General features: G+C 51.6%; 111 protein-coding genes and 1 pseudogene (2 of these 112 cut by a window edge). 53 read left to right on the top strand and 59 right to left on the bottom strand.

Features of this window, described 5'->3' with window-relative positions; translation table 11 throughout:
• The 4 genes from ADINL_RS11140 to ADINL_RS11125 form a co-directional block, all read right to left on the bottom strand.
• Positions 1-1,665 carry the 5' portion of a chemotaxis protein CheW gene (locus ADINL_RS11140; RefSeq protein ID WP_036547801.1) on the bottom strand. The gene continues 486 nt to the left of window position 1, outside the view, so 1,665 of the gene's 2,151 nt are visible here — the first part of the coding sequence; it begins with the start codon at positions 1,663-1,665; the stop codon falls past the left edge of the window.
• A 24-nt stretch (positions 1,666-1,689) separates the two neighbouring features.
• Positions 1,690-2,055, bottom strand: coding sequence for a response regulator (locus tag ADINL_RS11135; protein WP_036547798.1), 366 nt, complete (start codon positions 2,053-2,055; stop codon positions 1,690-1,692).
• Positions 2,056-2,177: 122 nt separating this feature from the next.
• Positions 2,178-2,675, bottom strand: a complete 498-nt coding sequence (locus ADINL_RS11130; RefSeq protein WP_036547795.1) for an FKBP-type peptidyl-prolyl cis-trans isomerase — start codon at positions 2,673-2,675, stop codon at positions 2,178-2,180.
• Positions 2,676-2,697: 22 nt separating this feature from the next.
• Positions 2,698-3,738 carry a GGDEF domain-containing protein gene (locus ADINL_RS11125; RefSeq protein ID WP_036547792.1) on the bottom strand — a complete coding sequence of 347 codons (1,041 nt, stop codon included), beginning with the start codon at positions 3,736-3,738 and terminating at the stop codon, positions 2,698-2,700.
• A gap of 113 nt (positions 3,739-3,851) precedes the next feature.
• On the opposite strand from ADINL_RS11125, the gene ADINL_RS11120 reads away from it, so the two are divergent.
• The 7 genes from ADINL_RS11120 (at position 3,852) to ADINL_RS11090 (ending at position 11,987) form a co-directional block, all read left to right on the top strand.
• Positions 3,852-4,340, top strand: coding sequence for a 3'-5' exonuclease (locus tag ADINL_RS11120; protein ID WP_051632747.1), 489 nt, complete (start codon positions 3,852-3,854; stop codon positions 4,338-4,340).
• Positions 4,341-4,504: 164 nt separating this feature from the next.
• Positions 4,505-6,292 (top strand): DEAD/DEAH box helicase, encoded by a 1,788-nt coding sequence (locus ADINL_RS11115; RefSeq protein WP_036547789.1) that lies wholly within the window; start codon positions 4,505-4,507, stop codon positions 6,290-6,292.
• A gap of 103 nt (positions 6,293-6,395) precedes the next feature.
• Positions 6,396-7,331, top strand: coding sequence for a M23 family metallopeptidase (locus ADINL_RS11110; protein ID WP_036547786.1), 936 nt, complete (start codon positions 6,396-6,398; stop codon positions 7,329-7,331).
• Positions 7,280-7,741, top strand: a complete 462-nt coding sequence (locus ADINL_RS11105; RefSeq protein WP_239644376.1) for a bactofilin family protein — start codon at positions 7,280-7,282, stop codon at positions 7,739-7,741. Before ADINL_RS11110 ends, ADINL_RS11105 begins: the two co-directional genes overlap by 52 nt.
• A 3-nt stretch (positions 7,742-7,744) precedes the next feature.
• Positions 7,745-8,530, top strand: coding sequence for a class II glutamine amidotransferase (locus ADINL_RS11100; RefSeq protein ID WP_036547783.1), 786 nt, complete (start codon positions 7,745-7,747; stop codon positions 8,528-8,530).
• 33 nt (positions 8,531-8,563) lie between these two features.
• Positions 8,564-10,234 (top strand): AMP-binding protein, encoded by a 1,671-nt coding sequence (locus ADINL_RS11095; protein ID WP_036547781.1) that lies wholly within the window; start codon positions 8,564-8,566, stop codon positions 10,232-10,234.
• 124 nt (positions 10,235-10,358) lie between these two features.
• A complete protein-coding gene (locus ADINL_RS11090) occupies positions 10,359-11,987 on the top strand; it encodes a methyl-accepting chemotaxis protein (RefSeq protein WP_036547778.1) in 1,629 nt (542 codons plus the stop codon).
• A 23-nt stretch (positions 11,988-12,010) separates the two neighbouring features.
• Here the strand turns inward: ADINL_RS11090 and ppnN are convergent, their stop codons facing one another.
• Complete coding sequence (gene ppnN, locus ADINL_RS11085) at positions 12,011-13,387, bottom strand: nucleotide 5'-monophosphate nucleosidase PpnN (protein WP_036547775.1); 1,377 nt, start codon at positions 13,385-13,387, stop codon at positions 12,011-12,013.
• 168 nt (positions 13,388-13,555) lie between these two features.
• On the opposite strand from ppnN, the gene ADINL_RS11080 reads away from it, so the two are divergent.
• Complete coding sequence (locus tag ADINL_RS11080) at positions 13,556-14,776, top strand: TraB/GumN family protein (RefSeq protein ID WP_036547773.1); 1,221 nt, start codon at positions 13,556-13,558, stop codon at positions 14,774-14,776.
• Here the strand turns inward: ADINL_RS11080 and ADINL_RS11075 are convergent.
• The 10 genes from ADINL_RS11075 to ADINL_RS11030 all read right to left on the bottom strand — a co-directional run bounded on the left by ADINL_RS11075 (position 14,745) and on the right by ADINL_RS11030 (position 23,127).
• Positions 14,745-15,989, bottom strand: a complete 1,245-nt coding sequence (locus ADINL_RS11075) for an EAL and HDOD domain-containing protein (protein WP_051632745.1) — start codon at positions 15,987-15,989, stop codon at positions 14,745-14,747. The two genes, ADINL_RS11080 and ADINL_RS11075, sit on opposite strands and share 32 nt — an antisense overlap.
• Before the next feature lie 89 nt (positions 15,990-16,078).
• On the bottom strand, positions 16,079-17,086 hold the full coding sequence (moaA, locus tag ADINL_RS11070; RefSeq protein WP_036547771.1) for a GTP 3',8-cyclase MoaA: 1,008 nt from the start codon (positions 17,084-17,086) through the stop codon (positions 16,079-16,081).
• Positions 17,079-17,543 carry a molybdopterin synthase catalytic subunit MoaE gene (moaE, locus tag ADINL_RS11065; RefSeq protein WP_036547769.1) on the bottom strand — a complete coding sequence of 155 codons (465 nt, stop codon included), beginning with the start codon at positions 17,541-17,543 and terminating at the stop codon, positions 17,079-17,081. Before moaE ends, moaA begins: the two co-directional genes overlap by 8 nt.
• A gap of 1 nt (position 17,544) precedes the next feature.
• Positions 17,545-18,330 carry a cyclic pyranopterin monophosphate synthase MoaC gene (gene moaC / locus ADINL_RS11060; RefSeq protein ID WP_036547766.1) on the bottom strand — a complete coding sequence of 262 codons (786 nt, stop codon included), beginning with the start codon at positions 18,328-18,330 and terminating at the stop codon, positions 17,545-17,547.
• Between the two features lie 23 nt (positions 18,331-18,353).
• Complete coding sequence (moeA, locus tag ADINL_RS11055; protein WP_036547763.1) at positions 18,354-19,655, bottom strand: molybdopterin molybdotransferase MoeA; 1,302 nt, start codon at positions 19,653-19,655, stop codon at positions 18,354-18,356.
• Positions 19,652-20,191: a molybdopterin-guanine dinucleotide biosynthesis protein MobB gene (gene mobB, locus ADINL_RS16495; protein WP_036547760.1), complete on the bottom strand. Its 540-nt coding sequence runs from the start codon at positions 20,189-20,191 to the stop codon at positions 19,652-19,654. The genes moeA and mobB overlap by 4 nt, the downstream gene beginning before the upstream one ends.
• Before the next feature lie 95 nt (positions 20,192-20,286).
• Positions 20,287-20,859 (bottom strand): molybdenum cofactor guanylyltransferase MobA, encoded by a 573-nt coding sequence (gene mobA / locus ADINL_RS11045; protein ID WP_036547757.1) that lies wholly within the window; start codon positions 20,857-20,859, stop codon positions 20,287-20,289.
• On the bottom strand, positions 20,853-21,521 hold the full coding sequence (locus ADINL_RS11040; protein WP_036547754.1) for an ABC transporter ATP-binding protein: 669 nt from the start codon (positions 21,519-21,521) through the stop codon (positions 20,853-20,855). The genes mobA and ADINL_RS11040 overlap by 7 nt, the downstream gene beginning before the upstream one ends.
• Positions 21,518-22,225 (bottom strand): ABC transporter permease, encoded by a 708-nt coding sequence (locus ADINL_RS11035; protein ID WP_036547751.1) that lies wholly within the window; start codon positions 22,223-22,225, stop codon positions 21,518-21,520. The genes ADINL_RS11040 and ADINL_RS11035 overlap by 4 nt, the downstream gene beginning before the upstream one ends.
• An 89-nt stretch (positions 22,226-22,314) precedes the next feature.
• Complete coding sequence (locus ADINL_RS11030; protein ID WP_036547748.1) at positions 22,315-23,127, bottom strand: ABC transporter substrate-binding protein; 813 nt, start codon at positions 23,125-23,127, stop codon at positions 22,315-22,317.
• A 244-nt stretch (positions 23,128-23,371) separates the two neighbouring features.
• Here ADINL_RS11030 and ADINL_RS11025 point away from each other — a divergent pair, with 244 nt between their 5' ends.
• From ADINL_RS11025 to ADINL_RS11010, 4 genes are all read left to right on the top strand, one after another.
• Positions 23,372-24,754 carry a sigma-54-dependent transcriptional regulator gene (locus ADINL_RS11025; protein WP_036547744.1) on the top strand — a complete coding sequence of 461 codons (1,383 nt, stop codon included), beginning with the start codon at positions 23,372-23,374 and terminating at the stop codon, positions 24,752-24,754.
• Between the two features lies 1 nt (position 24,755).
• A complete protein-coding gene (locus ADINL_RS11020) occupies positions 24,756-26,840 on the top strand; it encodes a cache domain-containing protein (RefSeq protein ID WP_051632744.1) in 2,085 nt (694 codons plus the stop codon).
• Positions 26,841-26,933: 93 nt separating this feature from the next.
• A complete protein-coding gene (gene relB, locus ADINL_RS11015; RefSeq protein ID WP_036547741.1) occupies positions 26,934-27,146 on the top strand; it encodes a type II toxin-antitoxin system RelB family antitoxin in 213 nt (70 codons plus the stop codon).
• On the top strand, positions 27,130-27,396 hold the full coding sequence (locus ADINL_RS11010; RefSeq protein ID WP_036547739.1) for a type II toxin-antitoxin system RelE family toxin: 267 nt from the start codon (positions 27,130-27,132) through the stop codon (positions 27,394-27,396). Before relB ends, ADINL_RS11010 begins: the two co-directional genes overlap by 17 nt.
• A 40-nt stretch (positions 27,397-27,436) precedes the next feature.
• Here ADINL_RS11010 and ADINL_RS11005 read toward each other — a convergent pair whose 3' ends face one another.
• The 11 genes from ADINL_RS11005 to ADINL_RS10955 form a co-directional block, all read right to left on the bottom strand.
• The gene (locus ADINL_RS11005) at positions 27,437-28,669 is read right to left on the bottom strand and encodes a molybdopterin molybdotransferase MoeA (RefSeq protein ID WP_051632743.1); all 1,233 of its coding nucleotides are present in this window, start codon (positions 28,667-28,669) and stop codon (positions 27,437-27,439) included.
• A gap of 32 nt (positions 28,670-28,701) precedes the next feature.
• Positions 28,702-29,220, bottom strand: coding sequence for a molybdenum cofactor biosynthesis protein B (moaB, locus tag ADINL_RS11000; protein ID WP_036547737.1), 519 nt, complete (start codon positions 29,218-29,220; stop codon positions 28,702-28,704).
• Positions 29,217-29,537 (bottom strand): DUF1244 domain-containing protein, encoded by a 321-nt coding sequence (locus tag ADINL_RS10995; protein WP_036547735.1) that lies wholly within the window; start codon positions 29,535-29,537, stop codon positions 29,217-29,219. The genes moaB and ADINL_RS10995 overlap by 4 nt, the downstream gene beginning before the upstream one ends.
• 161 nt (positions 29,538-29,698) lie before the next feature.
• Positions 29,699-30,667, bottom strand: coding sequence for a formate dehydrogenase subunit gamma (locus tag ADINL_RS10990; protein ID WP_239644375.1), 969 nt, complete (start codon positions 30,665-30,667; stop codon positions 29,699-29,701).
• Positions 30,668-30,687: 20 nt separating this feature from the next.
• Positions 30,688-31,332, bottom strand: a complete 645-nt coding sequence (gene fdh3B, locus ADINL_RS10985) for a formate dehydrogenase FDH3 subunit beta (protein ID WP_036547732.1) — start codon at positions 31,330-31,332, stop codon at positions 30,688-30,690.
• Positions 31,333-31,392: 60 nt separating this feature from the next.
• Complete coding sequence (locus ADINL_RS10980; RefSeq protein ID WP_036547729.1) at positions 31,393-34,254, bottom strand: formate dehydrogenase subunit alpha; 2,862 nt, start codon at positions 34,252-34,254, stop codon at positions 31,393-31,395.
• Between the two features lie 39 nt (positions 34,255-34,293).
• Positions 34,294-34,503 (bottom strand): formate dehydrogenase, encoded by a 210-nt coding sequence (locus ADINL_RS10975; protein ID WP_152547666.1) that lies wholly within the window; start codon positions 34,501-34,503, stop codon positions 34,294-34,296.
• Between the two features lie 11 nt (positions 34,504-34,514).
• Positions 34,515-35,141: a TorD/DmsD family molecular chaperone gene (locus tag ADINL_RS10970; RefSeq protein WP_036548709.1), complete on the bottom strand. Its 627-nt coding sequence runs from the start codon at positions 35,139-35,141 to the stop codon at positions 34,515-34,517.
• A 15-nt stretch (positions 35,142-35,156) separates the two neighbouring features.
• Positions 35,157-36,884, bottom strand: coding sequence for a 4Fe-4S dicluster domain-containing protein (locus ADINL_RS10965; protein WP_051632740.1), 1,728 nt, complete (start codon positions 36,882-36,884; stop codon positions 35,157-35,159).
• A gap of 179 nt (positions 36,885-37,063) precedes the next feature.
• On the bottom strand, positions 37,064-37,648 hold the full coding sequence (locus ADINL_RS16030) for a DUF3306 domain-containing protein (RefSeq protein ID WP_051632739.1): 585 nt from the start codon (positions 37,646-37,648) through the stop codon (positions 37,064-37,066).
• Positions 37,641-38,105, bottom strand: coding sequence for a DUF3305 domain-containing protein (locus tag ADINL_RS10955; RefSeq protein ID WP_051632738.1), 465 nt, complete (start codon positions 38,103-38,105; stop codon positions 37,641-37,643). The genes ADINL_RS16030 and ADINL_RS10955 overlap by 8 nt, the downstream gene beginning before the upstream one ends.
• Before the next feature lie 285 nt (positions 38,106-38,390).
• Here ADINL_RS10955 and fdhD point away from each other — a divergent pair, with 285 nt between their 5' ends.
• The 3 genes from fdhD to ADINL_RS10940 all read left to right on the top strand — a co-directional run bounded on the left by fdhD (position 38,391) and on the right by ADINL_RS10940 (position 40,628).
• Positions 38,391-39,248 (top strand): formate dehydrogenase accessory sulfurtransferase FdhD, encoded by an 858-nt coding sequence (gene fdhD, locus ADINL_RS10950; RefSeq protein ID WP_036547726.1) that lies wholly within the window; start codon positions 38,391-38,393, stop codon positions 39,246-39,248.
• Position 39,249: 1 nt separating this feature from the next.
• Positions 39,250-40,155 carry a helix-turn-helix transcriptional regulator gene (locus tag ADINL_RS10945; protein WP_036547723.1) on the top strand — a complete coding sequence of 302 codons (906 nt, stop codon included), beginning with the start codon at positions 39,250-39,252 and terminating at the stop codon, positions 40,153-40,155.
• 167 nt (positions 40,156-40,322) lie between these two features.
• Complete coding sequence (locus ADINL_RS10940; protein WP_036547721.1) at positions 40,323-40,628, top strand: hypothetical protein; 306 nt, start codon at positions 40,323-40,325, stop codon at positions 40,626-40,628.
• A gap of 61 nt (positions 40,629-40,689) precedes the next feature.
• Here ADINL_RS10940 and ADINL_RS10935 read toward each other — a convergent pair whose 3' ends face one another.
• Together ADINL_RS10935 and pdxB are read right to left on the bottom strand one after the other, a co-directional pair.
• A complete protein-coding gene (locus ADINL_RS10935) occupies positions 40,690-41,394 on the bottom strand; it encodes a flagellar brake protein (protein ID WP_036547718.1) in 705 nt (234 codons plus the stop codon).
• Between the two features lie 19 nt (positions 41,395-41,413).
• Positions 41,414-42,586 carry a 4-phosphoerythronate dehydrogenase PdxB gene (gene pdxB, locus ADINL_RS10930; protein WP_239644374.1) on the bottom strand — a complete coding sequence of 391 codons (1,173 nt, stop codon included), beginning with the start codon at positions 42,584-42,586 and terminating at the stop codon, positions 41,414-41,416.
• 110 nt (positions 42,587-42,696) lie between these two features.
• Here pdxB and ADINL_RS10925 point away from each other — a divergent pair, with 110 nt between their 5' ends.
• From ADINL_RS10925 to ADINL_RS10890, 8 genes are all read left to right on the top strand, one after another.
• Positions 42,697-42,942, top strand: coding sequence for a hypothetical protein (locus tag ADINL_RS10925; RefSeq protein ID WP_036547715.1), 246 nt, complete (start codon positions 42,697-42,699; stop codon positions 42,940-42,942).
• Positions 42,935-44,137, top strand: coding sequence for a tryptophan synthase subunit beta (gene trpB, locus ADINL_RS10920; RefSeq protein ID WP_036547712.1), 1,203 nt, complete (start codon positions 42,935-42,937; stop codon positions 44,135-44,137). Before ADINL_RS10925 ends, trpB begins: the two co-directional genes overlap by 8 nt.
• 75 nt (positions 44,138-44,212) lie before the next feature.
• The gene (locus ADINL_RS10915) at positions 44,213-44,704 is read left to right on the top strand and encodes a hypothetical protein (protein WP_036547709.1); all 492 of its coding nucleotides are present in this window, start codon (positions 44,213-44,215) and stop codon (positions 44,702-44,704) included.
• A 17-nt stretch (positions 44,705-44,721) separates the two neighbouring features.
• Positions 44,722-45,315, top strand: coding sequence for an SCO family protein (locus tag ADINL_RS10910; protein ID WP_084154484.1), 594 nt, complete (start codon positions 44,722-44,724; stop codon positions 45,313-45,315).
• Positions 45,316-45,334: 19 nt separating this feature from the next.
• Positions 45,335-45,775 carry a copper chaperone PCu(A)C gene (locus ADINL_RS10905; RefSeq protein ID WP_036547706.1) on the top strand — a complete coding sequence of 147 codons (441 nt, stop codon included), beginning with the start codon at positions 45,335-45,337 and terminating at the stop codon, positions 45,773-45,775.
• Between the two features lie 206 nt (positions 45,776-45,981).
• Complete coding sequence (locus ADINL_RS10900; protein ID WP_036547703.1) at positions 45,982-46,527, top strand: hypothetical protein; 546 nt, start codon at positions 45,982-45,984, stop codon at positions 46,525-46,527.
• Positions 46,528-47,016 (top strand): hypothetical protein, encoded by a 489-nt coding sequence (locus ADINL_RS10895; protein ID WP_036547700.1) that lies wholly within the window; start codon positions 46,528-46,530, stop codon positions 47,014-47,016.
• Positions 47,017-47,094: 78 nt separating this feature from the next.
• On the top strand, positions 47,095-47,826 hold the full coding sequence (locus tag ADINL_RS10890; protein ID WP_036547697.1) for an ankyrin repeat domain-containing protein: 732 nt from the start codon (positions 47,095-47,097) through the stop codon (positions 47,824-47,826).
• A gap of 93 nt (positions 47,827-47,919) precedes the next feature.
• Here ADINL_RS10890 and ADINL_RS10885 read toward each other — a convergent pair whose 3' ends face one another.
• Positions 47,920-48,450, bottom strand: a complete 531-nt coding sequence (locus tag ADINL_RS10885) for an elongation factor P hydroxylase (RefSeq protein WP_036547694.1) — start codon at positions 48,448-48,450, stop codon at positions 47,920-47,922.
• 83 nt (positions 48,451-48,533) lie between these two features.
• Complete coding sequence (locus ADINL_RS16025; protein ID WP_051632737.1) at positions 48,534-49,283, bottom strand: hypothetical protein; 750 nt, start codon at positions 49,281-49,283, stop codon at positions 48,534-48,536.
• A 141-nt stretch (positions 49,284-49,424) separates the two neighbouring features.
• Here ADINL_RS16025 and ADINL_RS10875 point away from each other — a divergent pair, with 141 nt between their 5' ends.
• From ADINL_RS10875 to soxZ, 4 genes are read left to right on the top strand one after another with little or no spacing between them, the layout of a single operon-like run.
• On the top strand, positions 49,425-49,766 hold the full coding sequence (locus ADINL_RS10875) for a c-type cytochrome (RefSeq protein ID WP_036547691.1): 342 nt from the start codon (positions 49,425-49,427) through the stop codon (positions 49,764-49,766).
• Positions 49,767-49,776: 10 nt separating this feature from the next.
• Positions 49,777-51,093, top strand: a complete 1,317-nt coding sequence (locus tag ADINL_RS10870; protein WP_036547688.1) for an NAD(P)/FAD-dependent oxidoreductase — start codon at positions 49,777-49,779, stop codon at positions 51,091-51,093.
• Between the two features lie 3 nt (positions 51,094-51,096).
• On the top strand, positions 51,097-52,158 hold the full coding sequence (locus tag ADINL_RS10865; RefSeq protein ID WP_051632736.1) for a YeeE/YedE thiosulfate transporter family protein: 1,062 nt from the start codon (positions 51,097-51,099) through the stop codon (positions 52,156-52,158).
• Between the two features lie 27 nt (positions 52,159-52,185).
• On the top strand, positions 52,186-52,944 hold the full coding sequence (soxZ, locus tag ADINL_RS10860) for a thiosulfate oxidation carrier complex protein SoxZ (RefSeq protein ID WP_051632735.1): 759 nt from the start codon (positions 52,186-52,188) through the stop codon (positions 52,942-52,944).
• Between the two features lie 14 nt (positions 52,945-52,958).
• Here soxZ and ADINL_RS10855 read toward each other — a convergent pair whose 3' ends face one another.
• Complete coding sequence (locus ADINL_RS10855; RefSeq protein WP_036547685.1) at positions 52,959-54,299, bottom strand: sigma-54 interaction domain-containing protein; 1,341 nt, start codon at positions 54,297-54,299, stop codon at positions 52,959-52,961.
• Positions 54,300-54,523: 224 nt separating this feature from the next.
• On the opposite strand from ADINL_RS10855, the gene ADINL_RS10850 reads away from it, so the two are divergent.
• From ADINL_RS10850 to ADINL_RS10825, 6 genes are all read left to right on the top strand, one after another.
• A complete protein-coding gene (locus tag ADINL_RS10850; protein ID WP_036547683.1) occupies positions 54,524-56,119 on the top strand; it encodes a cytochrome ubiquinol oxidase subunit I in 1,596 nt (531 codons plus the stop codon).
• A 22-nt stretch (positions 56,120-56,141) separates the two neighbouring features.
• A complete protein-coding gene (cydB, locus tag ADINL_RS10845) occupies positions 56,142-57,284 on the top strand; it encodes a cytochrome d ubiquinol oxidase subunit II (protein WP_036547680.1) in 1,143 nt (380 codons plus the stop codon).
• A gap of 10 nt (positions 57,285-57,294) precedes the next feature.
• A complete protein-coding gene (cydX, locus tag ADINL_RS16265) occupies positions 57,295-57,396 on the top strand; it encodes a cytochrome bd-I oxidase subunit CydX (RefSeq protein ID WP_036547678.1) in 102 nt (33 codons plus the stop codon).
• A 301-nt stretch (positions 57,397-57,697) separates the two neighbouring features.
• On the top strand, positions 57,698-58,744 hold the full coding sequence (locus tag ADINL_RS10835; RefSeq protein ID WP_036547676.1) for a type 2 periplasmic-binding domain-containing protein: 1,047 nt from the start codon (positions 57,698-57,700) through the stop codon (positions 58,742-58,744).
• 52 nt (positions 58,745-58,796) lie between these two features.
• Entirely contained in the window at positions 58,797-59,312 is a 516-nt protein-coding gene (locus ADINL_RS10830; protein WP_051632734.1) for a TRAP transporter small permease subunit, read from the top strand.
• 3 nt (positions 59,313-59,315) lie between these two features.
• Positions 59,316-60,644 (top strand): TRAP transporter large permease, encoded by a 1,329-nt coding sequence (locus ADINL_RS10825; RefSeq protein WP_036547674.1) that lies wholly within the window; start codon positions 59,316-59,318, stop codon positions 60,642-60,644.
• A 46-nt stretch (positions 60,645-60,690) separates the two neighbouring features.
• Here the strand turns inward: ADINL_RS10825 and ADINL_RS10820 are convergent, their stop codons facing one another.
• The gene (locus ADINL_RS10820; protein WP_036547671.1) at positions 60,691-62,259 is read right to left on the bottom strand and encodes an aldehyde dehydrogenase (NADP(+)); all 1,569 of its coding nucleotides are present in this window, start codon (positions 62,257-62,259) and stop codon (positions 60,691-60,693) included.
• 171 nt (positions 62,260-62,430) lie between these two features.
• Here ADINL_RS10820 and ADINL_RS10815 point away from each other — a divergent pair, with 171 nt between their 5' ends.
• The 7 genes from ADINL_RS10815 (at position 62,431) to ADINL_RS10785 (ending at position 68,546) form a co-directional block, all read left to right on the top strand.
• The gene (locus tag ADINL_RS10815) at positions 62,431-63,234 is read left to right on the top strand and encodes a transporter substrate-binding domain-containing protein (protein ID WP_036547667.1); all 804 of its coding nucleotides are present in this window, start codon (positions 62,431-62,433) and stop codon (positions 63,232-63,234) included.
• Between the two features lie 83 nt (positions 63,235-63,317).
• A complete protein-coding gene (locus tag ADINL_RS10810) occupies positions 63,318-63,998 on the top strand; it encodes an amino acid ABC transporter permease (protein WP_036547664.1) in 681 nt (226 codons plus the stop codon).
• On the top strand, positions 63,998-64,648 hold the full coding sequence (locus tag ADINL_RS10805; RefSeq protein ID WP_036547661.1) for an amino acid ABC transporter permease: 651 nt from the start codon (positions 63,998-64,000) through the stop codon (positions 64,646-64,648). Before ADINL_RS10810 ends, ADINL_RS10805 begins: the two co-directional genes overlap by 1 nt.
• Entirely contained in the window at positions 64,645-65,367 is a 723-nt protein-coding gene (locus ADINL_RS10800; protein ID WP_036547658.1) for an amino acid ABC transporter ATP-binding protein, read from the top strand. The genes ADINL_RS10805 and ADINL_RS10800 overlap by 4 nt, the downstream gene beginning before the upstream one ends.
• Before the next feature lie 20 nt (positions 65,368-65,387).
• Positions 65,388-66,326: a dihydrodipicolinate synthase family protein gene (locus ADINL_RS10795; RefSeq protein WP_036547656.1), complete on the top strand. Its 939-nt coding sequence runs from the start codon at positions 65,388-65,390 to the stop codon at positions 66,324-66,326.
• Between the two features lie 11 nt (positions 66,327-66,337).
• Positions 66,338-67,273 (top strand): 4-hydroxyproline epimerase, encoded by a 936-nt coding sequence (locus ADINL_RS10790; RefSeq protein WP_036547653.1) that lies wholly within the window; start codon positions 66,338-66,340, stop codon positions 67,271-67,273.
• A 13-nt stretch (positions 67,274-67,286) separates the two neighbouring features.
• Positions 67,287-68,546 (top strand): NAD(P)/FAD-dependent oxidoreductase, encoded by a 1,260-nt coding sequence (locus ADINL_RS10785; protein ID WP_036547651.1) that lies wholly within the window; start codon positions 67,287-67,289, stop codon positions 68,544-68,546.
• A 21-nt stretch (positions 68,547-68,567) separates the two neighbouring features.
• On the opposite strand, the gene ADINL_RS10780 is transcribed toward ADINL_RS10785, so the two are convergent.
• The 5 genes from ADINL_RS10780 to ADINL_RS10760 form a co-directional block, all read right to left on the bottom strand.
• Positions 68,568-69,272, bottom strand: coding sequence for a GntR family transcriptional regulator (locus tag ADINL_RS10780; RefSeq protein ID WP_036547649.1), 705 nt, complete (start codon positions 69,270-69,272; stop codon positions 68,568-68,570).
• A 105-nt stretch (positions 69,273-69,377) separates the two neighbouring features.
• A complete protein-coding gene (locus ADINL_RS10775) occupies positions 69,378-70,787 on the bottom strand; it encodes a hypothetical protein (protein ID WP_036547646.1) in 1,410 nt (469 codons plus the stop codon).
• A 41-nt stretch (positions 70,788-70,828) separates the two neighbouring features.
• Positions 70,829-75,787 (bottom strand): diguanylate cyclase domain-containing protein, encoded by a 4,959-nt coding sequence (locus ADINL_RS10770; RefSeq protein WP_036547643.1) that lies wholly within the window; start codon positions 75,785-75,787, stop codon positions 70,829-70,831.
• A gap of 99 nt (positions 75,788-75,886) precedes the next feature.
• Positions 75,887-76,207 (bottom strand): AzlD domain-containing protein, encoded by a 321-nt coding sequence (locus ADINL_RS10765; RefSeq protein WP_036547640.1) that lies wholly within the window; start codon positions 76,205-76,207, stop codon positions 75,887-75,889.
• The gene (locus ADINL_RS10760) at positions 76,207-76,932 is read right to left on the bottom strand and encodes an AzlC family ABC transporter permease (protein WP_036547637.1); all 726 of its coding nucleotides are present in this window, start codon (positions 76,930-76,932) and stop codon (positions 76,207-76,209) included. The genes ADINL_RS10765 and ADINL_RS10760 overlap by 1 nt, the downstream gene beginning before the upstream one ends.
• A 123-nt stretch (positions 76,933-77,055) precedes the next feature.
• On the opposite strand from ADINL_RS10760, the gene ADINL_RS10755 reads away from it, so the two are divergent.
• From ADINL_RS10755 to ADINL_RS10735, 5 genes are all read left to right on the top strand, one after another.
• On the top strand, positions 77,056-77,259 hold the full coding sequence (locus ADINL_RS10755; RefSeq protein ID WP_036547634.1) for a YgaP family membrane protein: 204 nt from the start codon (positions 77,056-77,058) through the stop codon (positions 77,257-77,259).
• Positions 77,260-77,389: 130 nt separating this feature from the next.
• Entirely contained in the window at positions 77,390-78,238 is an 849-nt protein-coding gene (locus tag ADINL_RS10750) for a hypothetical protein (protein WP_036547631.1), read from the top strand.
• The gene (locus ADINL_RS10745; protein WP_036547628.1) at positions 78,238-79,389 is read left to right on the top strand and encodes a peptidoglycan -binding protein; all 1,152 of its coding nucleotides are present in this window, start codon (positions 78,238-78,240) and stop codon (positions 79,387-79,389) included. Before ADINL_RS10750 ends, ADINL_RS10745 begins: the two co-directional genes overlap by 1 nt.
• A gap of 164 nt (positions 79,390-79,553) precedes the next feature.
• Entirely contained in the window at positions 79,554-80,795 is a 1,242-nt protein-coding gene (locus ADINL_RS10740; protein ID WP_036547625.1) for an NAD(P)/FAD-dependent oxidoreductase, read from the top strand.
• Positions 80,796-80,888: 93 nt separating this feature from the next.
• On the top strand, positions 80,889-81,602 hold the full coding sequence (locus tag ADINL_RS10735; protein ID WP_036547623.1) for a YebC/PmpR family DNA-binding transcriptional regulator: 714 nt from the start codon (positions 80,889-80,891) through the stop codon (positions 81,600-81,602).
• A gap of 5 nt (positions 81,603-81,607) precedes the next feature.
• Here the strand turns inward: ADINL_RS10735 and ttcA are convergent, their stop codons facing one another.
• The 8 genes from ttcA to ADINL_RS16020 all read right to left on the bottom strand — a co-directional run bounded on the left by ttcA (position 81,608) and on the right by ADINL_RS16020 (position 90,698).
• Positions 81,608-82,513, bottom strand: a complete 906-nt coding sequence (gene ttcA / locus ADINL_RS10730) for a tRNA 2-thiocytidine(32) synthetase TtcA (protein ID WP_036547619.1) — start codon at positions 82,511-82,513, stop codon at positions 81,608-81,610.
• 72 nt (positions 82,514-82,585) lie between these two features.
• Positions 82,586-84,226 (bottom strand): methyl-accepting chemotaxis protein, encoded by a 1,641-nt coding sequence (locus ADINL_RS10725; RefSeq protein ID WP_036547617.1) that lies wholly within the window; start codon positions 84,224-84,226, stop codon positions 82,586-82,588.
• 95 nt (positions 84,227-84,321) lie between these two features.
• Positions 84,322-85,581, bottom strand: coding sequence for an amidohydrolase family protein (locus tag ADINL_RS10720; RefSeq protein ID WP_051632732.1), 1,260 nt, complete (start codon positions 85,579-85,581; stop codon positions 84,322-84,324).
• A gap of 124 nt (positions 85,582-85,705) precedes the next feature.
• The gene (locus tag ADINL_RS10715) at positions 85,706-87,013 is read right to left on the bottom strand and encodes a short-chain fatty acid transporter (protein ID WP_036547615.1); all 1,308 of its coding nucleotides are present in this window, start codon (positions 87,011-87,013) and stop codon (positions 85,706-85,708) included.
• Between the two features lie 108 nt (positions 87,014-87,121).
• Positions 87,122-87,913, bottom strand: coding sequence for a hypothetical protein (locus ADINL_RS10710; RefSeq protein ID WP_051632731.1), 792 nt, complete (start codon positions 87,911-87,913; stop codon positions 87,122-87,124).
• A gap of 26 nt (positions 87,914-87,939) precedes the next feature.
• Positions 87,940-88,356, bottom strand: coding sequence for a YqaA family protein (locus tag ADINL_RS10705; protein ID WP_036548682.1), 417 nt, complete (start codon positions 88,354-88,356; stop codon positions 87,940-87,942).
• Positions 88,356-90,236, bottom strand: a complete 1,881-nt coding sequence (recQ, locus tag ADINL_RS10700; protein ID WP_084154483.1) for a DNA helicase RecQ — start codon at positions 90,234-90,236, stop codon at positions 88,356-88,358. The genes ADINL_RS10705 and recQ overlap by 1 nt, the downstream gene beginning before the upstream one ends.
• Before the next feature lie 48 nt (positions 90,237-90,284).
• Positions 90,285-90,698, bottom strand: coding sequence for a hypothetical protein (locus ADINL_RS16020; protein WP_051632730.1), 414 nt, complete (start codon positions 90,696-90,698; stop codon positions 90,285-90,287).
• A 240-nt stretch (positions 90,699-90,938) separates the two neighbouring features.
• On the opposite strand from ADINL_RS16020, the gene ADINL_RS10690 reads away from it, so the two are divergent.
• From ADINL_RS10690 to ADINL_RS10680, 3 genes are all read left to right on the top strand, one after another.
• Complete coding sequence (locus ADINL_RS10690; RefSeq protein WP_036547613.1) at positions 90,939-91,439, top strand: GNAT family N-acetyltransferase; 501 nt, start codon at positions 90,939-90,941, stop codon at positions 91,437-91,439.
• A 4-nt stretch (positions 91,440-91,443) separates the two neighbouring features.
• Positions 91,444-92,415, top strand: coding sequence for an OmpA family protein (locus ADINL_RS10685; protein ID WP_036547611.1), 972 nt, complete (start codon positions 91,444-91,446; stop codon positions 92,413-92,415).
• A 62-nt stretch (positions 92,416-92,477) separates the two neighbouring features.
• A complete protein-coding gene (locus tag ADINL_RS10680; RefSeq protein WP_036547608.1) occupies positions 92,478-92,810 on the top strand; it encodes a putative quinol monooxygenase in 333 nt (110 codons plus the stop codon).
• Between the two features lie 109 nt (positions 92,811-92,919).
• Here ADINL_RS10680 and ADINL_RS10675 read toward each other — a convergent pair whose 3' ends face one another.
• The 9 genes and pseudogenes from ADINL_RS10675 to ADINL_RS10640 form a co-directional block, all read right to left on the bottom strand.
• Positions 92,920-94,509 (bottom strand): methyl-accepting chemotaxis protein, encoded by a 1,590-nt coding sequence (locus tag ADINL_RS10675; protein ID WP_036547606.1) that lies wholly within the window; start codon positions 94,507-94,509, stop codon positions 92,920-92,922.
• A 345-nt stretch (positions 94,510-94,854) separates the two neighbouring features.
• Entirely contained in the window at positions 94,855-95,247 is a 393-nt protein-coding gene (locus tag ADINL_RS10670) for an Hpt domain-containing protein (protein ID WP_036547602.1), read from the bottom strand.
• On the bottom strand, positions 95,240-95,626 hold the full coding sequence (locus ADINL_RS10665) for a response regulator (RefSeq protein WP_036547600.1): 387 nt from the start codon (positions 95,624-95,626) through the stop codon (positions 95,240-95,242). Before ADINL_RS10665 ends, ADINL_RS10670 begins: the two co-directional genes overlap by 8 nt.
• Positions 95,623-98,937, bottom strand: a complete 3,315-nt coding sequence (locus ADINL_RS10660; RefSeq protein WP_051632729.1) for a PAS domain S-box protein — start codon at positions 98,935-98,937, stop codon at positions 95,623-95,625. Before ADINL_RS10660 ends, ADINL_RS10665 begins: the two co-directional genes overlap by 4 nt.
• The gene (locus ADINL_RS10655) at positions 98,934-100,007 is read right to left on the bottom strand and encodes an HD domain-containing phosphohydrolase (RefSeq protein WP_036547597.1); all 1,074 of its coding nucleotides are present in this window, start codon (positions 100,005-100,007) and stop codon (positions 98,934-98,936) included. Before ADINL_RS10655 ends, ADINL_RS10660 begins: the two co-directional genes overlap by 4 nt.
• A gap of 3 nt (positions 100,008-100,010) precedes the next feature.
• Positions 100,011-101,222 (bottom strand): hybrid sensor histidine kinase/response regulator, encoded by a 1,212-nt coding sequence (locus ADINL_RS16785; protein WP_338036398.1) that lies wholly within the window; start codon positions 101,220-101,222, stop codon positions 100,011-100,013.
• Positions 101,196-101,465 (bottom strand): annotated as a pseudogene (locus tag ADINL_RS16820) (PAS domain S-box protein); the annotation flags it as partial. The pseudogene ADINL_RS16820 and the gene ADINL_RS16785, both read right to left, overlap by 27 nt.
• Positions 101,466-101,477: 12 nt before the next feature.
• Entirely contained in the window at positions 101,478-104,189 is a 2,712-nt protein-coding gene (locus ADINL_RS16015; protein ID WP_152547664.1) for a PAS domain S-box protein, read from the bottom strand.
• Between the two features lie 122 nt (positions 104,190-104,311).
• A complete protein-coding gene (locus ADINL_RS10640; protein WP_036547594.1) occupies positions 104,312-105,694 on the bottom strand; it encodes a sigma-54-dependent transcriptional regulator in 1,383 nt (460 codons plus the stop codon).
• 228 nt (positions 105,695-105,922) lie between these two features.
• Here ADINL_RS10640 and ADINL_RS10635 point away from each other — a divergent pair, with 228 nt between their 5' ends.
• Together ADINL_RS10635 and ADINL_RS10630 are read left to right on the top strand one after the other, a co-directional pair.
• A complete protein-coding gene (locus ADINL_RS10635; RefSeq protein ID WP_051632726.1) occupies positions 105,923-106,624 on the top strand; it encodes a class I SAM-dependent methyltransferase in 702 nt (233 codons plus the stop codon).
• 72 nt (positions 106,625-106,696) lie between these two features.
• Complete coding sequence (locus ADINL_RS10630) at positions 106,697-107,272, top strand: YecA/YgfB family protein (protein ID WP_036547591.1); 576 nt, start codon at positions 106,697-106,699, stop codon at positions 107,270-107,272.
• Between the two features lie 46 nt (positions 107,273-107,318).
• On the opposite strand, the gene ADINL_RS10625 is transcribed toward ADINL_RS10630, so the two are convergent.
• Together ADINL_RS10625 and ADINL_RS10620 are read right to left on the bottom strand one after the other, a co-directional pair.
• Positions 107,319-107,789 (bottom strand): outer membrane lipoprotein, encoded by a 471-nt coding sequence (locus tag ADINL_RS10625; protein WP_051632725.1) that lies wholly within the window; start codon positions 107,787-107,789, stop codon positions 107,319-107,321.
• A 98-nt stretch (positions 107,790-107,887) separates the two neighbouring features.
• On the bottom strand, positions 107,888-109,699 hold the full coding sequence (locus ADINL_RS10620) for an ABC transporter ATP-binding protein (protein ID WP_036547587.1): 1,812 nt from the start codon (positions 109,697-109,699) through the stop codon (positions 107,888-107,890).
• A gap of 117 nt (positions 109,700-109,816) precedes the next feature.
• Here ADINL_RS10620 and aroA point away from each other — a divergent pair, with 117 nt between their 5' ends.
• Positions 109,817-111,100: a 3-phosphoshikimate 1-carboxyvinyltransferase gene (gene aroA / locus ADINL_RS10615; RefSeq protein ID WP_036548661.1), complete on the top strand. Its 1,284-nt coding sequence runs from the start codon at positions 109,817-109,819 to the stop codon at positions 111,098-111,100.
• A gap of 47 nt (positions 111,101-111,147) precedes the next feature.
• Here the strand turns inward: aroA and ADINL_RS10610 are convergent, their stop codons facing one another.
• From ADINL_RS10610 to ADINL_RS10600, 3 genes are read right to left on the bottom strand one after another with little or no spacing between them, the layout of a single operon-like run.
• Positions 111,148-111,459: a BolA family protein gene (locus ADINL_RS10610; RefSeq protein WP_036547585.1), complete on the bottom strand. Its 312-nt coding sequence runs from the start codon at positions 111,457-111,459 to the stop codon at positions 111,148-111,150.
• Positions 111,456-112,781: a DUF3422 family protein gene (locus ADINL_RS10605; RefSeq protein WP_036547582.1), complete on the bottom strand. Its 1,326-nt coding sequence runs from the start codon at positions 112,779-112,781 to the stop codon at positions 111,456-111,458. The genes ADINL_RS10610 and ADINL_RS10605 overlap by 4 nt, the downstream gene beginning before the upstream one ends.
• A gap of 19 nt (positions 112,782-112,800) precedes the next feature.
• On the bottom strand, positions 112,801-113,358 hold the full coding sequence (locus ADINL_RS10600; RefSeq protein ID WP_051632724.1) for a hypothetical protein: 558 nt from the start codon (positions 113,356-113,358) through the stop codon (positions 112,801-112,803).
• 113 nt (positions 113,359-113,471) lie between these two features.
• Here ADINL_RS10600 and ADINL_RS16010 point away from each other — a divergent pair, with 113 nt between their 5' ends.
• Complete coding sequence (locus ADINL_RS16010) at positions 113,472-114,113, top strand: hypothetical protein (RefSeq protein ID WP_051632723.1); 642 nt, start codon at positions 113,472-113,474, stop codon at positions 114,111-114,113.
• An 87-nt stretch (positions 114,114-114,200) separates the two neighbouring features.
• Positions 114,201-115,343: the start of an HD domain-containing phosphohydrolase gene (locus ADINL_RS16005; protein WP_051632722.1), read on the top strand. 1,542 nt of this gene lie beyond the right edge of the window; only the first 1,143 of its 2,685 coding nucleotides appear in the window; its start codon is at positions 114,201-114,203; its stop codon lies off the right edge, out of view.

Raw genomic sequence — 115,343 nt, 5'->3', positions numbered from 1 at the left:
TGAATCGATTTCGACCTGCCCCTTCATCTCGGCAATGTTCCGCTGCACCACATCCATACCCACACCACGCCCCGATACATCCGTCACTTCCTTGGCGGTCGAAAAGCCTGGTGCAAAAATCAGTTGCCAGACTTCTTTATCCGTAGGGTTGTCGGATAAGGGCAGGTTTTTCTCGCGAGCTTTCTCCAGCAGTTTCTCCCGATTAAGTCCGGCACCATCATCTGTAATCTGTACCAGAATACTGCCACCCTGATGGCTGGCACTGAGCGTAATAACGCCTTCCTCCGGCTTGCCCGATGCCAGACGCACCTCTGGTGTCTCGATACCGTGATCTATACTGTTGCGCAGCAAATGCGTTAAAGGATCTGCCAGCTTTTCGATCAACCCCTTATCCAGCTCGGTTTCTTCACCGACCAGTTTCAGGCGCACTTTCTTATGCATTTTTTGCGTCAGATCCCGTACAACCCGTGGAAAGCGACCAAATACAAAATTGATCGGCAACATACGAATCGACATGACGGCTTCCTGCAGATCTCTGGAGTTACGCTCGAGATTCACCAGACCGTTATGGATGGCCTCAAACTCTACAGGGTCCAACTGGGAAGCTGACTGTGCCAGCATTGAACGGGTAATCACCAGCTCTCCGACCAGATTGATCAGTTGGTCAACCTTTTCAACGCCTACCCGAATGGAGTTTTCAGCCTGCGCACGGGCTGCTTCCGGGCGTTTAGCTGGTTGACTGCTGCTCCTGATAGCGGTTTCTGCCGGTGGACTGGGTTGTGCAGATAGCTGTTGTGCAGGCAGTTCGGCTTCATCAACAAAGAACCCAAAGCCCTGATCCTGCTCATGCTGAGACTGTTGCTGTGCAGGTAGCTCGGATTCGTCCACAAAAAAACCGAAGCCGTCATCCTCAACAATCCGGGCAGCCGGCAAGGTAGACTCATCAACAAAAAATCCAAAGCCATCGTCTTCGATGGTCTCAGCCGGTTGAGGAGTAATACTCACTTCATCAGCAGAACAGACGTATTCAAACAACTCCCGAATAGGCGCATCCGTCTGCGGACCTTTCAACTGCCAGGAGAGACAACTCCCCGGCTGCTCACTCAGGAGTGTCAACTGTCCCAGCCCAGCCAGATCTTCAGTCAACGCAGGCAAGGAAACCGAACCTGCAAACAGGTCGGTTTGGGGATGCAAAAAAATATGCCAAACCGGTGCATCTGCCAGTACGTCAGCTGAGTCGGATACACTCGCACTAATCAGTTCAGGAGCTTCAGGAGTACCATCCGCCAGATTGAGTAGCAGGGTACGCATCTGAGTGATTTCCGACTCATCCACCGCAGGCCCACCTTGATGGGCCTCAAGCATGGCACTCAGCAGGTCACAACATCCCAGAAAGGCGGAAATCATGGCATCAGTCGGCGCCAACGTTTGCTTACGCAGCTTGTCCAGCAGTGTTTCCAGTGCGTGTGTCAGTTCTGCAAGATCATTGAAACCAAATGTACCACTGCCGCCCTTGATGGAATGAGCGGCCCGAAAAATAGCATTCAAATCTTCCAGACTGGGATCATCGAGATCCAACGCCAGCAGCAGTTGCTCCATCGTACCCAGATGTTCGTAAGCCTCATCAATAAATACTTGATGGAACTGGCTCAGATCTATGCTCATGCCCTGCTACCCTGCTTCCAGAACTCAGCCGATCACTTTGCGAACGACATCAATCAGCTTCTGTGGATCGAATGGTTTAACCAGCCAGCCTGTCGCACCCGCAGCTCGGCCTTGTGCCTTCATGGCATCACCTGCTTCAGTAGTCAGCACCAGAATTGGAACACTGCGATAAGCTGGCAGTGCCCGTAGATTCTTGATCAGTGTCAGGCCATCCATATTCGGCATATTCTGGTCAGTCAGGATCAAGTCAAAGCGTCCAGTCTGGGCCTTTTCCAGACCCTGCTTACCATCAACCGCTTCGGTAATACTGTAACCGGCTCCTTTCAGGGTGAAGCTGACCATCTGCCGAATCGAGGCTGAATCGTCAACTGTCAAGATAGACTTTCCCATTTAGCGCTCCTGCGTCATCCAAAATTAAATCCAATATACCCTGTAACATATTAAAAATTAATTATAAAAACTGATTTTTAATACAAAAACAACCAATTATTGAGACAGATCAACAATGTTGATCAATGATGATGTCCACCCGGCCCATGCACATGCCCATGTGCTATTTCCTCAGCTTCAGCGGCACGCAACGACACAATTTCAATCTGATAAGTCAGAGTCTGGCCTGCCAGGGGATGATTAGTATCGACCAGCACCATAAAACGACCAGGCTTTATTACGGTCACATGACGAGGCCCCTGATCCGTTTGAACCAGCGCCACCATGCCGGTTTTCCAATCACGCACACCTTTAGGCAGTCCCTGCAGATGCTTCACCGGGACTTTCATTTCCATGGACGCTTCACGCTCACCATAAGCCTCTGACGGGGCCAGCGTTACTTCGAACTTGTCACCCACCTGCTTCCCGGTCATCGCCTGTTCCAGTCCAGGTATCATGTTGTCATGGCCATGTAGGTAAACCATCGGAGTGCCACCTTCATTGGTCTCCAGCACCTCTCCCTCGACGTTTTGCAATTTATACAAAAAACCCACCACGCTATCGTCTTGCACCTGTGTCATTGATCTATCTTTCCTGTCAATTTTAAAAAAGCTCAGCTTCTTGATTCATAAAACTCTGTGTTGGCTGAATTTGCCCTTGCTCTAACAATTCATCATAGAAGCAAACCCTGTTTTTACCATGCTGTTTGGCAAAATAGAGCGCTTTATCCGCCTTATCCAGCACCGCATGTACTACATCACCCGCATGCACCTCAACGGCACCAAAGCTGACCGTAACCTGCCCTACTTGCGGAAAATTAAATTTCTCGACAGCCAGGCGGAAACGTTCAAATGCAGTCTTGGCTCCCTGTATATCGATATTTTCTGTAATAACTACAAACTCTTCACCACCGAAACGGAACAGCAGATCGCTCTCACGGAAACTGTCACGCATAATCTGTGACAGCAGCAACAGCACTTCATCACCATATATGTGTCCCAGGGAATCGTTGACTAGCTTGAAGTTATCGATATCGATCAGTCCCAGCCAATAGCTGACTTCAGTATCCGGGAGCTGACGCCGCTCACCCTCAATCATCGGAAACTGCAGGGCCGCTGACATACCAATCACACGCTGAATACTTTCATCGAACGTTTTACGATTCAGCAAACCGGTCAGTTGATCACGCTGAGCATCTTCAATCAGTTGACAGAAGTTACGGTAAATCTGTAACAACCCCTGTACCAAACGCACATCATTCGGTGCACCAGGACGGCGTGATTCAACAATCAAACAAACACTGAGCACCTGAAAATCCAGCACCGGAAAGGCTGACAGGCTATTACCATTAGCAAGACGCGAGTGATAGGGTGCACTGATTCGTCGAGCCATACGCAATGCACTCAGGACTTCCGGCTGATCAAGGTCACGGTGCCGCCCGGAACGATGGCTCTCATGGCAGCCATCATGGCCGTAACGCATCGAAAAACGTATTTCACCATCCGAATCATATTTCAGCATAGTGACTTGTTCAGGACGAAACAGCTCATAGACAGTTTTCAGCAAACTGAACTCAAGCAACTCTAAATCACGGATCGACGTCAGGGTCGCCAGGCGGTCAAGCAGGTGGGGATTTGCAGACATGGCGGATCTCTTTTCGGGTGAAGTCAAATAGTTGTAATCATGTTATGATTCGATTCTATCCTTAGCAGAAGCCCCACACAATTTAAAACACGGCCACGAGTTAGATTATTTGCATGCTGATTATTGATATCGAAGCCTCCGGCCTGCACCCGGATCATTCCTATCCCATCGAAGTGGGGATCTACAACGCAGCTAAGCCTGACAGTTCGTTCAGTTTTCTGATTCAGCCTCATGCTGACTGGTCTTATTGGGATGAATGCGCAGAAGAGATTCACGGCATTTCGCGTACGGATCTGGAAACAGATGGCATCACCATTGAAACAGCCTGCGACCGCCTGAACCACTATATCAGACTGCATTCACCCGAGCAGCCCAGCGTCATTTCTGACGCCCCCGATTTTGATTTTATGTGGCTGCGCTGCCTGTTCAATGCAGCCGGGCAACGCATGCAATTCAAGGTTGCAGGAATTGACTCTGTACTCGAAGCCAGCCGCCAGGCAACCCTGTTTGGCGAGCTTGAAAGGCAGGAAATGCCGCATCGCGCACTGGCTGATGCCCGTATTATTGGTGAAATACTGCAGGGCTACCTGATTCAGCGATAACTCGTACTGAATCCGCATAACACTAGACAAAGGTCGCCTTTATCTGTAGTATTTGCGCTTCATTCTGAGGCATAGCTGCGTAATATTGTGTGCGGCCCGCCTCTTTGCTAACTGAGCGGCTCGTTTCACAAACACCCTCTCTTCTATCAGGTAAAAATCACAGCATGTCTAACACTGACACTCTCCCCACCAATTTTGGTGACCTGGGTCTATCGGCTCCTATTCTCGAAGCACTGAATGATGTCGGCTATGAAACGCCGTCTCCGATTCAGGCAGGCACTATTCCGGCTCTGCTGGAAGGTCGCGATCTGCTGGGCCAGGCACAAACAGGAACCGGTAAAACTGCAGCCTTTGCACTGCCTTTGCTGCAACGACTGGATCCATCCAAAACCCATCCGCAGTTACTGATTCTGGCACCCACACGTGAACTTGCACTGCAGGTTGCCACAGCTTGCGAAAAATACTCACGCCATCTGACAGGCATCCGCACCCTCTCCATTTATGGTGGTCAGGGTTATGATGAGCAGCTACGTGGTCTGCGCCGTGGCGCCCAGGTTGTGATCGGTACACCCGGACGCATCATGGACCATATCCGCAGAGGCACTCTGGCACTGGATCAGCTTCAGACGCTGGTACTGGATGAAGCCGATGAAATGTTGCGTATGGGCTTTATCGACGATGTCGAGTGGATTCTGGAACACACTCCGGCTCAGCGTCAGATTGCGCTGTTCTCGGCAACCATGCCACCTGCAATTCGTCGCATTGCGGACAACTATCTGTCCGATCCGACCATCGTCAAAATAACCAGCAAAACCGCTACAGCCAGCACCATACGTCAGCGTGTCTGGACTGTGCGCGGCATGCCAAAAATCATGGCCCTGACCCGCCTGCTGGAACTGCGTGAGCACGAAGGCGTTCTGGTATTTGTACGTACCAAAAATGCGACTGAAGAAGTGGCAGAACAGCTGACCCGCGCCGGTTTCCCTGCAGCAGCATTGCATGGTGACATCGCCCAGAATCAGCGTGAAAAAATTGTCGACAAGCTAAAAAGCGGTGAGCTGGATCTGGTTGTCGCAACGGATGTCGTTGCTCGTGGTCTTGATGTTGAGCGTATCACTCATGTGGTTAACTTTGACATCCCCTACGATGCCGAATCCTATATTCACCGTATCGGGCGTACAGGACGTGCAGGTCGTAATGGTGATGCCATCCTGTTTGTTGCACCTCGTGAACAACGCCTGCTGCAGCAAATTGAGCGCACCACCCGCTCACCCCTGGAAACACTGGAGTTGCCGACTGCCAAAGAGATCAACGCTCTGCGCGTCACACGTTTGCAGGTTGAACTCGAAGCAGCCGCACGTGATAACGAGCTTTACCTGCCACTGATTCAGCGCTTCACCGAAAACACTGATCTCAGTGCCGAGCAGATTGCCGCTGCCGCATTGAAGCTGCTGTACAAACAGACACCGCTGTTTATGGATGAGCGTGAGCCGAGTGCCGCACCTGTCCGTGAACGCCGTACCCGTGACAGTCGTGACGAGCGTACTGATCGCAAACCGGCTGCGCGTCGCGGTCGTGGTAACGATCCTGTCAGCGAAGGCATGCAGCGTTACTGGATCGGTGTTGGCTACCAGCATGGCGTCAAACCCGGCAACATTGTTGGCGCAATTGCCAACGAAGCGGGTGTTGAAAGCCAGTATATTGGCCGTATCGACATCAGCGAGAACTTCAGTACCGTAGACCTGCCTAACAGCATCCCGGCACCTATGCTGCAGATTCTGAAACGTGCACGTATCTGCGGACAGCCACTGAATATCCGCCCCTGGTCTGACGATTTGCCGTCCGATCGCGATGGCCGGTCCGATCGTGATGGCCGCAACAACAGCAATAAACCCAAGCGCAAGCCTGCACCACGTCGCAGCAATGCGGCGAACCCTCGCTCACGCGCTTAAGCCCTTGTAGAGGCAACTGTTCTTCTGTCTGGATCAGTTGCCTCGACACCTGCCCGTCGCTGGCGTTATATTACAGCGACCCTGCAGCTCGGATATCCAGACATTGCGACAAAAACTGATCATCACCCTCACCACTGTACGTGGCTCGCGCCAATATACTCTCAGCCAGCTGGCGGGTTATCTGGTGGGCCTGTTTCTACTCCTGTCCGCACTCAGCTTCTTTGTTTCCAACCTGTTACTGGTCCAAACCCGGGATCACCTGCATGGCCTTGAACAGGAAAAAATCACCCTGGAAGAACAATTCACAGAGGCATTGGGCACGCAACAACTCTATCTTGAAAACCTGGCTGAGCTGGGCAGCCGCTACAGCGAAGTTTTCTATGAGCGCAGTCAGTTAGAGGAAGAAAAAATCCGCCTGGATGCCGACCTCTCAGAGATCGAATCAATACTCGGCGTACTCACCGATCTGCCTGCTGAAACACCGCAAACGGACCGCTCGGCTCTGCTCAGAGCGGCCAGTGTCCAGCGCCTGTTTTTATTACACAGCATCCCCAACGGACTACCCATCAAAGGAACCCGTATAGGATCCGGGTTTGGCACCCGTGTACACCCCATTACACGGGCACGCACACCGCATAATGGACTGGATTTCCCTGCCGCGAGAGGCACCCCCGTTTACGCAACCGCCGATGGTATTGTCGAGAAAGCAGGCTTTGATCAAGGTTCAGGGTTTGGTAATCTGATTATTCTGCAGCATAATTTCGGTTTCAAAACCTATTACGCACACTTACAGAACATTGAAGTCACCTCATCACAGTATGTGCACAAGGGCCAACTGATCGGCTATAGTGGTAACACCGGACGCTCAACAGGTCCGCATCTGCACTATGAAGTCCGACATCTGTACACACCACTGGACCCCAAACCCTTTGTGGATTGGGGCCTGAGTAACTTTGAGTCACTGTTCACCAGTATAGAGGATGTAGAGTGGGAATCCTTAAGCGCCATGTACCCCCTAAACCAGGGCGGTCCACAGTAAGCATCATTGCCCGGGGCAACCGTTTCTCCGGTGAGACCCGTATCAGTGGAAAAACACATGTGGACGGCACCCTGGAAGGGCATATCATCATTGAAGATGATATCTCCGTGGGGATGCATGGACTCATCAGTGGACGTGTTCGTGCAACACGCATTTTTGTCAGCGGCCGCCTCGAAGGTGAAGTGATCTGTGATCATCTGTTTATTGAGCCTGGCGGACAGGTGCATGCGCGCGTCTGTTGTGCTGATATGAAAGTTGACCAGGGCGGTGTTTTTGTCGGTGAGCGCACCCTTCCCGAGCCAACCTTAGGCACTAATCCACTGGAAACCCAGGAGCGTTTGCAGCCCCCCGAGCAAAGCGACATTCTGGCATCCTTACCTGAACGCATCACTCTCAGCCGGAAACCCTGAGCCATGTGTGAACTCCTGGGCATGAGCGCCAATGTACCCACTGATATCTGTTTCAGTTTTACCGGTCTGATGCAACGCGGTGGAGGAACCGGGCCCCATCGTGACGGCTGGGGCATCGCTTTTTACGAAGGCAATGGCCTGCGTATCTTCCATGATCCGGCACCCAGCGTTGAATCACGCATCGCACAACTGATTTCCGAGTACCCAATCAAAAGCTGTACGGTCATCAGCCATATACGGCAAGCCAACGTAGGCAAGGTCTGTCTGGAAAACACACACCCATTTGACCGGGAACTCTGGGGCAAAAAGTGGTGCTATGCCCATAATGGCCAACTCAGTGCTGAACTGTTCAACTGGCCACTGGAGCACTATTTTCCGGTAGGCACCACAGATAGTGAATATGCGTTCTGCTGGCTGCTGGACCAGATCCGCAAACGCTTTCCCGAACCACCTGAAATTACGCAACTCACAGCGTTTATCCATCAGTGCTGTGAGCAGTTGCGAACCCTGGGTGTTTTCAACTTGTTGCTCAGCGAATCGCGACATCTGTTTACCTATTGCACTACCAGGCTTTGCTGGATTACACGTCAGTCACCTTTCGGTGAAGCCAGATTAAGTGACTGTGATATGGCAGTAAACTTTGAGGCAGTCACCACACCAGATGATATTGTCACCGTCATTGCAACAGACCCGCTGACCAATAATGAAACCTGGTCACGCCTCCAGACAGGCGAGATGGTCGTTTTCGTTGATGGAAAAGTACTGCAACGTTTGCATACTGCGCCCTGACATACGACAATGGTCGTATAATGAGGCTCGAAAATGACAACAATATTCACACCTCTACATTACAGCCGTGCCTGCCTGAACGATCTGTTTGATGCAGTCTTCCGACAGTTCGGTGATGCTGTCGCCTTCTCACACGCTGGCGGCTCACTCAGTTTTGCCGAACTGGACCACAAAAGCCGTGTACTGGCTGGCTGGTTTCAGCAGCACAGTGGCTTGCTGCCGGGTGATCGTGTCGCTGTCCAACTGCCCAATATGATGCAATACCCTCTGGTCATGATTGCCATTCAGCGGGCCGGACTGGTCCTGGTCAATTGCAATCCGTTATTTACACCTGCCGAGCTGCACTTTCAGCTGAAAGACAGTGGTGCACGCGCTCTGATTACCTTTGCTCCTCTGGCACGCAAGGCCAGTATGGCGATTCAGGGTACAGCTGTTGAGCAGATCATTCTGACCGAAATCGGTGACCTGCATCCTCCACTGAAAGGCTGGTTGCTGAATCAGTATGTCCGCCGCATCGCCATGCCCTTCTCTGACTCGGCCATTCCACAAGCCTACTGGCTGAAAAATCTGCTGTGCTGCAAAGAGCTGGCACAATGCTGGCAACCACCGGTACAACAGCCCAGCGACCTGGCCTTACTGCAATATACGGGCGGAACCACGGGGACACCCAAGGGGGCCATGCTCACACATCACAATATCATGGCCAACCTGGGACAGCTGAAAACGCTACTGGAAACCTACACGCAGAGTGGACAGGAGCGTTTGTTGCAACCCCTGCCTCTCTATCATATCTATGCTTTCATGCTGACTCTGGCACTCTTCAGCCAGGGAGCGCGTACCGAACTGATTCCGAACCCCAGAGAAATTAAATCACTGGTACGTCGCTTTCAGCAGTTTCGCCCTACTGTGTTTGCCGGAATCAACCCGTTATTTAATGCATTGCTCAAGCAGAATGGCTTCCGACGACTGAGCTTTCGCCAGTTAAACTTAACCATCTCAGGGGGCATGGCCTTATCCGGTCCACTGGCAACCGAGTGGCTGAATGCAACAGGCTGCCCTATTGCCGAGGGTTATGGCTTAACCGAATGCTCTCCCGTGGTCAGTGTAAACCGACCCGACCAGATCGTACCAGGCAGTGTCGGGGAAGTGCTGACACAGACGGCCATACGGGTTATTGATGACAAGGGACAGCCACTGCCTTCCGGTGAAACGGGTGAAATTCAGGTGTCAGGCCCGCAAGTCATGGCCGGTTACTGGCAACAGCCTGAAGAAACCCGTCTGGTCCTCAGTCCCGATGGCTGGCTCAGTACTGGAGACATCGGCATGATCAGTCCGGAAGGCGTACTGAAAATCATTGATCGAAAAAAAGAACTCATCTGCGTATCCGGTTTTAAAGTGTTCCCCAGTGAAGTTGAGAATCTGGTCTGCAGCATGCCCGAAGTTGAAGACTGTGCGGCTATCGGCATCCCGGATCCGGTTACCGGAGAGCGTATCAAACTGTTTGTCATTACCCGCTCTACCACAATTACGCCCCAGGCAGTTCGCAGCTACTGTAAAGAGCGCCTGACCGGCTACAAAGTACCCAACTGTGTTGAGTTCTGCAGCAGTCTGCCACGCACCCCGGTTGGTAAGGTGCTGCGCCGTGCATTGAAAGAAAAAGCACTGAAACAACTGGAAAGCAGTCAGCGTCGTCAGCACAACTGATTCTGCTGGAAGGTGTGCCAGCTGCTCCGGTACATGTTTGACAAGCCTATTCCCACCACCTATAGACTTTATAGTCTTACCTTAAGTATCCGACGACCCTTCTGTCCCTGAACCGGAGAAACCTATGAACTGGGTTAACAAAAGTCTGTTTAACAAGTTGCTGACGATTATCCTGGGTGGCTGCGCATTAATCATCTTTGCAGGCGGGTTCTATTTCATGCAGGTGAATAAGGGTATGCAACGCTATAACCAGCTGATAGATCAGGATGTTGCGATGGAGAGAGCGATAAATCAGATGCAAAGTGAGTTCAAAACACAGGTTCAGGAATGGAAAAATGTATTGATTCGCGGTGAAAACCCCGATCAGCTGCAACGCTTCTGGAACAGCTTTCAACACCAGGAAAATCGTGTACAACAGATCGGAGCCGAACTGCTTGCACTGATGCCGCCAGGCTCAGAGCGCCAGACTGTCAGCACATTCCTGCAAGCGCATCAAGCCATGGGACAAGAGTACCGAAGTGGCTATCAACAATTTATAGCCAACAATTTTAATCACCGTATAGGAGACCAGGCTGTCGCCGGCATCGATAGAGAACCCTCCCGCTTACTGAACCAGGCGGCAGCTGAACTGGCCCAGCGAGCCATTCAGGAATCAGACAACATTCCGCTGGAAGTGCAGCAGGCATCCATTCTCGCAGCAATTTTACTGTTTGCTGCGATTCTGCTGTTTGGCATTGTCGCTTTACTCGTCGTCAACCTGGCTATCGTACAACCGAGCCGTAAACTGATCAGTGCAATACAGGATTTGAGCGAAGGACGACTGAGCACTCCCATCGCCATTTCTCGCGCAGATGAGCTGGGCGTACTGGCAGAGTCAGCCCGCCAGCTACAAAGCTTTCTGCTGCAGGTCGCCAGTGAGATGCGCAAAGCCTCAACCGAACTGACTGACTCGACAACACACATGTCACAAATATCCGGCGATATCGTTGAACACGCCGCCAAAACCAATGACAGTGCATCACTGGTTGCCACCGCGATGGAGCAGATGGCCGCTGCAGCAAGTGAAGTTTCCAACCATGCCCAGGATGCAGCAAACCTTGCCAATGAAGCCAATCAGGTTACCCGAAGCGGCATGCAGTCGATGCAGAAAGCACACAGCGCACTGGATCGGTTGGCCCATCAAATCAGCTCCTCCATGTCTATCGTCAGTCAACTGGAATCCGACACCAGCAATATTGGTACAGTTGTTGGCGTGATCCGCAGCATCTCTGAACAAACCAACCTGCTGGCACTCAATGCGGCCATCGAAGCTGCACGTGCCGGAGATCAGGGCCGAGGGTTCGCAGTGGTTGCCGATGAAGTACGCACCCTGGCACAGCGTACCCAGACATCAACCGAGCAGATTCAGAAAATCATTGAAGCCGTCCAAAAAGGCGCCAGTGAAACCGTGGATGTCATGCAGGCATCTCATACCATCTCAACTGAAAGCGTTGAAATATTTCAGGAAAGCGCCAGCCAGCTGAAAAATGTCAACCAGCTCATTACCCAGATCAACAACTTCAATGCACAGGTTGCAACAGCCGCAGAGCAACAAACCAGCGTTGCCAGTGATATTGCACAAAATATCGCTCAAGTGTCACAGCAAACTCACCAAACCGTACAAACAGCTCAAAGCCTGACGGGAATTGCCCACTTGCTGAAGGAAATGGGCCAACGCAATCAGGCTTTGAGCAGTCGTTTTTCAGGTATCTGAAATTGAGGCGTGACAGTTCCCTGTCACGCCTTATGCGCCAGACGAAAGCACGGCACATATTCCTCATGATCAATTTTCATCCGGCGCTGCTCAACAAACGCATCGAGCAGCTCAGACAAGGCATCAATCACATCCGCATCACCATACAGCTCAAACGGACCATGCTCTTCAATGGCACGAATACCGGGTTCCTTCACGTTACCAGCCACAATCCCGGACAAGGCACAGCGCAGTTGTGCGGCCAGTTGGTGATCCGGTTGCTGACGAGACAGATTGAGTCCGGCCATCTGCTCATGTGTCGGCTCGAAAGGCAACTGCAGGGCCAGAGGGATGGTCAGATCCCAGTTAAAGTGGAATGACTCGCCACAGCTTTTACGGTAGCGAGTCACTTCATCCAGACGTTCTTTCATACGCTGGGCAACTGCATGCGCATCACCCGTAATAATTTCATAAAAGCCGCGCGCCCTTTCGCCCAGTGTTGCGGCAATAAATCGGTCGAGTGTATCAAAGTAGCTGTGACTTTCAGCAGGTCCGGTGAAAATCAATGGAAAAGGCATTTCCATATTCTCATCACGTAACAGGATACCCAGAATGTACAGTACCTCTTCTGCAGTACCTGCACCACCGGGAAAAACGATAATGCCATGCCCTACCCGTACAAAAGCTTCAAGACGTTTTTCAATGTCCGGCATGATCAACAGTTCGTTCACAATCGGATTGGGCGATTCAGCTGCAATAATCCCGGGTTCAGTGATGCCCAGGTAGCGCCCTTTGCTGATACGCTGTTTGGAATGCGCTATCGTAGCGCCCTTCATCGGCCCCTTCATTGCGCCAGGGCCACATCCTGTACAGATATTCAGCTTGCGCAGACCCAGCTCATAACCGACCTTTTTGGTATATTCATACTCATTGCGGTTGATTGAATGTCCACCCCAGCACACCACCATATCAGGCTTGATGTGTGGCCGCATAGCGCCTGCGTGACGCAGAATATGAAATACCAGGTTGGTAATGCGCCCGGACTCATCCATTTCATCGCAGCAGCTGTCCAGCTCATCCTGTACATAGAGCAGGTCTCTCAGCACCGAAAACAGATGTTCACGAATACCCTGAATCATTTCACCATCAACAAAAGCAGTCGCCGGTGCGTTGATCAGATCCAGCTGTACATCACGGAATTTGTGGCTGATTTGTACATCAAAACGCCTGAAGTGATGCATGACTTTACGTGTACTGTCCATCTCACTGCCGGTATTCAGCACCGCTAGTGCACATTGGCGAAACAGACTGTGTAATCCGCTGTTGCTGCGGTCCTGTAATCGCGCCACTTCATGCGGAGACAAGGTATCCAGATTACCCAAAGGGGTGACACTGGCATTCACAAAATGTTCGGTAATCATGATAGCTCTCCTGCGGTTTTCCACTCCAACTCTGCTCATATTACTACGGATTGATGACAAAACAGCGTTTCATACCCAGTACGAGAGAAAATCTTCCATAAAGATGCACTTATTGCCTGTGAAGGGTAAAATCACTGCTCTTTTGCATGCATACAGATTACGGATTTTATGACCAGTACAAGCATCAGTACCGATTTTAATGGCGGCCCGCGTGAAGAGCTGCATAAGTATGACACTCACTACACTCTGCTGGGTACAGCCCATGTTTCCAAAGCCAGTGCTGATGAAGTCCGTGAGCTGATACGTTCAGGTGAGTTTGACGCCGTGGCGATAGAGCTCTGCCCCGGCCGCCTGCGCAGCATGCAGGACCCCGATGCCCTGGCACGAATGGACCTGTTCCAGGTGATCCGTGAAGGCAAGGCAGGCATGGTCGCAGCCAGTCTTGCATTGGGCGCATTTCAGCAACGCGTTGCTGAGGAAAGCGGTATCGCACCCGGTGCAGAAATGAAAGCTGCACTGGAAGAAGCTGAAGCACTGGACTTACCGGTCATGGTCATTGACCGGGATATTGGTATCACGCTGAAACGCGTCTATCGCAGCGTTCCCTGGTGGCAGCGGATGAATCTGATCAGTGGCTTGATGGCCAGCCTTGTGTCCAAGGAAAAGGTGTCGGCTGAGGAGATAGAAAAGCTCAAACAGGGCGATGTACTGGAGTCGACCTTTACCGAATTTGCCGAGGAATCGGAGCACCTGTATCAAGCTCTGATCGCTGAGCGTGATCACTATATGGCGTTGCGCCTGGCGCAGGAAAATGGAGACAGCCGCTACAAGCGCGTTCTGGTTGTCATCGGTGCCGGACATCTGAAAGGCATGGCGGATAACCTGCGCGGTCACTTGCCTGCGGACCCCCGCGAGCAACTGCACCTGCTGGAGCAGACGCCCAAAGGCAGCCGCTGGCCCAAGCTGATACCCTGGATCATTATGCTGCTGGTACTTACCGGCTTCGCCATCGGCTTCAGCCGCAATACAGACCTGGGATTACAACTGATTCTGGAGTGGGTGCTGATTAATGGCACCCTGGCAGCCCTGGGTACTCTGATAGCAACAGCACACCCTTTGACGATTATCGGTACCTTCTTTGCGGCCCCCTTCACCTCACTCAATCCGACTATTGGAGCCGGGATGGTGGCCGCTGCAATTGAAATAGCCATGCGTAAACCGACTGTCGGCGATTTTTCCAATCTGCGTCAGGATGTCGTGGCTTTGCGAGGCTGGTGGCGTAACCGCGTATCCAGAACCCTGTTAGTATTTATGCTCGCCACGCTGGGATCCGCAGCAGGCACCTACCTGGGTGGGTTCAGGATTTTTGGTCAGCTGACGACCGGCTGACTTCCCCCAACAGCTGATTAGCCCAACTGACACTACTCAGATAACAACGATTCAGGCGTTCGACCACAGTCTGAGAAGCTGAGCCCAGACGGGCCTCTTCAAAGGCAATGGTCAAACGCAGGATCTCGCCCAACCGCCCCTGACGTTTTAGCAGTGCCAGCTTGACCTCCTCACTGAGAGGCAACTGTACACACAGCTTGTCCAGGGGCTCTTCCAGCAGAATATCCATCATCGACAAAATGCCGACCAGAAAGGCGCTGTCAGGTGAATCTGCATGAGTTTCTGCTGCCAGTTTTTCACACATGGACGCACGTGTCAGCGCCTTCGGCAGCATCAGCTGGTTAAACGGATTGCTATCCGCCAGCATGACCACAACAATCAGCTTGCGCAGGCGACTGAAGCCTACCAGAATCATCGCCTGTCGCAGGCTGGCGATAACACATTCACGCCGATATAAAGGAGAATTACACAAGCGCAGTAAACGGATACATAACTGGGGATCTTGCGCCAGCAGCGGCTCCAGCACTTCAAACTCGGCATTTTCGTCCTGCAGGACTGCCAGCAAACGCAGCTGCGCCGTTTTGTTGCCATTACGATTAAACTGACTGGGACGAATTTCAGGATGGGCATAGAAATACCCCTGAAACAGGGTAAAGCCGAGGTCGCGGCAATGCTGAAACGTCTTGAAGTCCTCAACTTTTTCGGCCAGCAGTGTTAACCCTCGTGACTGGTAGATGGCCAGATCTGCATCGCGAATACCGTCATTCAACACATCGACTTTGACGATATCGGCAACATCCAGCAGAGGCAAGGTTGCCTGAGTGACGACAAAGTCATCCAAGGCAATACAGTACCCCAACGATTTAATCTGCTGCAACGCTTCGATCACCTCGGCATCACCAGCGATATCTTCCAGTATTTCAAGAACGACACGTTCGGTAACAGGGGGCAACAGATCCGGGTTGAACAGCCATTCACGCGGCACATTAAAAAACAGTTGCCTGGACCCGGTTAACGCCTCAACACCCATTTCATAGAAGGCCATATGACTGACACGTGCAGTCGCAACAAGAGGATCCTCAATCTGGGCAGAACGTGCATGCTGACTGCTGCGATACAAAAGCTCATCACCCACATGACGCAGATGCTGATCACAAATAGGCTGTAAAGCCAAACAATAATCTGACGACTGGCGTTTAAGCGTTTCCGGCATTCAAGGCTCCCTGCTGCAACTCCGGATAGGATTTAACCTTTCATTTTTGCAGTGTAAACGAAACCACCGAAAATCCCCAGTGTTTCGTATTAGCCACCCGTCATATTCATGAAGCGTACTACCTGAACCTCGCCATCCGTCGTAAAGTGATGCCGTTCAGGCTTGAGATCCATGGCATCGATTATGGCCTGTCGCAAAGGCCCATTATCCGATGGATACTGACGCAGGACAGGACGCAAATCGACAGAGTGTTCATTGCCAAGACACAGCAATAACCGACCTTCGACCGTCACCCGAACCCGATTGCAGTCACCACAGAAATTATGACTATGTGGCGAGATAAAGCCGATACGGCTGGGGCTGTCTGGCAGTGCGAAGTAGCGTGATGGTCCGCCAGTCTGCTGGCTGATTGGAGTCAGATGGTGATCACGCTCAATGATGGCCTGAACCTCGTCGCTGGAGCAGTAGGTTTCGTCACGGCCATGATCGCTGATATGCCCCAACGGCATTTCTTCAATAAAGCTGATATCAATACCGCGCTGTTTGACAAAATCGACCAGTGCCGGAATTTCATCATCATTGCGCCCACGCATGATCACTGTATTCAACTTGATGCGCTCGAAGCCAGCCACCTGCGCAGCATCCAGCCCGGCCAACACCTTGTTCAGATCGCCGTTACGGGTAATACGGCGAAATTTATCTGCATCCAGAGAGTCCAGACTGATGTTCAGTCGATGCAGCCCGGCATCTTTAAGCGGCCTTGCAAAACGCGGTAACTGGCTGCCATTGGTGGTCATGGTGAAATCTTTCAGGCCCAGGGTACCGATATAGTCTACCAGTTCCATCAGGTCCCGACGGACCAGAGGTTCGCCTCCCGTCAACCGAATCTTTTCCACACCCAGCTCAACAAATACCGATGCAATCCGCCCGATTTCCTCCAGTGTCAGCACCTGATCACGTGGCAGAAAAGTCATGTTTTCACTCATGCAATAGACACAACGGAAATCACAGCGGTCTGTTACCGATAGACGTACATATCGGACCCGACGGCCAAAACGATCGACCAGAGCAGTGGCTGTATTTACAGACTCAGACATCCGTCTTCTCCCAGCGTTGCGCAGCAAGCGTATCGGATTCACGTGAACTGACCCAATAATCCCCGGTACGGGTATGTTCTTTTTTCCAAAACGGAGCCTCGGTTTTCAGGTAATCCATAATGAAATTACAGGCATCAAAAGCCGCCTGACGGTGTGCTGATGCAACCGCTACCAGCACAATCGGATCGCCCGGCTCCATGCGTCCAACCCGGTGGATAATGGTTGCAGCCAACACAGGCCAGCGCCGTGCTGCCTGCTCCGCAATTAACCGCAACTGCTGCTCGGTCATACCCGGATAATGCTCCAGCGTCAGCGCAACAACATCAGGACGCTCGTTAAAATCACGCACATAACCGATGAAGCTCGCAACAGCACCTACATCAGTACGCTGCTGACTGAGCGCTTCCAGTTCCACACCACAATCAAAGCGCTGTGCCTGTACGCGAATATCGAACATCTTATCCCCCCGTTACCGGTGGAAAAAAAGCCACCTCATCACCGCTTTTCAAAGCCGTAGACAGCTCTGCCATCTGCTGGTTCACTGCCACCATAAGCCGACCAGACTTGAGCGCGGGAAACTGCTGATGTAACCAGTCAGACAGACCCGCCACTGTCAGCGGATAATCCGCTGCCTGCAGAGAAGCCACCGCTACCTGTAGTTCATCCTGTTGCATCTGCTCACGCAGTTCGGCAAAAAAACGTACCTGCAAAGCAGCATCCTGCGAACCTTGAACCGGACTGGCAGCACTGGCCGGTGCTGAAGTGTCAGCCTCATACAGCCAATCGCCTGATTTACCACCCTGTTTTTGCAACACACGAATGTCACCAATCAACATCGTCTTGTCGACAGCCTTACACATATCGTAGAGCGTCAGGGCTGCCACCGATGCAGCCGTTAAAGCCTCCATCTCAACACCTGTCTGACCAGCAAGCTTACAGGTGGCTTCAATACGGATACCGGGTAGCTGAGGATCCGGATGCAAATCGACTGTCACTCGAGACAGCATCAATGGATGACACAGGGGAATCAGATCAGGCGTACGCTTGGCTGCCTGAATCCCGGCAATCCGGGCAGTGGCCAGTACATCACCTTTGGCATGTCCGCCTGCCAGTATCATCTCCAGAGTATGTGGCTGCATGGTCACGCTGGCACTGGCACGTGCGGTACGTGCCGTCACCGCCTTGGCCGACACATCCACCATGTGTGCCTGCCCTTTGCTGTCCAAATGTGTAAAGTGTGTCATGTTCTGTCTTCTCTTGGTCCAGGTTATACCAGCGGGTAGCCGGGTAGCCAACGACTGAAGGGGTAAATCCGGACCCGGTCACCCACTTCTATACGATCACGGTCTTCTTCTATACGAATCAGGCAGTTGGCTTCATGCATGGAGGTCAGAATACCTGACCCCTGATGCCCGGTTGTGCGCACTTCCAGCTCGCCATTTTCGGTAATTGTGAAAATACCGCGATGAAAATCACTGCGTCCGGTTCGGCTCTTCATCGTTTCCGTTGAACGGGCCATCCAGGTCAGGCCCACCCATTCGGTTTCCCCCTGAAGCTTGCGGATCAAGGGTTGTAACAGCACACAAAAGGTCACCATGACTGCCACCGGATTACCCGGAAGCCCTGCAAACAGACAGGTTTCACCTTCCTGATTCAGCCCCAGATCACCAAAAGCAATCGGACGACCCGGGCGTATCGCCAATTGCCAAAAACTGGTCTGTCCAAGACGGTTCAATGCCTGTTTGACAAAATCCGCCTCACCCACAGAGACACCACCACTGGTCAGCACCAACCGATGCTGCTGTGCAGCACTTCGCAGTGCTTCTTCAATTACTTGCTCATCATCCGGCAAGATACCCAAATCCGATACGTCACACTCCAGGCCTTTCAACACCGACATCAGTGTAAAACGATTAGTATCGTAGAGGCTGCTGTCAGCCAGCGCATCGCCTGGGGCACGAACTTCATCACCAGTCGAGAATACAGCCACTTTCAGAGGAACATAGATTTTTACCTGAGCGAATCCCAGAGAAGCCAGCATACCCACTTCTACAGGACCCAGTCGCTGTCCACGACTCAGTATCAGACTACCCTCCGCCATATCTTCACCAGCCTGACGCACATTACTGCCAGGGCGAACGGCCAACGCCTGATCTATATGTAGCTGATCACTCTCTACACGACACAACTCTTTCATCACCACTGTATCAGTACCGGAGGGCATGGGGGCTCCAGTGGTAATCTGTACAGCACAGCCCGCTTCAACAGGCTGGGTAAAGGCATGTCCTGCAAAGCTTTGGCCGACTATTTTCCAGTCACGGCTTGTAGCCAACTCATCACCTTTCAGCGCAAAGCCGTCCATTGCCGCATTCACCTGACGCGGCACGTTGAAGGGAGCGATGACATCTTCCGCCAGCACACGTCCCATGACCTGATGCAGAGGGAGCTGAGTCGCCTGAAGCTGCCCAAGTCCCATCGACTGAATCAGCCTCGCACCCTCTTCAAGCTTCAGATGACGATTACCACCGGGCGTAACAAAATCAAAACAGGACAGATCAGACTCGCTCATCCTTGACCTCCATATGTCTGGCAAAAGTGACACACAAACGCTTCAATTGCGCTAATGTCGTTGATATCAAGTACGGGCAGTTGAACTTCAACAGGTACACTTGCCGGGTCATCCGTAGCAATCGCCACGATGGCAGGATCATCCTGAAAGCGCATCGGCTTGCCTACAACAGCACGATACAATTCAATTTTCGGGTAGTGCTCCGCTTTAAATCCCTCAACCAGCACCATATCCAGCTGAGCTGTATCAAGACGCTGCAGCAGTTCACTCAGCGCTGGAGCTTCAGAGCGAGGCTCTTCGGTCATCAATGCCCAACGCTGATCCGAGGCGATCAACATCTGCGTGGCACCAGCATGACGCAGCTCGTAACTGTCTTTACCGGGAATATCGACATCAAACGTGTGATGCGCGTGCTTGATACACCCGACCCGCAGCCCGCGCTGCTTCAACCGCGGCAGAAGCTGCTTCAGCAGTGTCGTCTTACCGGTACCACTCCAGGCCGCAAAGCCCAGAACCGGAAGTGTAAAAGCGTTCATTCAGTCAGATCATCCTGTTATTGTTATCATCAACTTAAGCAAAAGGCATTCCTGAAAAACAGGAAACAAACTAACCTATAACAGAAAAAAATCTGTCAGTCTGACTGTTTTATTTGCTCAGGCGTATTGAAATTATGCAGACTCTGAGCCGGAAAACTGACCTGATCCATGCCCACCCGGGCATACCAACGGTCAGGCTTACGCTCTCCTGCTTTCAGCGCTTCATGAAGATCTGCAAGCAACGACGTTTGCAACATCACCACCATAGGCTGTATGCGCTCACCGTCACTGGCAACGATAGCAGGCTTTCCTGACACAGCGTATTGGGCAGTAAAGCGCTCAACCAGATCCGGGCTGATAAATGGACCATCACAGGGAACAAACACCACCTGCTCATAACGCGATTGTTCCAGCCCTGTCGCAATACCGACCAGAGGTCCCTGAAAGCCGTCCAGACAGTCAGCCACCACCTTGACCCCCAATTCAGCGTAGGCGTCCTGATTACGGTTGGCAACTATGATGATTTCATCCACCTGATCTTGCAGGCGCTCAAAAATCTGTTCAATCATCGGGCGCCCCTGGTAGCAAACCCACCCTTTGTCCTGTCCCCCCATGCGCTGCCCCTGACCACCCGCCAGAATCACGCCAGTGACACCCTGCTTCAACATACAATACTATCCTCTTGATGCCTGTCTGCAGTGGTCAGCAATTGACCTTGATGAAGTGTCCACTGCCGATCACATAATTCTGTCAGTAAACCCTGTTGATGGGTAATCAGCAAGATTCCGGCGCCGGATTGACGCAATTGATTCACCAGAGTGACGCATCGCGCCACCCCTTTTTCATCCAGACTGGCAATCGGTTCATCCAGCAGCCAGAACATCGGACGGCATAACCAGGCACGTGCCATGGCCAATGCCTGGCGTTCTCCACCGCTCAGCGTACGCGCTGACTGATCCGCCTGTGCCGCCAAACCGGACCATTCAAGGGCCTGCTGCAGACGCTGCCGCTTGTCACCCTGAGTGCCGGATTGTGCAGCCAACACCAACTGCAGGTTGGCACGTACACTGCGATCAAACATATAGGGCTGCTGATGAAGATAGCAAACCTGTTTACCAAGTTCGACCGGCGCAGCGTTAATCAGAACCCGACCGGCACTGGGCCGTTGCAAACCTGCCAGTATCTTTAACAGTGTGGTCTTGCCGCTGCCGTTTTCACCACGCAGATGGACACATTCACCTGCCTGCAATTCCAAATAATCAATTTTCCATAACAGCGATTTGCCAAAACGGTTTGTCAGATTTTCAGCCGTCAGTCTGGAAAGTATCATTGAGCAGCTCCCTGTATACTGCGGCCACGGCTTAAACCCACCAGCAGATTCAACACCAATGCCAAAACCAGCAGCACGATACCCAGAGCGATGCCCTGCACATACTCCCCCTTGGTCGTTTCCAGGGCAATAGAGGTTGTAATGGTTCGGGTATAGCCGGCAATGTTGCCCCCCACCATCATGGCACAGCCGACCTCGGCAATCACCCGGCCAAACGCCGTTACCAACGCGGCCAGTACGGCAAAACGCACTTCAAGAGTAATCATCCACAGGGTTTTGATACGCGAACATCCCAGTGAACGTGCAGTTTCCCAGGCATGCCTGGATACTCCCTGATAAGCCATATGCAGCATGGCCACCAGCAACGGAAAGCAGATGAGTATCTGGCCAATGATCATCGCGGGCTGTGTAAACAGCAAACGCAGATCACCAAAAGGACCACTGCGTGATAACAGCAGTACCAGCAGCAACCCGATCACCACTGTTGGAATCGCCAACAGGGTATTATTCAGCGTGACAATGAGCCAATGGCCGGGAAAACGCCAAAAACTGAGAATAAAGCCGAGCACTGCCGCAAAAGGGAAGGCGATAAACAGTGCAGACAAAGAAACCTTGAACGAGACCTGTATGATCTCCCAAAGCCTGGGATCACCGGAAAACAGTAAATACAACGCTTCCAGTGTAGAGGCAGTTAAACTATCCATTGGCGAAGTGTGTCTCTTGAACAGAAAAAAACCCCGGCAGTATGCCACCTGTCCGGGGTCAAATACACCTGATCAGAATGAGTCTTTGATCAGGATTCGTTTTCAGCTGACGCAAAGAACAGCTGCTCACCTTCCACCTGGAAGCTGTCGATCAATTCCTGACCTTCAGGTGAAACCAGCCAGTCAGCAAAAGCCTTGGCCTGATCATACGCCACATGCGCATGACGATCCGGGTTAACCAGAATCACTTGATACGGGTTAAACAGCTGCTCATCACCTTCAAAAACCAGCACTGAGTCCAACCGGCTCTTCATTGCCAGCCAGGTGCCACGGTCTGTCAGGGTGTAGCCTTCCATCTCGTCTGCCAGAGACAAAACGCGCCCCATACCCTGCCCTACACTGCGGTAGCCATCAAACGGCAACGACTGTCCCGCCTGCTCCCACAATTCCAACTCTTTCATATGCGTGCCTGATTCATCACCACGCGATACGAAAATACTGCCCTGCTGAACGATCTGCTTGAAAGCCGAATCGACATCGCCCGCTGTTTTCAGTGATGCCGGATCAGACGCAGGTCCCACCAGTACAAAGTCGTTATACATCAAGGCACGCGGCAAGACACCATGACCGGCTTCCACAAATGCCGCCTCGGCTTCCGGGGCATGTGTCATCACCAGATCGACATCACCATCCTGTCCAAGGCGAAGTGCAGCTCCGGTACCGACCGAAATGACTTGTACCTGAACGCCTGATGCTGCTTCATAAACAGGCAATAAGTAATCCAGCAAGCCGGAATTATACGTACTGGTCGTGGTAGCCAGACGAAGTGTCGTCTGCGCCTGAACCATTGAACCAAACGTGAGTAAAGCCAGTATCAATAAAGGCTTGAACAGCTTTAGCATTTAATCTCTCCTGAGTGTTATTGCTATAGAGGTACATCAGTCAGAGCAAGGGGAATGCCAGCTTTATCGCACAGTGTTTCCAAGGCCAGATATAATCAGACCTCTACTGAAAAAAGGCGTCATTGATTCCGCATTACAGTCAGGGTTAATTTTGCTAATATGGGTCATAATTACGCAGGCAACTGACATACTGGGACAGAAGATCCCAGATCCAGCCTGATTCGCCCTGTCAATCGGATAACACATGATAACAACAGACTCAGATCTTTGCCGTTCCGCTTCCGTCCTGGTTGTCGATGATGAATCCGGCATGCGCAGTTTTTTGCAGAAAGCATTGCAGAAGCATTTTGGACTGGTCGAAGTCGCTGGCAGTGTTGAAATTGCCGAAGAATTACGCAAGCGCTGCCACTTTGACCTGCTCATAGTTGATGTCAAACTCCCGGGGCGATCAGGTATCGAGTGGCATGAAGCCCTGCAGGATCCGAACCGCCACAGTGATGTAATTTTCATGACCGCTTATGCTGAACTGGATACAGCCATTCAGGCATTACGTGCCGGTGCTGCCGACTTTATTCTCAAGCCCTTCCGTCTTGAACAGATGATGAATGCTGTAAAACGCGTACTGCAACGTCGCCTGTTGGCACGGGAAAATTTTTTACTGCGCCGGGAGGTTACCCGCTATATTGCTGCAGACACACCCATGCTGGGTGACAGCAGCGTCATCAAACGCTTGGAAGCTGTCATTCAGCGTGTTGCACCAACTCCCTCACCCGTACTGATTGAAGGAGAGTCCGGTACCGGCAAGGAACTGGTTGCACGATCATTGCATAACCAGTCAGGTCGAGACGGAGCCTTTGTAGCGATCAACTGTGGCGCGATTGCGCCTGATCTGCTGGAAGCTGAATTGTTTGGCCACACCAAAGGGGCATTTACCGGTGCAGACCGGGCGCGTGAAGGCTTGTTCAGCTATGCGGCAGGCGGTACCCTGTTTCTGGATGAAATTGGTGAAATGCCACTGGCCATGCAGGCAAAATTACTGCGTGCCCTGGAACAGAAAAGTATTCGTCCGGTTGGCAGTGAGCGCGAAGTCCCGACCAATGTTCGTATTCTGGCCGCAACCAATCGTACCTTGAGTGAGGAGGTTCAGCAGCAGCAGTTCCGTGAAGACCTGTATTTCCGCCTTAATGTCTTGACCCTGACACTGCCGCCGCTGCGTGAACGTAGCGAGGATATCCCGCAACTGGCACATTTCTTCTCTCGACGCCTGTCAGAAGACCTGGGATTACCCGCGGTGCCATTCAGCCATGAAGATCTGCGTGTTATGCAGGCTCATCACTGGCCTGGCAATATTCGTGAACTGAAGAACTTTATCGAACGTTGCATTCTGCTCGGGCATTTGCCACTGGATGAACTCCAGCCCCGTGATACAGCCAACGCACAGGGTGGTGGTTACCCAAGCTGCTGGCCTCTGGAAGAAGTAGAAAAGCGTCACATCCTGCGGGTACTGGATGCCTGTGAAGGCAACAAGTCAGCGGCTGCAAGACAGTTGGGCATTGCCCGTAAAACACTGGACCGCAAACTGAGTGGTTGGCAGGAAGGCCGGGATGACATGACAGGAACCGAATAGTATGTCACTCCCCTGGCGATATTCGGTTCGTGGCAAACTGCTGACGCTGATACTGATTCCTATCCTGCTCACCTTTGCCTCGCTGATTGGCCTGACCGCTTACTGGACCACCACCTATTCAGATCGGCAACTCTATATGAAGGTCGCATCTGATCTGGCTGTTGCGCGCAGCACGCTGCAATTGATGCAGGAACGCCAGCTGGAGCGTCTGGAACAGCTGAGCCATACACTGGTGTTGCATCCTTACCTGTTACAACAGGACTATGCTGCCCTGGAAGAGCTCCTGGACAATATTCGCGCTCAGCAGCAATTCGACTTCCTGCGACTGATCACACCGCAGATGTTACTGCAGGAGCTGCATCAGCAACCCAGCCTGGAACCCCTGGCTGGCCAGCTGCTGGGGGGAGATGCCCTCAAAGGGCTGTCCCTGATAGGTGAAGAGGAGTTAGCCTTTCTTGCACCCCACCTGCCTGAACAGGTTTCCGTCACTGTACTGGACACTCCAAGAGCCCTTCCAAGTGACAAGACCCTTGAAACACGTGGCATGTTTGTCCGTGCAATTCACCCCATTCGTGATCAAGCCGGCCGCCTGCAGTACTTCCTTGATGGCGGGGTGCTGCTAAACCACAACCTGCAGTTTGTCGACACCATCCGCGATCTGGTGTATGGCAAAGACGCCCTGCCGGACAGAGGCATCGGCACTGTAACGCTGTTCCTTGATGATGTACGCATCACCACCAACGTCCCGGCACAGCATCTGGATCAACCTCAGCAAGAATTTAATCGTGCCATCGGCACCCGTATCTCTGCAGAGGTTTATCAGCGGGTACTGGTAGAAGAACGCTTGTGGCTGGACCGGGCATTTGTCGTAAACGACTGGTTTATCAGTGCCTACGAACCCATCTACAGCCTGAATGATGCCTTGATTGGTGTGCTCTATGCCGGCTTTTCCGAAAGCCCTTTCATAGACATGTATCGCCGTAATCTTGCTGAGCTGGGCATTACACTAGGCTTGATTATGCTGCTGTCCGGCTACTTTGTCTGGCGCAGTGCCTACCGTCTGTTAAGCCCGGTAAAACAGATCCATCACTCGGTAATGGCAGTCCGCGGGGGCGATACTCAGGCACGAATTGGCCCTTTGAAAGCAGAAAACGAATTTGCCGACCTGGCACAACAGTTTGACTCCATGCTCGATGAGCTGGATGCACGGCAGGAAACCATTCGTCAGGCAGCTGAACGCCTGGAGCAGCAAGTCGAGCAACGCACCCTCAGTCTGAAACAGAAAACCGAAGAACTGGAACAGCATATCGAGCTGCTCAAGGCGACCCGAGCAGAACTGTTCACCAAGGAAAAGCTGGCCGTACTGGGTGAACTGACCGCCGGTATCGCGCACGAAATCAACAACCCCGCAGCCGTTATTCTGGGCCATATGGACCTGCTACAGGCTGAACTGGGTGAAAACTGCTCGGTACAGAGCGAGATCGATACGGTGATTGAGCAGGTGTACCGCATTCGCGCCATCATCAACAATCTGTTGCAGTACAGCCGTCCCGGACAGGTGCTGGACCAGCTGCAGTGTCTGGATGTTAATGCGGTCGTTCAGGACACGCTGGCACTGGTGCACTATGCGCTGGATAAAAAAGGGATTCAGGTCCAGCGTGATTATGGCGATGTCATATCAGCGGAAGGTAATCGACAACAGGTACAACAGGTACTGGTCAATTTGCTGCTGAATGCGGCTAATGCCATGCCAGGTAAAGGGCATATCTGGCTGACCACACGCCCATGGCAGGCGCCAGATGGTGCAGAAGGCGTCGAAATCAGCGTGCGTGATGAAGGCAGCGGTATGAGCGAGGCTGTACAGGCACGTATTTTTGAGCCGTTCTTTACCACTCGGGAAAATGGCAACGGCCTCGGTCTTTCCATCAGCCGCTCCCTGGCCAGACGTTATGGCGGTGATATTCAGGTGCGCTCAATTCCCGGACAAGGCAGTGAATTCAGCGTCTACTTACGCCACCAGGCGCGCCTGAACCAGGAAGATGAAGCCACTATGCGTCAGTTGCTCTCTGGACTGGGCGTGGTCTGACCGCAGGACACGCTGTACTTCTAATCGTTGGTATCCTGACCACGACCATGCTAGGCTATACATGTTATACACGTATAGCAATGGAGGTTTACCATGCTTGCTATCAGACTGCCCGATGACGTTGAAGCCCGCCTGAACGCCCTCGCCGCCAAGACCGGGCGGACCAAGACCTTTTACGCCAGGGAAGCCATCCTTGAGCACCTGGACGATATGGAAGACAAATACCTGGCCATCAACCGCCTGGAGAATCCCGGCAAGCGCTGGACATTAGACGAGATGGAGCAGGATCTTGACGTGGACCGTTGAGTTTGATGACGCTGCTGCCAAGGAGCTACGCAAGCTGGACCGTCAGGCCCAGCAAGAGATTCTGCGCTACCTCCGTGAGCGCATTGCCACTTATGAAGATCCCCGCCGCTTTGGTAAACCACTGTCCCGTGATCTAGCGGGATTGTGGCGCTACCGCGTTCGCACCTACCGCATGATTTGCTACATTGAAGACGACAAGCTGGTTGTATTAGTGCTGCGAGTTGGCCACCGTAAAGACATTTACGAATAATCCCTTTCTTTTTCACCTAGAAGCGCTGAATTGATACCGATCACAGATCATGTGAGGGTGAGGGTGAGGGTGAGGGTCGGTCATCATACAACCAGAACGTCAGACGATCACCCGGTGCCACATGAGTGTCAGGTGGTAATACTGCCAGCGCATTACAACGAATCGCCGAGGTCAGTACACCCGAATTCTGGTTTGGAAAAGCACTCAGGCGCCAGTGGTTTTCAACCCACTCAGCCTGTACCCTCAGGTATTCCTGGCGTATCCGTGCCGTCGCCGAAAAATCAACCGTCCCTGACAGGCATAAGCGATCACCACTGGACTGCCCCGACAGTTTGGCCAAAACCGGCGTCACAAACACCTGGGCACCCACGAAAGTAGACACGGGATTACCCGGCAAACCCAAAAACAGGCTGGATCCGATCTGACCAAAGGCAACCGGCTTGCCCGGTTTCATCGCCAGTTTCCACAACGATAAATGACCAAGGGCTTCTACCGCTGGCTTGACATGATCTTCTTCCCCGACCGACACACCGCCGGTGGAGATAATCAGATCAGCCTGCTCTGCCGCCTGACGCAAAGCCGTCAAGGTCATCTCATAGCAGTCGGGTACCTGGGCAAAGCTGACCACTTCTGCACCCATCTGCTGTAAAAATCCCTGCAACAGATAACGATTCGAATTATAGATTTGCCCCGGCTGTAACGTCTGACCCGGCATCACCAGCTCATCACCTGTTGACAGAATCGCAACCCGCACCCGCCGGAATACCTCAACCTGAGCAACACCGATGCTGGCCAGCAATCCCAGATGGCGGTAGTCCAGACGAATACCGGCCTGAAGCACACAATCTCCCTGACGGATATCCTGCCCTGCAGGGCGTATATTCTGCCCAGACACCAGATCATCAGGCACAACCACATCCTCAAACGCAGTAAACCGGACAGCTTCCTGCATGACCACGAGATCCGCTCCAGCCGGTATCTCTGCGCCAGTAAAAATACGTGCACAGGTACCAGGCTTCAGTGGCCCTGGAGCCTGGCCTGCGGCAACTCGCTGACTCACCGGCAAGGGAGCGCCTGCATCTGCCAGACGCAGAGCGTAACCGTCCATGGCGCTGTTATCTGCTGGCGGCACATTCACGCTGGCGTAAATATCCCTGGCCAGCACATGCCCCATAGCCTCCAGCAATGGCAAGGATTCTGTGGCATGCACCACCGGCGTCATTGCCAGCATTCGGGATAGCGCCTGCTCAACCGGCATTAAGTGTTGCGTCATGACTTGCCTCGTTTGTTCAGCACTCAGGGGGATCAGCTATGCAGTTGTTTGCCATGCAGCAGTATGCCGACAAAATTACATGGACGATGACGACTGTCCAGTTGTTCCAGCAGAATACGGTTCCAGGCTGTTTTACAGGCACCGGTAGAGCCCGGCAAACAGAAAATCGCCGTACGATTGGCCAAGCCAGCCAAGGCCCGTGACTGAATGGTTGAGGAACCGATTTCCTCCCAGGACACCTGGCGGAAAGTCTCGCCAAAACCTTCAATTTCAGTATCGAACAGTGGGCGCAAGGCTTCAGGAGTAGAGTCCCGACCTGAAAACCCGGTGCCGCCGGTCGTCAGAATGACCTGTATTGAAGGATCAGCAATCCACTGACTGACCACCGCACGCATCCGGTAGACATCATCCGGGATCAGGTCTCGCGCAACTAACTGATGCCCTGCGGCCTGCAGCAACTGTACCAGTGTATCGCCGGAGCGATCTTCAGCCAGTGTACGGGTATCCGAAAGAGTCAGTACCGCAACATTTAACGCTACTGCCTCACTCATGATTTGTTCCCCTTTTTGGCGGCCTCACGCTCAGCAAAAGCAGCCAGCTGTTCAGGCGTAGCAGGCTGTTGATAGAGGTCTTTCCACTGCTCGTAAGGCATACCATACACATGCTCACGGGCATCGTCATAGCTCAGGGTTTCCCCTTTGGCTTCCGCCGCAGCCATCAGCCATTTAGCCAGGCAGTTGCGACAGAAATCAGCCAGAATCATCAGATCAATATTCTGCACATCCTTGTTGGCATCCAGGTGTTGCAGCAGTGTGCGGAAGGCTGCAGCCTCTAGTTCAGTGCGTGTCTGCGTATCAAAGTGCTTCATCTCAAAGGATTCCTCTAGCAAACAGAAGTGGTTTGATTATATCGATAATGGTGTCAGAAAACAGGAAAATGCCAGCTTCATCTTCTGACCCTGAAATAGAAAACAGCCATGTCGGGTGAAGAACATGGCTGTTGAGGGAAACGGGTTGTCTGTGGTGCAGATCAGCTCCCGGTTTTCTTTTTCACGGCGTCGTACCACAGATCGTGGTGCTGTTTTGCCCAGGACTCATCCACATAGCCGGTTTTCATCCCTTCGAAAGCGCCCTCGGTGCCAAGGGTACCGATGTAAATATGCCCGAAAGCAGCTGCCATCAGTATCAAGGAAGCGACAGCATGTATAATCAAAAACAACTGCATGGTTTCACGGGACTGACCAAAGTTAGGAAAATCCAGTACCAGACCCGAGACCACCACCGTCAGACCCACGGTCACGATCACCCAGTACCAAACCTTCTCTCCTCCGTTGAGGTAACCCGCAGATGGATGCGCTTTCCCGACAATACCGCCACCTTTCAGGAACCACTTCAGGTCGGTCATGTTGAAAAAGTTATGCTTCAACCATTTCAGAATCATCGCCAAAACACCTATGGCAAACAGAGGCCCCAGGTAGTTATGGATGTTCTTGGCAGCAGTCATCCAGGCCGCCCAGACACTGGTAGGCAAAATCGGCATCAGGAACCACTTGGCATAGAGTATCGACAAGCCGGTTACGCCGAGGATGATGAACAACACGGCGACATACCAGTGAATGGTTCTGTCCCAGCGAGTCCAGCGTTCGATTTTCTTGCCAGTACGCGGATTTTCCAGCTTGACCTGCCCAACCAACAGATAGAAGAGTGTGATCGCCAACAGACTGCCACCCAGTGCAATAGCACCACCGGGAGAGATCCACTGATTGCGGATTTCACGCCAGCGCTCACCTTCCACCATAATCAGCGTATCCGCTCCCGGACTGTTCGACTGGGTTCGGCCACTAACACCCTCTACGGCATCACGCCAGAATTCAGGTGTGGTGCCAGGCATGGCCTGAAAGGCTTCACGACGGGCATCGGCACTCTGCGCCAGCACCGTTGCCGGCAGTGCCATCAGCACCACCAGCAACAGCATCAGCCAGGTCTTAGCATCACGCACGGACCAGTATCTTTCCATGGTTATACACTCTGCGTTGCATCATAAGCCAGATCAGCAGCCTGCTGCGCCAGTTGCTCAGATTCAGCCGCTTCATGCTCAACTGAACCCCAGGCACTGTTGCGGTGGCCACGATACACCACGCGCTCACGGAAAATATCCGCCACCTGCTGTGCATCACCAGCCAACAGTGCTTTGGTTGAACACATCTCGGCACAGAGTGGCAACTTGCCCTCGCGCAACCGGTTTGCACCGTACTTCTGTTCTTCCAGAACCGGATCGCTTTCCGGGCCACCCGCACAGAAGGTACATTTGTCCATCTTGCCACGTGCACCAAAAGCACCCTGCTTGGGAAACTGTGGTGCACCAAAAGGACAGGCATAGAGGCAGTAACCACAACCAATACAGGCATCCTTGTTATGCAGGATCAGTCCATCTTCAGTCGGATAGAAGCAGTCTGTCGGGCATACAGCCATACAGGGTGCATCCGAGCAGTGCATACAAGCAACAGAGATAGAAACCTCCTTGCCAACTTCACCATCATCCAGTGTCACGACACGACGACGCTGAATGCCCCACTCTGTTTCATTGGCATTTTTACACGCCGTGACACAGCCGTTACATTCGATACAGCGCTCTGAGTCACATAAAAATTTCATACGAGCCATGGATATTCTCCTCATGGGTGCCCACCTCCCGGTGAACACCCCGCATCAGGTTTTATGGGTTCAGGCCGCTTTCTCAATACGGCAAACGGTACATTTGGTTTCCTGCATAATGGTGACCGGGTCATAACCGTAGGTTGTCACGGTATTGACCGCTTCACCCAGCACATAGGGATCACTGCCTTCCGGGTAGCGGCTGCGCAGGTCTTCGCCCTGGAATTCGCCACCGAAATGGAACGGCATAAAGGCCACATCACGACCCACACGGTTGGTTACCAGTGCCTTGACGCGAACCCGACCACCTTCAGGACCATACACCCAGACATCATCGCCATCAGCGATACGCAGCGTGTTGGCATTGAAGGGGTTGATCTCAACAAACATGTGCTGCTGCAACTCCGCCAACCAGGGGTTGGAACGGGTTTCATCACCACCACCCTCATACTCAACCAGACGACCCGAGGTCAGAATAATGGGGAACTCAGCCGAGGTATCGCGTTCCTGAATCGATTTGTACAGTGTTGGCATACGGTAGAGCGACTCAAAGTCATCCCAGGTCGGATAGCTTTCCACCAGATCACGACGTGTGGTGTACAGCGGCTCACGATGCTTCGGAATGGCGTCCGGGAAGGTCCAGACAATGGTACGCGCCTTGCCGTTACCAAAGGGCGCACAGCCATGTTTGATCGCCACTCGCTGAATACCGCCAGACAGATCTGTTTTCCAGTCTTTACCGTCGGCAGCAGCTTTTTCAGCCTCGGTCAGATCATCCCACCAGCCCAGCTGCTTGAGCATATTGGCGGTAAACTCAGGATGGCCATCACCGATCTCATTACCAACGGGTGCTGAACCTTCAGCCAGAAGGGTTTCGCCATTACGCTCCACACCAAAGTTGGCACGGAAGCCCAGGCCTCCATCCTTCACTGGCAGGCTGGTGTCATAGAGTACATGGGTACCCGGATGGCCCATTTCAGGGGTTCCCCAACAGGGCCAGGGCAAACCGTAGAAATCACCATGAGCGTCTGTTCCCACTGCCCGCAGGCTGGTGAAGTCAAAGGCGTGCCAGTTTTCCTGATGATATTTCAGACGCTCAGGGCTCTGACCGGTATAACCAATGGTCCACATGCCACGGTTGTACTCCCGCACGATATCTTCAATCAGCGGCTCATCACCATTTACCTGAATGTTCTTGAACACCTGATCAGCAATACCCACTTTTTTGGACAGCAGATACATGATTTCATGATCTGGCTTGGACTCGAAATGCGGATCGATGACCTTGCTGCGCCACTGAATTGAGCGGTTGGATGCTGTCACTGAACCATAGGTTTCGAACTGGGTACAGGCTGGCAGCAGGTAAACGCCATCGGTGCGGTCATTCATGACTGCAGCAACGGTTGGATAGGGATCAACAATGACCATCATATCCAGCTTTTTCATCGCCTCACGCATTTCTGGACCACGGGTCTGGGAGTTGACCGCATGTCCCCAGTAGAACATGGCACGAATATTATCGTTTTGCGCCATCTTCTCTTTGTCTTCCAGTACACCGTCTATCCAGCGGGATACGGTAATACCATTGGTATGCATCGGCTTGCCACCACGGTACTCCGTCTGATCAAAGCGGTTTTGAATCCACTCGTAATCAACACCCCAGACACCCGCCCAATGACGCCATGAGCCTTCTGCCAGACCGTAATAACCAGGCAGAGAGTCAGACAGCACACCAAAATCGGTCGCGCCCTGAACGTTGTCATGACCACGGAAAATGTTGGCACCACCACCGGATTTACCGATGTTGCCCAGCGCCAGCTCAAGAATGCAGTAAGCACGCGTGTTGTTGTTACCGGTAGTATGCTGTGTACCACCCATACACCAGACAACACAGCCAGGACGATGATCGGACAGCAGCTTGGCAGTCTGGTACATGGTCTGCTCATCTACACCGGTGATGTTCTCAACCACATCAGGCGGGAACTGCAGCACTTCTTCACGGATTTCATCCATACCATAGACACGCTGTGCCAGGTACTGCTTGTCTTCCCAGCCGTTGGCAAAGATATGCCACAACAGACCCCAGACATAGGCGACGTCAGAGCCGGGGCGAATGCGCACATATTGAGTCGCTTTGGCAGCTGTACGGGTAAAACGGGGATCTGCAACAACGATCTTGCAGTTGTTGCGCTCTTTGGCAATCATCACATGCTGCAGAGAGACCGGGTGCGCTTCAGCTGCGTTGGAACCAATGAACAGCATCGACTTGGAGTTCTGCATATCATTGTAGCTATTGGTCATGGCACCATAGCCCCAGGTGTTGGCAACCCCGGCGACGGTTGTTGAGTGACAGATGCGCGCCTGATGCTCAACGTTGTTGGTACCCCAGAGCGATACCATTTTACGGAACAGGTAGGCCTGCTCGTTATTGAACTTGGCCGATCCCAGCCAGAATACCGAGTCAGGACCGGATTCAGCACGAATCTGCTCAATCTTGTCGCCAACTTCATTGATGGCCTGCTCCCAGCTCAAGCGTTTCCACTTGCCGCCTTCCAGCTTCATCGGGTATTTCAGACGACGGGTGCTGTGACCGTGATAACGCAATGCCGCACCTTTGGCACAGTGAGCACCACGGTTGATCGGGTTATCAAATGCTGCTTCCTGGTAGGTCCAGACACCGTTCTGTACGTGCGCATACACACCACAACCAACAGAACAGTGGGTACAGATAGTACGCTTCACTTCAACTGGCGCAGACGATTTTGGAGTCGCCGCCTCAACCGGGCGAATCATGCCTTTACCAAGCAATCCTGTCGCTGCAATCCCCCCGGCAGCCAGTGTTGTTCCCTTCAGGAAACCACGACGACTCACGCCCAGGCGGTTTTGATTCATGTCCAGTGATGTGTCACTGACTTTTTTATTCAGACGCATCTTCCTCTCCTCAACAGTCAGAGTGTGTGACAGTCCGCATCAGCGACAACTGGCGTAATAGGCACGGATATGATCCGTTTCATGGTATCCCTGCTCTGCTTCTGGCAAGACAGTCGCAGGAGCCGGGGCATCTGCCATGGCGCTGCCCGCTGTGGCCACCAGGCCAACAGCAGAGGCCGCCGCTACACCACGCAGAAATTGTCTGCGTTCGGGGCTGATCTGTTCATTGATCGGTTTATTGTTATGCATGATTGCTCTCCTCATCCTCTCAGATGTACGCTTTGAACGGCATCCGGTCTTTTTTGTAAATACACGCTTTCCGTTTTTATAAAGGCTTGCCCCAGCATGGCCACCGCACTGTAAAAGACAGCGCTGGGGGCTCCCGCCATATCAGCAAAGAGCTGACCGGCCCAGGGATTCAGGTGTCGCTGAAAGAACACCGCCTGACGCTCCCGACTGGCGCCCTGTTGTATCAGGGCACTCATCACTTCCAGCTGCACTGCGATATGATCTTCCGGCTCTTTCACCTCTGGCTGACGGGAAAAACCCAACAGCTCCAGATCATTACGCAGCTCAATCAGAGGCGCCTCCATCAGCGATCCGGTCAGATACCAGGACGCAAACGGAGTCAGCTCCCCTTGGGAAATACCGATAAACAGGGTCAAATACTCATCTTCCAGTGCTTCTGGCTCGGCACGCTGCGCAGCCAGACGCAAAAACTCCCATGCCTGGGCCATGGTGTTCACAGCTCCCGCATCCACCTCCATTGAGGCCAGAAAATTCAGCAACTCATCAGAGGGATGCTGACGGCACAGAGCAGCCAGCAAGGCATAGATATCAGCCCGCAGAGCATCTTCATCTGTCAGGGTTTGAGTCATTACATCCATCTCCATCATGACACCTCACAGACGCAACTGAGCGGTTGGGTCCGCTGCCAGTTCACGGTAACTGTCGCGCACACGGCAGTCGTCACACATTTTCAGACGTTTTGCTGCATCACCCTGAAAATAGGGGTGTGCTTCAAGCTTTTTACTGATTTTTTCAATCGTGCTCTGAGTGGCAAAGGCTTTGCCACAGCTGATGCAATGGAAAGGCTCTTCCTGCTTCATGACACGCGGCTCGCCACGAACACCTGCAGCGGGTGCAAAGCGCGGCTCCAGAGTGATCACCTTTTCCGGACAACTCTGTTCACACAATCCACACTGCACACAGTCACCTTCCAGAAACGCCAACACAGGCGCCTCCTCACTGGCACTGCGTAAAGCACCTGTCGGACAGATGGACACACAGCTCATACACAGGGTGCAATCCGTCTGATCAATCAGCACCTGACCGTAAGGGCTGCCATTAGGCAAGGCGACAGGATCATCGGAGCCATCGCCCTGCTCATACAGACGATCCAGGGCTTCATTCAGCGTTTTGCGTTTGCCCTGATAAGGATAAGCTGCACCGGCTGGCAAACCCTCCCAGGCTTCCAGCTGTGCATTCAGTAAAGGCAGGTCTGCTGACAACTGCTCTGCAGACATCAGACTGATTCTGGCGGCCAGATGCCCCAGCGCTTCCAGCAACCGCCCGGTGGTCGCCACTTCACGCTGCAACAGGTTCAACAGTGTTGGCGGTGTTGTCGCATCAGTGACCAGCACGACATAGGTCGCGCCCTGAACCAGCACAGACAGCCAGATTTCAGCACCCAGTGCGCCCACTTCTTCCAGGGAAACCGGAATCACATGCGCAGGCAGTGCCTGCAGATCCAGCTCGGTCTGTTCGGCATGAAACAACATGGCCGGACGTTCACCACCGGCCTGGGCGTAGCTGTCCAGACAGTGCCGCAAACGGTCCAGCCAGCTTTGTGGCCGGGGCGCGGCGAATGTCAGGGCACCAGTGGGGCAAGCCGTCGTACAGCTGCCCGCACCATGACAAAGATGCACATCTACACTGATCTGAGCATCATGAGTGGCGGTATTGGTATGAGTTGACAGTGCATCCGCCGGACATACATCCAGGCAGCGCGTACAGCCTGTTTTGCCACGATCAGCATGTGCACAAATATCGTGGTTAACCTGCACGTAGGCCGGCTTTTCAAACTCCCCCACCATGCCGCTCAACTGTTCCAGCGCATCAACCAGCCTGTCGCCTTGCGGACCAACATGGAAATAGCCTGGTGGCGACAGCTCAGCTGACAACACGGGCTGATCGTTCAAATCCAGCACCAGATCAAAGCAGACCTGCCCGGCACTCACTTCCGCCGGGTTAATCTGCTCACCGCCGGGGGTGGTAACACGCAGATTGAAGGCCCCCAGCCAACCGTCCAGGGATGCAAAAGGCAAATAAATGGGTGTTAAATGAGATGCCGCCTGAAGGGCGCGTTCGAGATGCTCATCTTCCTGAGAAGAAACACTGCCCATCGCCAGCAAGGTGATACTGGCCATCCCCTGTATCTGATCAGCGACCAGTCGGATCAGATCCTCAGGACCCAGAATCAACAGGTGTCCCCGACTGGTATAGCTGATCAACCCATCCTGCAGGGCCATCAGGGGTGGCATAGCATTCAGCGCCTGCTGCCGCGCACGCGCATTGGTTTCCGGAGAGGCCACAAAGGCCCGGTGTGCAATCAAATTGTTGGGTTTCATTGACTCTCTCTCAGACTCAGCCGACTGACGGCAGGTCGAGTATCATAATTATAGTTAACGCTATTGGATGACCCAGTTGCAGTTTAAGGTTGCAATTTAAGCGCCAGGTTTTGCTACCCAAATGGCGCGCATTAATCCCCAATAACCCAAGCTTTTTTCAAAAAAACAAACCCAAAGGGTCATTTTGTCTCGATTGATTCATTTTTACCGAGCTGATCTGCCTCATCGACTTTAGTCGAATCCAGTGTTTCGACTGCCTCCCCGTCCACCTCAGCCAGCGCCGAATCAGGCTGCAACAAGGCATCGCGTGCCTGCTGCATCGCATCCTCCATCTGTTGCTGTGCCCAGCCACGTACCTTGTCTCCCACCTTTAGCACCAGCTTGTCCGGATTGGAGTAATCCAGCGCATAATCGTCCAGCGAGTCACGCACATTGAACTCGGGCTGATGGAAAAATTTACGCAACGCCTGACGACGCAATTCAGCCGAAACGCCACTGGAGAAAAACATCGACATATCGCTGCCGGCATGAATCGTGGAAAGATCAGGCATATCCAGATCCGTCAGCACCTCTGTCTCAGACGATGCGACTTCCGCAGCGGACTCAATGGACTCCTCATCAGAAGGTGTATCAACAGCGACAACTCCCTCGGCCTCCGGCTCAAGGGTCTGGACAGGAAGCTCCTGAACCGACTCCGCCATCTCTGCCGGGTCTTCCTGACGCTGCTTTAAGCGCGACCAGCGCCCCAAAAACCCCTCAGTCATTGGATGCTCCTTTCGCGGCAGCCTGAGTGCGCAACCGGCGTTTCTGATCACGCGGATCTTCCACTTCACCATGATGCGCCATAAAGGCTTCCAGCCAGACAGTGATTGGCGCAGGCATTGGAATGCTCAGCACAGGCTGTCCGGCATCCATATAATCCGCCGCGACATCCTGAGCCAGAGTCAGCTTACGCGGCACCCGCTGATCTGCGGTCAGGTCTTCACACACCACAAACAAACGCGGCGACTCGGAACTCAGGTTAAACCGATACGCCATTCGTTCATCACGGTGCAGTATCAACCACAGCGCCTGAGCCTCTTCACTATCCAGCGGCTGCTGGGAAATCTCCGCCACCTCCCAGTTGATCGAAGGCCAGCCACGTGACGAAGTCTCCTGCTTGTCGAGACAAACCCACAAACACCAACTATTCAGGGTGGGGCCTTTTTCAATCTGTGCCATCGGCGACTCCTGTTTGCATTAATCACTTCAGTCTAGCTTTAAGGCAAGGAACGTGCCGCCTTTTGTCTGGCCGCAGAATCACAGCCTTGAAGCCAACCCAACACTCATGACCGCACAGAAAACGGGTCAAATCACCCCAACGTAACGGCAAAACTGAGACAAAATGACCCACTCGAATCAGGGTATTGCGCCGACAATAGCCGCAACCCCTGAAGAGATGGCACAATCGCCAGACTGGTATAAATGTTGCTGCACTTTCAATGACTGATAACACAAGGATTTGGCATGCCCCGTAACCCTCAACTGGTCCTGAGCCAGGCACGCGCGCCCTTGACCCGTATCACTCAGGTCATGGATGAACAAGGTGAATGGCGTGAACAAGCACTGGCCTGCGAACGCCCATTGACGCTCTACCTGAACAAGCGTGAAATCGTCACCCTGATGACACTGGGTGAAGATCCTGAAGCGCTAGTGTTGGGGTATCTGCGAAATCAGGGCCTGATCGAGCGACTCGAAGACCTGCTCGCGATCCAGGTTGACTGGGATGTTGAAGCGGCAGCGGTCGTCACGACACACACACCGGATGACCTGGAGGAGACACTTTCCAAACGCACGGTCACGACTGGCTGTGGTCAGGGCACTGTATTCGGGAATCAGATGGAGCGCCTGCGTGGATTGACCCTGGCACCCTGGCACCTCAAACAGTCGCAGGTGTATCAACTACTGGAAGCACTCAACCAGCACAATGAAACCTATCGCAATGCCGGTGCTGTTCACGGTTGCGCCATTTGCACAGCAACAGGTGAAGTACTGAGTTTCTGTGAAGACATAGGCCGACATAACGCTGTCGACACCCTCGCGGGCCGTCTCTGGCTGAACGGTATCGAGAGTGAAGATAAGGTGTTCTACACCACTGGCAGACTGACATCCGAGATGGTCATCAAGGCTGCTCAAATGGGTATCAGCGTCCTGCTGTCCCGCTCCGGTGCCACTGAAATGGGACTGCAACTGGCGAACATGCTCGGCATGCTGATGCTGGCTCGCGCCAAAGGGCGGCACTTTCTGGTCTACAGCGATCAGGACCGACTGACACTGGATGCCCGCCCGGACCCCATGCCGCGCTCCAGCAAACGGAGGGACTGATATGGCTGACACCACCCCCTATATGACGGTTAAGGAAGCCGCTGTCTATCTGCATCTCAATGAAAAGAAAGTGTACCAGTTGGCCAGTGATGGCCACCTGCCCGCGACCAAGGTCACCGGAAAATGGCTGTTTCCACGCAAACTGATTGATCAATGGCTACTCGAATCCAGCCATCACGGCGTCCTCAGCGATCGCCTGCTGTTTGCCGGCAGCGATGACCCCTTGCTCAAAGCGGCCTTGCTGCGCATCATGCAACAGCAACACTACCAGGCGCTATACAGCTATATGCCAACCGGTACACAGGCGGGCCTGTCATTACTGGCTCAAGGATTGGTGGACTGCTGCGCCGTGCACTGGGGCAAAGCCGAAGAAAGTCATTTACGCCACCCCGCCCTGATACGGCAATACGCCGGATCACGCCACTGGGTACTGGTGCACCTGTTCAAACGCCAACAGGGACTGATGATGCGCGCCGACGACTCCGATACCCTGCTGAGTGAACCGGCACAAATCCTGAAGAAGCGCTGGGTCATCCGTCAGGAAGGCGCTGGCTCTCAGCGTTTTCTGAAAGACTGGCTCCACCAGCAACGTCTGGCGTTTGACAAGATTCAAGCCAGCGTCCGCGCGTTGACCGAATCAGAAGTCGCTTCTGCCATCGCCCGCAAAGTCGCCGATATTGGTCCGGGCACAGAATCAGCAGCGGCTGAGTGTGGCCTTACATTTGTACCGGTTTATCAGGAAGCCTTTGAGCTGGTGTTGCCTCGTCAGGTCTATTTCCGTACGCTGTTGCAACAGCTATTTGACTGGTTGCAAAGCCCGGAGGGTCAGGAAACCGCCCGTCAACTGCAGGGTTACGACCTCAGCCAGTGCGGTAAACTGGTGTGGAATGGTGAAACAAAAGAGTAATGCTTTTCTGCCAGTATAGGCTCAGCAGTCTTCGAAAAAATATCTTGTGCACTGCACAAAATAATACTTGACATGCAAGACACCATCTCTATAATCCAAGGTATTGTGCAGTGCAGCAAAAGAAATTGCAGCACGGCATTGATAACTTAAACTGAGGAGATACACACATGACTAGCGCAGTTGATTTCCAGAAGCCGGTTGAAGCCGTTAAAAGCCTGATCGCTCTGCAGACTGAAACCCTGACCAAAACCGTTGAACTTCAGAAGAAGTCTGGCGAAGAGCTGGTTGCCTTTTTCAAAGCTGAAGCTGAAAAAGCAAAAAGCCTGAAAACTCCTGAAGAAGTCATCAAGTTCAACACTGAAGCCAACACTTCTCTGTTCAACCTGCTGAAAGCACAGGGCGAAGCCTTCACTTCTCTGGCAACTGAAGCCAGCAAAAGTGTGATGGCTGAAATGCAGAGCTTCGGCAAGTAATCACTTGCTGATCTGCAAAAAACACCCCGCCTGTCGGGGTGTTTTTGTATCCAAACCCTGCCTATAACAGCTCACCACTTTCATACAACCACTGTTGATAGACATAGCCCGATAACACCAGCCGGGTTTCCTCTTCCAGATCCTCAAACGCCAGACCATGACGAAACACCGCCAGGGTACCACTCTCGGTTTGCAGCACACTGCATACTCTTGCCGCCGCCAAGATCACATGATCCATCCCGGCAACAGACACCTTTGCCGTCAGATACAGCAGCTCGCCTACGCTCGCCAGGGCCGAGGGCGCTTCCACTGATGCACCTGACAAGCTGATATCCACACACAAGGCAGACTGAGGCTGATGCAGATCACCTTCACCCCGATCAACCCACAGAGGCAAATGTACCGGAACCCGTGTGTGCTGACGAAAAGGCTGCGTTTCCAACTGCCGGGGATAAGCCAGTATCCAGTGTGGAAACGGCTCATCCTGGGCTTTGAGCAAGCGGGTGGAAAAGCTGATCAAACGATTTCCGCACAAGAGCTTAACCGTAAGAGACGCGCCTTCCGTCAGTAAGGATTTGCGACTTTTAGGCGCACTGACCAGCACAGCCACCTGTTCATGTATACCGATCAGACGTACCGAATAACGCCCTTTAGGGACACGTGTTTCCAAGCGTACGGGCTCCCCTGAACGTGGGCGTAACTCGGCCAGAGATACCGGTGTCCTGGCACCTTCGGAACCCTCGGAACGCAAATGAGCCTTTAGCATAGGTTGAACAATCCAGCCTTCATTGATGGGTCACGGGAAATCCCAGTGCCTTAAAATCTGTGTGCTGCGCCTCTGACAGGCGCAGTGTTAATGAGCTGAACTCGCGCCGCACCGGATACTGCTTGCGCAACTGGTCAAATGCCAGCCTCTGCTGCTCGGCCGGCAACGCCAATGTTGCCCTTAACGCACGGTCATCCCGATAGGGATCATACAGCATACGTACCGCTGGTAATAAACCGGCCTGCGCACTTAAACACATCTCTGTCACCTCCGCAGGTGGCAGTAGCGCCTCAAACGTACAGTTCATCGCACGCCTGGCGAAGTGACAGTAAGCCTGATACAGCATCCAGGTGCCCCGCAGTTTGCCTTCCAGCGAGTAACCGGCGATATGTGGTGTCGCTATACGCACCCGCGCGGCCAACTCAGGCGTGACCCGTGGTTCCTGCTCCCATACGTCCAGTACCAGCGTCAAATCAGGCCGTTGCAAACTGCACGTCAGCAACGCCTGATTATCGATGACCGGACCACGACCGGCATTGATCAGGATCGCATTCGCGCGCAACAACGACAGATTATCGGCATTGATTAAATGGTGGGTGGGATACGCCCCCTGACGGGTCAAGGGCGTATGCAGCGTCACAATATCCGCTTCCTCAAGTAACTGACTCAGACTGCAGAAGGCTGCCGCCTGATCAGCCGTTGCGTCTTGCTGACGCGGTGGATCACACAAGCGGACAGAAACACCTAACTGCTCCAGACGCGCCTGAAGGCGTGAACCGACATTCCCGACACCCACAATACCGACAACCCGGTCCTTCAGGCAGAAAGACTGCTCTTCTGCCAGATGCAACAGCACACTCAGCACATACTCGACAACCGCATCTGCATTACAGCCAGGCGCGCTGCTGAATGCGATCCCCAGATCTGCCAGCGCCTGCTGATCAATATGGTCCGTCCCGATGGTGGCGGTACCGACAAAGCGCACAGTGGTCCCTTCAAGCAACGCACGATCAACCCGCGTGATCGAGCGGACCAGCAGCAGGTCAGCATCAACCAGTTGATCGCGCTGAAGATCACGTCCGGCAACAGAATGCACTTCACCCAACTCGGTGAATAGCGGATTCAGTGCCGGAATATTTTCATCCGCAACAATTTTAAGACGTTGCTGTTTTTCAATCGGCTTAGTGTTCAACGGACCTCCGGGGCTTTACAACCACCCTGTTTTCAGGCTCAATTTCGCGCCATTATAAAACGTCCCCCCTGTCAGGGTCATTGTTCCTTTTAAATTTCAGAAGAAAACCTGTGGTATTACGCTGGCAAAAACAGGCTGACTATTTTACTGTCAGCGTCTATCAGGATCTGGTCGGTGACTGGATTCTTACTCAAAGCTGGGGCAACAGCCTCAATGATGACAGTGAGTTCAGTCATACCGTACTGCCCTCACGCCTGGAAGCAGAAAAATATGTAACCAAACTGCGCCTGAGCTTACTGAAAAGTGGTTTCAAGGAAAGCAGCGACAACTGCCCCTTACGGAGAATCTATGAGTAAATTTGAATACGCTGAAATGCCGGATGCCCAGGGCTACTTTGGCGAGTACGGTGGCCAGATTATCCCGCCTGAACTGCAACAGGTGATGAATGATATCGATAAAGCCTATGAAGAGATTCGCCAGCAGCCTGAGTTCCAGAATGAACTGAAAACACTGTTTGCCGATTACATAGGACGTCCCAGCCCTATTTTCCATGCCCGTCGACTGAGCGAAAAGCTCGGCGGCGCACAGATTTTTCTGAAGCGCGAAGACCTGAACCACACCGGCGCGCACAAGATCAATCACTGCCTGGGTGAGGCACTGCTGGCCAAATACATGGGCAAAACCAAGGTGATTGCTGAAACCGGTGCCGGTCAGCATGGTGTTGCGCTGGCAACCGCCTGCGCACTGGTCGGCATCCCCTGTGAGATTCACATGGGTCAGGTCGACATCGAAAAAGAACACCCTAACGTCGTCAAAATGAAGATTCTGGGTTGCGACCTGATTCCGGTCACCCGTGGCACCGCCACGCTGAAAGATGCGGTAGACAGTGCGTTCGAAGAGTATCTGAAAGATCCACAGAACTTTATTTACGCCATAGGCTCGGTTGTCGGTCCACATCCCTTCCCCAAAATGGTTCGTGACTTCCAGTCTATTATTGGAACTGAAGCCCGTGAACAGTTCCTCAACCGCTTCGGCAAGCTTCCAGATTACCTGACAGCCTGCGTAGGCGGCGGCTGTAACGCCATCGGCCTGTTTACTGCTTTCCTGAAGGACGAGCAGGTCAAGATGGTTGGTATAGAACCTGCGGGTAAAGGTCTGGATACCAATCAGCATTCCGCCACCCTGACACTGGGCAAACCGGGACAACTCCATGGCATGAAGTGCTATGTACTGGAAACCGAAGACGGCGAACCCATGCCAGTGCATTCAATCGCTTCCGGCCTGGATTATCCGGGCGTTGGTCCACAGCATTCTTACCTGAAAGACCTGGGCCGTGTGCAGTATGAAACCGCAACCGATCAGGAATGTCTGGATGCCTTCATCACCCTGTCGCGAGTCGAAGGCATTATTCCGGCACTGGAAAGCTCCCATGCTGTCGCCTGGGCGATTCGTACAGCCCCGACACTCAGTCCTGAGCAGACCATCCTGGTCAACATCTCGGGTCGTGGCGACAAAGATGCCGACTATGTTGCGGATCTGCTTGGACTTTAAGCACCTTCCTCACCGACGATGCGACATTATGTCGCATCGTTATTCAACTGACCCTGCAGTAAACTGGCAACACTTATGACAGAACACGGTGTGACTGAGAAACGTATAAAGCCTCAGCAGTGGATTTTATTGGGACTCGCCGCTGTCGTGCTGCTGGCGCTGCTGACCAGCCGAGACTTGATCGAACAATCGCTACAACCTGACAGTGTGCTGCTACCGCCCTTGCCCTGCGATCTGCATCAAGGAAACTGTATTGCCTCACGTGGCAATCAGCTGTTGCAACTGAGTCTGACTCCCCGACCCCTGGAGTCCTCGCAACCGATCAGCATCGAGGTGCGATTGCAACATCTGGACGCGCGCCAGGTCATGCTCGATCTGCAGGGTGTAGAAATGTATATGGGTCTGAATCAAACGCAACTCACTCAGGACCCTGAGCGCCCTGAGATCTGGCGAGGCACCACAGAACTGGCAGTCTGTACCACCGGAGAAATGACCTGGCGCGCCAGCGTCTACGTGGATACAGCGGAACAGCTCTACTCCACCGCCTTTGATTTTGACGCCCGTTAGCACCACAGGAGAACATGATGAAAGCCATACGCTACCTGATTCTACTGAGTATTGCGCTGGTTGCAGGTGTGCTGATCTATTTTCAGCAACAACCCCAGCCCGCCGAACAACGGGTTCTGGGTGGCAGCATTGGTGGTGACTTCACGCTGATGTCAGCAGATGGCCCGGTCTCCCTGTCAGATTTCAGGGGTCAGCCGGTAGTCATCTACATCGGCTACACCTACTGCCCGGACGTCTGCCCCATGGCACTGGCCGTACTCGGACAGGCACTGCGTAACATGCCGGATGACCAGAGCGAACAGATTCAGGGGATCTTTATCAGCGTCGATCCCGAGCGCGACAGCCTGGAACATTTGAAGAATTATGCAGCGTTCTTTTCACCCCAGATTATAGGGGTCACGGGTGAGAAATCTGAGATTGATCAGGTCGTGAAGCAATATGGTGCTTTTTACCGGAAAGTGGAGATGCGCAACTCGGCCATGGAGTACGCAGTTGATCACTCATCACGCCTCTACCTGATTGACCGGGAGGGCCAACTGGCGGCACTGGTGTCCCATAACGCTACTCCGGATCAGTTAATGCATAACCTGCAACAGCTACTCGAACACTAATCTCCCAAGGAGGAATCTCATGCGTAAGCTCTTTGTTGCCAGTGCCCTGCTGTTTTCATCACTCACCTTCGCCTGTGAAGATGTCATTATCGAAAATGCCTTTGCACGTGCAGTTCCTCCCGGACAGCCAAACAGTGCAGCCTTCATGACGCTGGACAACCATGGCCATCATGATGCAAGCCTGGTGTCAGCCTCCTCCAGCGTGGCTGAAGTCACCGAACTTCACACCCATACCGACGTGGATGGGGTCATGCAGATGCGTCAGATCGACACGATTGAGATTCCTGCGGGTCAACAGACTCACCTGCAACCAGGTGGACTGCATGTCATGCTGATCGGCCTGAAACAGAACCTGGCCGATGGCGATCAGATCGATCTGACCCTGACCTTTGCCGATGGCAGTGAAAAAGCACTGGAAATCCCGGTACGCCATGCCATGCCGATGGGACATACTCATTAAAAGGCCTAATACATCTACAGCCACGCAGACGTGCGTCGAAGTGGCTGTAGATCAGGCCCTTCGCGCTTAAGTGCCGTATCGCATAATTTGTCGAAATTTGATCTAAAGCTAAAATCTAAAAACTTGAAAGATTAAGCTGGGTTTGCTATTGTTTTCCCTTATGTAGTATTTACGAATGGATTTCAACTACAAAGAAAGGAGTTCTTATGTCGCCCAACCTTCCTTATCGACTCCCGAATGACACCAAAGAGCAAATTTATTTTTTAAGAGATCTATTAAAACTCCCTCACTATATTTTTGATGCCTATGAAAACCAACCTGCCATTTCTGATGAAAAAGCAATAGAAATTCTTACAGGTGTAATTTTGTATCATCACCTTGATAGGCACCAAAAGCATGAAGTAATGAAACTGCTTCATAGTGAACTTAGCAACAGACCTGCAATTGGTTTTTTAATTACCAAAATCACAGACCCTATGGCCAATACATACTGGGGTCTATGGGCCAAACCCACTACCGAGCTGCTTGAAGACTTAGAGTTAAGGGAGGTTATTAGCAGTGCTTTAGGTTTGGCTGGAGCTGGGGTTACTGTAAAGACTCTAAAAGATGTTCGCGATGCATTAACTAAAAGACGACCCTATAGACGCGGACATCCAGCCTTTTTAGTATTAATATACGGCTTTTATTATAACAATGAAGGCGCCAAAAACGCCATTCAAGAAGAGCTAAACAGGCGTGCAAGAAATCATTAAATGAAATTAAATATATCTCGCGGAACCTATTTCCTAGAGACAAGCCTTATTTTTAGATGGCTTGATATCATTACTAATGCATTTGCATTTTTAGCTGGATGGTTATTCTTAAGTAGTGATATAAACCTTGGCCCTGGCACTAAGTTTATGGTCATGATCTTGATTATAGCTATCGTAATGGGCTTATTTTTATTAATAACCGAGCTAATCTCATATTTTTTTTGTGACAAAGTTGAAATCGCTAGTTTCAAAGATGACAAACTTAGTTTATCACTAGATTTTTACGAAGAGTTTGACACTAAAAAAATAAATAGCATCAAATATTATGGCCCACCATCATGGGTTGCCTTATTCTGGCCATACATTAAATACACCATTCGAATTGATTACAATGGTCAAGTCAAAGAAATCAAGACATGCTTTAGATTAAAATCACTTGAAAACTTCTTTAATGAAGTTAACAAGGAGATTACTAATAGCACTCAGTAACAACTGTATAGTTAATTGACTAACTGCTTAGCACTACAGGAAAACAAAGACATACTTATAATCTAGCAGGCCACTTTCATGATCAGATTAAACTGGAATATTTTAACACTACTTTTTTTGTTTTCTTACTCACTTACTATCCCTATAGCCACAAGTGCCGATCAACTTAATGATGAGCATTATACTAAAGAGCATGCAACTCTTTTACAGATACTAAACCAAGAAGATCAAGACGCGCTGAGTGATTTTTTGCATAGCCATCAAAATGCTCAATGGCTACAGGAGGAAGACACGAAAGCATCCATCATCAACACGCTAATGTATGAAGCAGAAAATTGTAATGACGATGTTATTTTATCCTTTACCAACAATAACATCACACTATCATCAAGGAGCGTGGGGTCTCCATATCACTTCCTAGGCTACATGACTTCAACTGATAATATAGCCGAATGCATAGATATTTTTATCCGCGCCGGGATTGATATTAACGCAACAGATGGCGAAGGAAAAACGGCATTAATACATATTTTATATTCCCATCATCCTGATACGCTGCTCATCCTGGAAAGGCTTATCGATAACGGAGCTGATCCAACCCTACGCTCTGAAGCAGGCCTTGACTTACTACATTACTCTTTACTTTTACATTCTTTATATTCTGAACTAATTTTTGATAATGAACAGAAAGATGATGATACTTTCATTAATGAAGTAAAAAGGATGGTGAATCTTACAAAACGAGTTAATGTTATGTTTACTAAATACTACACATCAAAATCAGCTAACATAGATATTAATAGAATCTAACACATCTTACGGCCACGCGGGCGCGCGTCGAAGTGGCTGTAGATCATTGGTGAGTAAAACCGAAACCTTGAGAGGGTCCCGCTCTGTTAGATATCAGACCTTGCTGAATATGTGTCTGCTAGCTAATCCATTGCTTTTCCAATAGCTTGTTAACCCAGACAATACATTATTGGCGGTGGGGGGTGGATTTACCCGCATCTCTTGATAGGCTATTTCTAGCTCTTGTAGAAAACTTTCCGACGGTGGCCTTCCTGAAAAATCGTCAAGGCTTGGTGAAAACTTAAGCCCAACGATTTCACACATGGCTTTTTCCAAGCCTTGCGGTCTCGCTTCAACCACTTCAAAACGCTGCTGCTGTTCGGCTGTCCTTCCGCACGGGGCATACCAGTATCCGAAATCATCTAAACCTCTTCGCCGATCACCCGCTAAACAGTAGTGTGAAATCTCATGCAAGAGGCTGCGCGGGTAGTTACTTCTAAAATACAGGATGGCACGGGTATTCGCTGTCGGAGCTTGGTAGAACGGCTCCTCTGCGTCACCTTGTATCGTTAAGTTGGGGAGTATGTCCGCAAAGGCATTTATCAAATTTTGACAGTATTCATCATCGGTACTGCAGACACTCATTTATTCATTTCCTATTACAAACTGACAACTCGAAAAACAGTCGTCGAACAGGCGCATAAGGTCCCGATAATCATGTGCCTGCATCAATTCAGCACCTGCCAGGTATCATCACTCAACCACCAGCTCTGGCCGGTACGGCGATCAATACGCACAGCTACATAGCCCTTGCGATCCTGATCGGCACGCTGCACCTGCACCTCATAACTTGAGGGCGACAAACTGCCAGAATCTCTCAAACGACTCCAGTCATTGTTATCAGCCAGCCAGGTTTCCCCGGTTTGCGCATGGTAACGGATCAGAATCCAGCCGCGCTGTGTATAAGCCGTCGCAACCCGGTAAGGTCCGGTAGACTCGGCCAGTTGTGGTGACTGCATACTCATGGCTGACAACAGCTGTGCCACCGCCTGATCGATCTCCTGCACCATACCTTCAAGCGAGTGGCTGGCAAGATCTTCTTCATAACCCGCAGGTGTCTGACCTGAACCCCGCTGGGTATCGCGTAAAGACTGCAGCTGGGTCATACTCATCTGGCTCTGCTCCAGTACCTGCTGAGTCAGAGAGCGAATTTGAATGACCTGTTCCTGCAACAGCGTCAAACGGCCATTCAGTTGGTCCAACTGCCCCTGCAGACTGCCACTCATATCACCACGTGTCACTTCCAGTGGCTGTATCGGATCACCTCCCAGCATGGCGGCAATTTCAGCACGCCCTTCACTGCTGTGTGGATCGGCATTAACCGCCTCAGGACCGCCATTATCAGGACGGACATTGGCATCATTACAGCCCGTTAACAACAGCAGTAATGCAGCGGATGCCAGCAACTGTTTCAACATCTTTGTCCCCTTAAGCACTTGAAACCTGACCAGTTATATAACCAAAAAGAACTAAAAGTTAATATTTTATTCTTTTGATGCTAATTTAATTCATGCTAACGTTCGCCATCAAGAACAATCAATGATATGGCTGGAAGCATAATGACTCGCAGTATTTTACTCCACAAACGAGGTCTGCATAAATTATTGCTGGCGACCTTTTTTGCCAGTGCAGCATCTCTGGCACAAGCCGAAGAATTCTCCCCTGCACAGGTGCAATTGCTGGCAGCTGCCTGTGCCAACTGCCATGGAACCGACGGTAAGCTTGCAGACGCTATTCCGGCAATTGCCGGTCGACCCGTAATGGTCCTGGAAGCTCAGCTGCAGGCATTTAAACAGGGTCTGCAACCAAATACCACCGTCATGGACCGGATCGCCAAAGGCTATACGGATGCTGAACTTTCTGCACTGGCAAATCACTTTGCCAATGTCGACAAACACTAAGGGGCCGGTTATGAGTGACAATGCAAACAAGATTTCCACATCACGCCGCCAGCTTCTGAAAGGCCTTGGTCTGGCATCCCTGTTCCCGGCAATTTCGGCCTGTGCAGCAACAGGCAGCAGCCAGGCATCTGCTGGCCGCGTTGTTGTCATCGGTGGTGGCTTTGGCGGTGCAACTGCAGCTAAATATATCAAGCGCGGCAATCCGGCCATTGATGTTACCCTGGTCGAACCCAACAAAACCTTTTATACCTGCCCCTTCTCCAACCTGGTACTGGCCGGTGAGCATCAACTGGAAAGCATCGGTCACAACTATGACGAGCTGAAACAGGTGTACGGCGTCAAAGTTGTGCATGCACTGGCTCAGGACATTGATCCGGTTGCACATCGCGTCAGCCTGTCTGATGGCCAAACGCTGCAATATGACAAGCTGCTGATGTCACCCGGTATTGATATGCGCTGGAACGCCATTGAGGGCTACGACGAAGCAGCTGCCGAACTGGCTCCGCATGCCTGGAAAGCAGGCCCCCAGACCTTGCTGCTCAGACAGCAGCTGGAAGCGATGCAGGACGGCGAAACGTTCATCATGTCAGTGCCCGGCAACCCTTTCCGCTGCCCACCCGGACCTTATGAACGCGCCAGCCTGGTCGCTCATTACTTCAAGAAGCACAAGCCGCGCTCCAAGATTCTGATTCTGGATGCCAAGGACAACTTCTCCAAGCAGGGCTTGTTTACTGCTGGCTGGCAAGCCGAATATGGCGACATGATCGAATGGGTCGGGCTTTCAAATGATGGTCGTGTTGTCCGTGTAGACGCGGCACGTCGTGAAGTGGAAACAGAGTTCGGCACACGTCACCAGGCCGCTGCATTGAACGTGATTCCGCCTCAAAAGGCTGGCTTTATTGCTGAACGAGCAGGCGTCACCGATCAGACCGGCTGGGTTCCAGTGAATCCGGTGACATTTGAATCGACGCTGGTGAAGGATATTTATGTCGTAGGTGATGCTACAGTTGCGGCTCCCATGCCCAAGTCCGGCTTTGCCGCGAATGCTCAGGGTAAAGTGGCCGCCAGTGCTATCGTGGCAGCGCTTGCAGGTGTTAACCCGCTGGAACCTGTCTGGGCCAATACCTGCTACAGTCTGATCAACCCGGATTACGGTATCTCGGTTGCTGGCGTCTACAAAGTACAGGATAATCAGATCATTGATGTTGAAGGCGCTGGCGGCCTGAGTGCGGCTGATGCTAGTGACAGTGTTCGCAAGGCTGAGGCGGCGTATGCTGTTGGCTGGTATAACGCCATTACACAAGATACCTGGGGAACCCGTAGCTGATCTATGATCGAACTTTTTGAAGATCACCTGCAAGCCGTCCTGTGGAGTGGTGCACTCCTGGGACTGGCTTACGGCGCAGCGGCTCAATGGAGCCGCTTTTGTTTGTATAGAGGTCTGTCGAATCGCTGGCAATCTGGCGACAGCATCAAGCTGCGCGCATTTGTGCTGGCAATGGCAGTCGCCTTACTGAGCAGCCAGGCATTACACTGGCTGTTTGGTATCGACTTGACCCAGACACACTACCATCAACGCTCCCCCTCCTGGCCCTTGCTCTTGGGTGGCGGAATGCTGTTTGGTTATGGCATGCATCTGGCCAATGCCTGTGGTGCTCGCTCGCTGGTGTTACTGGGCAGCGGTAATCTGCGCTCACTGCTGGTACTGTTGGTGCTTGGGGTCTCAGCCTATGCGACCCTGTCGGGCTTGCTGGCACATCCACGGATTGATCTGGAAGCACTTACTCAGACCCGCCTGCCTGCCACATCTATTGATGGACTCATCAGCCTGACCGGCCTGTCAGCCAGTCTGTCGAAGACACTGACACTCCTGGTTCTTGCGGGCCTGCTACTCTTCTGGGCACTCAAAAGTCCGGCACTGCGTCAATCGCCCCGAGACTGGATAGGTGCCAGTCTGATTGGCTTGCTGACCGCTGGTGGCTGGTGGGTAACCGGTGTACTCGGCGCAGATGATTTTGATCCGGTCCGACTGGGATCGCTGACCTTCGTACAGCCGATTGGTGAAACCCTGCAGTTCTCCATGCTCTCCAGCGGTATGAAACTTAGTTTCGCCGTCGTGGTCGTATTGGGTGTGATTCTGGGCAGTTTTGTCCGTGCACTGTTCAGTGGCGAATTCAGCTGGCAGGGCTACGAATCACCTCAACAGATGCAGCGTGGCATACTGGGCGGCTTATTGATGGGCATTGGTGGCGTATTGTCACTGGGCTGCACGCTGGGACAGGGCATCAGTGGTTTTTCTACCCTGGCGCTCAGCAGTATTGCTGCACTTGCCGGAATTCTGATCGGCGCCCAAGTCGCGCTCTGGCTGGACAGCCGTAAGACAACCGTCTAACTGTAATCTTAAGGAAACTGACTCTACATGCGTGCACCATTGAGACTGACATTGTTGATCCTCCTGCTTTTACTGCCACTGCATACGATGGCCGACTGGCAACGTATCGAGGCACTTAAAAACAAGGTGGGAACCGAAACACCTCAGACCAGTGGCCTACAGATCGGACTGCCGCTGGTCGCAGACGATGGTGCATCTGTCCCTCTGAAAGTGACCTTTAACGGTACTCTGGCAGCAGATGAATACATTAGCGGATTGTATGTTTTTGCCAGTCAGAACCCGCGTGCCGAAGTGATCGAGTTCGCATTCAGCGACGCCATTCCACGCATTGAAGTATCCACCCGCATCCGCTTAAGTGAAACCCAGACTGTCTATGTGCTGGCCAAAAGCAATCAGGGAAACCTGTGGCTGGCAAACCAGGATGTTCGTGTCACCGTCAGCGGCTGTCTGATGACAGATGAAGACGGTACCGTTACCGAAGCACAAATGTCACAACCGCGTATCGCCTTGCCACGTAACCCCAAGGCAGGCGAAGCCGCTGAACTGCGGACCATGATCAATCATCCGATGGAAACCGGTTTTCGGGAAGACAGCCAGGGTAATCTGATACCCCAGCAACTGATTGAAAGCCTGCAGGTCAGCCGTGGAGATGAAACGCTGTTCAGCGTAACCTTTAATACCGGGACATCGGCCAACCCGTTTGTAGCCTTTTTCCTGGATCAGTTTGACGATCTTACCTTCACCTGGACAGACCAGCAGGGACAGCAGCTGAGCGAAACGCGCTGATCGGGACTCGATACCTACTTCAAGCGGCTGAGCTTGCGATACAGTGTTCGCTCGCTCACCCCCAACCGCTCCGCCAGTGAGCGGTTATCACCCTTGAATCGAGCCGAAAGGCGCTGCAGATAGTAGCGCTCCAGTTGATCCAGCGGAATCACTTCATCCACGGGAAAACCACTGTAAGGTGCAGGAGCCAGGACCGAATCCACATGCTGGCACTCGGGTGGCAAATGCTGCACACCGATACGACCATCATCCGTTAAGAGCATTCCCCGCTCGAGTATATTACGCAGCTCACGAATATTGCCCGGAAATGCATACTGGCGCAGCAGTCGTATGGCAGCTTCTGTCACACTAATACCTTCAGCACCCGGTATTCGCGCAAGCAGTGACTCTATCAGCAGTTCAAGATCTTCCGGGCGGTCTGCCAGTGACGGCAAGATAACCGGGAATGCCGATATACGATAATAGAGATCCTGCCGGAACAGCCCTTGAGCTACCTGCTGTTTCAGATCTCGATGTGTTGCACACACCAGCCGGAAGTCCGCATGCTGTGGTTCAATCCCCCCCACCGTTCGATAGGTTCCTGTTTCGATCAGACGCAAGAGTTTAACCTGCTGCGGTAGCGGTATTTCACCTATCTCATCCAGAAACAGGGTTCCACCACGAGCCGCTTCTATCAAACCTTTTTTACGCCCTACCGCTCCGGTAAATGCGCCACGTTCATGACCAAACAGCTCACTTTCGAACAAGGACTCTGTCAGACCGGAACACTCCACCGTCACAAACGGACCACGGGCACGTGAGCTGCCATCATGCACAGCCCGAGCTGCCAGCTCCTTACCGGTACCTGACTCACCCAACAACAGCACAGTAATATCCGAAGGTGCCGCACGGCGCAGTAACTCCAGCATACGACTGAAAGCTGGAGAGCGGCCCACCATACCATCGCCTTCGCCAGGTGTGGCGCGCGCTTCCTTGACCAGATGCATAATTTCGAGATAGCAGATCAACTCGCCCTCGGCATTGCGTACCGGGTTCATCTCGACATCCACATGCTCCTCACCTTCAGGAGTGTTATGCAGATGCAAAACCCGCTGACGCTGCCCCGTATCCAGGCAGCGCTTTAACGGGCAGGACTCACCCGCCTGATCACAGGGTACGTGATACCCATGCGACACCTCATAACAGGTGCGGCCCAATACGGCTTCGCCATCGCCATAGATCGCTGCATAGGCCTGGTTACACGCCAGAATGCGGTAGTCCAGCGAAAGGATGGTTGCCGGCTCTTTAATTACATCGAGTAATGCACTCAACTCCGGCAATGCAGGTTGTGAAGGGAGAAGGGTTATATCTGCCATTTTTATCTGCCAAGACTGTCATGTATGTCAGTTCATTATCCGCCTGATGTGACAATTTGTCACGTTTAACCTCAGTTAAATTAGGGTTAATCTGACGCCGAACTGCCCAAAATGGCATGTATTTCAAAAAATAATAAGCTCATAACCAAAATTGTTTTACTTGGCATGAATTCTGCCTGTTAACCACCAACCCTTATCAAATCAGTAGTATCAGAGGATTTCGTATGATCACTGAAGCGGTCGTAGACTTATCCCGTCTGCAATTCGCACTTACGGCGATGTACCACTTTCTGTTTGTTCCACTCACTATTGGTCTGGCATTTATGCTGGCCATTATGGAGTCGGTCTATGTCATGACCGGCAAGCAGATCTACAAAGACATGACCAAATTCTGGGGCAAGCTCTTTGGTATCAACTTTGCTTTAGGCGTCACAACCGGTCTTACCATGGAGTTTCAGTTTGGAACCAACTGGTCCTACTACTCCCACTATGTCGGTGATGTATTCGGCGCACCTCTGGCCATTGAAGGTCTGATGGCATTTTTCCTGGAGTCTACCTTTGTCGGCCTGTTCTTCTTTGGCTGGGACCGACTCAGCAAGGTCAAGCACCTGATGGTTACCTGGCTGGTTGCCCTGGGATCGAACTTTTCCGCACTCTGGATTCTGGTCGCCAATGGCTGGATGCAGCATCCGGTCGGCGCAGAATTCAACTATGAAACCATGCGCATGGAAATGACGAGCTTTGTAGACTTGGTGATGAACCCTGTTGCGCAGGTTAAATTTGTTCATACCGTTTCTGCAGGTTATGTCACAGCAGCGGTATTCGTATTAGCCGTCAGTTCTTACTACTTACTCAAAGGTCGTGACATCGCTTTTGCCAAACGCTCTTTTGCCGTCGCTTCAGCATTCGGTTTAGCGGCTTCCTTGTCTGTCATTTTGCTGGGTGACGAGTCAGGCTACGAACTGGGTGATGTACAAAAAACCAAACTTGCCGCGATTGAAGCAGAATGGGAAACTCATCCTGCACCAGCCGCCTTTACCCTGTTTGGCATTCCGAACAGTGAAGAGATGCGGACTGACTACGCCATTAGAATACCCTATGCGCTAGGCTTGGTTGCCACGCGCTCGACGACTGAAGAAGTCCGCGGTATCAAGGACCTGATCGCTGATCACGAAATACGTATCCGTAACGGTATGGATGCCTATGCTTTATTGCAAAAAATGAGATCGGGTGAAGCGACAGATACCGAACGTGCTGCTTTTGATGAGAAAAAAGCAGACTTAGGTTACGGCTTACTTCTACAGCGTTATACAGCCAACATTGTCGATGCGACTGAAGAGCAGATTCAAATGGCTGCTCGTGACACCATTCCCGCCGTAGGCCCTCTATTCTGGGCATTCCGGATCATGGTCGCAGCAGGCTTCTGGATGCTGGTTCTGTTTGCATTGAGCTTCTACTTTACCGCCAAACGTACCGCCTGGAAGAAACCCTGGTTGCTTAAAGCCGCGCTGTTTACCCTGCCGGTGCCCTGGATTGCTTCAGAAGCAGGTTGGTTTGTTGCCGAGTTTGGTCGTCAACCCTGGGCAGTAGGCGAAATACTCCCCACCTTCAACGCCGTGTCTGTCCTGACGGCGAACGAGATACTACTGAGTCTTTCACTCTTTATTATTTTCTACACGATTTTGATCATTATCGAAGTCTTCTTGATGCAGCACTTTATCCGTAAAGGCCCAAGCAGCCTACATACCGGTCGTTATCATTTCGAACAGGATGATGATCAAAACGACCCCGCACTAGCACCGCAAACGGTCAAAGTATGAGTCAGGCCAAGGAGTATTTGAAATGATCTTTGATTATGAAATGTTAAAACTGATCTGGTGGATTCTGATCGGAGTGTTACTGATCGGTTTTGCTGTCACCGACGGCTTCGACATGGGTGGTTTAGCCATCCTCCCACTGGTCGCAAAAACCGATGATGAAAGACGCGTGGTGATCAATACCATGGCACCCCACTGGGATGGTAACCAAGTGTGGTTCATCACCGCCGGTGGTGCTCTATTTGCCGCCTGGCCTCTGGTCTATGCCGCGGCTTTTTCCGGCCTCTACTGGGCAATGTTACTGGTATTATTTGCCATGTTTCTCCGTCCTGTTGGCTTTGACTACCGTTCAAAAATGCAGGATCAACGCTGGCGTGATGGCTGGGACTGGGCACTGGTTGTCGGTGGTGCCGTCCCTGCCCTGGTATTCGGAGTTGCGTTCGGAAACCTGCTGCAAGGCGTTCCCTTCCAGTATGACGAATTGATCCGCCCATCCTATCACGGCAGTTTCTTTGCACTGCTTAATCCCTTTGCCCTACTCTGCGGAATCGTCAGCTTATCCATGCTTTGCCTGCACGGTGCAACCTGGGTACAGATGAGAACCCATGAAGCGGTAGAAGCGCGATCACGCTTCTATGCCAGAATTTTTGCACTGGTCTGCTTCATCACCTTTGCCCTGGCGGGGCTGTGGCTGACTGTTGGAATCGAGGGATACCAAATTGTCGCCATGCCAGCAACAGATGCCGCATCCAATCCTGTGCTTAAAGAGGTCTTGAAAGCAGAAGGCGCTTGGTTAAGTAACTATGCCAACTACCCCTTAACCATGATTGCACCAGCACTGGGATTCTTGGGCCTAATCGGTGCCTACCTGTTTGCCAGCGCTAATAAAGCTGCCCTGGCTTTCTTGTTCAGTGGACTCGGTATCACTGGGATTATTCTGACAGCCGGCGTGTCGATGTTCCCGTTTGTGATGCCTTCCAGCTTGGTTCCCAACCACAGCTTAACCCTGTGGGATGCGGCTTCCAGCGCGAACACACTGATGGTCATGACTTGGGCGGCCATCATCTTTGTTCCCATTATTCTGGGCTACACCTTCTGGTGCTATCGCGCCCTCTGGAGCAAGATCGGTGTCAGCTTCATTAAAGAAAACAACCATTCACTCTATTGAGGAGATGACCATGTGGTATTTTTCATGGATTCTGGGCGTATTGCTCGCCTGTGCTTTCGGCATCATCAATGTGATGTGGCTGGAGGCCGAAGAAGAGTTTGATCAGGAGTAATGCTCACTCCCCCAAAGGCACCGAAAGGTGCCTTTTTTTATGCCAACAAAAAACATGAACCAAAAAACAAAGCATATTCATGTCGACAACAAGACGACATGTTGACTTATCCACAATCATGTATATAACATGTCGACATGGTGCCAGTTAAAGCACGTGACTGCTTGCACATGATTTCTCGGCAGTAACCTGAACTCAAGAGCACCATCAGCGATGGTAAGCGATGTATCAAATTTGAACATAAAAATTTAATGCAAATAAAAACAAAGTCTTAGACATAACTTAAAGTTAGGGGTGAAATATGAGTAAGAAAATCATTGCAGTGAGTCTTGCTTTATTGGCCATTATTGCCAACTCGGCAATGGCGGATCAGATCAAGTGGCGCATGCCCGCAGCGGTGCCAGAAGGATCATTTTTCTATGAAAACTTCATGGTCAGATTCTCAAAGAACGTCGAACTGCTTACCGGTGGACGATTGGAGATACAGCCTTTTGGCGCAGGTGTTGTCGTTCCAGCATTCGAAATTTACAGTGCAGTTGAAGATGGCATTATTGAGGCTGGCCATAGCACACCTACCTTTCTGATTAATAGAGATCCAGTAAATGCCATTTTTGCTGGATTTCCTGGTGGCATGGCTCCCGAAACAAAAGTGCATTGGATCTATGAGGGTGGTGGTTTGGAAATGCTCCAAGACTATCGACTCAAAAACATGGGGTTAAAAAGTTTAGTTGTTGGCATTGGAACAACCGAAGTCTTTGCACATAGCCATTCCGCCATACAAGAAGCCGAAAACCTGAAAGGCTTAAGGTACAGAACAGCAGGTCCTTGGGCTGAAATCCTGGGCAATTATTTCGATGGAGCTCCAACAGTCGTTCCACCTGGAGAAATATTTACGCTATTGCAACGCCGAGGAGTCGATGCCGTAGAGTGGGCGACACCAGGATCAAACCTGAGTGAAGGTTTCCACGAAATAGCCGAGTACCTGGCTGTTCCCGGTGTACACCAGCCCACTTTTCTGTGGGAAGTGGTTGTTAAAGAAGATACCTGGAACAAACTTCCGAATGAACTAAAACCCTTGGTTGAAGCCGCTGCAAAATTAACCACTATGGAAAGTTTAGTTCACTTCGGTCATAGCGATATTCTTTCTATGGACCAGTATGCAAACACAAACAAAGTGGTTGAGCTATCCCCTGAACTGATAGAGCAAGTCAGAAGTGCAGGCAGAGACTGGATTAACACAAAGATCAGTGACAATTCAACAGGAAGCGAAACTGCAGCAATTTTGGAAAGCTACCTGGAATATCAGGACCGCTGGGCAAGAAACTCTTTCTATCTTCTCCACGACTGAACCCTATAGAGGCCGCTGACTAAATAGTCAGCGGCATTTTGAGGATAGTGCAATGAAAATATTTATAAGGTTTGCCAACCTCTTGTCCATCTCTCTTGGATGGATCGCTCGACCGGTTCTCATCGCTTTAGTGATCAGCATGCTTTATGAAGTGTTTGTCCGATTTTTTCTGAATGCGCCAACTAAATGGGCATTTGACATATCATACATGTTAAATGGATCAATTTTCATATTAGGAGCAGGATATGCTCTTTATCATAATGATCATGTAAAAATTGATTTTCTATCTACAAAAATACCATCAAAAATAAAATGCTACATCGATATAGTGCTATATGGATTGATGTTATCTCCAGTCATAGCAGGGTTATCCTGGGTAGCTATTCAAAGAGCAATCAGAGCATTTGAACGCGGAGAGGTTGAGGCCGTAAGCCCTTGGGCTCCTCTGATGTGGCCTTTTTACAGCATTATAGCTATAGGATTATTAGTTCTATTTATACAATGCATTGCGGTGGTTGCCAGATGCTATTTAGATATCAATAAATCCAAAGATACTCTTCAGGAGTGAAAGATGGAAATCCTACCCTTTTTAATGTTTTTATTTTTATTTGGATTTATTCTGCTTGGCTTACCTGTGGCATTCAGCCTTACCTTAGTCGCAGCAGGCGCGGGTTATATTTTATTTCAAGATATGTTCTTGATGCAGCTCTACAGACAGGTCGTTAAGGTATCATCTGATTTCATTCTGGCCTCTATTCCACTGTTTATACTTATGGGCGCCATTCTTGAAAGAGCCGGAATTGCGATGCGCTTGTTCAACGCCTTTCAAACCTTAACGGCCAGATTACCTGGTGGTGTTGGTGTCGCCTCTCTGGCAATGTGTGGTGTATTTGCTGCAGCAACAGGCGTCGTCGGTGCTGTTGAGATTGTTGTGGGTATTATGGCGATACCTGCCATGCAAAAACTTAAGTATAACAACTCACTCATTGCCGGAACCGTGTGTGCCGGTGGATCGCTTGGAACAATCATCCCACCATCAGTGATCGCCATTGTATATGCCGCACTGGCACAGATGTCTGTAGGCCAACTGTTTGCGGCAGCAATGTTTCCCGGGCTTATCATGCTTGGACTTTTCATCTTGTACATTATGATTTATTCATATTTTCAGAGTAGTTCATCTAAAAATACAGACGCTCAGAAGACAGATACGGTACACAAAACCACATGGGAATTGATTAAGATAGTTTCTGTAGGCCTTCTTCCTGCAACCTTTCTTATCATTACAGTACTTGGCTCTCTCTTGGCAGGAATTGCATCACCCACTGAAGCTGCGGCTGTTGGTGTAGGTGGTGCATTTTTATTAATGTTTGCCTACGGAGAGTTCAGTATTAAAAAGCTAATAGATGCACTTGATACAACCATTCGTATAACAGCAATGATTATGCTGATCGTCGTAGCTGGAACCATGTTCACAGGTATTTTTATAGTTGCGGGTGGTGCCTCTATGGTAAGAGAGCTGGTCAGTTTTATGGGAGATGAAACCTGGCAAGTTATACTGGTGATGCTCGTTATAGTATTCATTATTGGCTTTGTGATGGACTGGATTTCAATTGTATTAATATGCGTGCCAATATTTATGCCAATTGTCCGAAGCTTTGGAATCGATCCTATCTGGTTTGCGGTCATGATGATGGTTGTGATTCAAACATCTTATCTAACACCGCCTATGGCTCCATCGATTTTTTACTTAAAATCGATTGCGCCAAAAGATATGACTTATGGGCAGATGTGCAGAGGTGTGATTCCTTTTGTCATCATTCAGTTTATCGTATTAATTATCGTAGCAGCCTTTCCACTGGTAGCGACCTGGTTACCAGGACAATTATCTGCAAAGTTTTAGTACTCAACCCATTAAAGGCACCGAAAGGTGCCTTTTTTCTGAGCATTTACTGCCAGATACCATCTACCAGACGTTTGTATTCGCCTGCTGTCTGCTGTTTAAGCTGAGGCGGCAACAACTGATCCGGGAAGTTCTGATAACAGACCGGCCGTAAAAAACGCTGAATGGCGGCGCTGCCTACCGATGTAGTACGCACATCAGAAGTCGCCGGATAAGGGCCACCATGCACCATGGCATGACAGACTTCAACACCGGTTGGCCAGCCATTCAATAAAATACGTCCGGCGCGTCGTTCCAGCACTGGCAAGAGTGTCTGCAGAACATCCTGATCCTGATCATCCAGATGCACAGTCAGGGTCAACTGCCCTTCCAGCTGTTCCAGCAGCCCCTGCATCTCCTCAAGGCTATCACATTCCACCAGCAAGGATACCGCTCCAAACACTTCATTATGCAACACTGGAGTATCCAGATAGTGTGCTGCCGTTGTGTGATACACAATGGCTTGGCACGTGTTGGGGGCTTCACTGTTGATGCCCTCGGCCAAACGATCAGCGACGCTATCAAAATGCTCTATACCCTGCTGATAAGCACGATGAATGGACCTGCTCAACATCACTTGCGGCACAACATCTGTAATCACCTGGGTCAATCTGGCTTTAAACTGATTCAGTGCTTCACCCTTGATAGCCAGCACCAGCCCCGGATTGGTACAAAACTGCCCGGCGCCCAGTGCAAGCGAAGCGATAAATCCTTCTGCAAGCGGACCAGACTGCTTTTGCAGGGCGTCAGGTAGCAACAGCACCGGGTTGATGCTGCTCATTTCGGCATATACCGGAATTGGCTGGGGCCTGGATTGCGCAATAGACAGCAGTGCCAAACCACCCTGTCGGGAGCCGGTAAATCCGACTGCCTGAATACATGGGTGGCTGACTAATGCCTGGCCCAGTTCATGAGTCGATGCAAACACCAGCGAAAATACCCCTTTCGGTATGTCACAGGCGACCAGCGCCCTGCAAATCGCCTCAGCAACCAGCTCTGACGTACCTGGATGTGCAGGATGTGCTTTGACCACTACAGGGCAACCGGCAGCCAACGCAGAAGCCGTGTCACCACCCGCGACACTGAATGCCAAGGGAAAGTTGCTGGCACCAAACACGGCAACCGGCCCGACACCGATCTGGCGCATACGAATATCGGCACGTGGCAACGGCTGCCTGTCCGGCATCGCAGTATCAATTCTAAGATCCTGGCTATTGCCTGAACGCAACAGTGATGCAAACAGCCGTAACTGTGTGCAGGTTCTTCCCCGCTCCCCCTCCAGACGCGCCTGAGGCAAACCTGTTTCCAGCATCGCGCGCTCGATCAAGGGACTGCCAATTGCTTCAATCTCTTCAGCGATACGCTCCAGAAACTCAGCCCGCGTTGACTCAGCAAGCTGGCGGTATTGATCAAAACACGCAAATGCCAATCGACAGGCGCGGTCAATTTCAGCCAGGCTCACATCACGGTATTCAGGCTGCAAAGGCTCTGCAGTTCTTGGGTTTTCACCTCTTATAGCGTCTCCCGTTCCCATCACCCTTTCACCGCCCACAATGGACATTCCGGTTAATGCCATACATCACCTCCACTTCATCAATTACATCGGATAAAAAGTCACAAAAAATTATCATGTCGACATGATGCCGACATGTTGACTTGAAATCAACCTTGTATATATTATGTCGACAAGTGTCCCAGAGCGCAGATTTATAAACGCGAAACACAACAACAATACGAGGACAAAACGATGCTTAAGAAACTCTTGGCTGCCTGTGCAGCAATTACGATCTCCACCAGCACGCTAGTGACGGCGGATACACTGGATGAAGTGGTCAATCGAGGCACATTACGCTGTGCAGTCGTACTCGACTTTCCACCAATCGGCTTCTGGAATGAACGCAATGAGCCTGCTGGTTTTGATGTTGAATACTGCAAGGACCTGGCGAACTCATTGAATGTAAAGGTTGAACTGATCCCGGCGACCTGGTCAGAGCGTTTGCCATTAATTGTTACCAGGCGTGCAGATGTAGTGATTGGTTCAACATCTGATTCACTTGAACGCGCTCAAACGGTTGGCTTTACCATTCCCTACGCGGTATTCGTCTCTCAAGCCATCGTGCATAAAGACAGCGGCATCGAAACCTTTGAGGATATGAAAGGCAAAACAGTCGCGGCTGGCCTGGGAACAGTTCAGGAACAGTGGTACGAAGCCTATGCCAATGAATGGGGCTCTGACTGGAAATACCAGGGCTACCAATCTGAAAATGAAGTGTTTCTGGCTGTTCAACAGGGTCGAGTCGCCGCTGGCATGACTGGAAATATTGTCGCCGGGCCCATCGCCAGACAATACAGCAACATTGAGTTGGGTCCCGTCCTGCCCTTTACTGCGGACTATGTGTCCATGGCAGCACCACGCAAGGATGTTTCCTGGTTGAACTATCTGAATCTGTTTATTCATCAGCAGGTACGTACGGGCCGCTATCAGGAGCTCTGGGAAGAGTTCGTCGGTGGTGAAGCGCCCGATCTTCGCACTCCCGGTGTGTATTACTAAGGCGCTCTGATGTGCTGGCAGGCAGCTGAACACTCAGTACCTGCCAGCAGAACCTGCCCTTCTATACAAAATGGGATCTGACTATGGATTATAACTTTCACTGGCAGCCAGTGTTCAGGCGTCTGCCGGAGTTGCTTCTTGCCGCTCTGGACACTCTCCAGGTGGCCGTTCTGGCAATTATTTTAGGCATTATTCTGGGGCTGCTGCTTGCCGTGCTTAAGATGAATGCAACCGGCAAGCTCAAGCCTCTCAACTGGTTTGCACGCAGCTGGATAGAGCTGGCACGTAATACACCGGTATTACTGCAACTGTTTTTCTTCGGATTTGGACTGGGCGCCCTGGGTCTGCATCTGTCTCCATTCATGATTGTACTGGCTGCACTGACATTCAATTGTGCTGGTTATCTGGCTGAAAATTTCAGAGGCGGATTGCAATCCATCCCTGAAACCCAGCTACGTGCAGCACGCAGTCTGGGCATGAGTGCGCCCAAGGCTTACTACTACATTCTGTTCCCCCAGGTACTGCGAAATGTCTGGCATCCACTGACCAATCAGATTGTCTGGGCAGTATTAATGAGTTCACTGGGCATGCTGGTGGGTTATCAGGAACTGGCAGGTTCCGCGCAATATTTTGCATCCAGAACCTATCGCATCTTTGAATATTTTGCAGTGGTCGCCGTGATCTATTACATCCTCGTCAAGCTGATCCTGGCGCTGTCCCGCCTGGTTGCCTGGCGCATTTTTCGCGGACAGGGAGGTGTGTGATGGAGATGTTTTCCGCATTACGACCCCAGGATCTCTGGTTTCTGGCTGAAGCCGCTGGAAAAACCCTGTGGATTTCCACACTCGCCATCAGCTCAGGCACCCTGCTCGGCATTCTGTTCGGCTGGGTACTGTCGGTCTCCGGGCGACTGGGTTCGATGACACTCGGAGCGGTACTGGATGTCTTTCGCTCCATCCCGCTCATCATCCAGCTGGTACTGTTTTATAACCTCTTTCCAATCATTGGAATACCGCTTGATCCCTTCACAGCCGGGACCATTGTGCTGTCCATTTACACCCTGTCTCTGGTCTCGAATGTGGTGCGTTCCGGGATTGAGTCGGTCAGTCAGGACTTGCGCAGAGCCTCAAGAAGCCTGGGCATGAGCTACTGGCAGGATATGCGCCATATCGTCTGGCCGGTGGGTTTGCGTGCTGTGTTTCCGGCCTGGGTCGGGGTTGCATTGAGTGTTCTGAAAGACTCTGCACTGGTATCCGTGCTCGGCTACGTGGAGCTGCTAAGAGCCTCCCAGATCCTGATCACCCGCACACAGGAGCCGCTCATTATCATGGCTATTGTCGGCCTGTTTTACTTTTTTCTTTCTTATCCGATCGCCCGTGCGGCTTCAATGGTTGAAAAACGGTGGCAACAATGATCGAAATCAAAAATCTTCACAAACAGTTTGGCAACCTGGAAGTACTGAAAGGCATAGATCTCACCGTGAATCGCGGAGAAGTCCTGTCCATCATCGGTGCATCCGGTTCAGGTAAATCAACCCTGCTGTATTGCATTAACGGACTGGAAAGCATTCAGGCGGGCGACATCACCATTGATGATATTCGCGTGCATGATCCCAAAACCGACCTGAACAAGCTCAGACAAAAGCTGGGGATGGTATTCCAGCAATGGAATAGTTTCCCGCATCTGACCGCTCTGGAAAACGTTGCGCTGGCTCCGCGTATTGTTAAAGGCAAAAGCAAGACAGAAGCCACTGAAAAAGCCATCGAGCAGTTACGGCATGTCGGGCTGGAAAGCAAAATCAACAGTTACCCATCAGCACTTTCCGGCGGCCAGCAGCAGCGCCTGGCAATTGCCCGCGCCCTGGCAATGGAGCCTGAAGTGATGCTGTTTGATGAAGCCACCTCAGCACTCGACCCGGAACTGGTCGGTGAAGTACTGGACACCATGCGCATGCTGGCGTCAGAAGGCATGACCATGATCTGTGTTACCCATGAAATGAGCTTTGCGCGTGACGTATCAGACCGCGTGGCCTATTTCCACCAGGGCATCATGGAAGAAATTGGCCCACCCGAACAACTCTTCAACAACCCGCAATCAGCACATACCCGAAACTTCCTGTCGAAGGTTCGCTAATCACTATAAGGAGTGATGTAATGGATACAAAAATTTATGACGGCTGCATTCCTGCACTCATGACCCCCTGCGATGCGTCAGGTAATCCTGATTTCGACGCACTGGTCAGAGTGGGTCAGGAACTGATCGCCAAAGGCATGTCAGGTGTTGTCTACTGTGGCTCAATGGGCGATTGGCCCTTGCTGACAGATGCTCAGCGTCAGGAAGGTGTCGCACGCCTGGTTCAGGGCGGTGTACCCGTCATTGTTGGCACGGGTGCAATCAATACCCAGAGTGCGGTTTCACATGCCGCGCATGCTGAAAAAGTAGGAGCCCAGGGCTTGATGGTCATCCCGCGCGTTCTGTCGCGTGGTACATCCAGCGCCGCCCAAAAAGCGCACTTCCAGGCTATTTTGAGTGCAGCTCCCCAGGTACCTGCTGTCATTTACAACAGCCCCTATTATGGCTTTGCAACACGTGCAGATCTGTTCTTCGAACTACGTGAGCAGCACCCTAACCTGATCGGCTTCAAAGAGTTCGGCGGCGAAAAGGACCTGACCTACGCAGCCGAGCATATCACCCATAAAGATGACCAGGTTTCACTCATGGTCGGTGTTGATACCACCGTATATCATGGATTTATCAATTGCGGCGCACGCGGAGCCATCACCGGTATCGGTAATGCACTACCCGATGAAGTGCTGCACCTGATCGCTCTGTGTAAAAAGGCAGCAGCAGGTGATGCCACCGCCCGACGTCTGGCCAAAGAGCTGGACAGTGCACTGCATGTTTTATCCTCCTTTGATGAAGGCGCAGATCTGGTACTCTACTACAAGCGCTTGATGGTACTGCAGGGCTACAGTGAATTTGAGCATCACTTCAACCCGTCCGACAAGCTCTCGGCAAGCCAGAACAAGCACCTGGAAAGCCAGTTGACCCTGTTCAAAAACTGGTACGCCGACTGGATCAAGCAACACTAGGAGAGAATAGGATGCGAGTGATTGACACACACACTGAAGGTGAACCCACACGCGTCATTCTGGAAGGCGGTCCGGATCTTGGACAGGGCAGCGTTGCGCAGCTTGCGCAACGGCTGGCCGAACAGCATCCGGACTTTTATACCGCCACGCTGCTGGAGCCGCGTGGTCATGATGCCATGGTGGGTGCCTTACTGGTACCCAACTCCAGAAGCGACTGCTGTACGGGTGTGATTTACTTCAATCCGGTGGGCAATCTCGGCATGTGTGGTCATGCCACGCTGGGAACAGTGGTTGCCCTGGCCCATCTGGGTCAGCTGCAACCGGGCACACACCGCTTTGAAACACCTGTCGGCGTAGTCGAGGTTGAATTGCACGATGCCAACACCGCATCCGTCAGAAACATTGAGAGCTATCGCTACCGTAAAAATGTTGCTGTAGAGGTACCGGATGTCGGCAATGTCACGGGTGACATTGCCTGGGGTGGTAACTGGTTCTTTTTGGTGAAGGACTCCCCGGTTCCACTTGAATTCGAACGTATCGATGACCTGACCCGTGTTGCACTGCGCATTAAAAATGCGTTGAAACAGCAGGGTATTACCGGTCAGGATGGCGCAGAGGTTGATCATGTTGAGCTGTTTGGCCCACCCCATCGGTCAGATACTGACAGCCGAAACTTTGTGCTCTGTCCGGGTGGTGCCTATGATCGCTCCCCCTGTGGCACCGGCTGTTCAGCCAAACTCGCCTGTCTGGCAGAAGATGGCCTGCTCAAGCCTGATACAACCTGGATTCAGGAAAGTATTATCAACAGCATCTATACCCTGAGTTATAAGACCGGCGATAAGGGTGGTGTTATCCCGACGATTACCGGCAGCGCTTATGTCACCGCGATCACAGAGCTGATTTTTCATGCGAAAGATCCCTACCGGTATGGTATAACCGCTGGATAAGCAAGGAGACAGCATGACAGAATCTGATGTCGATATTATCGTAATAGGTGCCGGTGTCATTGGACTGAGTTGCGCCCTGACCCTGCAGCGCGAAGGTTTCAAAGTGACCGTACTGGACCGCAAAGGTGTGGCCGCAGAAGCCAGTCAGGGCAATGCAGGCGCCTTCGCCTTTACGGAAATTGAGCCTCTGGCAACCCCGGGCATTATGCGCAAGGCACCCGGCTGGCTGCTTGACCCGCTGGGTCCGCTCTCACTGCCGCTGGGATATGCTTTCAAGTTTTCCCCCTGGATGCTGCGTTTCTGGCGCGCCAGCTGGCGTGATCGCTATGAACAGTCCATCAAGGCACAAACGGCCTTGATGCAGCTGTCCAAAGAGTCGCTGGAAGAACTGATCCGTTTTATGCAGGCGGAGGATATGATTCAGCGAGAGGGGCAACTGCAGCTCTATGAAGGTGAAGCGGAGTTTCAGGCCCACCGAAAGAGTCTGTTATTCAAACAGTCCCAGGGTATTGAAGTCCAGTTGCTCGAAGGACAGGCCGAGATTGCAGGTATTCAACCAGGTCTGGATGCGCGCTTTACCCATGCGGCCTTTACCCCGGCCTGGATGAATGTCTGTAATCCGGCTAGCTGGGTTGCACGGCTGGCACAACACTTTCAGGAAGCCGGAGGTGAAATAGCGCTGAGCAATGTCACCGCGATTCAGCCTGCCGCTGATAAGGTCACACTAATCACTGAGCACGGCCGCCGCACAGCGGGGAAAGTCATTCTTGCCTCAGGTGCCTGGTCAAAACCTCTGGCCCGGGGCCTCGGTGATCGTTTGCCGCTGGATACCGAACGTGGCTACAACACCACGCTGCCAGCAGGTGCCTTCGATGTTAAAACCCACATCACGTTTCCGGCACATGGCTTTGTGGTTTCCCGTATTGATGGCGGTGTTCGCGTGGGAGGTGCCGTAGAGTTTGGCGGTCTGCAACGCCCACCCAACTATAAACGGGCACAAACACTGCTCAACAAAGCCGTGGCTTTCCTGCCCGGTCTGGATACCCGCAACGGCACCCAGTGGATGGGTTTCAGACCTTCCATGCCGGACAGCCTTCCGGTTATCAGTTATGCCAGCCAGTCAGACCGGGTCGTCTACTGCTTCGGCCATGGCCATCTGGGGCTGACCCAGTCAGCCGGATCAGCACAACTGGTCAAGGATCTGGTGTTGAATCATACACCCTCGATCGACCCTGCACCCTACAGTGCAAAGCGGTTCAAGGGGCTCTTCTAATCAAGGCAGGATATTACCCGGTCAGAGGGTAATATCCTGTCGCTTGTCTTCCGAGATATAGCGCTGGATCTGGATGACTATCTGGTCAGCATGGGCTTTTGCAAGCTTGTCTGCCAGCTCAACATCCCGATTACGGATTGCCTGAATCTGGTCTTCGTGTTGATCCGAATACTCGCGCGGTAACTGATCATTGAACGAGGTGTAATACAGCCTGAGCAAGCGCCGCCCTTCATCCAGCAAACGTACGAACAGATCCCGGTAATACTTGTTTCTGCCGGCTTCGGCCATGGCAACATGAAAATCACGGTTCACCGTAATCATTTTCAGCGCATCACCGCTTTCAACCGCTGCGGCATACTCAGCCTGAAGTGCTTCCATAATCTCCAGATCTTCTGCGGTCGCATTTTCAGCTGCCAGACGTGTATTAACGCGATACATGAGTGTCAAAGCATCAAAATATGCCGACAGACTCAGCAAATCGATATGAGAAACAACCGTAGAGCGGTTGGTCAGCGTCACCACCAGACCATCAGCGGCCAGCTTGAGCAGCGCCTCTCTGATGGGTGTCCGGGACATTTGAAAACGTTCGGAAAGCTGCTTTTCTTCCAGTGGTGTTCCCGGTGCGAGCGTCAGATCAATAATTTCATTACGAAGTTTTTCATATACTGTAGAAACACCGGACCCGCGACGGCGTTCCGCTAATTGCTCAATGTCTGATGACGACAAGACCACTCTCCTGCATGAAGACTCAAATATTCGGCTCACTTATGAGCCAGAGTGATGCTAGCGTGAAAGCAGCAACTTGTCGACATATTGTTTTTTAAATGCGTCTCAATGCCGGAATGCATGAATCCGCTGACGTCGCTTCTCCCAGAAAGCATCATAGGTCTCCGGATCAAAGTCCGCCTGCAGTTTCTGCTGTTGCGAAGCAAAATTCATCAGCACCATCTCCAAAAACGTACTGTAATCCAGCGCAATGGCTCCGGCTTCGTCCGTTTGCGGCTGGTCGCCCCAACGATTGGTAAACCAGGCATTCCACTCGGTAGAGCCCGGTGTATACATGTTCAGCGGTGAGCTGATCGGTGGCTTGGCAGGATAAAAATAGGTCAGCATTCTGTCACTACCGGGTAAATACGCGACCGTACCGTGACAACTCATACAGGAAGAACTGCGCAGAGACTCGACTGGTAGCCCGTCCACCAGAACATTGTGTTTGACGGCTATATCGAAAGGCCCTGACAGACGCCCGCCATAACCGAGGGTGACAGTGGCATAGGCCGGTGCATCCGGGTTGATATAGGTTTGTTGCAGAGGCTGCTGCGGGTGCAGTGCAGAGTTAACATCCGGGTCCAGTCCCCACATCGCCCCCAATGGGACCATTCTGTCCCAGGCATCCTCGCCTTCAGCATCTTTATCATAGACCAGCGTCGAGAAAACCCAACCCGTTTCCGGTGCTGCAACACTGTCTTTCACAATAATATCAAAGATGGCAACACGCACATCGGTCACAACCGGTGGCTGATCCGGGATCGTACCCTGTGCATTAAAGGGGCGGCGGTAAATCTGCCAGGTTGCCGCCCCTTCCAGTACCGGCCACTCCTCGGGAGTTGCTGTAGCTGCAGCAGCCTTGATAATCACGGAACCTTCCGGAAACTGAGCTTCACCCGACGCCAGGCTGGGTTCACACACCGATGTAGCGGCATCACAGTCCTGCCATACACGCCCCAGAGCCAGGGCGGCAGTTTCATTGTAGTAAATGGCCGCATGGTTACGCACATCCACGGTCAAACCTGACTCAGCATATACCGATGCAGCCTGAATCTGCCCGGTATAGGTGCCATAAATCGCATCACGCCCTTCCCATCCTGTTACCGGGATCGCCTCCCCGGCCCACAGCATGCTGTACCAGCCTGTTTGGGGATGTTGATTCCAGACCTGGGGTTGGGTCACAAATATCCGCATCGGATCTTCAACGAATTGCTTTAACGTCAACACATAATCATGTGCTTTGGCCTTGCTCAGCGGCTCACCCTGTAAAACCTGACGCCAGGGCATATCAACCGGTTCAGGAACAGCAGAAGGGTAATCATAGTTAAAACGAAACAACGGCCCCTGATAGGCTGAAGCATCCGGGATCAGACCATCATTCACCGCAAAGGGATTTACGTCTGCCAGTGCAGTGACACTCAGCGATGCCATCAACATCAGCGGGACAGCCCGCTTGCTCCAGATTAACATCATGACGCTCTCCTCTACAGTTCAGGATTTTCAGTATATAAGCATTAATTTCTATATTCACAGGTGCGACTTTTACCGGCACTCTTAGCTTGATACAGCGCTTTGTCTGCCCGCAGAATTAACTGCTCAATGCTTGCACCCGGTCCGACATACAACCCGATACTCATGGTCACTTGAGACACAACAGAAGATACCGCATGGGGAATAGCGCATTGATTCACAGCCTGATGAATCTGTTCGGCGATATACTGTGCTCCTTCAGCGTCAGTTGCGGGCAAAATCACTGCAAACTCTTCACCACCATAACGTGCTACCAGATCACCTGGACGCTTAACCACCGACTTGAAACACTCAGCGACAGCGATCAAACAGTCGTCACCCGTCTGATGACCGTAATGATCGTTATAGGCTTTAAATTCGTCCAGATCACAAATCAACAAAGCCAAGGGCAATCCTAGCCGTTTGCAATAGTGATACTGCTGCTGCAATACCTGATTAAAATGACGACGGTTACTGAGCCCGGTCAAGCCATCGGTTGTAGCCAGGACTTGAAGCTGTTGATTGGCTTGCTGCAGTTTTTGCTCTGCCAGTTTGCGCTCATCATTCTCTTCGGTGAGCCGCTGATTCAGATGACGAATCGTGTCATATTGGCTCTGTAATTCCTGTTTCTGCTGTTCAATATCCTGGGTGCGTTCACTGACCTTCTGCTCCAGTTTCTGATACACCAGTGCATTGTCAATCGAGATAGCAATCTGAGTGCCCAGATAACGCAGCATGACAAAACGATTCTGGGTAAACACACCTGCCGCTGTATCACTCTCAAGGTAAATCAGCCCTTTCAGTTGACCTTGAATCACTAACGGCATGCAGATTACTGACAGCACCTGGTATCGGCTCAGATACGGGTCTTTCTCAAACACCGCATAATGGCAGGCATCATCCAGCAAAATGGCTTCCTGGGATGACAGCACGTAATTGATGATTCGATGAGGCAGATCAGCCGTCTGATCATAGAGCTGATTCTGCATAACCTGAGTATCAGCCCCGCTCCGGCGTGACTCCGCCTGTATACGATACTGCTGATCTTCATGCAGCATCAGTACACAGCGCTGAGCCAGAGTGTTTTGAAGCAGAATGCTCATCAAGGTTTCCAGCAACCTGGGCAAACGGCGCTCCTGGCTGATCACCTCAACAGCCTGGGCCAGACTATCAAGATCAAATTGATCAGCCTGTATTGGATCCTGCAAATAGCGGTTATCAATACCCCACTTTTCTGACAAGCGCTTGCGTTCTGCCTGATGCGATCTGGCGGCAAGACGCTGTCCCATAGTGGTATAGAGCGTCTCCATTAATTGATGTGCAAGTATTTGCAGATTGAGATGACCATTAAATTCAGCACTTTTGCAGGCATCCTGATAGCAAGACAGTGCTTCCCAGGAGCGGCCCGCAAGCCGATGAAGCTCTCCCTGCACCAACTGCGCCCGATCCAGGAAGTTATCCGGACACTGATCTGCCCAGCGTTGAAGCTGCCGGGCATAACGTTTGATGCGTAAATGCTTACGATGCATCACCAGTCCCGTGTTGGGACGCAAGGTTTTAGCCAGAATCAATGCATGTAAAAAGCAATGTTCAGCACCATGTAACATGCCCTGACTGTCTTTCAAATAGCTCTGGCTTTTCAACGCCAGACTGGCTGCATCTTCGTAATATCCCTGGCTATACAGGACCCACATCTTGTTGATGAAATACAGATGGGCAAAATGCCGTGAGCCGAATTGCTCCAGACGCTGCAAAAACGCTTTTTCGTCAAACCCCTGTCGATTGAATACCGGTAACGTCGCTGAAGGATGGCGCAGGTTCAGTATCGCCTGGCGAATCCCCTCAAGGGTCTGCTCATGTTCAGATGCACCAATGCGCTGCAACACCACCTGAAACTGATCACATTGCTGCAGGATCTGCTCCAGTGGATGTCCACGCATCAACTGACTCTGCAAGATACCGGCTGCAGCACATCCGGCATGAAACCAGTCACCAATTTTCAGCCCCTGCTCGAAAGCACGCTGCCAATAACGCTCGGTATCACTGGCAGGGTGCAGCCAGGAGTGAGCAAAGTAGCCATATACAAAGGGTACTTCAGCACTCTGCATCTGATTGTGATAACGCTCCAACATCGCCAGGGACAAGCGTCCATACTCACAACCAGCGTGAGCATGGCCCCGAACGCCACCGACGAATATAACCCCGAATACCATATATCCGACCACAGCCTCACAGGTATTGCCATGTTTAAGGCATAAACGCACCTGCTTGGCAGCCAGAGCAACACAAAGTTCTGGACGTATCTGATAGGCCGCTTTTTGCATGGCCGAGAGTAGCAGTATCTGGTCACACACACCCGGGTCCTCTGCATCCGGGAGACCCAGCAAATCTTCAATGCTGAGATGCTGTAATTTTCGTTTGAGATACAGATAGTCCACTGCAAAATTGATGACACTGAACCCATCCGGGATACTGAAATCCAGCTTCTGCAATGCTTCTCTGCCAGTCTCAAATGCCTGCTGAAAATCGCCATAATCCGTATGAAATTTGATCAACAATTCATAAATTCGGGTTCGCTGCCGTGCATCCCTGCAGACCGTCAATGCCTGTTGGTAGTAATGCAAGGCAGCGGCCTGATACCCGCAGAGATGCTCACACTCGGCACGTTCTTTCAGGATTTCCGCCGTCAAGGCAGCTTCCGGAGATTTTCCCGACAACAAACGCATCGCCTGAATCACCAACTGGAGCGCCAGTGCAAAATCACCATTGGCTTTAGCTGCCATCGAAGCACGCCTGTTCAGTCGACCCACCTGAATCAGCTGATCGGCCTGATTGATCTGCTCCAGGGCCGCGTTGTAGTGATACACGCACTCCAACAACCGGGCATCCAGATCTTCACTTTGCTCCAGACACTCAGCGATTGACAGGTGAGCCTGCTGAAGCCTGATTTTATCCATCAGACCGTAGGCAGCCTGTTGAATACGGTCATGCGGAAAACAATACTCAACACCCTGAGCACTTACCTGACTCACCAGCCAACCGCCGGTTTGCGCAGACAACAGCGCCTGCTCCAGATCTATAGAGGGCAGCAAACGATGCAGCAATTCGACATTAAAACGATTGCCGATACAGGCGGCCATACTCAGCACCTGCTGCACCTCGTCAGCCAGAAAGGTCAAACGCTCTGCCAGTAATTGAACAACATTCTCGCTGACCGGTATGGCTGCTTGCTGGTCCAAATCCAGTTTCCAGACCAAGGCTTGCTGATCAAACCAGAGCAGATGATGTCGCTGGCACTGACGCAGATATTCTGCCATGTAGAAGGGATTGCCCTGGGTTTTTTCCACCAGCATATCTGCCAGGGTGGTTGCTGCCTCAGATGGTAACTTAAAGTGATAAACCAGTCGCTCTGCGACCACACTGGTCGTCAGAGGTGCCAATGAAATTTCTTGCTGAATCACCTCTTGTTTACGCAGGCGCTGCAGAAAACCTGCCAACATACAACTTTGGTGTTCTTCATCATCACGAAAAGCGAAAATTACCACGACCGAATGCAGCTCATGGAGCGCACTTTCCAGCCACTCCAATGTTGCGGCATCCGCCCATTGGCAGTCATCCAGGAAAAGGCACAACGGATGCTCTGTACTGGCCAGCGTTTGTACGAAACGGGTCAGCAAGCGGTACAAGCGCACTTTGGCATCCGCTGCTGGCAATGCCGCCACCTCAGGAGGCAGGCCGATGAACAAGGTCAGTTCAGGAATCGCCTCCAGCAACAATGCAGCGTCATCCCCCATCACTTGACGAAAGGTTTCACCCCATTGCTGCAACGAGTCAGATGACTCAGAGAGCAACTGGCGTAACAATTGCTGCAAGGCTGAAAACAAACCATCCAGCGGGCTGTTAGACGCATACTGATCATACTTGATCTGTATGCAACGGCACTGATCAGACATTGCCTGTTGTACTGCATTCACCAGGCTGGACTTGCCGATACCGGACACTCCTTGCACCAATGCACAGCTGAACGCCTGCCCGGCCGACTGCTGCAAGACCTTGATTAAAGCCTCGCGCTCTGCATCACGGCCATAGTGTTCACCCTGGCTGAATAAACGGTTGATTTCACTGACATGGTCGAGTTCAAAATCAGGCAATGCGCGATCAGCCACAGCATGCTGCAAGCAAATATTTAAATCGACAAGCACCGCATCCATGGACGGATAACGCTGACACCGATCAGAAGCAAGCATTTTGGCGATAATACGCCACAGCACTGCAGACCGGTCAGGAAAGCGTCGACAGAGTTCAGCATCCATGGAATCCGGAAAATCAGTTGGAATACCTGACGCCGGTTTGCCTGTCAGCATCAGATAAAATATGGCACCCAGCGAGTAGATATCACTGCGTTCATCGACCTGTACTCCTGAGTGGGGATGTTGTTCTGGGGCTTGATAGGGTGATTGTTCAGGGAGGAAAGTGTTCTGAATGGGTCCTGTCTGCGTAATTGGCTGAACCCGTCCCAGTCCGATGACACGAAAATCATCCAGTCCTTCACTGACCAGAATATGCTCCGGAGCCAACTGGGCATGAATAAAACCCGCCTGATGAATGGCCTGCAACGTTTCACACAGAGTGACGGCAAGGTGCAGAAACCGGATTTCAGACAAAGGCTGCTGTACTACACGCTGATCGAGGGGCAATCCTTCAAAGTATTCACGCACCAGTATTGGGTTTTCATTCCAGCTGGCAATACCCCGCACGGAGATAAGTTTTGGGTGCACGCATTGTTGTGCCTGATCGTACTCACCACGCAACATATCTGCATGAGAAACACCAGGAATAACGCGCTTGCTGCGCTTTAATACGACAGACTCCTGACCTGATCTGGCCAGCCAGAGCTCAGACCCGGCGGTTTCCTGAAGCAGAGTCAAGTCACTCAAACCATCTATCGACAGGTAATTTTCCATTTACTCGATACTTACTGTGAAGGAACAAAAAGAAGTTTTAAGTCAGGAGCCATCCTCGCTACAGTGGATAATCATCTATGTGTACACATCTGTCCAGTATTAAAGCCCCACCACAAAGCGTAGCAGCATAAAAATAAACATGCCTGCCACAATTGTCGTCATCAAGTCCTTGCGCACCAGCGCGATGACAAAGGCACACGCCCCCGCCAATAGCCAGGGGTTACGCCAGCTGAACCAGATTTCACCTTCAGGCATCAGCACTGCCGGTACTATGATGGCAGTGAGAACAGCAGGCGGTACAAAACCCAACGCATGATTTAACCAGACGGGAAAATGTGCTCGCCCAGCCACCGCAAACAGCACAAAACGTACGCCAAACGTCACCAGAAACATGCCCAGTATCAAGTAAACTTCCTGCATCACTCGGCCTCCTGAAGCGTTTTGGTACGTTGTGACTGTCGCAGACTCAATGAAAGTCCGACGGCAATACCACAGAGCGCGGCAACAATCAGACCCAGCTTATGTGGCATAAAGGCTGTTGCGACGGCCATTGCACCTGCCACCAGTACCGCTCCCCACATAGGCCGATTGGTCAAATACGGCACCACCATACCGATAAAGGTGACTGACATGGCAAAATCCAGGCCCCAATCCGTCATGTCGGGAAACAGCCCGCCCAACACAATGCCGATGAAAGTACACAGTATCCAGTTGCCATACATTGCCAGGAACGAACCCAAATAAAACCAGTGTGCTGTGCTGTGAGATGATTCACGCAAAAAACGATTACTGACTGCAGCAAAGGTTTCATCGGTTAAACCAAAGGCCATCATGACCCGCCAGCGCAACGGCAGATGCCCGGTCTTGGGAACCAGGTTGGCGGCATACAACAGATGCCGCAAGTTCACGACAAAGGTTGTCAGGATAATAATCGGCAACGCCGCTCCGGCAGCCAGCAGCCCCAGCGCAATAAACTGACTCGAACCTGCATAGACAAACACAGACATCGCCATGGCACCCCAGGCAGACAAGCCACTGGTTTCTGCCAATGTCCCGAAAATAATACCAAAGGGGATGGCACCGACAATCAGCGGCAAAGTCGCTTTCACGCCGGCATAGAATTCTGATCTGGGTATCGATTGCATATCACGCCTTCTGAGTGTATCGAACATCTGTATCTGGACAAAACATTAGACTTAACTTATATTAGATGAAACATATACAAGACCTTTGCCACACTATGGTGGCGAACATTTTTGGAGCACAACATGACCCTGGATCGTATGGTGTTTGCATTCGCAGGCAGTTTTATTCTGATCAGCCTGGCCCTGGCTCACTGGGTCAGCCCCTGGTGGTTGCTGTTCACGGCCTTTGTCGGCGCGAACATGTTACAAACCGCCTTCACTGGCTTCTGTCCGCTGGTCATTATATTGAAAAAACTGGGTGTAAAACCCGGACAAGCCTTTAATTAACCTCTGAAATACGGGTTGATTTGTCCTCAGGACACTTCATCCCGATTTTTTATGCCCTCCCCTTTACACCCGGCGTCGAGTCATGGATGATCTGGATTGACTGAATCCGATTCATGAGCTGGTGGTAACGATGAGCAATCCCAAGCACACGCTGTTCTGGATGACACTGTTTCTGGGGGTAGTCGCGGCAATTTGCGTATTAATTTATGCCCCCTTGCAAACGGCCTTCATGGCCAACTGGGTTTTTAATGCGCTGATCCTCTGTGTGTTACTGATCGGCATCGGTATTACCTATCGACAAGTGTTCATGCTGTTCCCGGAAATTCGCTGGGTTGCCCAGTTCCGTACCGGACGCATGGGTTTGTCAGTCACTCAGGAACCTCGCCTGCTCAAACCCCTGGCCCGTCAACTGGGTGAAGACTACAAACGCGATAAATTTTCCCTGTCGGCCCTGTCACTGCGCACAGTGCTGGATGGCATACGTACACGCCTGGATGAACAACGCGAAATCACCCGCTACTTCATCAGTCTGCTGATTTTTCTGGGCCTGCTGGGTACCTTTTGGGGCCTGCTCGGTACCATCAACGCTGTTGGCCAGGTCATCATCAATCTGGATATGCAGCAGAGCAATTTTGCCGATGTCTTCGCTAACCTGCAGTCAGGACTACTGACTCCACTGGAAGGCATGGGCACCGCCTTCAGCTCTTCACTGTTGGGCCTGGGTGGCTCGCTATTACTGGGCTTTCTGGATATCCAGGCGGGTCATGCCCAAAACCGTTTCTATGACGGCCTGGAAGAGTGGTTAACCGGTGTCACCCACCTGGTCGAAAAAGCCAATCAGGAAGGAAAAGCACCTCCCGTACTGACTGATGACTGGGACTATGAAATTTCAGGCATGGATACCCTGCGCGAACTGGAACGTCTGCGAGAAGAAAACGCAGAACTGGCCGCTAAACTGGCAGAACAGGATAAACACTGATGCTGGGTTCTGCTCGCCGTCAACGCAGCCAAATCAACGCCTGGCCAGGCTATGTCGACGCCCTGTCAGCCCTGTTGATGCTGGTCATCTTTATGCTGATGATCTATATGGTCACCCAGCTGTATCTGTCGCAGGCACTCTCTGACCGGGATTCTGAACTCGCCAGCCTGAGCAGTCGTTTGAATGAGATTTCTCGCCTGCTGATGCTGGAAGAACAACGTAGCGAACAGCTCGCGGCTGAACTCACCAGCCTGCAAAGTGCCTACCAACAAAGCCTGTCACGTGAAGAAGCCATGCAACAGGCACTGGACAGTTTGCTGGGTGATCTCAGCGAATCGGAACAGGCCCAGCAACAAATTGCCAGCCGGGCAGCCGAACTGGAAGCACAGCTGGAACAGGAGCGTACAGCCTTCATGCAACTGCGTACCCTGGCAGATGACCAGGAAGCACGTATTGCCGGCCTGACAGCCAGTGCCTCGGAACGGGAAACAGCTCTGAAAGAAGAGCAGGAACTGACTGCCGCCCAGCAGGACTTCATTCTGCAACTGACTCAACGCATTGATGCGCTTCAGCAGCAGCTGCAACAGATCAGTGCAGCACTGCAGCTGCAAGAAGCACTGGTTGCCGAACGTGATGTCGAAATTGCCGGTCTGGGTCAGCGCTTGAACCGTGCCTTGGCAGAGCGCGTAAACCAGCTGGAACGCTATCAGTCCGAATTCTTTGGCCGCCTGCGCGACCTGCTTGAAGCCAATGAAAACATTCGCATCGTTGGCGACCGTTTCCTGCTGCCCTCGGAATTGTTCTTTGCCTCAGGTTCGGCTGAACTGGGACCTGAAGGACGCGCTGAACTGGACAAACTGGCCGCGCTGCTACTGGAAATCTCGGCAACCATTCCGGACGATCTGGACTGGATACTGCGTGTGGACGGCCATACAGACCGGGTGCCCATCAACACGCCAGCATTCCCTTCCAACTGGGAATTGTCCACCGCTCGTGCTGTATCCGTAGTCCGCTACCTGGCATCACGCGGAGTCCCCCAGCAGCATATGGCAGCTGCTGGATTTGGTGAGTTTTACCCTGTAGACAGCGGCACCTCTGCCGCAGCACTGCAGCGCAACCGACGGATCGAAATCAAACTAACAGACAGATAAAGCAGAAAATAAACCCAAACCAAACTCATAAAGCAGATGTAAATTCTGATATTTTAAGCTTTACGACGTAATTTCGTTTTAATATTCCAGCTATACAGGATATTAAAAATCTTCTGCTAGAATGCAAAGAGTGCTCAAATTTAAGCCCTTAGCAGGAGAGTAGAATGTCGCGGGAAACCATCGTCGTTGGAGCCGGTATAGTCGGTGTCAGTGTTGCCTGGCACCTGTTGCAGCGTGGTCGTAAAGTCTTACTGATTGACCGCCGCCCACCGGGTCTGGAAACCTCTTTTGGCAATGCCGGTATCATTCAGCGTGAAGCTGTTGAGCCCTATGCCTTCCCGCATGACCTGAAAACCCTGTTACGTGTACTGCCCAACCGCAGTATTGATATCCGCTACCGCCCTACCGGCATGGTAGCTGCTGCCAGCCCATTGCTGAGCTACTACCTGAACTCGTTTCCGGGCCGTTACAGCAAAATCGTACCGGAGTATGCTTCTATCATTTCGCTGTCCACACAAGAACATGCGCCCATGATTGCAGCCTCGGGGGCTGAACCGTTGATCCAGAAAAAAGGCTGGCTGGAACTCTATCGCACCGAATCAGAACTGGCCCAGCGTTGGAAAGAAGCACAGCACAATACCCGTTATGGTGTGGAGTCCCGCCTGCTGGATCGTGCACAACTGGATGAAATCCAGCCCGGCCTGTCTCAGGAAATCTGCGGAGCCATTCACTGGCTGAACTCCTGGACCGTAGAGTCACCTGGTGACCTGGTGCAGTCTTATGCCCGTGCCTTCGAAGCAGCTGGTGGTGAATTCCTGGAAGCAGAGCTGAAAGGTCTGGAGCAACAAGGTGATGGCTGGAAAGTGAGCACCAGTCGCGGTGATCATGAAGCTCCGGAGGTTGTTGTCGCGCTGGGCCCCTGGTCACAACAGTTCCTGGCACCACTGAACTACAACTTCCCGCTGTTTGTAAAACGCGGTTACCACATGCACTACCGCCAGCCAGATGTAAAAGCACGCCTGGATTACTGGTTGATGGATGCCGAAAAAGGTTACCTGCTGGAACCGATGAAAAACGGCATACGCCTGACTACGGGTGCAGAGCTGGCCAATCTGGATGCTCCTCCCTCATACGGGCAGTTGGACAAAGCGGAAAAAGAAGGTCGCAAACTCTTCCCGTTTGGTGGCAGAGTAGAAGAGCAGCCGTGGAAAGGTGCACGCCCTTGCTTGCCCGATATGAAACCGATTATCGGTCCGGCACCAAAGCATCCGGGGTTGTGGCTGGCATTTGGTCACGGCCATCAGGGCTTCACCTTGGGGCCCGCCACAGGTCGCCTGCTGGGTGAAATGATGGATGGTGAAAAAACAGCGATCGATATGCAACCATTCCGCGCAGACCGCTTCTGATACCGAGTTAAAATTCAATAGCCCAATTTTGCGTTTATGCGTAAAATTGGGCTAATTTTTTTAACCCGATAGCAACCAAACAGGACTCTCCATATGGGTCGCGCCTACCAGAACCGCAAAGAATCCATGGCCAAAACGGCCGATCAGAAAACCAAAGTCTACAGCAAATATGCCCGCGAAATTTACGTGTGTGCCAAATCCGGGGGTACAGACCCGGCTGGTAACCTGACACTGCGTGGCATGATTGAGCGCGCCAAAAAAGATCAGGTACCCGCTCACGTGATCGACAAAGCTCTCGACAAAGCCAAAGGCAGTGGCGGTGAAGACTTTTCTGTCGCCCGGTATGAGGGCTTTGGTCCTGGCAACTGCATGGTGATCGTTGAGTGCCTGACCGATAACCCCAACCGTACCTTTGGAGACGTGCGCCACTGCTTCACCAAAACTAAGTGCAAGATCGGTACGCAAGGCAGTGTCAGCCACATGTTTGATCACTGTGCCATTCTGGCATTCAAGGGTGATGATGAAGAAGCGGTACTGGAAGCACTGATGATGGCCGACGTTGATGTCACCGACATTGAGAATGAAGATGGCATGATCACAGTCTTCGCGCCGCACACCGAATACGCCAATGCCAAACAAGCCCTGGCTGCCGCGTTTGGCGAAATCGACTATGAAGCGGATGCCATTCAATTCCTGGCACAAACCTCCACGGAAATCAGCCCGGAAGATCAGCCCATGTTTGAACGGTTTATCGACCTGCTGAACGACCTGGACGACGTGCAGAACATTTACCACAACGTCGCCTGATTTGCTCACAACGACAAAATATCAATGCGCTCCATCATCTGCACAGCTGCTTTCGGGTGGCTGGGCAGATCATCTTCATCATCGACGATGCCATGCGCATAGCCCAATTGCAGATTTTTGAAATCAAACAACTCGGCATCTGCCAGATGTGAAGGCACAACATTGCACAGAGAACGGAACATGGTTTCGATACGCCCTGGGTGGGTTTTATCCCAGCCTTGCAGCATCTCCTTGATAACCTGACGCTGCAGATTTTCCTGGGAGCCACACAGATTGCACGGAATAATCGGAAAGCCGCGCAGTTCGGCGTAGGCGGCAATATCCTTTTCACGCGCATAGGCCAACGGCCGGATCACCATATTTTTGCCATCATCCGACACCAGCTTGGGCGGCATGGACTTCAGCTTGCCACCATAAAACATGTTCAGGAAGAAAGTTTCCAGAATATCGTCCCGGTGATGTCCCAGGGCAATTTTATTCGCCCCTATTTGCTCGGCAAAACCATACAGCGTACCGCGACGCAACCGCGAACAGAGTGCACAGGTCGTCTTACCTTCCGGCACGACAGACTTGACCACGGAATAGGTGTCGCGTTCGACAATATGAAACGGCACACCCAGCTCGGTGAGATATTCAGGTAACACATGCTCAGGGAAACCCGGCTGCTTCTGATCCAGATTGACAGCCACCAGCTCAAACTGAATCGGTGCACTCTTCTGCAGATTCATGAGGATGTCCAGCATGACAAAGGAGTCCTTGCCACCAGACAGACAGACCATGACCTTGTCACCTTCTTCAATCATGTTGAAGGTTTCAATCGCCTGCCCCATCTCACGCCTCAGGCGTTTTTGCAGTTTGTTCTGACGTGTTTTGAGCTTACGTGCTTCTTCAGTATCGGTGACGCTGGTCATGGGTGTTCCGGAAAGGGGTTAATTCAACAGAGGGGCACTAGTATAGCCTGCTGTTGAATTAACCGCATCTATTTAGCACTTAAAGCGGCTCACCATGCCATTAAGCTCAGAAGCAATGTTATTCAGCTCTTTCGCACTCTCGGCTGTTGAGCGCATGGCGCCACTGGTGATTTCCATCATCTGCGCTATATGATCAACCTTCTCGGCAATACTGCTGCTCGCCAGCGTCTGCTCCTGAGTCGAGTTGGCCACACCGGTCACACTCACCAGTGTTGACTCCGCACCCTGACGGATTTGCGCCAGCAACGCACTGGCTGACTCAGTTGCCACAACACCGGCCTCCACCTGTGGCAAGGCCGCTTCCATGGTGTCGACCACTTGCGCTGTACCCGTGAGTACACCTTCAATCATTTTTTCAATGTCACTGGTCGCAGTCGCGGTCCGTGCCGCCAAGGTACGCACCTCATCCGCTACCACGGCAAAACCTCTACCCTGATCACCGGCACGCGCAGCCTCAATTGCCGCATTCAACGCCAACAGATTGGTCTGCTCGGCAATTTCACGAATCACACTGGCGATTGAAGAGATACGACTGGCATTGGCATTCAAGTCTCCCACTTTACTGGAGGCCTTTTTAACCATATCTGCAATTTTGTTGATTTCATTACTGGCAGAACTGACCTGCGACACCCCCTGCTGCGCCATTTCAGCTGCAAAGCGTGAATTTTCTTCTGTTTCCCGGGCGCTCTCAGAGATATGACTGATACTGACCGTCATCTCTTCAATCGCAGCCGCCATGGACGTAATCGCCTCAGCCTCATCATTGGCGGCCCGTGCAACATCAGCCGCTGCCTGATTGATGGTATTGGCATTATTATGCACATTCTTGGACTCGTTACGTATCTCGGTGACCGTTGCCCGGATTGACGTCACCATCATCTCCAGTCCGGCCAACAGGCTACCGGGAGGTGCATTGTCAATACGGATCGTCAGATCACCCTTGGCCGCACGCGACATCAGATCTATCGCCAATGCGGGCTCGCCACCTACCTGACGCAGAATACTCAGGGCGATCAGATAACCAGACACACCGATCAGTACCAGAATCAGCAGTGCAACCAGACCATCTTTCAACATTTCCCGACGCAGATCTGCAGCCAGGTCATCCATATAGATACCTGTCCCGATAAACCAGCCCCAGGGCTGAAAGATTTTGGCGTATTGCAGCTTCTCAACAGCAAGCGTTGAACCCGGACGCGGAAACTCGGTATCCACGAAGGCACCTGAAGGCTGGGCTCTCAAGGCTGCCACGATATCCTGCAGGGTATAGCGGCCCTGACCATCGCGGATCTCGTTAAACATGTTGCGGCCCTTGAATGCCGGATTGACATGAGCAACGCCGACACCTTCCAGTGTCCAGGCATACACATACTCTGCCTTGCCATCCGCACCGCCATAGCGACCCGCGAGGAACATCGCCCCTGCTGCATCCTGCGCTTCCTGACGCGTCATGACTCCACTTTGTTCCAGTGCATAAAAATGCTCAGCGATGCTGTATGCCGACTCCACAATGGACTGAATGACCTCCATGCGGCCCTGGGTCAGATCACGCTTTGTCGACATCAGGGAAGTAATCGTCAATGCCACTATGCCCACAAGAGCAAGCAGCACGATCAGGAAAATACGTACCCGGAGAGTGAGGGATGTATTCATAGGATAACCTTAATATACTTGTTTTTTATGGTAATCGCCTGACAGGCTTATCCTGAATAGTAATCCCTAATTTAAAAAAAACGTAGTAAATTCTTTCACCCCGCAGCCTGAAGCGCCGAATCAAACACCCGTCTCGTTTCAAAAACCTGTTTGCTGAATTGTTGACCACGGCTGCTGAGGTGACGTTTCAGCACAAAATCGAACAGAATCGGGTTGTAGCGACGCAACTCTGTAATGGTATGTACTGCCTCCGGGTCCAGCAGCCCTGAACGCGCCAAAAGCACAGGTGATGTCAGCGGCAATACTCCCGGCAAGGGATAGTCTGAGCCAAACAATAAACGATCCTGCCACTCTTCCCTCTCCAGCAGCTCCTGCATCACTTCATCCGGTCGATTGCGCTGAGTGACTGCAGAAATATCGCCATACAAAATGCCGTGGTAATGTGATTCCTGCATCAAGCGACGAAACAACGAGAAGCTTTCAACTCTCGGGCCATCCTCACCCTTGTCCAGATCGATATCCTCACCGATACTGGCGCAGTGAGCCATGACCACCGTGACGCCCCTATCCAGTGCCGGACGCAACTTGAGTGGATTTCCCCACACCGGTCGTCCTGCGCCAACAACAGCCAGCTCTTCGCCCACATGGGTAATCAGCGGAAGTCTCAGGCGTACCAGCGCATCATAAAAATCGGCACAGCGAGGCGATGATGGATCAATACCCATTGCAGGCGGCAACCATTTGACCGCACGTGCACCCTCAGCCTGGGCCCATTCAAGTGCCTCAATCGCATCCTCACGATAGGGATGCACCGAGCACACCCATTCTGCACGCCCCGTGAGGGTACGTGCCACGTCACGGGCATACTGGTTAGGCACATAAAGGGCCGTGGCATCCGGACGTGGTTCACCCTGTGGGGTGTAGGTCCGGTCAAAGGCAAACAGCATCACCCGAAAACCTTCCGGCATATACTTCATCAGGTTATGAATACGTGCCACATAACTCAAATCCACCGAATCATCTGCTTTATGCACACACCCCGCATTCATGTAGAACAAACGTTGTACATATTGTGCCGGAAACACCGGACTCATCATTCGCCGCGACACTTCGATACCGCTGTCACTGTCACCGATACCCGCCAAATGCACATGTGCATCCCAGACAAGATCCGGGTTCAGGCCTTCCCAGGCCTGCATCACCAGCGGGTGTCCTGCCAGTTCAGGAGGCAGGTGCGTCGCACAGGGATTCATCAGGCGAGGTTCACTGATCAAAGGTGTTTTACACCCGGACAGCAACGCAACACCTGCCCCCATAGCGCTTCGCAACATAAAATCGCGACGTGTCATTCCCATGAAACGGGACCTCCTGGAAGTTATTTCATCATGAATATCTGAGTATAACGGTCGGAATCCGGGATGATCCAGCCCAAGGCCGGATCATCCGGTACAAGACGTTGCACGGCGCGCTATGGCTCGCCTAGAGAAATACCAGCCCAATACTGATAATGGTGCCGGTGATAAATAGCTGTACCAGGCAGAAACCCATAATATCCTTGGCCTTCAGTCCGGCAATTGCCAGCATGGGCAACGCCCAGAAAGGCTGCAACAGGTTAGTCCAGGCATCCCCCCAGGCTACGGCCATCGCCACACGTGCCACATCGGCACCCAGCGCTTCAGCCGCAGGTAGCATTACCGGTGCCTGTACCGCCCACTGACCACCACCCGATGGCACAAAGATGTTCAACAATCCGGCACTGATAAAGGTCCAGAAAGGCAAACTGGTTTCTGTGGCAATAGCAACAAAGCCAGACGAAATGGTTTGCGCCAGACCGGATTGCACCATAATCGCCATAATGCCAGCATAGAACGGGAACTGAATCACTATCCCGGCCCCGCCCTTGATCGCTTCCTGCAGACAGTTCAGCAAGCGGCGTGGCGTCTGGTGCAGAATGATCGCCAGAAACAGGAAGGTGAAATTCACCACATTCAGGTTCAAAGTGCCACTGTTGACGAAATACTGCACCAACCAGGCAAGCCCGCCAAAACCAACCAGCCACGCGAGGATGCGACTGTTTTCCAGATGGTCAGCCGGACGGGTAATCTCCACCTGCGTTTCAACTTCATCTTCAAGCCTGGCCGGATCAACATACACACTGTCCTTTTCATCCGGCATCATCAAGCGGTTGACCAGAGGCACGACGATAAACAAACTGATCACAATCGCCAGATTGAAAAACGCAAAAATCGTATCACCCGTGCCAATGACGCCGATCTGATTTTCAGTAAAGTGACCCGGTGTGGCGATAGTCAGCGGCACAGAACCCGCCAATCCGCCATGCCAGACAATGAAACCGGAATAGGCACTGGCTACCAGCAAACGGTAATCCACCCGAATCACACGTGCCAACTGACGCGCAAACAAGGCACCGATTACCAAGCCAAAACCCCAGTTAATCCAGCTGGCTGCCAGCGATACCAGGGTAACCAATATAATGGCCTGACCCGGAGTACTTGCCAGGGTGGCAATTCTGACCAGACCCGCTTTGATCAAGGGTGTACTGGCCAGCATAAAACCGGTCAACAACACCAGCAGCATCTGCATCGAGAAGGTCAACAGCCCCCAGAAGCCGTTGCCCCATATCTGCACCACCTCCATAGGTGTTTTGCTTTCAACCAGAATGGCGGCAGCAAAAGCAACCAGTGTCAGCAGCAGCACGAAAATATATGGATCGGGAAGATAGCGCTCGACCAAGCGCACGAAAGGTTTCGCAACACGACTCAACATGATATATCCCTAATAATATTATTGTTATTCAGTTACTTGCATCGTCTACGTCTTGCATATACGACTAAAGCACAAGAGCCGGGAAACCGCAAGGCGGGAGATGTGTATTCAGGGAGGCGCGGCCAGCCAGTTAATCTCGATTGCGGTGGCCGGTCCGATCACGGCATGATCCAGATTTGGCGGCAGCATCAGCCAGCCGGGCGATACCTGCAGACGACCACTCATGATCTCTGCACGGGTTTGTGGATAGAGCGGGTATTGCGTGGGGTCAGCATAGCCATCCGGCCAGATGGGTTCCAGGGTGTCCATATCATACTTGTCGGTGGCGCCCAGGGTATGCAGCAACTCATGCGCAGCCACCAGATTATTACGACCAGCATGCTCCTCACCGGCAAAACCATTCACCAGACCGATCAGACCCTTCTGCAATCCCAGTGAGTGCTGCATGGGGCCCGGATTATCCTCGGCATAGAAACGAATAAATATGCGAATGGCTCTGGGTTCTCGCGGGGTATCATCATGGCGCCAGACCCAGTAACGCATCTTTAATGCCCAGATCACCGCATCAACAATGCTGGGTTCCAATGGAATATCAGGCGGAATGGCTTCAATTTGCGCCGCCAGGCGTAGATGGATGGGGCGCTCCAACCCCAGTCGGTAGCGTCGTGCTTCACGATCAAAGAAGCGCTCCATATCCTCAAAGTGCTGATCAGTCAGCTGATCAATCCAGGCCTGGGTCATTGAGTTGCCATCGGCATTGATCGGATAGATCCAGGCGGTTACCGGTTCCTGCCAATGCTCATCGCGCGTCTGGGAAAACCAGATATTCAACAGCAACACCGCCACCAGCAGCATCAGCAGCAAGGTACGTAACAGACTGAAGAACTCGCGTCGGGTCACGGCCAGGTTCCTTCTAAACGCCTCTCTTACATAAACAGACCAGCCACCACAAGATAACGCAATAACTTGCCCAGCGCGATACAGACGATACTGAGGCTAACGCGCACCCCAAGCCAACCGGCCACAAAACACAACGGATCACCCACAATCGGCAACCAGGCCATTATCAACGCCACCGCGCCATACTGCTCAATCCAGCGTTTTGCACGCTGATGTTGCGGCTTATCCAGTGTTTTCAGCGGATAGCGCAGCCGGAGCAAGGCCCCCATACCAAAGGTTACAAGGCTGCCCAGCACATTCCCGAGGGTCGCACTGGCAATCAGTTGAGCAACAGGATATTCACCCTGGTGTACCATCCAGGCCAACAGCGCTTCCGAGCCGCCGGGCAACAGGGTTGCCGAGATAAATGCGCTGACAAACAGCGCCAGTAAACCGACTTCCATCAGGCGGGTCTGACCCACTGGCCCGGTGCTGTCTGATGCTCTTCAATCAGATCCAGAAAAGCCTCACCATACAGATCAAACTTGCGCTCACCTATGCCGCTGAGACTGCGCATTTGCTGCTCTGTCTGAGGCCGGTACAGCACCATTTCCATCAGGGTCGCATCATGGAAAATAACATAGGGCGGAACATCCTGCTCCTGTGCCAGACGTTTACGCAGCGCGCGTAAATCTTCCCACAAGCGTTCCTCGGCGGGGTCCAGACGACGCATCGCCGGATTAGTACGATCACGCCGTGCAGCACTGCGAAAATCAGTGTGCCCCTTACCTGAAGGCACACGCGGGTCTTTGCGCAACTGCAAGGACTCATCACCCCGCAGCACCGCCCGACAACTGTCGTTCAACAACAGCACCCCGTGCCCTTCCGCATCAACACGCAGATAACCACGCGCCACCAACTGCCGAAATACCGAACGCCACTGATTCCGATCCAGCTCTTTGCCAATCCCAAACGTACTCAGGCGCTGATGCTGATTCTGCAGCACCTTCTCCGTTTCCTGGCCCAGCAGAATATCCACCACATGATTGACACCAAAACGCTGACCGCTGCGATACACCGCCGACAGGGCTTTTCGTGCCGCTTCGGTACCATCCCAGACCGGCACAGGTTCCAGACAGGTATCACAATTACCACAGGGGGGATGATCCGGTTCGCCAAAATAACTCAGCAACACCTGACGCCGACAGGTGGTGATCTCACACAACCCCAGCATCGCCTCAAGCTTCTGACGCTCAACCTGTTTATAGCGGTCTTCGGCCTGAGAGCTTTCCAGCATCTGCCGCAGAAACAGCACATCCTGAAGGCCATACACCATCCAGGCATCAGCGGGCAGCCCATCACGCCCGGCACGTCCGGTTTCCTGATAATAGGCCTCAATCGAGCGCGGCAGATCAAAGTGTGCCACAAAGCGGACATTGGGCTTATCGATCCCCATGCCAAACGCAATGGTCGCCACCATAATAATCGGTTCTTCAGTCAAAAAACGGTGCTGGTGATGCTGACGTAACTCCGCAGACAGCCCGGCATGATAGGGCAAGGCATTAAACCCCTTGTCACACAGCCAGGCAGCCGTTTCCTCCACCCGCTTGCGTGACAGGCAATAGACCACGCCAACATCCTGCTCATGCTCACTGCGGATAAAACGCAACAGCTGCTCGCGTGCCTTCTCCTTCTGCCCTATGCGGTAACGAATATTCGGACGGTCAAACCCCTGCACAAACAAGCGTGCATTGGTGAGCGCCAAACGTGCCACGATTTCATCTCGCGTCCGCGCATCGGCAGTTGCCGTTAAGGCCACCCGAGGCACTCCGGGAAACAGCGATGCCAGCTGATCCAGCTGCATATACTCCGGACGGAAATCATGCCCCCACTGAGACACACAATGCGCTTCGTCTATCGCAAACAACGCAATTTCCGTGCGCTGTAACAGATTCAGGGTTCGGGGTTGCAACAGACGTTCAGGCGCGACATAGAGCAAATCCAACTGCCCGGTCAGCAACTGCTGTTCCGTCGCCTGCAACTGCTCCAACGGAATGGATGAATTCAGGCAGCCCGCCCGAATGCCCAACTGAGACAGTGCGCTCACCTGATCCTGCATCAACGCGATCAGCGGCGACACCACAATACCCGTACCGCTACGAACCAGAGAGGGCAGCTGATAACACAACGACTTACCGCCACCTGTCGGCATCACCACCAACGCATCCTGACCGGACAACAGGGTACTCACCACCTCTTCCTGTGGTGGGCGAAACTGACTAAAGCCAAAGACTTCAGCAAGTGATTGACGGGCAGACTGGAGTAACGCGGCGTGATTAATCATGGAGCGGTATTATCCGCGAACCCTGTCTGCTTGTCATCCGAGAATCCTTCAGGACAGTATTGGATCATCTCCGCCAATCTGACGGCGTATCTCAGCCTTGATCTCTTCTTCAATACGCTCACGCTCTTCAGGCGGCAGATCAGCCAACTGCTCTTCCGTTAACCCCTTGGACTGCAAATACATAAAACGGATACGCTCAGCAGGCGTCATATCCAGCAACGCCAGCAACTGCTCCCGTACCGCTTCACGCTGCTGCTCCAGTTTCGCTTCATCTGTCAGATTCGACTGCTCTTCAGCATCCGGCAAGGTCGCCGAGGGATACTCACGCTGCTGAGGTGGTGGTTGTAGCATCTGCTCCAGCAGATCGCCAAAACCGGCAGATGCGGTTAACTTGTTTACCCGTGAACTGCTGTCGGGATGTCCTGTACGCGCCTGATTCACATGTGTCTGATCAATTTTCATCTGCTATCCTCCTGTTCAGACATGGGCTTCCTGGACAGACCGCATACACAAGCGGCTCTCCGTCGCTAACATCCAAGCAAAACCCAGACCAACAAAAACGCTACAAAGAAACAAACACTTGGCTTATGATGAACCACAGAACTGGTCGAGACTTGCCGACCACAGCCCTATACGGCATGGACTTGCCGCCTGACACCTATCACACAGCAGAGGCACTCAGCACAAGAGGAAGCACCCGCCATGCAACTGATTGACTGCCAGAATGACCTGCACGGTGACACCATTCTGACCATTTTTAACGACGCCATCCTCAACACCACCGCACTCTATGAATACCAGCCCCGGGACCGTCAGACCATTGACCGCTGGTTTGCCGATAAACACGCGCTCAACCTGCCGGTGATCGGTGCCGTTGATACACAAGGCCAGCTACTCGGATTTGCCAGCTATGGCCGCTTCCGCCCTTACCCGGCCTTTAACACCACCGTAGAGCACTCGATCTACCTGCACCCCGATGCCCGAGGACAAGGACTCGGCAAAATCCTGCTGCAGGCCCTCATCACACGCGCCCAATCGCAACAGTACCACTGTATGATAGGCGCTATCGATGCTGACAATACAGCCAGCATCTCACTCCACCAGTCCCTCGGCTTTCAGGAAACCGGTCGCCTGCCACAAGTAGGCTACAAGTTTGATCGCTGGCTGGATCTGGTGTTTTATCAAAAGCTAATAGGGAGTTAATCTTTTGAACCTGCTTAAAGTATTCGCCATTCTTTCACTCATGGCACTGGCAAGCCCCGCACTAAGCCACGAAGACGTCGAAGGATCGGGCGACCACCCACTGATAGAACGCATTGCTGGTGCCTATATCGCCTGGCAAAAAGTCGATGAGTATGCCGAGTACAGATTTCCGGCCGGCATTCACATCAGAAATCAAGGCTATGAAGAATCCATAACGGCGGAAGGTGAGCATCTACGCATTCTGTACCGATTCACGGAACCCACTCCCACTTTGCGTATTTACAGAAGTTATCAACAGTCACTCGAACGCGCCGGTTTTGAAATCCTCTTTCAAGGACGTGGTCAGGACGATGAGCTGGATAATCGTAAAGGCATCAATTTTATGGGCCGATATGAGATATTGCCATCGGGCCCGAACCTTCGACTGCCAACTCAACGATCAGAGTCTGATACCAGCTACCTGCTGGCTCGTTCACAGGATGGCAGCATCCTCGCCAGCATTGCGATCATGGTGCCCAATCTGACAAATTTACCTATCATTGTGCTCGATGTGGTGACATCAACCACCATGAACGATGCCATGGAACACCACCCACTCAAAGCCAATGAATTGAGCCAAAGCCTGACCACACAAGGACACGTTGCCCTACAGCAGTTGCACTTTGCATTTGACAGCACCGAAATCTTGCCAGAGTCAGCCGAAACACTGAATGAAATTGCCAAGCTATTACAGCAACAACCCGATCTGCGCCTACTGGTCGTGGGTCATACTGACAGCCAGGGCAGCTTTGATTACAACCTGCGCCTCTCTTCTGGTCGCGCTGAAGCCGTCAAGGCCTACCTCGAAACACAGCATGGCATCCAGGCATCCCGACTCCAGGCCGCAGGGGCTGGCATGATGGCACCGATTGCCAGCAACCGGGATGAAGCCGGACGACAGCTCAACCGTCGAGTCGAATTGGTAGACCTGCAGTAAATTGAACATCTAACGACCACGCCTGCTCCCCAGCAGGCGTCTATCAACACAGAGGACCTCACATGTCATCCAAAGTCTACTGCACTGCTCAATTCCTGCCTAAAGCAGGCAAAGAAGCAGAACTCTTTCGCGTACTGCAATCTCTGGAACCTAACACACTTCGCGAAGACGGCTGCATTCAATACATCGTCACCCGCCAGATCCAAAGCCCCTTCGCCGAAGGCACCAGCTTTCCCATCGTATTCCATGAAATCTGGAAAGATATGCAAAGCTTCGAAACCCATTGCCAACGCGATGAAATCAGCGGCTTCTTCGAGCGTTACTGCCTGGCTGATGATGGCCTGGCAGCCGACTGGAACGTGTGTGTTTATTCGGATGAGGGATTACCGGGGTAACCAACCGCTCTGGCCCAGCACTGCAACCTCTCGTTGTCAGTGCTGCACATCTACCTCGAGACTCAGATCGAAAGGATTAGTGAGGCCTGTGAATATTGGCTTCCTAGGACTATACTCTGTATTCTTTTCCTTGTTTTGACCAGAATTGATCTGCCAGTTCAGTGAATCCTGTGGCTACACCTAAAACATTATCACTGGCATCTGCACTTGTAGTCACTGCAGCTAAATTCTGCTCTGACATATCCCGGATCAAAACAACACTTCTATTTATTTCATCTGCGACAGCACTTTGCTCTTCCACAGCAGCAGCTATTTGAGTACTCATATCGTTTATATTTTCAATAGCAATCCAGATCGCATTAAGGGACTCTACAGCTTCACTACCCTTACCTACACTCTGTTCTGTTCGAGTTCTTCCCGCATTCATTGCCTCAACTGCTCTAGTGGAATTTGATTGAAGCTGATCAATCATAGTCCTGATTTCTTCGGTAGATGTTCTTGTTCTACTGGCAAGTGAACGAACTTCATCAGCAACAACAGCAAAACCTCGCCCGGCTTCCCCGGCGCGTGCCGCTTCTATGGCTGCATTTAAGGCAAGAAGGTTCGTTTGTTCTGCAATCGCATTGATCACATCAAGGACTGTAGAAATTTCATTACTACTTGTTTTGACCTCATCAATAATTTTACCTGCTTCAATAATTTCATCTCTTAAAGACTTTATTGATGAAACCGTTTCTTCAACAATTTTTCGACCATTGCCTGCCTGCTTTCTACCTTCCTCAGCTGAAATAGCTGTGCTTTGTGCGTTTCCAGCCACTTCTTGAATACTTGCAGACATTTCATTTATAGCTGCGGCAACCTGATCAGTTTCTGCAAACTGCTTTTCAACACCAGACCTAGATTGCTCAACAGCAACTCCGAGGCTGCTCGAGTTATTCATCATAATATTCGCAGAATCAGCTATTCTACCGATAAGTCCGGCAGTTTCTGACTCTAAAGCTTTAATTGCCAAAAGCACTTGGCCAATTTCATCATTTCTTCCGGTGTATATATAACGTGCAACCGGGTTATCAATAACCTTGTTTGATACTTTTATTACCGAATTCAGTGGTCTTAAAGAAAATGCCTGACCGACAAGAGCCAAAACTATGCCAAACAAAGCTACTGGCAGTTGAACAGATTGGCTATCAAAAATTAAGGACGCGCCTAAAAAAGTAACAACCGGGACTATTAACCACAACAGGACCTTAGGTATAAAAGGTAAATTTTTTCTGAGCTTCCGGGGACTTTTACCATCCATAAGCTCTGGATATATTTTTTCGGCACGCTCAATAAATTTCCTATCTGGCTTACGCCGGATGGATTGATACTCCGCTACTGATCCGTTTTTTTTGATAGGCGTCACATACGCATCAACCCAGTAATGATTTCCATTTTTGCAACGATTTTTAACCATCCCCATCCAGGATTGGCCAGCCTTGACAGTGTTCCATAACTGCTCAAAAGCTGCTGGTGGCATATCTGGATGCCGCACCATGTTATGGTTATTACCTATCAGCTCATGTTCCGTAAAGCCACTGATACGAATGAAATCTTCATTCACATAAGTGATTGCACCTTTAAGATTTGTAGTAGAGAGTATATTAGCATTACTTGAATAATCTTCCTCTATCTGTGTAACTGGCAGGTTTTTTTTCATTATTCGACTTCTCCAAAAAATACCCGGTATCGTGCTTGTTCTCTTAACCCAACATAGTGGCTATTAGAGATTCAGTTCCTAAATCGATACCTACCGGACATGGCAAAATATCATTGCTTAATCAGAACCCTAGGGGGCACCCACAAAAACAATACAAAAACCATGCCATTAGAGAAATCATGTGATATTACGCTAGCATTTATGACTTAATTAGCATTTTGCAGACCATTACTTCCAACACCACTGCATTATGCAGTTTTTTTTGCATAACGCAGCCACTGAATGAAATGCAAATGGGAAAATATTGACGAATATCATTCACCAACCAGACGCTAGCCAATGCGGCTAACGGGGGGGGTGCCGATTATCAACTGGGACAACTGAAGTGGGTACTTCTGCTTGAGTTAACGTGTTCATTAATGCAGCAAGATCCAATATTAATTGTTGTTTTAACGACGCATCCAGCTGAACTGAGGATTGACTCAACAAGTCTTTGACTTTTTGCTCAAGCTTACTCGCTTCCGCGCTAAGAGTTTTCAGACCAAACGATCCACCTGAACCAGATAGTTTATGCAAACGTTGGTAGATCGCTTTTAGGCAATCAAGATCATATTCGCTATCTCCTAAGCTCTCTCCCATCGCCTGAAGGGTAGCTAACTCTTCCGGCAGGTGTTTAAGGTAGTCATGACGGATCTGCGCTAACTGGATACGCATCTCATCATATTGTTTATCACTCATTTCTTAGACTCCAGCTCCTTTTGACTTGACTAGCAAGTGTCATTGGATCAAAAGGCTTAGGAATTACATCGATTGCCCCTAATGATTTATAGTAAGCAACTTCTTCCGGTTGCATCTTCGCAGTCATAAATACCACCGGTACCGCGACAGTAGCAGGCCTGGCTCGCAATGCCATCAATGTACTCGGACCATCTATACCTGGCATCATGACATCTAATAGCAATAAATCCGGAGAGAAGGCATCTGCTTCTCGCAAAGCCTCTTCGCCAGATGAACATATTTTGACTGTAAAGCCGCCAAGAACCTCTAACGCTAATTTCGCAATAGTCTGAATATCTACTTCATCTTCGACATACAGAATTCGTTGCAATTTGCTCATGCCGACTCTCCTCTTCCCTTGCATGATTTAATTCGAACCCTGATCGCATCAAGCAACTCGCACGATGAAATTTTGGACTTGGGTATAATGAAATCAACCATGCAAGCTTCTTTTGAGCTTATTTCAGTGCCATAACAAATGATTACCTTCGCATCTGGCTGCTGAACACGGATCATCTGAAGTAAATCCAAAACCGATCCATCACGCAGATCGGTATCCAATACTACTGCAGAAAAGCTCTCAAGCCTCAGACGATCGCTAGCGTCTTTAAACGTAGTGGCTAATTCAAAATCTATTTTCTCATTAGCAATAGATTCAACAACTTGATAAATAGTGGGATTATTTTCCACAATCAGGACAGAAGCTTCATTAAAACTCGAGGTAGGTAATTCATCACTAAATAGTCTACTTTCAAGGTGATCTTGTATGGGTAGCTCAAACCAGAAAGTCGAACCTGCTCCCTCTGAGGAATCGAAGCCAATCGATCCAGCCATCGCCTCTACAAGCTCCCGGGTAATCGCTAACCCGAGACCTGTGCCACCTTGCTCCCGGACATTCGAAGAATCTGCTTGAGAGAATTTTTTAAAAATACGCTCACGAAAAGAGTCGGCAATGCCGGGACCTTGATCAGTAACACTGATAACCACTTTATTTCGCTTTTTCACAATACTTATTTTCACCTCGGAACCCTCAGGTGAAAACTTGATCGCATTAGAGAGCAAATTTGCCAAAATTTGCATCAGACGATTTGAATCTACTCGTACCAAAATACTGTGATCATAATGTGTTAATAACAGACCCACTCTTCGATCAGTACCATATGAACGGTTTTCTTCCAAAGCCTGTTCAATCAGCGGCATCAACGGCTGTACCTGCATTTTAAATTGCAGTTTGCCAGCTTCAATTTTTTCCATATCCAATAAGTCATTAATAAGATGGGTTAGGCGAAGACTGTTCCTATGTGCAATCTCGAGCATATCTCGCATCGACTCTGGTAACTCACATACCACACCACCCTTTAGCAGACCCAGTGCACCAGTGATCGATGTGAGCGGGGTACGCAACTCATGGCTGACGGTTGAAATAAACTCCCTTTTCATCAGTTCGATGCGTTTACGTTCAGAAATATCTTCGATCATCGACCAGATCAACTTTCGTCCAGACGGGTCATACACCACCATACCATTGAGTAGTACCGGATAACGGCTGCCATCCTTACGGATATATTCCTTTTCAAAAGGACCAAAGCGTCCAGTTTTTTCCATTTTCTCCAGTTGAAGGACTTCCTCAGGCCAGTATTCCTTCGGGGTGATGGACATATAGCTCAGATCAGTAAACTCCTCACGAGTGTAACCAGTGGGAGCCAATAATGCGTCGTTAAGATCCACAAAACGACCGGTATCAAACTCATTTAGCGCAATGCCTATAGGTGATAGTTCAAAAAGCCCTCGCAGGCGTGACTCGCTAAGCTTAAGAGCCTGCTCAGACTGCTTTAGGTCAGTGATGTCTATATGGCAGCCAATCATACGAACAGGCTGCTCATCCGGCCCCCATTCAATCACTTTTCCAATACAACGCACCCAAACAGTTGAGCCATTCTTATGATGATAGCGGACGGTGTTATCAAACGGGACTTGCCCATGACTCCTGATATGTTGATCGAAGCATTCAAGTACGCCAGGCAGATCTTCCTGAAAAATAATTTTCTGCCATGACTCTGGCCGATTCTCCATTTCATGATCGTCATAACCAAACATCTGCTTAAAGCCGAGACTTAAATACTCAGTACCCTGCTGGAGCATCCAATCCCAATAACCTGCCATAGACTGTTCCAGAATCTGCTCATATAACCAGCGCTGTTGGTCAATAGCATCATTCATCAAGACTTGTTCAGTAATATCAGCGTGAGTGCCAAACATTTGCAATGGCTTGCCTTGCGATGTCCAGCTCATAACACATCCGCGATCATGCACCCACACCCAGTGCCCCAGCTTATGGCGCATGCGGCACTTAACATCGTAGTAAGCCAGCTCACCTGAAAAATGGCGTTCCAGCATCATCTCAGATTGTTTAAGGTCTTCCGGATGAGCCAGATCGAGCCAGGTTTGGATATTGATAGGCTGCAGCTCTGCCAGTGTATAGCCGACTATTTCAGCCCAACGCTCATTGAAGATGGTCTGACCCGTCTGAACATTCCATTCCCAAATACCAATATTGGTGCCTTCAATAACCGAAGAGAGACGGCATTCATCCTGCTGCTGCCGCTGTTTGATCCGTGCGGCTTCCACTAGTTGGCCAAGCGTTATGGTGAGTGGGCGCATAAAATCCAATAGTGCCTGATCGTAACCCCCGGGGCGGTTGGCAATACCCAGCATGGCGACCAGTTTATCACCGCAGTGTATCGGAATACCGAGAAAGGCATGCATCACAAGGTGCCCCTCAGGCAAGCCACCACTTCGCGGGTCGTTATGAGGGTCATTGGCAATCACTGGCTCACCAGTGGTGATGACCGCTCCGAACAGAGTATTAAGATTGGTAAATTCCAGCCCCTGTATAACCTTGCTCTGATATAAAGCATGGGTGCCTTGATCCCAAGTGATATTGCTCATATTGTATATCTTCAGGTAGGGTATACTCTCATCGTTATACAGCACCTCACCTATAAAGCCATATTCACTCTCGGTTAACTCAAGAACTTCCTCCAGCAGACCATGAAAAATCTTGTTACGCTGGCCTTCCTCTTGGATAAACTGTGATTGGGTACGAGTAATGATCTTGCTCAGTTGCTGAGTTTGACTCAGCAGTTGGCTCTGCTTTTTAAGGATTATCTGATTAACTTCAGCTTCCACACAGTCGGCAAGATCACGCAGAGAACTAAGCTCTATAGCCGTCAGCTGCCGCGGTTTAGTATCAATAAGACATAGAGTACCGATACGGTAGCCATCGAGCGTGGTCAAGGGTGCGCCAGCGTAAAAGCGGATATGTGGTGGCCCGCTCACCAGAGGGTTGTCGGCAAAACGAGGATCAAGGCTGGCATCGATAATTTCGAAAATGGCATTATTAATAATGGTATGCCCACAAAATGAGATATCCCGCCCGGTCTCGCAGGCGTCCAGCCCCTGGCGAGACTTGAACCACTGGCGATTTTCATCCACCAACGAAACCAAGGCTATCGGCACAGAAAATAGATGTTTGGCCAGGCGGGTAAGGCGATCAAAGCGCTCCTCTGCTTCAGTATCGAGCAGCCTGAGCTTCTGCAAGGCGGCGTGACGCGCCGCCTCATTGTCCGGCTGTCTGGGTGCTTGCATCATGCTTCTTCCGGTTCAGCGTAACGTGCGCTGATGGCCAGGATGTCGGGCAGCTTGCGCAGAAATACTTCAACTAGATCCGGGTCGAAATGGCTGCCACTACTTTCCTTGATCAGGTCTACTGCCGCCTCGACTGACCAGGCCTTTTTGTAGGGGCGAGTCGAGGTCAGCGCATCAAACACATCGGCCAACGCAGCAATGCGCCCAGATATGGGTATAGCTTCGCCGACCAGACCATTAGGATAGCCACTACCATCCCATTTTTCATGGTGAGTGAGCGCAATCTCGCGAGCCATACGCATCAAAGCAGAGTCGTCACCCTCGAGCAACTTGGCGCCGATAACGGCATGGTTTTTTATGATTTCCCACTCATGTGGTTCGAACTTACCCGGCTTGAGTAAAATCGCATCAGGAATGCCAATTTTTCCTATATCATGCATAGGACTGGCGTTGAGCATCAGATCACACTGCTCATCATCCCAACCGATCTGCTTGGCAAGCAGAGCACATATATGGCTCATACGCAGTATATGGAAGCCCGTTTCCTCATCTCGGTATTCCGCGGCCATGCCAAGTCGCTGTACTACCTGCAGGCGCGTGGCGTGTAACTCTTCAGTACGCTGACGTACCATATCTTCCAACACATCTTTCTGGCTATGCAGCATACGATGAGCTAACTGGGCATCAAGCAAATTGCGTACCCGCATCAACAGCTCATTACGGTCAAACGGCTTACTGACAAAATCCCGGGCACCTCCAGCTAGGGCTCGTAGCAGGTAGTCTTTGGTATGCTGCGCTGTAAGGATCACGATGGGCGGTAACAATGGGTCATTCAGTGCTACCAGTTGCTCCATCACTTGATAACCATCCAGATGCGGCATATTGATATCCAACAAGATCAAATCAGGGCGTTGCTGTTGGTAACTATGCAACACCTCGCGCGGGTCGCGGATAAGAACACAATCCTGATAGCCCTGCCCCGACAACATCTTGTCCAGCAGCTTCAGATTGGCAGGTTCATCATCCACGATCAGAATACGTGCAAAGTGGTGCTCGTTGGTATGAAGTAACATAGTTTATGTCTCTGAATTACTTTTCTGCCCAAGCCAGTGATCAACGCTATCGAGGAAAGTATTCACGTGAATGGGTTTGGTAATGTAATCGGCAAACCCTGCCTGCTTACCACGTTCAATATCCCGAGGCATGGCATTCGCGGTAACAGCCAGTACCGGGATCTCTTTTAGTTCGGCATCCTGCTTCAGGATCTTCAATACCTGATAGCCGTCCATACTGGGCATATTTATATCCAGCAGGATCAGTGCTGGTTTGCGTACCCGGGCCAACTCCAATCCCAACTCAGGCAAATGCGCGGTGAGCAGATGAATATGAGGTAGACGACCCATAAGGCTGGCTATCAGCTTCAGATTGGCCGGGTTATCCTCGATATACAACACCAAGTGCTGCTGTTCGGCCGGGATGAATCTGTTTTCACTTTCAGTAGTGTTCAGCAGTCCAGCTGAACCTGCCTCATCGCCCCGGGACTCCAGCGGCAACTCCAGCCAGAAGGTACTGCCAACCCCTAATTCACTCTTCACATCGACGCGCCCCCCCATCATTTCCATAATCTGGCGGGTAATTGTCAGACCAATACCTGTACCCTCCACCGTACTGCCTTCGGCATCCAGACGGTTAAAGGGATCAAATAGTTCACCAAGTCGCTCAGGGGCAATACCCTTGCCCGTATCGCTGATCAATACACGCAGTCGCTCTAAGCCTTCGGGCTGAATTGTCACACTCACCTCGCCTCCCTCACGGTTGTACTTGACCGCGTTTGAAAGCAAGTTGAGTAAAACCTGCTTGAAGCGAGTACGATCGGCACGCACCCACCATGCTTCCAGTCCACAATGTTTAACATGGATCTGGTGCTTTTGTGCTAGAGGTTTTATCAGCGATAAGCACTCGTCCATGAGCGGATAGACTTCCACTGGTTCCAGAGACAGCTCAAGATGACCTGACTCTATTTTGGATAGATCCAGCACTTCGTTAATCAGCACAAGTAGATGATTACCGGCTTTGATGATCTCATGGACATTATCCTGTTGATCAGCATCCAGAGCATCATCATATTCAAGCATTTGGGCAAAACCGAGGATGGCGTTCATCGGTGTACGTAATTCATGACTCATACTGGATAAAAAGGACGATTTAGCCTGGTTGGCACGATCAGCCTCTTCTTTTGCAGCAAAAAGCTGTTGCTGGCGCAGCAACTCGCTGGTGTAATCGCTCATAATATTAAACAAGTACTGCAGGCGACCATCTGGCCCAGCGATAGATCCTATATTAGCAGTGCTAATGAGCTTTTCACCATCCTGACGCTGAAGTTGTAATAACCCTGTCCAACTCTCCCCCTTAGCCGCAGTATCCATAATGGTCTCAGGTGCCCATTGCATAGCCTCTTCAGATAAGAACTGAGTAAAGTGCATACCTTGGCACATGTGCGACGAGTATCCTAACAAGTGATCATGCGCCGGATTACTGTAGACTTAGAAGCCCTCCGCATCGGTCACACCTATTCCCTGTTCGGTGGCATCGAATACACGACGGAAAATCAACAGATCCTGTACGGCCCGTTTGCGCTCATCGATATCCTGTACCACACCAATCATACTCAAGGGGTTGCCCTCGGCATCACGCTGCACTGCGCCACGCTCCAGAAGCCAACGGACAGTTCCATCTGGCCACACCACGCGGTGCTCTATATCGTAAGGCGCATCATTTTCTATACAAGCGGCAACGGCATCAATTACTGCCTGACGGTCATCAGGATGTACTGCAGCCAGAAAGTTAACGTAGGAGGTTTCCAGATCGCCAGCAGGGTAGCCAAATAACGGCGCTATGCGTTCACTCCAGAACAGTTCGCCTGTAACAATATCCCACTCCCAAGTACCAATATTTGCATATAGCTGGCCACGACGCAGGCGCTCCTTGGCAGCCTCGGCAGCCTGTTCTGCACGCAGCCGCTGGGTAATATCGTGAAAGCTCCACAACCGTCCAACTGATTTCCCATCACGCCGCAAGGGCTTGGAGTGGCGTTCAAAGACGCGCCCGTCGAGCAGTTCTATCAAGTCGTCGAGCTCCTCCGTCGACTGGTATAGGACCTTTACCTTTTGCATGAAACCTTCGGGGTCGAGCAGCTGTGTCATGGCATGGGCGAGCAGCTGTTCATCGCTGGTGCTATCCGCCATGGGTTCGGTCATGCTCCACATCTGGCGGAACTGCAGGTTCATAAACAGCATCTTACCGCTGGCGTCTACCGCCAGAATACCGTCCTTGGTGGATTCCAGGGTAGCGGCAAGCTGGTAGGCATCTTCTTTTTCCTGCGTCACGTCGGACTCGATGGCCATAAAACCCTGCAGCGAGCCCTTGTTATCACGTAGTGGATTACACTGAATACGAATCCAATAGGGCTTGTTTTCATTGGTGTAATTGACCAGGTCAGCCTTAAACCCTTCCCCTCGCTCCAGTGCCGCACGTATCCTGGCAAGAGTGCAGGGATCGGTTTCCGGCCCCTGCAGCAACTCCCCCGGTTTGCGACCAAGCATATCGTCGAGAGTGTAGCCGGATATACGGGTAAAGCCATCGTTGACCCACTCTACCCGACCAGCCATGTCGGTAATCACCACACCGTTAGTGGTTTGACTGGCCACCTGCGATAGACGTGCAAGCTCCTGCTCAACAGCTTTTGCATGACTGATGTCAGTACGGATTGATACGTATTGGTATGGCTTGCCACTCTCATCCAGAAAGGGAGTAATTGTTGATTCAACCCAGTACAGGCTGCCATCCTTGCGCCGGTTGCAGACCTCGCCAAACCACGTCTGGCCGGAGACGATGGTGGCCCACATCTCCTTGTAGAGGCTGTCCGGGTGCTGACCGGATTTGAGCAGGCGATGGTTCTTTCCCAGCAGCTCTTCAGGACAATAACCGCTGATATCACAAAACAGGTCGTTGACATAGGTGATATTGCCAGCACTGTCGGCAATACTGACAATGGCATGTTGATTGAGCGCCAGGTGTTCACGTTCGCGCTGATAGAGCAGTTGTTGTATCTCTGACTGTTTGGCTCGCAGCTCGCGGGCACGATGAGCACGCGAACTAACCCGGTTGATGAGATAGTCAGGGACAACCGGTTTTTGCAGAAAGTCATCACCCCCAAGGCTGAGTGCCTGTGACTGCCAATCCGGATCCAACTCAGCCGATAGAAATACTATCGGAAGCTGGTGGTAGCGCTCGTCCTCACGCAGAAGTGCCGCCAGTTCCGGTCCACTAATCTCTGGCATGTGAAAATCCAGGACTAATACTTCCGGATCCAGGGTCTGCATTTGCTCCAGAGTCTTTCGTGGGTCCTGAAGGGTTGAAACCTGCATACCGGCGGCCCGCAACATACTGGCCTGTGCCTCCAGGATGAGGGGTTCATCATCCACCATCAGTACCCGATAGGGTTCAGGGGGGACCCGTTGAGTGATCTCGTCCAGCAGGCGCAGCAAACGTTCAGAAGAAACAGGTTTATTTAAATAATGAGCAGCACCACTGCGATAGGCCGCCAGACGGGCATCCAGATCCTGTCGTACCGACAAAAACACCACCGGTGGAAAACTCCCGGAATATGCCTCGCGTTCCTGCCGGATATACTCTGCGCCGGCTAAATCACCATCCGGGAACACCATATCGATAATAATGGCAGCGGGTAGTTCATCCGCCCGCATCGCTGCAGAGAAGGCTGACAGGCCATCCAGCAGACGTGGACAGTACCCAGCTTCCTCGAGCACCCCGATGAGTTTTTGGCCTTGCTGACTGTCATCCTCTACCACATAAAGCAACGGCGAACGCTTGCCCTTGGGAGGCCGCATCACCTTGGGAGCAGTCAGGCTGGGAGCATGCCGATCAGGGGCGCTGCGTGCGAGCTTGTCCATGCGTTGCAAGGCAACCGATAAGGCTGAAGCTATGGCCTGTTGTTCGACTTTATCTTCGGTGTTGCGCAGATGATCGAGCAGCCGCTCTGTTTGTCGCGCCATATCACTCAGCGAATGCAAACCAAACGTACCGGCGCTGCCGGTCAGGTTATGGAGCAGACGATGCAAGGCTAACAATTCAGAATGGGTGGGGGATGTCAGGTCAATGCAGCCTGCCTGCTGAGCAATGGCATGCATTTTTTCCGGCAGTTGCGCGATAAACTGTTCACGCAATTTTGCCAATATCTGATTAGCCTTTTGCTCATGAGTCACTAGCTTTACCCTATGCTTAATACGATGCTTGCCGGGAATTTATTGTGTGATATTCACATTAAAGCAAGCAAAAACCATACCAGTAATGTGGTTTATATACTTTTTCCCCAGCGATTAAGCTTCCGGTAAAGAGTGGAATCACTGACACCTAAATGGCGAGCGGCTTCAATAACACTTCCATTACACTGACTAATAGCCTGCTCGATGTATTCACGTTCAACATCAGCAAGTCTGCGAATAGGGGCTCCGCTATGTTCAGCTTCAGTAACCATTTTATTTTTAGCGGGTTCACATAGATCTGAATAAGCGCTCTTGCTTTTTAGATCCAACATGGAATGGGTAACAAGTCCTCCCTTGTGAAGAACAACTATCCGACGGATAATATTCTGCAGCTCACGGACATTACCTGGGAACGCCTGAGTAAGAAGAATATTCACTGCATCATGACTAAATCCTTCAAAGTGTTTACCCTCCTGTAATGAGTATTGACGTAAGAAGTGATGTGCCAATATCAAAACATCTTGATCACGGTTACGCAGTGGCGGTAGATCAATAGGCACGACATAAAGCCGGTAATAGAGATCTTCACGAAACCGCCCTGCCCTGACCTCATGCCACGGATCTCTATTGGTTGCGCACACAAATCGCACATCAACACACTCTTCTTGTGTAGCACCTACTGGACGGTATTGACGGGTTTGAATAAAACGCAGCAATTTTGTCTGCAACTCAAGGTCCATCTCACAAATTTCATCCAGAAAAAGCGTACCTCCATTGGCCTGAGCAGCTGCGCCCTTTCTAGGCTGTAAGGCTCCAGTAAAAGCTCCTTTTACATACCCAAAGATCTCGCTCTCAAGCAAGTCGCGTGGGATAGCTGCGCAATTCAAGGCAACAAAGGGAAGTTGTGCCCGAGAACTCTGACGATGTATTGCTTCTGCACACAACTCTTTACCAGTACCGCTTTCACCAGTAATAAAAACTGTAGCATTACTGGTAGCAACATTATCAATAATGCGATAAACAACCTGCATAGGCGCTGAACTCCCCACAAAGCCACAGTAATGATTGCGAGGGCTTTTTTCTATTGCACTAAGCTTCTCCTCTAGAAGCAGCTGCTCAAGAAGCTTTCTGATAATAACCAGTAACCGAGGCTGATCCAGTGGTTTTAACATATAGTCATATGCCCCCATGCGGACGGCATCCATAGCAGAATCTGCGCTATTTTCACTAGTGACGATGATAACTTTTGTTTTTAGATCAGACCTTCGAATATGCTCCAGTACTTCTAAACCATGAATATCTGGCAATCCCAAATCGAGTAATAAAATAGCAGGAGGAGCCATTTGCAAGTATGAAATTGCCTGTTGTCCCGTATGCACAACCTCAATATGACACCCAGTACAACTCAAAAATTCTGCATAGGCTCGTGCCAAGAACTCATCATCTTCAACGATTAGCAGTGCTGGTTTATTCATACATCTCCAGAATAAAAATTAGTAGGTAAAATCACCCGTATTGCAGTTTAGCTGCAATTTGCAGTCAAAACCACTGCATTATGCTGGTAATTATCAGATATCAACACACTCTCATAGTTTCAAGAAGGTAAGACAGCAATGATCATCAGCTTTGCTATGTACAAATTAGATAGTACATTAAGCAACACTAAAGTAATTATTGTACTTCTGCTCACAGGAAACGCCGGCATGTCCTCACTTGAAACAACCCAGGTTTATCTTGAACGCCATCATGGAGGCGATGGGCGGTTAGCAGCTCAGCGTACGCTGGAAAGTCATCAGCGTAATCATGATGCGTCCTTTCAAACCTTCTGGAACACGCATGTCAATTTGGCGCCGGATACAACTGCGCATCTGATTGATTTGGGCTGTGGACCAGGTTTGTTTCTGCAAGATCTGCATCAACGTTACCCGGATGCGCAGCTAACCGGTATCGAATGCGCACCATACATGCTGGAGCTGGTAGATAATCTGCCAGCGTCTGTCCAGATTCAGGTCGCTGACCTGAATCTGGATCTGCCTGAGCTGTTTGCGCTTGAAACGGTCGATGTGGCGCTTGCCAACCGGCTGATTCACGAGCTGCATCAGCCGGTCAGTCTGTTTCGCAATCTGTATCGCTGGCTGAAGCCTGGTGGCGTTGTGATACTGGTGGATATGGTGCGCCAGCCACTCAAGTCAGCCCTCCTGCATGAGCTGAAAGGTGTATCCCTCACAGACCCGCAGGTCACAGATGAATGGTTACAGGCTCAGTTTCTGCATTATCTGGAGCATAATCGCTATCATCCTGAGGATTTGTGTGATCTGCTGGAGATGTGTGGTTTTGAGTTATTGGCCTGTGAGTCGATCCGTTCAGGACGTGCTGCACAGATCGCCATCCGGAAACCCGTATAGACACCTTGAAACCATATCCGCCATCAACTTTACAGGTTAGAATAGCGTGATATGACAATGGGGATACTAGAGATGACTGCCACCGGTTTGATCACAGAAGCTGAACTTGACCAGCTTGAAGCCTTTCTTTTTTCTTCAGCCGTTTCCGAAGATTCATTGGACTTGATCGGTACGCATGGATTGCTTTGCGCGCTGAATATCAGTCCGGTGAAAGTACCGGAACAGGAGTGGCTGGATCTGCTGTTTGACTCTGAACCCAAATGGGAGACGGAGACACAGAAGTCCGAGATCATCGGTCTGTTACGCAAGCTAAATCACACCATTGGCCAGGATCTGTACAACGATCAGGAAACACTGCTGCCCTGTGAACTGACGCTGGATACTGATGAAGATGAAGACGAACCGGAACTGACGATCTGGGCTCAGTCGTTCATGGAAGGCGTGTTCATGCGTGAAGAGGACTGGTTCGGCGATGATGAAGAAACGGTCGCAGGCTTGCTGTTACCCATCATGGTCGCTTCGGAACTGTTTGATGATCCGGAGATTGCCGAAATACGCCAGGATCGCGCGCTGAGTGAAGAGATGGCAGAGCAGATTCCAGAGCTGCTGGTCGATCTGTATCTCTACTATCACGCTCCAGAGAAGTAAAATTCGGGGTGATCGCCCGCGCTGCGGACGGTCACCCTGTCACAGGTTAGTAGGTCACACGCATTGTGCTGCCCTGTCCCAGAACGCGAACGCGATCACCTGGGCTGAAGACCTGGTTCTGATCCACTTCCTGTACAACTGAAACCAAGGAACCATTATCCAGACGCACGGTGATTTCCACACCCTGACGGCGGCTGGTCATTTCTTCAACACGCTGTCCGGCAACACCACCAGCAACGGCACCAAGAACGGTCGCAAGCTGACGCCCTGTACCACCGCCCACCTGATGACCGGCAACACCACCAATTACGGCACCGGTACCTGCACCGACAATACCATCAGTACGACCCTCAATCACCACCGGTACAAGCGATTCAACACGTCCCATCTGTACGCTTTGTGCCTGACGGGCCTCACCACGGCTGTAGCTGGTGCCTGTCAGTGTTGACTGTGCACAACCGGTCAGCACCGCACCACTGAGCAGCAGTGTCAAAGCGATTGCGGTTTTTTTGTTCATAGCATGTCTCCTAAGCGCTGTTTGGCTTGTATAGATTTATCTTAGACTATCTTAACGGTTCCAAGCTGAACGCCATATGAGCGACAGCCATTTTTTACTTAAACCTGCTGATGCGTACCATAGAGTTTCTGATAGAGCCCCTGCTCTTGTATCAGTTCTTCATGACTTCCCTGTTCGGCAATCTGTCCGTCTTCAAACACATACACCTTGTCGGCCTGTTTGACGGCACTGAGACGATGGGCCACGATCAGGGTGGTCCGGTTTTTCAGAAAATCCTGCAGTGCCTGATGCAGCCGCGCTTCTGTCTCGGTATCCAGTGCTGAGGTGGCTTCATCCAGAATCACCACCGCCGGATCACTCAACACCATGCGGGCAATCGCCAGTCGCTGCCGCTGCCCACCGGACAGACGCACACCCTGACGCCCTACGCGTGTCTCCAGCTGCTCTGGCAGCTCATCACGGACAAAGTCTTCCAGCTGTGCAACCCTCAGAGCTTCCCAGCATTGCGCATCTGTGTAGGTTTTCCCCATCAGCAGATTGTCCCGCACTGTGCCATTAAACAGGGCAGGCTGCTGCAGTACGGTCGCCACATGTTCACGCACCTGTTCAAAGCCTGTCTCACGCACCGATATGCCGTTAAAGCGCACATCACCCTGCTCGGCAGGATAAAGCCCCAGAATCACCTGAATCAAGGTTGACTTGCCGCCACCACTGGCACCGACCAGTGCAACTTTTTGTCCCGCCGGAATACTCAGGCTGATGCCACGTAACACTTCCTGACCCGGACTGTAGCTGAAATGGATATTATCCAGCTCCAGCTGTACACCTGTATGACCCGCAAACGGGTCTTTAAGTGCCGGATACTGAGGTTCTTCTTTCAGGGCGATCAAGCGGTTGACGCGACCCAGTGCTGCATTGGCGGCAAACCAGGCATACTGAATACCCAGAATTTCCTGAACGGGACCTATCATAAACCAGAGGTAGCCAAAGACGGCCATCATCTGTCCTATCGACAGATCCGAGAAGAGCACCATCAGCATCGCCACAGAGCGGAACAGGTCGAAACCTATCAGGAACACCAGGAAGCTGAAACGACTGGCCGCATCTGACTGCCATTCGAAACGACTGGAGTGATTACGAACATCTCGCGCGCCGTCGATCAGGCGCATCAGATAGTGGCGTTCACGATTACTGGCACGGATCTGCTGGATCGCATCCAGGGTTTCGGTCAAGGCGCCCTGAAACACTTCATAGGACAGGTTTTCCTGCTTCTTCAGATCCTTTACCCGCTTGCCTATCACCATGGTCAGCCAGATCACAAACGGGTTGAGCAACAGGATAAACAGCGCCAGCTGCCAGTGCATCCACAGCAGGATAATGGCGGTACCCAGTATCGACAGCACGGCCACCAGCAGCCGGCTGATGGAGCTGCCAATAAAGCGGTCGACTGTATCCAGGTCGGTGACAAAATGTGATGCAACCCGACCACTTCCCAGGGTTTCATATTCAGCCATGGAGATACGCTGAAGGTGATTCAGTAATGAGCGTCGGATGCGAAAAATCAGGTCTTTGGAAATGATCGTGAACTGCCGGGCCTGCCAGACATTCAGTAACAGTGCAGTCACACGCAGCAGCACGGTCAGTGCAAACACCGAGAAGATATAGATCGCAGGCCCCTGCCATTCTGCAGGCACCAACTGGTTAACAGCCGCCACCAGGGTTGCCGGTTGATCCAGCAGCACTTCATCAACCAGTAATGGCATGAGCAGCGGCACTGGCACCGCAGCGACAGCCGCCAGCAGTGCAATGATATTTGCCATGACCAACTCACGGCGGTGTTTAAGGGCGACCTGCAAGATCGACTGCCAGGTATAGAGTTTTTGTCCTTCAGTGACGCTTTGCCCTTCCAAACGATGTCTCCTTGTTGCCGGGATGAAGCGCGCAATCCTCGCTCCGCCGGGTAAAAAATGGTAGTTTATCCGCTTTCTTGCAATCACTATTTCACTCAGAAGAAACCGATCATCACCATGGACAGCCTGACACTCGATCCTCTTAGCCACGCCGAAGGCGATGTACAACTTCCCGGTTCCAAAAGCCTGTCTAACCGCTTGCTGTTACTGGCGGCTCTGGCAGAAGGTGAAACCCGTATTACCAACCTGCTGGACAGTGATGACGTCAGACATATGCTGAATGCACTGCAACTGCTGGGCGTGGACTACACGCTATCCGATGATCGGCGTAGCTGTACCGTCAAGGGTACGGGCAAACCTTTCCGGACAGATCAGGCGCTGGAACTTTTTCTGGGTAATGCCGGAACCGCCATGCGGCCGCTCTGTGCTGCCTTGTGTCTGGGTCAGGGTGACTTCACACTGACGGGTGAGCCTCGCATGTCTGAGCGCCCGATTCGTGATCTGGTCGATGCGCTGCGCCCTCTGGGTGCCGAGGTCACCTACCTCAAAGAGGAAGGCTATCCTCCGCTGACCTTGCATGCTCAAGGCCTTCGTGGTGGCACTGTCAGCATTCGCGGTAATATTTCCAGTCAGTTCCTGACCGCTTTGCTGATGGCAGCGCCCCTGGCCAATGGCGATTTGACCATCGACGTGGAAGGCGAACTGGTGTCCAAACCCTATATCGACATTACGCTGCACAGTATGCAACTGTTTGGCATCAAAGTCGATAATGAGAACTATGCGCGTTTCTTTATTCGCGGAAACCAGACCTACCGTTCACCGGGTGAAGTGATGGTGGAGGGTGATGCCTCATCTGCATCCTACTTTCTGGCGGCAGCAGCCATCGCCGGTGGCAAGGTTCGCGTTTATGGTGTTGGCGCTGACAGTGTGCAGGGCGACAAAGCCTTTGCCGAAGTACTCGGAAAAATGGGTGCTCAGGTTACCTACGGTCCCACCTGGATTGAGGTCAGCCGTGGCAGTCACCTGAAAGGGGTGGATCTGGATCTGAATGCCATTCCCGATGCCGCCATGACCATTGCGACCACAGCGCTGTTCGCCGAAGGCCCGACAGCGATTCGTAATGTGTATAACTGGCGGGTGAAGGAAACAGACCGGCTCAGTGCCATGGCAACCGAGCTGCGTAAGGTGGGTGCCAGTGTTGTGGAAGGTGAGGATTTTATTGAGATCACCCCCCCTGCCCGACTGACTCCGGCCAGTATCGATACCTATGATGATCACCGCATGGCCATGTGCTTCTCACTGGCTGCTTTCGGTGATGCGGCAATCACGATTAATGATCCGGGTTGCACCCGGAAGACCTTCCCTGAATACTTTGATCTGTTCCGTCAGATCACCCGCTAAATTTCGCTGACCTTCGCCTGTACGAACACAGGCGAAGGCTTCAACTGTCAGTGCTTTGCCGCACCTTTGCAGTTCGGCGATGCCGGTATCTGCCCTTGCTGCGCTTGCCACTCCTGTGGTGTATACAGGTGCAATGCCAACGCATGAATGGGATTTTGCATCAGTTCAGCCACCAGGCCATACACCTGCTGATGCCGGCGTACTTTCGGCTGACCTTCAAAATCAGGGCTGACCAGCGCCAGCTTGAAATGACTTTCAGTCGCCGGACCGGCATGCATATGACTTTCATTTTCCAACTTCAGCATCTCGACCTGCATACCATTACGCACCAGGGTTTCCAGACGTTCTGCAACACTCATGATAGATCCTGTTTCTTTTCAGCCAATTTCATAAAGTGATAGTGGATGCGCCGTACACTGAACCAGACCAGAAACACCACCAGCGGTATCATCGCCCCCGTAACCAGCGCTTTGTCAAAATGAATACCGACACCATAGACCGCATCAATCAAGTACTTGAGCAGCCCTACCAGATAGTAACTGATCGCCACAACCGAAAGACCTTCAACAGTATGCTGCATCATCAGCTGTACCTGGGAACGCTTGTCCATGGAGCTGAGCAGGGTCTGATTCTGGTGCTGTATCGACAATTCCACGCGGGTTCGCATCATATCGGATGCACGGTCCACTCGACGCGACAAATCTTCAAGACGATAGCCGACCGATTCACAGGTTTTCACCGCGGGCGTCAGTCGGCGGGTCATAAATTCCCGAATCGTCAGATGCCCGGACACTTCATCTTCGCGTAACTCTTCCAAACGGGTCAGCACCAGACGGTGATAGGCACGAGTAGCCGAGAAACGGAAGGTGGAGCGTGCCCGGAAGGCTTCGATACGGGCCGCCATATCGGTCAGTTCTGCCAGTATGGCCCGTTCATCCACCTGATTGTTATCTGCCAGGTCCTGGGTAATACGCGCCAGCTGCTGATCCATTTCAGTCAGGTCAGGCGCAATATCCCGTGCCAGATTGACCGCCAGCAAGGACATCAGGCGGTAGGTTTCAATCTCCAGCAAACGTTGTGTCAGGCGTCCCAGCTGGCTGTTGGACATGCGGTGGTTCAGTACCAGAAAACGCCCAAAACCATCACTGTGCATACGGAAACTGCCCCACACCCGGGCACTGCCATTTTGTGGGCAACTACCGACCAGGCGCATGCCTTCAAACGCTGGGCGTATCATCTGGATATCGGCTTCAGGGCCTGAATCCGAGTCCTGCAGCTGTAAATGAAATGCTGCAACTGCCTGACCCTGAAGCCTTGCCAGCCAACCGTCCGGCAATGGACTGATACCGGTTTGAGCAAACAACGCTTCATCTTCAGCGGCAGGTGACAGATTAATGAAGGTATAGGAGGCGAACTCCATGTGCTGTTCACGGCGGATACGAAAATGACCAAAGTCCTTTTCATAGCAGCGAACCTCTTCCTCCGGCTCAGGCAACCCCATCAATTGATGCAGTTCACACAGGTGTTCAAACTGGGCCTGACTTTGTTCAGGCGTGGTCAGCAACGCCAGATGGGTAATACGCGCCGGACAGGGGATCACCTGAAACGGGCGTGAGTGCAACTCATCGTAGAGTGCCGGGCGCAGCGGATGCTGCTCCAACGGGAACAGAACATCCGTCATAGGTAACAACTCCTGGCCATTAACGGAATACGTAACCAATATTAAACATCACCCCGGCGGTCCCGAAAGGAATCATCTCCAGGTTGACACGATGGTGCTCCACACCAAAGGCAGGCAGAATCGCGGGGGCGACACCAAAGCGGTTCATCGGAATTTTATCGCGGTACTCACCACGGTAACCGTGTAACAAACCCGCTGTCACCTTGGCGTAGGCGCGCGTGGTCTCGGTATCATAATAGTCATAGCGTCCACCGCCATACACATAGGTACTGCGCTGATCAAAAGAGTTTTTGAATGTTCCGGCACCGACCAGCCAACGAATATCATCGCGCCAGTCACCGCCTGAAGGGCGCTGTACATTGACATTGTCGGTTTCAGCGAAGGTCCACTCCAGGTTGATCAAACGCTGATTTTCGTTATGATCCGGGTCCTTGCTGTAGTGACGGGTGAAAAAAGAAGTCTGCACCAGCAATTCACCACCCTGTGACCAGATATGACCGGCATCAGCCTGCACATTCGCTGAAAAACCAGCGGTAGCCATCGCCGCTACCGCAAACCAAGACACACGTTTTAACATGATACGCTCCTGATAATCCTGCCTGACAGTATACCCTGCCCAACCGCTATTCGACAAAACCCACGCCGCTGAGTTTCACGCTGCTCATACTGCCGTGATTGAGTTACAATGCGATGATGTTGATTCGTGTACTGCCCTCTCTTGAGTCCCGTGAAGACTGGCTGAGCTTTTTCAGGCGGGAGCATCCCTATTGTCTGGTCGAAACACCCGCGGTATTGGTGGATTTTCAAAGCACTTTTTTACAGCTGACCTGTTTTCAGCCCGAACAGGCCAACCCGGTACGCTATACGCTGGGTGCCCGCTCAAGCCTGGAGCCTGCCTGGCAACTGATCAAAGGCTGTGGCTGGCGTCTGTCCTGCGTGATTGAAGGGTTGGAAAGTCTGGATTTCAACACCAATGTTCGTGACAACACACCCTTTAAATTGCCCAGTGACCTGAGTGTGCGCAAAAGCTTTGCCCGCGAACCCCGCCTGGAACCCTTGCTGCACAGAAACAATCACACCGGGCTGACGCCTGAAGCACTGGCACGCCGTTTAAGAGATGGTCAATACTGTGACTGGCAAGCTCTGTGTGCTCCACCCTTGCCGAGCTTTCACAGTACGCTGTTATCACTGAGTACCGAACCCTGGCGCTGGCAGGTTGAACAACAAGATAACCAGGTACACCTTGCCCTGGACGGGCGTCATATCTATCGATGCGATTTAACCACCGAGCCGCCAAAGCAATCTTTACGCAGTGATTTGATCAAACTTTAATAACCCTGTTTTTATCGCAGGTATAAGTGCTTTATACTGACAGCCAGTGACTCACCTCTGAATGACTTCGGTCTAAGGTCTGCCGGGATGTTAAAGCGATTCTGTGTACATGCGGGACATCAGCTATCTCGTTTTTATCTGCTCGCAATACTACTGTGCAGCCTTATCAGCGCCAGCTTTGCACTTCCTGCCCAGGCAGATACAGTGCGTATAGGGGTACTCAGCCTGAGGGGCGATGACAAGGCCATGGCCACCTGGCAAGGAATGCTGGATCATCTGAATCAGCAGTTGCCGGAACATGAGTTCCAGCTGGTTCCACTGGGATTTGATCAGATCAACCTGGCCATACGGCAACGCAATGTGGACTTCATCATTGCGAACTCGTCCATTTTTGTTTATCTGGAAAAACTCTATGGCGCCAATGCCATAGCCACGCTCTATACCCGCACGCCTGATGGAATAGCGGTGAACCATTTTGGTGGCGTGATTTTTTCACGTGTCGATAATTCACAATTACGACAACTGAATGACCTCAAAGGGAAACGTGTTGCAGCCGTCGATGAAACGTCATTTGGCGGCTGGCAGACAGGTTTGCGCGAACTGCAACGCCAGGGAATTGCCCCCGGATCTTTCCGTTCACTGACATTTCTGCACACCCATGACGCCGTTGCTCTGGCAGTGCTGAGGGGCGAAGCAGATGCCGGTTTTGTTCGCACAGGCACTCTGGAGCAGATGGAGCTGGAAGGCAGTTTGCAGCAAAGCGATTTTTTTGTGCTGTCCGAGCGTCACTTGAGTGGCTTTCCGTATCGCTTGAGCACCACGCTTTATCCTGAGTGGCCAATGGCCAAGCTGCCTCATATTTCCGACAGTCTTGCCCTGAGTGTTGCCATGACACTGTTCACCCAACCCGAGCATCTGCTCAATCAGCATTCACCGGATGGTGCCGGCTGGGGACTGCCACAAAATTATCAACCGGTTCACGAGCTGCTGCGTGAACTGAAACTGGAACCCTATGCCTACCTGAACAATCTGACTCTGGCCGACACCCTGCGTCACTACGCGCTCTATGTGTTGCTGGTGCTACTGGCATCCATAACCGGTTTGGCTGTGCTGGCATACGTCATACATATTAATCGTCGCCTGCAGATACAGCAGCACGCACTTGGTGAGCTGAACAACGTACTGGAAGCCCGTGTGTCTGAGCGCACATCACAGATTGAAGGTCTGCTG

The organism is Nitrincola lacisaponensis (assembly GCF_000691225.1).
GTDB lineage: Bacteria > Pseudomonadota > Gammaproteobacteria > Pseudomonadales > Balneatricaceae > Nitrincola > Nitrincola lacisaponensis.
The sequence above is the reverse complement of the archived record's forward strand: the minus strand, read 5'-3'. Positions and strand labels throughout refer to the sequence as shown.

Excerpts from the sequence above, each read along its gene's own strand:
- ADINL_RS10915 (WP_036547709.1), top strand. The coding sequence starts at position 44,213 with ATGACAGAACACGGTGTGACTGAGAAACGTATAAAGCCTCAGCAGTGG.
- ADINL_RS10875 (WP_036547691.1), top strand. The coding sequence starts at position 49,425 with ATGACTCGCAGTATTTTACTCCACAAACGAGGTCTGCATAAATTATTG.
- ADINL_RS10975 (WP_152547666.1), bottom strand. The coding sequence starts at position 34,503 with ATGCATAACAATAAACCGATCAATGAACAGATCAGCCCCGAACGCAGA.
- ADINL_RS10790 (WP_036547653.1), top strand. The coding sequence starts at position 66,338 with ATGCGAGTGATTGACACACACACTGAAGGTGAACCCACACGCGTCATT.
- ADINL_RS10935 (WP_036547718.1), bottom strand. The coding sequence starts at position 41,394 with ATGCTAAAGGCTCATTTGCGTTCCGAGGGTTCCGAAGGTGCCAGGACA.
- ADINL_RS10610 (WP_036547585.1), bottom strand. The coding sequence starts at position 111,459 with ATGAGTGTTGCAGAACGTCTGGAAACCCTGGTGCGTAATGGTATGCAG.
- ADINL_RS10630 (WP_036547591.1), top strand. The coding sequence starts at position 106,697 with ATGACTGCCACCGGTTTGATCACAGAAGCTGAACTTGACCAGCTTGAA.
- ADINL_RS11115 (WP_036547789.1), top strand. The coding sequence starts at position 4,505 with ATGTCTAACACTGACACTCTCCCCACCAATTTTGGTGACCTGGGTCTA.
- ADINL_RS10815 (WP_036547667.1), top strand. The coding sequence starts at position 62,431 with ATGCTTAAGAAACTCTTGGCTGCCTGTGCAGCAATTACGATCTCCACC.
- ADINL_RS10955 (WP_051632738.1), bottom strand. The coding sequence starts at position 38,105 with ATGGCACAGATTGAAAAAGGCCCCACCCTGAATAGTTGGTGTTTGTGG.
- ADINL_RS10905 (WP_036547706.1), top strand. The coding sequence starts at position 45,335 with ATGCGTAAGCTCTTTGTTGCCAGTGCCCTGCTGTTTTCATCACTCACC.
- mobA (WP_036547757.1), bottom strand. The coding sequence starts at position 20,859 with ATGTTGAAGCAGGGTGTCACTGGCGTGATTCTGGCGGGTGGTCAGGGG.
- ADINL_RS10740 (WP_036547625.1), top strand. The coding sequence starts at position 79,554 with ATGTCGCGGGAAACCATCGTCGTTGGAGCCGGTATAGTCGGTGTCAGT.
- cydX (WP_036547678.1), top strand. The coding sequence starts at position 57,295 with ATGTGGTATTTTTCATGGATTCTGGGCGTATTGCTCGCCTGTGCTTTC.
- ADINL_RS10900 (WP_036547703.1), top strand. The coding sequence starts at position 45,982 with ATGTCGCCCAACCTTCCTTATCGACTCCCGAATGACACCAAAGAGCAA.
- ADINL_RS11130 (WP_036547795.1), bottom strand. The coding sequence starts at position 2,675 with ATGACACAGGTGCAAGACGATAGCGTGGTGGGTTTTTTGTATAAATTG.
- cydB (WP_036547680.1), top strand. The coding sequence starts at position 56,142 with ATGATCTTTGATTATGAAATGTTAAAACTGATCTGGTGGATTCTGATC.
- aroA (WP_036548661.1), top strand. The coding sequence starts at position 109,817 with ATGGACAGCCTGACACTCGATCCTCTTAGCCACGCCGAAGGCGATGTA.
- ADINL_RS11100 (WP_036547783.1), top strand. The coding sequence starts at position 7,745 with ATGTGTGAACTCCTGGGCATGAGCGCCAATGTACCCACTGATATCTGT.
- ADINL_RS10775 (WP_036547646.1), bottom strand. The coding sequence starts at position 70,787 with ATGATGTTAATCTGGAGCAAGCGGGCTGTCCCGCTGATGTTGATGGCA.
- fdhD (WP_036547726.1), top strand. The coding sequence starts at position 38,391 with ATGCCCCGTAACCCTCAACTGGTCCTGAGCCAGGCACGCGCGCCCTTG.
- ADINL_RS10945 (WP_036547723.1), top strand. The coding sequence starts at position 39,250 with ATGGCTGACACCACCCCCTATATGACGGTTAAGGAAGCCGCTGTCTAT.
- ADINL_RS10660 (WP_051632729.1), bottom strand. The coding sequence starts at position 98,937 with ATGATGCAAGCACCCAGACAGCCGGACAATGAGGCGGCGCGTCACGCC.
- ADINL_RS10680 (WP_036547608.1), top strand. The coding sequence starts at position 92,478 with ATGTCATCCAAAGTCTACTGCACTGCTCAATTCCTGCCTAAAGCAGGC.
- ADINL_RS10705 (WP_036548682.1), bottom strand. The coding sequence starts at position 88,356 with ATGGAAGTCGGTTTACTGGCGCTGTTTGTCAGCGCATTTATCTCGGCA.
- ADINL_RS10850 (WP_036547683.1), top strand. The coding sequence starts at position 54,524 with ATGATCACTGAAGCGGTCGTAGACTTATCCCGTCTGCAATTCGCACTT.
- ADINL_RS16010 (WP_051632723.1), top strand. The coding sequence starts at position 113,472 with ATGATGTTGATTCGTGTACTGCCCTCTCTTGAGTCCCGTGAAGACTGG.
- ADINL_RS11020 (WP_051632744.1), top strand. The coding sequence starts at position 24,756 with ATGTCACTCCCCTGGCGATATTCGGTTCGTGGCAAACTGCTGACGCTG.
- moaC (WP_036547766.1), bottom strand. The coding sequence starts at position 18,330 with ATGACACACTTTACACATTTGGACAGCAAAGGGCAGGCACACATGGTG.
- ADINL_RS10750 (WP_036547631.1), top strand. The coding sequence starts at position 77,390 with ATGAGCAATCCCAAGCACACGCTGTTCTGGATGACACTGTTTCTGGGG.
- ADINL_RS11080 (WP_036547773.1), top strand. The coding sequence starts at position 13,556 with ATGACCAGTACAAGCATCAGTACCGATTTTAATGGCGGCCCGCGTGAA.
- moaE (WP_036547769.1), bottom strand. The coding sequence starts at position 17,543 with ATGTTCGATATTCGCGTACAGGCACAGCGCTTTGATTGTGGTGTGGAA.
- ADINL_RS10675 (WP_036547606.1), bottom strand. The coding sequence starts at position 94,509 with ATGAAAAAAAACCTGCCAGTTACACAGATAGAGGAAGATTATTCAAGT.
- ADINL_RS10820 (WP_036547671.1), bottom strand. The coding sequence starts at position 62,259 with ATGGCATTAACCGGAATGTCCATTGTGGGCGGTGAAAGGGTGATGGGA.
- relB (WP_036547741.1), top strand. The coding sequence starts at position 26,934 with ATGCTTGCTATCAGACTGCCCGATGACGTTGAAGCCCGCCTGAACGCC.
- ADINL_RS10600 (WP_051632724.1), bottom strand. The coding sequence starts at position 113,358 with ATGTTAAAACGTGTGTCTTGGTTTGCGGTAGCGGCGATGGCTACCGCT.
- ADINL_RS10830 (WP_051632734.1), top strand. The coding sequence starts at position 58,797 with ATGAAAATATTTATAAGGTTTGCCAACCTCTTGTCCATCTCTCTTGGA.
- ADINL_RS16030 (WP_051632739.1), bottom strand. The coding sequence starts at position 37,648 with ATGACTGAGGGGTTTTTGGGGCGCTGGTCGCGCTTAAAGCAGCGTCAG.
- ADINL_RS10640 (WP_036547594.1), bottom strand. The coding sequence starts at position 105,694 with ATGAATAAACCAGCACTGCTAATCGTTGAAGATGATGAGTTCTTGGCA.
- soxZ (WP_051632735.1), top strand. The coding sequence starts at position 52,186 with ATGCGTGCACCATTGAGACTGACATTGTTGATCCTCCTGCTTTTACTG.
- ADINL_RS10715 (WP_036547615.1), bottom strand. The coding sequence starts at position 87,013 with ATGTTGAGTCGTGTTGCGAAACCTTTCGTGCGCTTGGTCGAGCGCTAT.
- ADINL_RS10670 (WP_036547602.1), bottom strand. The coding sequence starts at position 95,247 with ATGAGTGATAAACAATATGATGAGATGCGTATCCAGTTAGCGCAGATC.
- ADINL_RS10940 (WP_036547721.1), top strand. The coding sequence starts at position 40,323 with ATGACTAGCGCAGTTGATTTCCAGAAGCCGGTTGAAGCCGTTAAAAGC.
- ADINL_RS10785 (WP_036547651.1), top strand. The coding sequence starts at position 67,287 with ATGACAGAATCTGATGTCGATATTATCGTAATAGGTGCCGGTGTCATT.
- ADINL_RS10870 (WP_036547688.1), top strand. The coding sequence starts at position 49,777 with ATGAGTGACAATGCAAACAAGATTTCCACATCACGCCGCCAGCTTCTG.
- ADINL_RS10865 (WP_051632736.1), top strand. The coding sequence starts at position 51,097 with ATGATCGAACTTTTTGAAGATCACCTGCAAGCCGTCCTGTGGAGTGGT.
- ADINL_RS10725 (WP_036547617.1), bottom strand. The coding sequence starts at position 84,226 with ATGAATACATCCCTCACTCTCCGGGTACGTATTTTCCTGATCGTGCTG.
- ADINL_RS16785 (WP_338036398.1), bottom strand. The coding sequence starts at position 101,222 with ATGAGCGATTACACCAGCGAGTTGCTGCGCCAGCAACAGCTTTTTGCT.
- ADINL_RS11120 (WP_051632747.1), top strand. The coding sequence starts at position 3,852 with ATGCTGATTATTGATATCGAAGCCTCCGGCCTGCACCCGGATCATTCC.
- ADINL_RS11040 (WP_036547754.1), bottom strand. The coding sequence starts at position 21,521 with ATGATACTTTCCAGACTGACGGCTGAAAATCTGACAAACCGTTTTGGC.
- ADINL_RS10770 (WP_036547643.1), bottom strand. The coding sequence starts at position 75,787 with ATGGAAAATTACCTGTCGATAGATGGTTTGAGTGACTTGACTCTGCTT.
- ADINL_RS10805 (WP_036547661.1), top strand. The coding sequence starts at position 63,998 with ATGGAGATGTTTTCCGCATTACGACCCCAGGATCTCTGGTTTCTGGCT.
- trpB (WP_036547712.1), top strand. The coding sequence starts at position 42,935 with ATGAGTAAATTTGAATACGCTGAAATGCCGGATGCCCAGGGCTACTTT.
- ADINL_RS10980 (WP_036547729.1), bottom strand. The coding sequence starts at position 34,254 with ATGCGTCTGAATAAAAAAGTCAGTGACACATCACTGGACATGAATCAA.
- ADINL_RS10635 (WP_051632726.1), top strand. The coding sequence starts at position 105,923 with ATGTCCTCACTTGAAACAACCCAGGTTTATCTTGAACGCCATCATGGA.
- ADINL_RS10800 (WP_036547658.1), top strand. The coding sequence starts at position 64,645 with ATGATCGAAATCAAAAATCTTCACAAACAGTTTGGCAACCTGGAAGTA.
- ADINL_RS10885 (WP_036547694.1), bottom strand. The coding sequence starts at position 48,450 with ATGAGTGTCTGCAGTACCGATGATGAATACTGTCAAAATTTGATAAAT.
- mobB (WP_036547760.1), bottom strand. The coding sequence starts at position 20,191 with ATGAACGCTTTTACACTTCCGGTTCTGGGCTTTGCGGCCTGGAGTGGT.
- ADINL_RS10965 (WP_051632740.1), bottom strand. The coding sequence starts at position 36,884 with ATGAAACCCAACAATTTGATTGCACACCGGGCCTTTGTGGCCTCTCCG.
- ADINL_RS10825 (WP_036547674.1), top strand. The coding sequence starts at position 59,316 with ATGGAAATCCTACCCTTTTTAATGTTTTTATTTTTATTTGGATTTATT.
- ADINL_RS10690 (WP_036547613.1), top strand. The coding sequence starts at position 90,939 with ATGCAACTGATTGACTGCCAGAATGACCTGCACGGTGACACCATTCTG.
- ADINL_RS11025 (WP_036547744.1), top strand. The coding sequence starts at position 23,372 with ATGATAACAACAGACTCAGATCTTTGCCGTTCCGCTTCCGTCCTGGTT.
- ADINL_RS10765 (WP_036547640.1), bottom strand. The coding sequence starts at position 76,207 with ATGCAGGAAGTTTACTTGATACTGGGCATGTTTCTGGTGACGTTTGGC.
- moeA (WP_036547763.1), bottom strand. The coding sequence starts at position 19,655 with ATGAGCGAGTCTGATCTGTCCTGTTTTGATTTTGTTACGCCCGGTGGT.
- ADINL_RS10760 (WP_036547637.1), bottom strand. The coding sequence starts at position 76,932 with ATGCAATCGATACCCAGATCAGAATTCTATGCCGGCGTGAAAGCGACT.
- ADINL_RS10855 (WP_036547685.1), bottom strand. The coding sequence starts at position 54,299 with ATGGCAGATATAACCCTTCTCCCTTCACAACCTGCATTGCCGGAGTTG.
- ADINL_RS10625 (WP_051632725.1), bottom strand. The coding sequence starts at position 107,789 with ATGAACAAAAAAACCGCAATCGCTTTGACACTGCTGCTCAGTGGTGCG.
- ADINL_RS10890 (WP_036547697.1), top strand. The coding sequence starts at position 47,095 with ATGATCAGATTAAACTGGAATATTTTAACACTACTTTTTTTGTTTTCT.
- ADINL_RS11095 (WP_036547781.1), top strand. The coding sequence starts at position 8,564 with ATGACAACAATATTCACACCTCTACATTACAGCCGTGCCTGCCTGAAC.
- ADINL_RS11090 (WP_036547778.1), top strand. The coding sequence starts at position 10,359 with ATGAACTGGGTTAACAAAAGTCTGTTTAACAAGTTGCTGACGATTATC.
- ttcA (WP_036547619.1), bottom strand. The coding sequence starts at position 82,513 with ATGACCAGCGTCACCGATACTGAAGAAGCACGTAAGCTCAAAACACGT.
- fdh3B (WP_036547732.1), bottom strand. The coding sequence starts at position 31,332 with ATGGCTCGTATGAAATTTTTATGTGACTCAGAGCGCTGTATCGAATGT.
- ADINL_RS10665 (WP_036547600.1), bottom strand. The coding sequence starts at position 95,626 with ATGAGCAAATTGCAACGAATTCTGTATGTCGAAGATGAAGTAGATATT.
- ADINL_RS16020 (WP_051632730.1), bottom strand. The coding sequence starts at position 90,698 with ATGAAAATTGATCAGACACATGTGAATCAGGCGCGTACAGGACATCCC.
- ADINL_RS10745 (WP_036547628.1), top strand. The coding sequence starts at position 78,238 with ATGCTGGGTTCTGCTCGCCGTCAACGCAGCCAAATCAACGCCTGGCCA.
- ADINL_RS11075 (WP_051632745.1), bottom strand. The coding sequence starts at position 15,989 with ATGCCGGAAACGCTTAAACGCCAGTCGTCAGATTATTGTTTGGCTTTA.
- ADINL_RS11125 (WP_036547792.1), bottom strand. The coding sequence starts at position 3,738 with ATGTCTGCAAATCCCCACCTGCTTGACCGCCTGGCGACCCTGACGTCG.
- ADINL_RS10835 (WP_036547676.1), top strand. The coding sequence starts at position 57,698 with ATGAGTAAGAAAATCATTGCAGTGAGTCTTGCTTTATTGGCCATTATT.
- moaA (WP_036547771.1), bottom strand. The coding sequence starts at position 17,086 with ATGTCTGAGTCTGTAAATACAGCCACTGCTCTGGTCGATCGTTTTGGC.
- ADINL_RS11035 (WP_036547751.1), bottom strand. The coding sequence starts at position 22,225 with ATGGATAGTTTAACTGCCTCTACACTGGAAGCGTTGTATTTACTGTTT.
- ADINL_RS10995 (WP_036547735.1), bottom strand. The coding sequence starts at position 29,537 with ATGAAGCACTTTGATACGCAGACACGCACTGAACTAGAGGCTGCAGCC.
- ADINL_RS10970 (WP_036548709.1), bottom strand. The coding sequence starts at position 35,141 with ATGGATGTAATGACTCAAACCCTGACAGATGAAGATGCTCTGCGGGCT.
- ADINL_RS16025 (WP_051632737.1), bottom strand. The coding sequence starts at position 49,283 with ATGTTGAAACAGTTGCTGGCATCCGCTGCATTACTGCTGTTGTTAACG.
- ADINL_RS10755 (WP_036547634.1), top strand. The coding sequence starts at position 77,056 with ATGACCCTGGATCGTATGGTGTTTGCATTCGCAGGCAGTTTTATTCTG.
- ADINL_RS10895 (WP_036547700.1), top strand. The coding sequence starts at position 46,528 with ATGAAATTAAATATATCTCGCGGAACCTATTTCCTAGAGACAAGCCTT.
- ADINL_RS10720 (WP_051632732.1), bottom strand. The coding sequence starts at position 85,581 with ATGGGAATGACACGTCGCGATTTTATGTTGCGAAGCGCTATGGGGGCA.
- recQ (WP_084154483.1), bottom strand. The coding sequence starts at position 90,236 with ATGATTAATCACGCCGCGTTACTCCAGTCTGCCCGTCAATCACTTGCT.
- moaB (WP_036547737.1), bottom strand. The coding sequence starts at position 29,220 with ATGAGTGAGGCAGTAGCGTTAAATGTTGCGGTACTGACTCTTTCGGAT.
- ADINL_RS10735 (WP_036547623.1), top strand. The coding sequence starts at position 80,889 with ATGGGTCGCGCCTACCAGAACCGCAAAGAATCCATGGCCAAAACGGCC.
- ADINL_RS10605 (WP_036547582.1), bottom strand. The coding sequence starts at position 112,781 with ATGACGGATGTTCTGTTCCCGTTGGAGCAGCATCCGCTGCGCCCGGCA.
- ADINL_RS11005 (WP_051632743.1), bottom strand. The coding sequence starts at position 28,669 with ATGACGCAACACTTAATGCCGGTTGAGCAGGCGCTATCCCGAATGCTG.
- ADINL_RS10810 (WP_036547664.1), top strand. The coding sequence starts at position 63,318 with ATGGATTATAACTTTCACTGGCAGCCAGTGTTCAGGCGTCTGCCGGAG.
- ADINL_RS10655 (WP_036547597.1), bottom strand. The coding sequence starts at position 100,007 with ATGTTACTTCATACCAACGAGCACCACTTTGCACGTATTCTGATCGTG.
- ADINL_RS10910 (WP_084154484.1), top strand. The coding sequence starts at position 44,722 with ATGAAAGCCATACGCTACCTGATTCTACTGAGTATTGCGCTGGTTGCA.
- ppnN (WP_036547775.1), bottom strand. The coding sequence starts at position 13,387 with ATGATTACCGAACATTTTGTGAATGCCAGTGTCACCCCTTTGGGTAAT.
- ADINL_RS10795 (WP_036547656.1), top strand. The coding sequence starts at position 65,388 with ATGGATACAAAAATTTATGACGGCTGCATTCCTGCACTCATGACCCCC.
- ADINL_RS11135 (WP_036547798.1), bottom strand. The coding sequence starts at position 2,055 with ATGGGAAAGTCTATCTTGACAGTTGACGATTCAGCCTCGATTCGGCAG.
- ADINL_RS11030 (WP_036547748.1), bottom strand. The coding sequence starts at position 23,127 with ATGCTAAAGCTGTTCAAGCCTTTATTGATACTGGCTTTACTCACGTTT.